Raw genomic sequence first — 108,786 nt, forward strand, 5'->3', positions numbered from 1 at the left:
GTCTGGGTGAGCGACAGGGTGATGGTGGCCAGGCTGGTGCGGTCCTTCAGGGACGCCTGCTGGGCGAGCAGCGCCTCCAGGTCGGCCTCCCGGTTGCTCAACTCCCCTTCCAGGGTGACCACGTCACTGAGCTTGGTGGCACGGTCCATCAGCTCGCGGACCCGGGCCACGCTGGCCCGCTGCGACTTGACGCGGCTGTCCACGTCCACCACCTGGTCGGTGACGTCCTGGGCCTTCGCGGTGCGGTCGAGGAGCTTGCCCGCGCCCTGGAGACCGCTGAGCACCTCGTCGTACTTCTCGGTGGGGACCCGGAGCACCACGCGGGTGCGTTCGTGGCCCTGGGCGCCCCGGGTGGTGGTCTCGTCGCCGACATAGCCGCCGGCGTTCTCGGCCGTGGTGCGGGCCTCGTCGAGGGCCTTGGGCACGTCCTTGACCTGCACGGTCAGGGAGGCGGTGCGGATGATGCGGTTCACCGTGAGCGTGGGGGCTTTGTCGGTGCCCCTGCCGCTGCTTGCCTTGGCGCCCGCCGAGCCCGCCGCCTCCTGGGCCGAGCCGCCCACGTCGGCCTTGGAGTCGCTGGCGGACCCGCCGGAGTCGGCACCGGCGCCGCAGCCGGTGAGGGCGAGCGCGCAGGCGAGCAGAAGGCCGGCGAGGACGGGTCGTACGGGATGTCGCATGGTTCCCCCCGAGGGTCGTGACTACTGACGCTCCTTCGACGCCGGGGCGGCGCGGGACGTTTGAGCGGGACGGTTCCGATGCGGTCACGGTCCGGACGCGCGCCGGTCACCGGGCCGGGACGGGAGTGTCGGTGACGTTTGAGAGAGTGGGGCCATGAGCGCAACGGGCACGGGCCAGGTCGTCGTCGTCGGAGCCGGGATCGCGGGGCTGGCCGCGGCCCACCGGCTGCTGGAGCGCGGCGTGCGCGTGACCGTGCTGGAGGCCTCGGAGAGAGTCGGCGGCAAGCTGCTGCCCGGCGAGATCGCGGGCGTGCGGGTCGACCTGGGCGCCGAGTCGATGCTGGCCCGCCGACCCGAGGCGGTCGCCCTCGCGCGCGAGGTGGGGCTGGACGGCCGGCTGCAGCCGCCGGCCACCGCCACGGCCTCGATCTGGACCCGGGGCGCCCTGCGCCCCATGCCCAAAGGCCATGTCATGGGTGTCCCCGGCACCGCCGCCGCGCTGTCCGGCGTGCTGTCCGAGGAGGGCCTCGCGCGGATCGAGCGCGACGCCGACCTGCCCCGCACCGAGGTCGGCGACGACGTCGCGGTGGGGGAGTACGTGGCCGGGCGGCTGGGCCGGGAGGTCGTCGACCGGCTGGTCGAGCCCCTGCTCGGCGGGGTCTACGCGGGCGACGCCTACCGCATCTCGATGCGCTCGGCGGTCCCCCAGCTCTACCAGGCCGCCAGGACGCACGACTCGCTGACCGAGGCCGTCCGCGAGATCCAGGCCAAGGCGGCCGCCAACCAGCAGACGGGCCCGGTGTTCATGGGCATCGAGGGCGGCGTCGGCACCCTGCCGCTCGCCGTGGCCGCCTCGGTCCGGGCGCGCGGCGGCGAGATCGTCACCGGCGCCCCCGTGACCGAACTGCGCCGGGTGGGAGCGGGCGCGGCAGGCGACTCCGGCCGTGCCGGCTCGCCGGCCGGCGGATCCGGCCTCGCGCGGGCGACCACCGGGGCGGACGGGGACCGTGCGGCGGGCCGGGGTGCCCCCGGCGGCTCGGGCACCGGGTGGCGGGTCGTCGCCGGTGACCGGGTGCTGTACGCGGACGCCGTGATCATCGCCGTCCCGGCGCCCGTCGCCGCCACCCTGCTGCGTGCCGAGGCGCCCGCCGCCGCGGCCGAACTGGCCGCCGTCGAGTACGCCTCGATGGCCCTCATCACCCTCGCCTACCGCCGCGCCGACCTCGCCCTGCCCGAGGGCAGCGGCTTCCTGGTGCCGCCCGTCGACGGGCGCACCATCAAGGCCGCCACCTTCGCCTCCCAGAAGTGGGGCTGGATCGCCGACGAGGACCCGGATGTCGTCGTGCTGCGCACCTCGGTCGGGCGGTACGGCGAGACGGAGGTGCTGGGGCGCGCGGACGCCGACCTCCTCGACGTCTCCCGGCACGACCTGCGCGCGGCCACCGGCCTGGCCGCGGACCCCGTCGCCACCCGGGTCACCCGCTGGACCGACGGCCTGCCCCAGTACCCGGTCGGCCACCACGCGCGCGTGGCCCGCGTCCGCGAGCACGTCGGCCGGCTCCCGGGCCTGGCGGTCTGCGGCGCGCAGTACGACGGCGTGGGCATCCCCGCCTGCATCGCGAGCGCGTACGCGGCCGTCGACCAGCTGGGCGGTGACCTGGCGGCGGTGCGGGAGCTCACCGCCAACCCGGTGCAGAGCCTGCACGGCGGAGCGGGAGAATAGGGACCATGAGTGACGACGCCCCTATCACCGCCTCCGAGCGGATCCCGAACAAGGGCAAGCTGGCCAAGGACCTCAACGAGGTCATCCGCTACACCCTGTGGTCGGTCTTCAAGCTGAAGGACGTGCTGCCCGAGGACCGCACGGGCTACGCCGACGAGGTCCAGGAGCTGTTCGACCAGCTCGCGGCCAAGGAAGTGACCGTGCGCGGCACCTACGACCTCTCCGGTCTGCGCGCCGACGCCGACCTGATGATCTGGTGGCACGCCGAGGACAGCGACCAGCTCCAGGAGGCGTACAACCTCTTCCGCCGCACGAAGCTGGGCCGCGCCCTCGCGCCGGTCTGGTCGAACATGGCGCTGCACCGCCCCGCCGAGTTCAACCGCTCCCACATCCCGGCCTTCCTCGCCGACGAGACGCCGCGCAACTACGTCAGCGTGTACCCGTTCGTGCGCTCGTACGACTGGTACCTGCTGCCCGACGAGGACCGCCGCCGGATGCTCGCCGACCACGGCAAGATGGCCCGCGGCTACCCGGACGTGCGGGCCAACACGGTCGCCTCGTTCTCGCTCGGCGACTACGAGTGGATCCTGGCCTTCGAGGCCGACGAGCTGTACCGCATCGTCGACCTCATGCGTCATCTGCGCGCCTCCGAGGCCCGGATGCACGTCCGCGAGGAGGTCCCCTTCTACACGGGCCGCCGCAAGGACGTCGCGGAGCTGGTCGCGGGCCTCGCCTGACGACGCTCAGCGCCGGCCGGCCTTGCCCTTCAGGGAGTCCCGCAGCTTCTTCTGCTGGGCACGGCCGGCCGGCTTCGGCTCCGGGTGCCCCGCGCAGGACGCCCGCCGCTCCGGGAGTCGGCCCTCCAGCAGGTAGGCCTCCAGATAGCCGTTGACACACTTGTTGGGGCCGCCGCCGATGCCGTGGGTGCCCGCGTCCCGCTCGGTCACCAGCACCGAGTCGGCCAGCCGCCGGTTCATCTCCAGCGCGCCCGCGTACGGTGTGGCCGCGTCCCGCTCCGCCTGCAGGATCAGCGTCGGCCGCAGTTCACCGGGACCGGTCCGCACGTCCAGGGCCTTCTGCCGGGGCACCGGCCAGTAGGCGCAGGGCAGGTTCATGAAGGCGTTGTCCCAGGTCTCGAACGGCGCCACCCGAGCCAGCCGGGTGTTGTCCCGGTCCCAGGTCCTGAAGTCCGTCGGCCAGGCCGCGTCGTTGCACTCGACGGCCGTGTAGACCGCGTTGCCGTTCTCCGCCGCGGCGGCCGTCGCCGCCGTCGGTGACGCCAGCCGGACCAACGGCTTCGCGTCCCCCTTCAGGAACTTCGACAGCGCCTCCGCGCGGCTCGGCCAGTAGTCGTCGTAGTACCCGGCCGACAGGAAGGCGCCCTGCAACTGCGCCGGCCCGACCTTCCCGCCGGCCGCCTTCTTGGCCAGCCGCTTGCTCGCGCGGTCGTAACTCGCCTGCACCTTCGCGGCCGTGTCACCCAGCCCGTACACGTCGTCGTGCTCGGCGATCCACTCGCGGTAGTCCGCCCAGCGGCTCTCGAACGCGGCCGACTGCTCCAGGTTGGCGCGGTACCAGATCTGCGCCGGGTCCGGGTTCACCGCCGAGTCCAGCACCATCCGCCGTACGTGCGAGGGGAACAGGGTGGCGTACAGCGCGCCGAAGTAGGTGCCGTAGGAGGCGCCCATGAAGGTCAGCCGGTTCTCGCCGAGCGCGGCGCGCAGCACGTCCAGGTCACGGGCGTTGTTGAGCGAGGTGAAGTACCTCAGCCTGCTCCCGGACCGCTTGAGGCAGCCGCGCGCGTACGCCTTCGCCTCGGCGACCCGCGCCTTCTTGTACGCCGCCGACGGGTGCGTCGGCGACGGGGACGGCGCCTTGAAGAAGCGCTTGGGGTCGACGCAGGACAGCGGCGCCGAACGGTCCACCCCGCGCGGGGCGTAGCCCACCAGGTCGTAGGCGGCGGCGAGGCGCTTCCACTCGGGCAGCACGCCGACCATCGGGAAGGCCATGCCGGAGGCACCGGGACCGCCCGGGTTGTAGACCAGGGCGCCCTGCCGGGGCACCTTGCGCTTGCTGTTGTGCGGGTCCTTGTGGGTGGCCGGCACCCGGCTGACGGTCAGTCTGATCCGCTTGCCGTCCGGGTGCGCGTAGTCGAGCGGGACGCTCAGCGTGCCGCACTGGAAGGAACTCGGATAGTCCAGTCCGGCGGCGCACCTGCCGAAGTCGATGCCCTCCGCGCGCGCCCGCGCGGCGGCCACGGCGGTACCGCGCAGTTCCGTCGTCACCGCGTCCGGGACGCGGGGGGCGCTCCCGGCCGGGGCGGCGGCCAGGGTGGTCAGGATCAAGGACCCGGCTGCCGAATACAGGGCGGGGGCTCTCATGGCGTATCCCTTTCGGTGCGGTCGCTGCGTGGCGCGGCAGCAACGGCACCGCAGCGCCTGCACGGCAGCAATAAAAGGGATATTTCGACCGGTTGTCGGCGAAGGCAAGCACCATCGGCCGGTGTCGGCGCCAATGCCCCTGTACGCCCCCGCTCACTCCCGCGGGAGCTGGTCCCGGTGTGCGAAGGCCGCACGCAGCTCCGGTTCGCCGATCGCGCGGATACCGCGGACGGCGACCGAGGCGAGCAGCGAGTGGTCGTCGGCCGCCCGGTTCGCCCGCCGGTGCAGTACGCCCAGCAGCCGCTGCCCCGCCGGGGACGCCCAACGCGCGTACGGGTGCACCTCGACGCGGGCGATGGCCAGGCAGCTGAGCGTCAGCGTGAGGGGCAGCGCGAACCACACGGCGACCAGGTCGCGGGGCATCTCGGTCGGGGCGGGCAGCACCAGGGCGGCCACCGCCAGACCGAACACGGCGAGTGCGGCGGCCCGGACCTGGCGCACGCCCGCCGCGACCGTCGTGCGCGCCGCCACGTCCGGCACCGCGAGCCCGGCCCGCACCAGCCCCTCGCCGAGACTCCGCACGGCGTCCGCGCCGGCCGCCGCCGAGCGCACCGGCGCTATCCGCGACTGCCCCTCGGGCCCGATGGCACCTATCACCGAGCGCTCCATCTCGTCCCGCGCCCGCGGGTCCACGACGGTCGCCCAGCCGGTGTGGGCGAGCAGCAGCCGCTGTTGGCGGGCCATGGACACCAGGGTCAGATCGGCGACCCGCGCGGGCCCGCCGGACAGGAACGCGGCCTCGTACAGCGTCAGATCGTGTCCCCGGCCGGTGTCCGCGTCGGTGGCCGCCGTGCGTACGGCGGCCAGGCACAGCCGAGTGCAGGCGGTGCCGGCGACGGCCCAGGCCAGGAGCAGGAGAAGGACCCAGAACATGACGCGTTTCTATGCCAGGGGCTTGGGAAACGCCATGCCCTGTTCACATTCCGGACCGAGTGTTGTCGGTACGTGACGTTCCGCTTCCCGTGCAGGTCAGGGGCTGTCGGGCGGCGGGGGACTGGAGGCGGCGGGCGGCAGCGGGTATGCCGAGGCCGACGACGGCGGGGCCGGTACCGGTGACGGCAGGACCGGGATCGCGTCGCTGGGCGCGAAGACCGGTGGCGAGGCGGCGGGCGAGGGGGTGACCGCCAACTGCTGGGCGAGGGCGGCGAAGTCGACGTACCCCGTGGCCTCCAGGACCTTGATGTGGTCCAGGACGGTGGTGTTGGCGTCGTCGGCGAGATCGCGGACCAGGGTGTTCTGGGTGCCGGCGCGGACCTGGGCGACGACCGAGAAGACCCGGCCGTGGGCCAGCCGCGCGATGTTCGCGAACTGCCGGTCGAAGTCCTGCCCCTGCGCCTCGGTCAGCGTGGCGAGCCATTGCCGCTGCTGGTCGTTGGGCTGGTTGGGAATCGGCACGCCGAGCTGGGCGGCGACGCTGCGGACGTGTGCGTCGAGGGCGGCGTGACCGTCGACGAGGTGCCGGCCCGCGGCCCGTACGGCCTGGGTGGTGCCCTTCTGCTCCGCCATCTCCCCGGCCGGCAGCTCCCAGAGCCCGGCGAGCCGCACCTTGACGACGAAGTCCCGGTCCAGGGCGGACAGCGGGCCGTAGCGGGTCGACACGGTCTGGGCGCTCAGCACGTTCACCGTGCCGGTCGGGTCCGAACGGTCGGCGTACGACCAGATCGGGAAGACCAGGGCGGCGAAGGTCGCCGCGAGACAGGTGATGATCAGCCCAGTGCCGGAGAATATGCCTCGGCCTTGGACGGGGGGTCGGGAACGCGCGCGCATGATGCCTCCTGCACCGCACGGTGGGGCTTCGCCGTACGGGGTTGGCATATTACCGAGGGGGTGTAACGGGGCGGCCGGGCCGGACGTCGGGTGCGGGCCGTGCGTGGCTGGTCGCGCAGTTCCCCGGGCCCCTGACGGGAGCTGCACAGCTGCGGGCAGTCGTGCCGCTGGGGCGGCACGGGTGGGCGCAGCGGCACCCTGCCAACGCCGGTGGGTGACACCCCGGCCCTCAGCCCCCTAGCCGCGTCGCAGCAACGCCCTTCGGCGGGGTGTCGCGCTCGCTCGGTCCTGCCACCACTTCTCCAGCCGGCGCCGCGACGTCCTGTCTCCCGCTCGGCCGTCCCGCAGCAGTCGTCCCGCGAACTCCAGCGCGTCCCGCCGGTAACCCCCGGTCATCGGCCGCTCCTGCGCATACGCCAGGAACGCCGCCCGATACCCCGCCCCCAGGATCTCCGGCAGTTCCGGGGCCACCTTCGCCACCACGTCCGCCCGCTTCGACGCCAGTGCCCGCGCCTGCACCCCCATCCGCACCCGGTCGAACCCCTCAGGTACGGGTGTCCCCGCGACCAGGGACGACAGCACCGCGGTCTGTGCGAGCCCGACACGTTGCCGGGTGACGTCGGTCACCTCGGCCGCGGTCGGCCGCGCCGAGGCGTCGAACCGGCGGCCGGTGTCCGCGCCCCCCGCCGCCACCGCCCCGCGGATCGCCGTCAGCTCCCGCTCCAGTTCGGCCGGTTCGGGGAAGTTCTCGTCCCGCTCCAGCAGCACTCCCGGCGGCGTGACCCGGGACGCGAGGTCGGTCAGGACGTCCAGGACCTCCGGGGGTACCGGGTGGGCGTGGCTGTCGTGCCAGACGCCGTCCCGCTCGAAGCCGCCCGCGACATGGACGTAGGCGATGGCCTCGACGGGGAGTTCGGCGAGCGCCTTGGCCGGGTCCTCACCGCGGTTGACATGGTTGGTGTGCAGGTTCGCCACATCGATCAGCAGCCGTACCCCGGTGCGGTCGACGAGGTCGTACAGGAACTGTCCCTCGGTCATCTCCTCGCCCGGCCAGCAGATGAGCGCGGCGATGTTCTCGACGGCGAGCGGCACGGGCAGCGAGTCCTGCGCGATGCGGATGTTCTCGCAGAGGACGTCGAGCGCGTCCCGGGTGCGCGGCACGGGAAGCAGGTGGCCCGCCTCCAGAAGCGGCGAGGCCGTCAGCGGGCCGCCCGCGCGGACGAACGCGATGTGCTCGGTGACGAGAGGGGAGCCCAGCGCCTCCGCCCGCTCGGCGAGCGCCGAAAGACGGTGCTCCTCCGGGCGGTCCGCGCCGCCGAGGCCCAGGGAGACACCGTGCGGTACGACCGTCACCCCGCGCTCGCGCAGCCGCCGCAGCGACTCGGGGAGGTGACCCGGGCAGGTGTTCTCGGCCACGACCTCGACCCAGTCGATGCCGGGCATGCGCTCCACGGCGTCCGCGATCTCCGGCCGCCAGCCGATGCCCGTTCCCAGCCGCTCCATGGTCATGGCCGCCCCCTCCTCATCCGAATGACGGGGGTATGGCCCCGGAGCGCGTCCGCCAACCTCGTTGCCTGCCGCTTCAGAGCAACATTTGAGGTTCGGGTCCGCGCTCCGGGGAGCTGAACCGGCTATCCGCCGAGCACGCCCAGCGAGTCCACCGGGTCCGGGCGCGCGGTGTTCACCGTGCCCGGCGCGCCGGGCGAGGGCCGGGACGTGACCCGCACGCCGTCGCCGGCCCGCGCGGCCGGAGCCGAGGGCACCACCACCCCCGGCGCCGGTACCGCCGGGCCGGTCGGGCTCGCCGTGGTGGATCCTGCGATCTCGTCGGCGATCGCCTCGAAGTCGACCTTCCCGGTCTTCTCCAGGATCGTGATGTGGTCCAGCACGGTCTGGTTGGCGTCCGAGGCCAGCTGCCGCACCAGGCTGTTGCGGGTGGTGTTCCGTACCGTCCCGATCGCCGGGAAGATCTTGCCGTGCGCGGCGCGCAGCAGGTTCACGAACGTGTACTCGTACTCCGCGCCGGTCGCCGCCGACATCTCCTGGAGCCAGCCCTGCTGCTGCTCGTTGGGCACGTTGGGCAGTTCGACGCCCAGTTGCGCCGCGATGATCCGGACCCGCCGGTCCAGGTCGGTGTGGCCGACGATCAGATGGTCCCCGGCCTCCTTGATCTCCGCGCTCGGCGCGCGCTCGACGGCCTGCTGCCCGGCCGGCAGCTCCCAGAGCCCGGCCAGCCGGACCCGCACGATCAGATCGCGGTCCGAGGCGGACAGCGGACCCCACTGGGTGGCCACGGTCCCCGCCGCCAGGTTCGCCTGCCCGGTGCCGGAGCGGTCGGCGTACGACCACACGGGATAGGCGAGCACGCCGAGTGTGGCGGCGAGGGCCGCCAGGATCATGGCCGTACCGCTGGAACGCCGCAAGGGATGCCTCCCCGTGTCGCTGGTTCAGTGACCGGACGTACGGGTGGGACGGCGGCGGTGTTCAAACAAACGGCAAAGTTCGTCAGGGTATTCAAAAAATCCCAGGTCGGTGCAGTGCCGGATGGTCCGCGACCACGGTGCAACTGCCCGGCGCGATCTCGGTGAACCCGGCGTCCCGCACCAACGGCAGCCCGCTGTCCGTCAGTTCGCGCCACTCGACCGGGTCGGCGGTCCGCACGGAGAGCGGGAACCCGGCCTCGCGCCAGGCCTCCCGTTCCTCCTCCGGCAGCGCCCACCAGGCCAGTTGGGCCCCGTGCCCGGCCTGCGCCATCGCCTTCCCCGCCGACATCTCCAGCTCCGGGTTCAGCCACAGCACGGCCTGCGCCCGGTCGGCGTCGGCGGGCGGCTCGGGATCGTCCAGCTCCGTCCCGGACACCTGCAGCTTCGCGAGCTCCTTGGGCCACCCGTCCAGGGGAACCGGCGGAAACACCCGTACCTCGGCGGACTTCCCCGTGAGGGTGATCCCGGGCAGCTCCCCGGCCCGCCGCCACTCGGACCCCCGGGCCCGCCGCACGACCTTACGGATCCGAGCGTCCTCCCAGTCCCGCATCGACTGAGCCCATTCCCCGTCCCCGAGGGAGCGCGGATCACTGAGCATGGTCAGCACGGCCCGCGCGGCGGTTTCGAGAGCGTCGGTACGGGCGGGCGGAGCCGCCTTCTCGATCCGCACGACAAGAGGCAGTACGAACTGGGGTGCTTCGTCCCGACTGTTCGCCGAGACCTGGAAAGGAGCGCTCACCGCACCAACCCTAAGGGGCGCGGGGAACTGCGCGACCAGCCACATACGGCCGGCACCCCACAGCGATGCGCGCCACCCCTCCCGGCACGAGAATGTCCGCATGCACCGTGATCTTGAACTGGCCCGCGTAGGCCGCCGCTACGGCATACGCGGCCCCTGGGTGTTACGAGGCATCGACCTCACCATCACCCCCGGCACCCTCACCCGCGTGGAAGGAGCGAACGGCACCGGCAAGTCCACCCTGCTGCGCATCGTCGCCGGCATAGACACCCCCACCGAGGGCCGTATCACCGGCCGCCCCCGCACCGCGTACGTGCCCGAGCGCTTCCCCTCGGCCCTCCCCTTCACCCCCTCCGGGTACCTCACCCACCTCGGTACCGTCCACGGCCTCTCCCGCAGGTCGGCCGCCGCCCGCGCGGCGGACTGGCTGGAGCGGTTCGGCGCCGCGGCCTACGCGGCGACACCCATGGCCCAGCTCTCCAAGGGCACCAGCCAGAAGGTCGCCGTCGCCCAGGCCCTGCTCGCCGACCCCCGGCTGCTCGTCCTCGACGAGGCCTGGACCGGCCTGGATGCCGAGGCCCGCGCGGAGCTGGAGCGGGCCGTCGCCGAGCGGACCGCGGCCGGCGGCGCCGTCGTCTTCGTCGATCACGATCCCCGGCGCCTCGCGGGCGCGCCCGACGCGACCTACCAGGTCGTCGACGGCACCCTCAGACCCCGTGCCGCACAGGTGGCCGCACCCGTCGGCCCGCACACCGTCGTCACCGTCCGGGGCCCCGCGGGCGGCCGCCTCCCCGCCGAAGCGACCCGCACGGCCGCTGCCGCCGAGGAACCGGCCCCCGGTTCCTACCGTCTTACGGTTCCCGCGTCCCACTCGGACGTGGTGCTGCGCGCCCTTCTCACGGCCCACCCGCCGTGGCACGTGGTCACCGTCAGCCCCTCGGACGTCCCACCGGACGAGAAAGCCCGCTCATGACCGCACTCCTGCGCTACCAGACCGCACTCCTCCTGCGCTCCCAGCGCTGGCTGCCGCCGGTGATCCTGTACGCCGCGTTCCTGGGCGTGGGTGTGCAGAGCGGTCAGCCGGTGCTGGACTCGCTCGGCTACACGGCCGCCGCACTGCTGCCGGTGGCCGCCTGGCTGGTACGGATCTGCGTCACGGGCGAACCGTCGGCCGCCCGCGCCTGTGTCACGGCGGCGCGGGGCCCGGCCAGGGCTCATCTGGCCGCCCTGCTCACCGCCCTCTCCGCTGCCGCTCTGCTCGGCACGGCGGCGACCCTGGTCGTGACGGTGATCAGCCAGCACGCCACCAACGACCACCGGCTCGCCGTACCGCCCCTGCGGGCCGGAGCCGCCGGTCTGCTCGCGATCCTCGCCTGCGCGCTGCTCGGCAGTGCCGTCGGCGCGCTCACCAACCGGCCGCTGCTGCGCTCGCCGGGCCGGGCGGTGCCCACGATGCTGCTCGCCGCGCTGCTCGCGGTGGTGGTCGCGGGCTCTCCGGCGCACGCCGCGGTCACCGGTCTGGTCTCCGGCTCGGAGTCCGGCCGGGTCCCGGTGTCACCCCTGCCCCTGGCCGCGGCGGCCCTGCTCACCGCCGCGGCCTTCACCGCGGCCTGCGTCCTCAACGGCCGCCGCTCATCCTGAGCAGGCGGTCCGCTGGGCCTCCTGCCACTCGCACCGTGGGCACATCGTGATGCCCTTGTACGACTCCGGGTACTCGGTCGGCTCCCGGCACAGCACGCACTCCGCGTACGGCGGACCGTCCGCCGTCGGCGGCTTCGCGGCCTCGGAGATCGTGCAGTAGCCCTCGTCGCTCATGTCTCCAGCGTAGGACGGTCAGCGATGACCGGGCGTCTCGCCGATCAGCTCGGACACCTTCACGAACCGGAAGCCCCGCTTGCGCAGCTCCGGTACCACGCTGCGGACCACCCGCTCGGTGGTCGGGGCGGCGCTGCGCGTGCAGTGCATGACGACCACGGAGCCGGGCTTCACCCCGTCCAGCACCTGCTTGGTCACGGCGTCGGCGTCGGTCGCGAACGCGTCGCCGCTCACCACGTCCCACTGCACCGCGGTGACCCCGAGCGAGCCGACCGCGCGCAGTGCCTGCTGGTCGTAGCAGCCGCCGGGGAAGCGGAAGTACGGCATCGGATGCGGCACGCCCGCCCTGAGCAGTGCGGCGTAGGCGCGCTCCACGTCCGGCTTCATGTTCGCGGCGGAGACGGTCGGCAGGCCGTAGCAGTCGCCGGTGAACGCGTAGTGGCTGTAGGAGTGGTTGGCCACCTCGAACTGCGGGTCGCGGCCGAGGGAGCGTGCCTGGTCCGGGTACTCGTCGGCCCAGCGGCCGGTCATGAAGACCGTGGCCGGCACCTTCAGCCGGCGCAGGGTCGCGATCAGCGCGGGGTTGTCGAAATGCTCGCCGGCGGCCGCGCGAGGCCCCTGGTCGGCGGTCATGTCGGCGTCGAAGGTCAGGGCGACGGTCTTGCCCAGGGTGCGCGGACCGTTGGAGAAGACGGGCGCCAGGCCGCCGGGGCCCGCGGGGAGCGTGGGCGGCTTGGCGGCGGGAGCCGGCCGGGCGGGGGCCGGGGCGGGGTGGCCGGCGTGGCCGGTGTGGGGGGCCTGGGCGGTGCCGCAGGCCGCGAGCGCGGCGCTCAGGGCGACGCAGGCGACGGTCATACCGGTAAGACGGCGTACTGATCGGATCACCCTATGAACGTAGGTCGGATTGTCCGGTTTTTCTGGGTGGCGCGGCGTCCGGGCCGCCGGGGTCACCCGGGCGGCGGCCGTCCCCTCAAGGTGTCCTCAGCAGCCGTTCCCGGCACTCCGCCACGTCGAAGTCGGCCTTCGGGTAGCGCGGGTCGAGCTCCTCCAGGTGCTCCAGGAGAAGGCGGCCGATCGCCCAGTTGCGGTACCACTTGCGGTCGGCCGGGACCCGGTACCAGGGCGCGGCCGGGGTCGAACACCGCTCCAGGGCGATCTCGTACGCCTCCTGGAAGGCGGGCCACAGCGCCCGGTCCTGGATGTCGCCGGGGCTGAACTTCCAGTGCTTGTCGGGGTTGTCGAGACGGGCCAGCAGGCGGCGCTTCTGCTCGTCGTAGGAGAGGTGCAGGAAACACTTGACGACGGTGGTGCCGGAGTCGGCCAGCTCCTGTTCGAAGTCGTTGATCCGGCCGTAGCGGGACTCGATCTCCGCGGGCGGGGCGAGGCCGTGGACGCGGGCGACCAGGACGTCCTCGTAGTGCGAGCGGTCGAAGATGCCGATCTCGCCCTCCTGGGGGAGCAGCCGGCGCACCCGCCACAGGAAGTCGTGGCGGCGTTCCTCCTCGGTGGGGGCCTTGAAGGCGTGGACCCGGCAGCCGGCCGGGTCGAGGTGACCGATGACGTGCCTGACCGTGCCGCCCTTGCCGCTGGTGTCCATGCCCTGGAGCACCAGGAGGACCCGGCGCCGGTCGCCGGCCGTGCCCGCCGCCCACAGTCGTTCCTGGAGTCCGGCCAGGCGCTCGCTCAGCTCGGCCGTCGCGGTGCGCGCGGCCGCCTTGTCGCCGGGTCCCGCGGGGCGGGCGTCGGCCGGCCGGGTGTCCAGGCCGGGGCGCTCGCCCACCGGGAGCCGGAGCAGGTCACGCAGAGCGGGGTCGCTGTCGTCCGTACGCTTCGGGTGCTTCCTCGGCACGGGCACGCCTTTCGCTGGGGTCCGGGTGTCCGGGTTCGGAGGGTTCCGAGAGTTCGGCGAGCCCGGCGAGATCGGGGGGAACGTACGGTGCGCTGCCGTTCGGCGTGGGCTGCTGGGCCCGCTCCAGGAAGCGCAGCAGCTCCACCGGGAAGGGCAGCACCAAAGTCGAGTTCTTCTCGGCCGCCACCGCCACGATCGTCTGGAGCAGCCGCAGCTGCAGGGCTGTCGGCGTCTTCTCCATCTGCTGGGCCGCCTCGGCCAGCTTCTTCGAGGCCTGGAACTCGGCGTCGGCGTTGATGATCCGGGCCCGGCGCTCCCGGTCGGCCTCGGCCTGGCGGGCCATCGAGCGCTTCATCGTGTCCGGCAGCGACACGTCCTTGATCTCGACCCGGTCCACCTGGACGCCCCAGCCCACGGCCGGACTGTCGATCATCAGCTCCAGGCCCTGGTTGAGCTGCTCACGGTTGGAGAGCAGGTCGTCCAGGTCGCTCTTGCCGATGATGGACCGCAGCGAGGTCTGGGCCATCTGCGAGACGGCGAACTTGTAGTCCTCCACCTTGACCAGCGCGCTCACCGCGTCGACCACCCGGAAGTAGACGACCGCGTCCACGCGCACGGTGACGTTGTCGCGGGTGATGCCCTCCTGGGCGGGGACCGGCAGCGTGACGATCTGCATGTTGACCTTGTGCAGCCGGTCCGCGAACGGGATCACCAGATTGAATCCGGGCTGTCGTACGCCACCGGTGACCCGGCCGAGCCGGAACAGCACCCCCTGTTCGTACTGCTTGACGACCCGCGCCCCCGCGGCCAGATACAGCGCACCGACGCAGAGCGCCGCCACCACCGCTACCAGCAGCTCCTGAACCATCACGACCCCCAGCCAGAGAGGTCCGGTATGTCTGATGCTGCAACGATATGCCCGGCGGCCCGTTCGGGGCCACGGTCGCCGGGAGCAGGTCCGGGCCGGGATGCCGAGGGGCGTCGGCATCCCGGCCCGGGAGCGGCCGTCGGTTCAGACGGCCGTGACCCGGGTGGTCCCGGCCGAGGCGGCCGTGACCTTCACCGGTTCGGTGCCGGCGTCGCTGTGCCGCTCGGCCCAGCCCTCCAGCGCGGTCCGGCAGGCGTGGTCGAGATGGTGCAGCCCGGACAGGTCCACCCGGATCGGGCGGTCCTGGGGCAGCGCCTCCAGACTGTCGAGGATCTTGGGCAGCCGCAGGAAGGTCGCGTTGCCCGACAGGTGCGCGTCGATCGGGCCCGCGCCCTTGTCGATCACCTCCAGCTTGATGTGCGAGGCCTCCCAGGCGGTCTTGACGATCGACAGGGCCAGTCCGATGAGCACGCCCTCGAACATGCTGACCGCGACGATCGACACCGCGGTGACGACCAGGATCAGCGCCTCGCCCCGGTGCTCGCGCCACAGCACGGCCAGCGCCCGCACGGGGATGAGCTTGGCGCCCGAGTAGAGCAGGATTCCGGCGAGCGCCGGGATCGGTATGTGGCCGAGGACTCCCGGCAGCAGTGCGGCGAACAGGAGCAGCCAGACGCCGTGCAGCACCCGGGACGCCTTCGTCCGGGCCCCCGCCTGCACATTGGCCGCGCTGCGCACGATCACCGCGGTCATCGGCAGCGCGCCGAGCACCCCGCAGAGCGCGTTGCCCGCGCCCTGGGCGATCAGCTCCTGGTTGTACTTGGTGCGCGGACCGTTGTGCAGCCGGTCCACGGCCGCCGCGCTGAACAGCGACTCGGCGGACGCGATCAGCGTGAACGCGACGATCGTGCCGATCACGCCGAGGCCCGCCAGTTCGCCGAAGGCGCTCAGCGGCGGCGGCTGGACGGAGTCCAGCAGTCCGTGCACCTCGACGGTGGCGACCGGGAGGCTCAGCAGGAACGCCGCCAGGGTGGCGAGGCCGACGGCGGCCAGCGGGCCCGGAACCGTCCGCACCTTCGCCGGGAGGCGCTTCCACAGCACCAGGACCGCGACGGTACCCGCACCGAGGGCGAGCGAGGCCAGCGCCTCCCCGTCCCCGAGGGCGTCCGCGAACGCCCCGGGCAGTCCGGCTATCTTCCCGGGCCCCGACTCGGGGGCCTTGGCGGCGAGCGCCGGATACAGCTGACCGGCGATCAGGACCAGACCGATTCCGGCCAGCATGCCCTCGACCACCGAGACCGAGATGGCCCGGAAGTAGCGGCCCAGCCTCAGCACACCCATGGCGATCTGGAGCACGCCGGCGACGAGCACGATCACGCCGAGCACCGGCAGCCCGAACTCCTGCACCGCCTCGAAGACGAGCACGGTCAGACCGGCGGCCGGCCCCGACACCTGAAGGCTGCTGCCCCGCAGCATCCCGGTGACGAGACCGCCCACGATGCCGGTGACCAGGCCGAGTTCGGCCGGCACACCGGAGGCGACGGCCACGCCCACGCACAGCGGGAGCGCGACCAGGAAGACGACGAGAGAGGCGGTGAAGTCCTGCTTCAGGTAAGGGAACTTGGTCATCGCGACGCTCACAGGGTCTCGAACGCGTCGGTGCCGGCACGGTGTTCGCGCACGGCACCGGTGTGGACCTCGTAGTACCAGCCGCGCAGGGTCAGTTCGCCCTGCGCCAGCTTCCTGTCGATGAACGGGTAGGAGCGCAGCCGCAGCAGCTGGGCGAGCACATGGCTCTGCACGCCCTCGGCGACGGCCGGGTCCTCGACGGCCCCGGTCGGGCGCGGCTCGGCACGGGCCAGCCAGTCCCGTACGGCGGGTACGGCGGTCAGGTCGTCGCCGCGCACCAGCGCGCCGACGGCGCCGCAGTGCGAGTGCCCGCAGACGACGATGTCGCGGACGCCGAGCACCTCCACGGCGTATTCGATGGTGGCCGCCTCGCTGGTGGGGTGCTCCGAGGCGTACGGGGGGACGATGTTGCCCGCGGTGCGCAGCTCGAAGAGCTCGCCCGGGCGGGCGCCGGTGATCAGCGCCGGGACGACCCGGGAGTCGGAGCAGGTGATGAACAGCACCTGCGGGGACTGGCCTGCGGCGAGCTGGGCGAACTCCTCAGGGCGCTGTCCGAACGTACGGGCGTTGTCGATGAGGGGCTGCATGATGTGTGGACTCCTCCTGGCGCGCCGGAGCGGCGCGTCGGCCTTGCACGACGGTTGTGGGGGGGGTGGGGGGTGGGGGGGTGACGAGCCGGGGCGGAACCCGTCGCTCAGCAGCGGAAGACCTGCAGCGCGGCCGGCGAGTGGGCTCTGGACGCTCTTGACGTGCGCTGATGGCGAGCCGCGAGGGCTGCCGAGGCCGGTATCGCCTCGGTGTGCCGGGCGGTGGGCGGACGGTCGTCGGCCCAGCCGGCGGTGGCGGTGCGGTGGCGGTCGGCGCTCTGCGGCGGGCTGGGGGGCTCCCCGCAGAGGCCGTGGTCACGGAGGGTGTGCGAGCCGTCGCGCACGATCTTCGTCGAGGGCTGCAGGCCGGGCTCGGCCCTGGCCTCTGCATGACTGGCTGTGTGCGCGGCTGCGAATGTCGCCGCGGGCGCGAAGAACTGGAAGGCGAGCAGGGCGGCGGCCAGGAGCGAGAACACGGCCCGGGCCGTCGTACCACGGAACATGAGCCCCCCTCGCGGCAGTTCGCGCCTCTTGTGTGCACCAAGCACAGGTCAACGGTTGGTCAAGAAACACGTTAACCCTGCAAAGTCGTTTGCAGGGTTAACTCGGTGTTGCGAACCGAAGAGAGCGTGAAAAATGCCGGTGGGGTGGCTCGATCGAGCTCTTGACCCGGCGATCTTGATCGAATAGGGGGCTATCCGGCGGCGACGAGCCCCTTGGCGTCCCGCGCCAGGGCGGTGAGCCGGGATATCGCACGGAAGTACTTCTTCCGGTAGCCGCCGTTCAGCATCTCCTCGCTGAACAGCCTGTCGAACGGCAGTCCGGAGGCCAGGACCGGGATCTCGCGGTCGTAGAGCCGGTCCGCGAGGACCACCAGCCGCAGCGCGGTCGACTGGTCCGGCACCGGCCGCACATCGGTGAGGCAGACCGCCGTCACGCCGTCGGTCAGCGCGCCGTACCGGCTGGGGTGCACCTTGGCCAGGTGGTCCAGGAGCTGCGGGAAGTCGTCGAGCGAGGCGCCCTGGGTGGCGTACGCCGCCTTGGTCACCAGTTCCTCGGAGAACGGCGCCGGCGCCTCGGGCAGGCCGCGGTGGCGGTAGTCCTCGCCGTCGATGCGCAGGGCGCGGAAGTGGGCCGACAGGCCCTGGATCTCCCGCAGGAAGTCGGCCGCCGCGAACCGGCCCTCGCCGAGCTTGCCCGGCAGGGTGTTGGAGGTGGCGGCGAGGGCGACACCGGCGTCGACCAGGCGTCCCAGCAGCGTCGACACCAGGACCGTGTCGCCGGGATCGTCCAGCTCGAACTCGTCGATGCAGAGCAGACGGTGGCCGGAGAGGGTCTGCACGGTCTGCTGGAAGCCGAGCGCGCCGACCAGGTTGGTCAGCTCCACGAAGGTGCCGAACGCCTTCAGCGCGGGCTCGGCCGGGGTGGCGTGCCAGAGCGAGGCGAGCAGGTGGGTCTTGCCGACGCCGTAGCCGCCGTCGAGGTAGACCCCGCGGGGTCCGGCCGGGATCTTCGGTGCCTTGGCCTTCCCGAAGCCGAAGAAGCCGCGCTTGCCGCCGGCCGCCGCGTGCGCTCCGCCGAGACCGGCCGCGAAGCCCTCGAGGACGCGCACGGCCTCGGTCTGGCTCGGCTGGTTCGGGTCCGGTATGTAGGTCGCGAAGCGGACCGAGTCGAAGCGGGGCGGCGGCACCATCTCGGCGACCAGCCGGTCCGCGGGAACGTGCGGCGAGCGGGCGCAGAGGGACAGCGGGGCCGCGTCGGCTATGGGGCTGACCTCGGAAGCGGCGGGAGAAGACGACACGGTTGTCCATGGTAGTTGCCGTGCCACACTGCACGACATGCGACGCCTGTTCCCTGTGACCGAAGAGACAGCGGCCCCGGCCTCCGGCGGACCGGCCGAGGGGGGCGAGGGGGCCGAGGGGGCCGAGGGGGAGTGGAGTCTCGCCGAGCTTGCGCTCGCCTATGGCTATCCCGCTGGGCGAGAGGTCTGGCTGCGGGCCAACATGGTGTCCACGCTCGACGGCGCCGCCCAGCACGACGGACGGTCGCAGCCCATCTCCAGCGACGCCGACATGCGGGTCTTCGGCACCCTGCGAGCGCTCGCGGACGTCGTGGTCGTGGGCGCGGAAACGGTACGGCAGGAGGGGTACCGGCCGGCCCGCGCGCGTGCGGAGTTCGCCGGGGCCCGGGCGGCGGCGGGGCAGAGCGCGGCCCCCGCGGTGGCCGTCGTCACCGCGAGTCTGGACCTCGACTTCTCGCTCCCGCTGTTCACCTCGCCCCTCGTCCCCACCCTGGTCCTCACCGGCGCGGCGGCCGCCCCCGACCGCGTCGCCGCCGCCGAGCAGGCCGGCGCCCGGGTGGTGGTCGCCGGTGACGGCGTCGGGGTCGACCCCGCCCGCGCGGTCGGCGCACTCGCCGCTCTCGGCCACACCCGGCTGCTCACCGAGGGCGGGCCCCGGCTGCTCGGGCAGTTCGTCGCCGCCGATGTCCTCGACGAGCTGTGCCTGACGATGTCCCCGATGCTCACGGCGGGGGCGGCGCAGCGCATTTCCGGGGGCCCCGGTGTCTCCGTGCCCCGACGTTTCGAACTAGTGTCCTTGCTGGAGGAGGCCGGATTCCTGTTCAGCCGCTACCAGCGGTCCTGAATTCGGCGGAATCCACCGTTCCGCTTAGCTACCCGGCGGGCACACTGAATCCGGCAGCAGTACCCGTGCGATCACGGGGCAGGATGGTTTCCGCAGGGCTGGCTAGGCCCCCAGGGAGGACAGAGGGTCCGAGCGGCCCTCTCAGGAGAAGAGGCGCCTGGTGTTCACAAGCGTTCTGATGATCGAGAAGGCCCTGACGTCCGCCGACGTGGAGTTCGTCACCACCTTGCACGGGGACGAGCAGGTCTCCTTCCACGTGCTGCTCCAGCCGCGCGGCGACCAGGCGGACCGCCTGCTGCGGGCCATCGACGACATCGCGCTCGGCGAACTGGACGAAGCCGCGCGCGAGCGGGAGACGCCGGAGGGGGACGCGGCGAAGGGGCCGGCCGAACAGGCACTCGACGTGTCCCTGGCGGGCCTGCGGGCGGCGGGGAGCGCGGCCGAGGGGCGGATGGTCGAGGACCACCCGCTGGACGCGCTCAAGACGGTGGTGGAAGAGGTCGGTGCGGACGAGGTGATCGTGCTGACCGATCCGCACTACGTGGAGGAGTTCTTCCACCGGGACTGGGCGTCGCGGGCGCGGCACAAGGTGGGGGTGCCGGTGCTGAAGCTGTTCTCGCACAGCAAGGCGTAGGCGCCGTGCGTGGACGGGGCGGCGCGTCGGCGGGTGCGGGTGCGATGTGGCTGGTCGCACCCACGCGGCGGAGCCGCATGTCGACGCGGCCCCGCGCCCCTGAAGGGGCGCTGATGCTCGTGCCCGTTGCACGGCACCCGGTGCCCGAGCGCATAGGCTAGGGCCGCTTTCGCACGTCATCGTCTCTGGGAGAAACACATGGCACCCGGCCTTCCTTCCGCCATGGAGCGACCGCACTTCATCGGGATCGGCGGCGCCGGGATGTCGGGGATCGCCAAGATCCTCGCCCAGCGTGGGGCCCAGGTGGCCGGAAGCGACGCCAAGGAGTCGGCCACCGTCGAGGCGCTGCGCGCGCTGGGCGTCACCGTGCACATCGGGCACGCGGCCGGGCACCTGGCCGACGACGCCAGCTGTGTCGTCGTGTCGTCGGCGATCCGCCAGGACAACCCCGAGCTGGCGCGCGCGGCCGAACTGGGCATCCCCGTGGTGCACCGCTCGGACGCCCTCGCCGCCCTGATGGACGGCGCGCGGCCGATCGCCGTCGCGGGCACCCACGGCAAGACCACGACCACCTCGATGCTGGCCGTCTCGCTGACCGAGCTGGGCCGCGAGCCGTCGTACGCCATCGGCGGCGACCTGGACGCCCCCGGTTCCAACGCCCTGCACGGCGAGGGTGAGATCTTCGTCGCCGAGGCGGACGAATCGGACCGCAGCTTCCACAAGTACGCGCCCGAGGTCGCCATCGTCCTCAACGTGGAGCTCGACCACCACGCCAACTACGCCTCGATGGAAGAGATCTACGAGTCCTTCGAGACCTTCGCGGGCCGGATCGTGCCCGGCGGCACGCTGGTGATCAACGCCGATCACGAGGGCGCGCGCGAGCTGACCCGGCGGCTGGCCGGCAAGGTCCGGACGGTGACCTACGGCGACGCCGCCGATGCCGATGTGCGGGTGCTGTCCGTCGTACCGCAGGGGCTGAAGAGCGAGGTCACCGTCGTGCTGGACGGGGCCGAGCTGACCTTCACGGTCTCCGTGCCCGGCCGCCACTACGCGCACAACGCCGTCGCCGCGCTCGCCGCGGGCGTGGCCCTCGGGGTGCCGGCCGCCGAGCTGGCACCCGCGCTCGCCGCGTACACGGGCGTCAAGCGCCGCCTCCAGCTCAAGGGCGAGGCGGCCGGCGTCCAGGTGATCGACTCCTACGCCCACCACCCCACCGAGATGACCGCCGACCTGGAGGCCATGCGCGCCGCCGCCGGGGACGCCCGGATCCTGGTCGTCTTCCAGCCGCACCTGTTCTCCCGTACCCAGGAGCTGGGCAAGGAGATGGGCGACGCGCTGGCCCTCGCGGACGCGTCGGTGGTCCTGGACATCTACCCGGCCCGCGAGGACCCCATCCCCGGTGTCACCAGCGAGCTGATCATCGAGGCGGCACGGGCCGCGGGCGCCGACGTCACCGCCGTCCACGACAAGGACGAGGTCCCCGCCGTGGTCGCGGGAATGACGAAGCCCGGTGATCTGGTTCTGACCATGGGCGCGGGAGATGTGACCGACCTGGGCCCGAAGATCCTGGAACGCCTGGCGAAGTAAGGGGCTGAGAGTCATGTCGTACGACGTCGACAAGCCGGACGAGCAGTGGCGGTCGGAGCTGACGCCGGCCGAGTACGCCGTGCTGCGTCAGGCGGCGACCGAGCCGGCCTTCACCGGTGAGTACACCGACACCAAGACCAAGGGTGTGTACTCATGTCGCGCCTGCGGTGCGGAGCTGTTCACCTCCACCACGAAGTTCGAGTCCCACTGCGGGTGGCCGTCCTTCTACGACCCGAAGGACACCGACGCGGTCGAGCTGATCGAGGACCGTACGCACGGGATGGTGCGCACCGAGGTGCGCTGTGCGCGGTGCGGCTCGCACCTCGGGCACGTCTTCGAGGGCGAGGGGTACGGGACCCCGACCGACCAGCGGTACTGCATCAACTCGATCTCGCTGCGGTTGGCTCCGGACGAGACGTGAGGACCTGAGCGCAGGTCGAGCGGGGTCGGCTCCTTGTCAGGGCCGACCCCGTCGCTGTTTCCGGTGCCGGATCCGTGCGGGGTGCCCTGACGACGGGGGGATCCATGGGCCGGTCGTGTTGTCAGTCCCCTCTGCCATCATCCCGCCATGCTGTACGCCGGTGCGCGTCGCTCGCCCCAAGCCTGCGCGCACTGCTCGCGAGCGTCGACGAGGCCCGCATCCCCGACGGACTGATCCCCGCCGACGCTCCCTGGGCCGCCTCGCTGAGCGACCGTGCGAAGACCTCTCCGACGCCGGAACTGGCGGGGTTCGTAAGGCACTTGGCGAGCCTGTCGGGGCCGCGTCCCACGCAGAGGTGGTGGCGATCCGTGCGTGCGGGACGGTGTCCGGTGTGCGGGTGGCGTGCCGCGGCGACCGCCGCGGTGCGCCGGCCGGTTACGCGGGCCCGGCCGTCCGGCGTCGGGAGGCGAGGACCACCAGGCCGCCGATGACGGCGAGGGTCGTCAGGACGACGGCGAACACCGTGGTGCCGTTGGTCAGCCCGACGGCGTCGCTGAGGTAGCCGGCCGAGACCGGCAGCAGGCCCGCCGGGACGTAACCGCCCACGTTGAGCGCCGCGTTGGCCTCGGCGAGCCGATGGGCCGGGACGCTGTGGTTGAGCAGGGAGAGCCCGCCGAGCTGGCCCATGCCCTGCCCGGCGCCGGCCAGCAGCGCGGCGGCGGTCAGCGCGGCGACCGACGAGGTGTGCACGGCGGTGGCGAGCGCGGCCATGCTGAGCGTGGTGCTGACGGCTCCGGCGGTCAGGATGGTGCGCCGGGGCAGCCTCCGCACGGCGAACTGCACCCCGGTGGCGGCCAGGAACATCGCGAACGCCATGGCCCCGGCGACGATCCGGCTGGTGGTGCCGAGCAGGCCGGACAGCAGGGAGGGGCCGAGCGAGAGCACGAAGGACGTCGCCGTGATGCCGGGCGCGAACACCGCGATGCCGAGGGTGAGTTGCAGACCGCTGCCGGGCGGGACGCCGGGTACCCGGAACCAGGCGCCCCCGGCGCGTGCGGCCGGGCGGCGCACCGGCATGCGCAGCACGGCGAGGATCGCGGTGGCGAGCAGTACCGCCTCCACCACGAAGACGGTGACGGTGGGACCGGGCAGGGTCTCGGACAGGACGCCCGCGAGGAGCGGACCGAGGCCGGCCCCGAAGACCATGGCGCAGGAGGCGAGCAGGGCCGCGAGCCGCCTGCGTTCCCGGCCGGCCACGTCCGTCACGGCCGCCATGCCGGCGGAGACCACCGCGCCGACGGCGATCCCGGTGAACAGCCGGGCCACGATCAGCGCGGCCACGCCGGACGCGGTGGCGAAGATGACACAGGCGGCCAGCGCCAGCCCGAGGGCGGGCAGCAGGACCGTCTTGCGGCCGAGCCGGTCGGAGACCACGCCGGAGACGAGCAGCGACCCGAGCAGGCCGGCGATGTAGCAGGCGAAGATCACGGTCAGGGTCCCCTTGGAGAACCCGATCTCACGCTGCCACAGCACGTACAGCGGCGTCGCCGCGTTGGACAGGACGAAGACCGCCGTCACCGGCCAGGCGGCCAGCCCTATCCACCAGGTGGGGGCGGGGGAGGCGTCCGGCGCCGAAGGCCCGTCGGCCGTGGCCTCCCGCTCACCCCCCGCCTTCGCGGGCGCGGTCCGGCTCTCCGACATGACAGGTACCTCCTGCTGCAGTACGAGTTTTCTCGAACATAGCATGCAGTACGATTGGAGTCGTACATAGGATTCGGGTCAGGAGGAGTCGCCCATGCCATCCACGGCGCGTCCGGCGTCCGTACGGGTGCCGGCCTTCAAGGTGCTGCCGCAGCCCGCGGACCTGCCCGAGCCGCTGCCCGAGCCCGCGGTGGCGGACCTGCGCCTGGAGACGGTGCTGGGGGCGCTGAGCGACCCGCTGCGACTGCGGATCGTGCAGAAACTGCTGCTGGACTCGGAGCGGTACGACCACACCTGCGGGTGGTTCGGCTTCGACCGCCCCAAGTCCTCGCTGACCCACCACTTCAAGGCCCTGCGCGAGGCCGGGGTCACCCGGCAGCGCCAGTACGGCCTGGAGCGCCGCAGTCACGTCCGCATCGACGACCTGGACGCGCGTTTCCCCGGCCTGCTGGACCTGGTCGCGGCCTGGAGCCCCGGCCAGGACTGAGGGTGTGCCCGCGCGCCCGATGTGTGCGGTCTGTCGGCCGACGCAAAGAAGCTGCCTCGCATTCGTCGCGTTCCCGGCACGGTCGTCCCCACCCGGCGGCTCTCTTTCCCGGCCCGTTCGTCGCCGGCGAGAACCGGGCGGCCGCCCCGCTGCCGTGGCTGGGCCTTCTCGGGCACCGGGCCTTCGCGGTCGGCTCGTCCGTCGCGGTGGTCGGCATGTTCAGCGCCGTTCGGGCGTAACCGGTGTGCCGGACCGTTGGGGCCGTCCGAGACCCTGCGGGCCCGCGTGCCGGATGTGTCCATGGCCCGGGGAGCCCGCGCGCCGGATCCGCCCGTGGCCCGTTCGCACACCGGATCCGAACCCCCCGGAGGTGAGCGCGGACCACCGCCGACGGCGCGGCGGCCGGACTCCGGCCGCCCCGGCGCACCACCCCCGGAGGCCGAGCGGCGCGGGTGGCTGGTGCCCCCTGGGGCGCTGTTTGACATTCTGTGAGGGTGTTGGGTGTCGCGCGATGGTTCCAGTCCCGCCGGGGACCCGCGTCCGCCGACGGCCCGGGGGCAGCGGACGGGTCCCTCGCGGGCGCCGACCCCTCCGCGCCCTTCAGGGCGCTGCGGGCGGCCGCGGCCGGCATCGGCACCACCCTCGACGAGTCCACGACCTGCACGGAACTGTCCCGGGCGGCGGTACGGCTGACCGGCGGCGGGGCTGCCGTGATGCGGCGGGTGGGCGAGACCGTCTCCGGCTACGAGTCGATCACCGGCGACGCCGACATGCTGCCCGACGCCCGCTGGGTCACGGCCGTCGCCCGGGACGCCGGCTCCCCGGCGGCCGACCACTGGGCGGACCCCTGGTTGTCCCGCCCGGCCGGCAGCCGCACCCGTCCGGCCGTGTGCGTGCCCCTGACCAGTGGTTCCGACCATTACGGCGTCCTGGTCTGCGCCCGCGAGGGGATGGCCTTCGTCCGGGCCGAGGCCGAGCTGCTCGCCCTCCTGGCCGAACGCGCGGCCTCCCACATCCGGCACGCCCGCGAGTACGAGGACGTCAACCGCACCGCCGGCGACCTGCAGCGCGCCCTGCTGTCCGAGCCCGGCCGACCGCATCCCAACCTGGACGTGTCGATCCGCTACCTGCCGGCCGGCGGCCGGGTGCTGGTCGGCGGCGACTGGTGCGAGACGGTACGGCTGCACTTCGGCCGCACCCTGCTCGTCGTCGGCGACGTGATGGGCCACGGCCTGGAAGCCGCCGTCGACATGAACGCCTACCGGTCCTCGCTCCGCTACATCGCCTCCTCCGAGCTGCCCCCGCACCGGGTACTGCGCCAGATGGACGCCATCGCGGCCAACGAGGCGGACCGAAGACCCGCCACCTGCCTGCTGGTGCGCGTCGACCCGAGCCGCCGTCAGGTCACCCTGTCCAGCGCCGGCCACCTCCCGCCCGCCCTGATCACCGGGCAGGGCCGGACCTCCCTGCTGCCGGTCCCGGTGGGCCCGCCGCTCGGCACGGGCTTCGGCGGCTACGAATCGGCCACCCACAAGTTCGATCCCGACCACGCCCTCGTCCTCTTCACGGACGGACTGGTGGAACACCGTGGCGAGGACATCGACCGCTCCCTGAACCGGCTCGCGGACCTGCGCTTCAGCCCGGCAGTCGGCGTGGACGACCTCCTCGAGTCCATCGTCACCCGCCTCGACGCCCGCAACGCCGAGGACGACGTCGCGGTCCTGGCGGCCCGCCCGCATCCCCGGCAGGGCGGCTTCACCTCCGAGCCGGAGGAGGAGCGGGCACCGGGCCTGTGACGGTGGGCAACGTCAGCGTGAACACGGTCGTGCCGTCCGGGCCGTCGCCCAGCCCGATGGTGCCGCCGTGTGCCGCCACCAGGGCCCGGGCCACCGACAGGCCGAGGCCGCTGCCGCCGCGGTCGCGGCTGCGGGCCTTGTCGACGCGGTAGAAGCGGTCGAAGACCCGGGCCCGGTCGGCGGACGGGATGCCAGGGCCACGGTCGGCGACGCTCACCGTCGCCGCGCCGGGCGCCGTGGTGACCGTCACCGCGACCAGCGTGCCGGTGGGCGTGTGGACGGCCGCGTTGGTGAGCAGGTTGTCCAGCACCTGGCGGATACGGACCGGGTCCAGACGCAGCGGGACCGGGTCCGGACCGACGGTCACCGTCAGCGGATGGTCGGCGTGCGCCGCGCGGAACGCGTCCGCGGCCTCCCGCACCAGCTCCGCCAGGTCGGCGTCCTCCAGCCGCAGCGGGGCCTCCACCTCGGCCGCGTCCAGCCGCGCCAGGAGCAGCAGGTCGTCGAGGAGGATGCCCATCCGGGCCGCCTCGGCGCGCAGCCGGGCCAGGTGCCTGTCGCGTTCCTCGGGGGCGTTGGCCGCCGCGTACTGGAAGAGGTCGGCGTAGCCGCGCACCGACATCAGCGGGGTGCGCAGCTCGTGCGAGGCGTCCGCGACGAACCGGCGCAGCTGCTGCTCGGCCTCCGCGCGGACGGCGAGGGAACGGTCGATGTGCTCGAGCATCGTGTTGAACGCGATGCGCAGCTCCTCGACCTCGGGGCCGCCGCCCCGCTTGGCCGCGCGCAGCGGCAGCCGGGCCGCCGACTCCGTCAGATTGTGCGAGGCGATGCCATGGGCGGTGTGCGCCATGTCGCTCAGCGGCTCGAGACCGTGCCGCAGCAGCCGGCGGCCGAACACCACGAGGGCCAGCAGCGCCAGCCCGAAGGCCACCACCTGGACCGTGACCAGCTGCCGTACCGTGTCGTCGATGCTGTCCATCGGCGCGCCGCTGACCAGCACCACCCCCGGCTCCACCTCGCAGCCGCGCAGCCGGTACTCGCCCTCCCCGGTCAGGTCCCGGGTGCTCAGCACCTCGGTGCCCGCGGCGATCTGCGCCTTCGCGACCGACGTGAGGTCACCAATGTCCGTGGGCAGGTCGCCCCGCTCCTCCGGCTTGCGCAGCACCGGCGAGCCGTGCGAGACGTCGTACACGGCGTAGTACCAGCGGTAGTACTTCTTGCCCTGCAGGGTGCCGTTCTGCTCGATGCTCTTCGACTGGGCGGTCTGGGCCAGCCCCAGCTGGTCGTCCAGCTGGACCGACAGGTAGTCCCGCATGTACGTGGTCAGGACCGTGCCGACGACCGCGAACACCACCAGGGCCAGCGCGCCCAGCCCCAGCGCCAGCCGGGTGCCCAGTCGCATGTTCCGGTACCGGCGCCCGCCCCGGGACCAGCGGCGCAGCCGGCCGGTCACTCCGTCGCCTGCTGCCGTATCACGTACCCGAACCCGCGCACGGTGTGGATCAGCGGTTCCCCGCCGGCCTCGTCCAGCTTGCGGCGCAGCCGGCTGACCACCAGTTCCACCACGTTCGAGCGGCCGCCGAAGCCGTACTCCCAGACGTGGTCCAGGATCTGCGCCTTGGTGAGCACGGTCGGCGACTTGCGCATCAGATAGCGCAGCACCTCGAACTCGGTCGGGGTCAGCGAGAACAGCCGCTCGCCGCGCCGCACCTCACGGGTGTCCTCGTCCATCGTCAGGTCGGCGACCTGGAGGACCGAGCGCTGGAAGCCGGGCCCCGCGCTGCGCCGCAGCACCGTGCGCAGCCGGGCCATCAGCTCCTCCACCGCGAACGGCTTGACCAGGTAGTCGTCCCCGCCCCGGGTCAGCCCCGCGACCCGGTCGGCGACCCCGTCGCGGGCCGTGAGGAACACCACCGGCACCATCGTCCCGGAGTGCCGCAGCCGGTCCAGGACACCGAAGCCGTCCACGTCCGGCAGCATCAGGTCGAGCACGACGATGTCCGGCCGGAACTCGGCGGCCCGGGCCAGCGCGTCCTCACCGGAGTACGCGGTGACCGCCTCCCAGCCCTCGTACCGTGCGACCGTCGCGACCAGGTCGGCGATCGGCGGGTCGTCGTCCACGACGAGGAGTCGTACTTTTTCCACCCGCTCATACTGCGCTACCCGGTGGCGGACACCAGACCCGTGCCCGGACCGAAGACACATCGATAACCAGTTGAAAGTCGTCCGACAGGAAAACGACAGCGGCCACGGGTGAAGCTCGACTCCCAGGACCCGATCAAGGAGCTGCCGACCCGTGACGACCGTCCAATCACCCCCTGCGCCCCCCACGGCGATACGCCCCGGGGTGGTGGCCCGCACGGGCCTGTACGCCGTGCTCGCCGTGAACGCGGCCCTGGTCGCCTGCTTCTTCGCCCAGGCGGGCTTCGCCTCCAACGCCCTGATCGTCATCGGCCGCTTCCTCGGCCTGTACGGCGCCCTGGTCATGGCCTTCCAGCTGGTGCTGGTCGCCCGGCTGCCCTGGCTGGACCGCCGGATCGGCATGGACCGGCTGACCTCCTGGCACCGCTGGACCGGCTTCGCCCTGCTGTGGACGCTGCTCGGGCACGCCGTCTTCATCGGCTTCGGCTACGCCGACGGCGCGGGCGTCGGCCCGATCGGCGAGATCGTCGACCTCGCCGAGACGACCGAGGGCGTGCTCCGCGCCGTCGTCGCGCTCGGCATCATCCTCGTGATCGGCGCCGTCTCGGCCCGCTACGCCCGGCGCCGGCTCGCCTACGAGACCTGGCACTTCATCCACCTGTACACCTACGTGGCCGTGGTGCTCGCCTTCAGCCACCAGGTCGCGGTCGGCACGACGTTCACGGCGTCGTCCGCCGCCACGGCCTACTGGTACGCCCTGTGGGGCGTCGCGCTCGGCTCGGTGGCCCTGGGCCGGCTGGTCCTGCCGCTGTGGCGCAACCAGCGCCACCGGTTCCGTGTCTCCGCCGTCGTCCCCGAGTCGGACAACGTGGTCTCCGTCCACGTCACCGGCCGCGACCTCGACAAGCTGGGCGCGCAGGCCGGTCAGTTCTTCCTGTGGCGGTTCCTGACGAAGGACCGCTGGTGGCAGGCGAACCCCTTCTCCCTCTCCGCCGCCCCCGACGGCCGCACCCTGCGCCTGACCGCCAAGGCCGCCGGCGACGGCAGCGCCGCCCTGCGCCACCTGAAGGTCGGCACCCGGGTGTTCGCCGAGGGCCCCTACGGCGCCTTCACCATCCTGCACCGCCGGAAGACCGAGTCCCTGCTGATCGCGGGCGGCGTCGGCGTCACCCCCATCCGCGCCCTCCTGGAGGACCTCGAAGGCCACGCGGTCGTCATCTACCGCGTCGCCACCGACCGGGACGCCGTCCTCTACGACGAACTGCGCGACCTCGCCGTCGCCAAGGGCGCCGAACTGCACCTGGTCACCGGCCCGCCGGTGCCCGACAGGCTGGCGCCGCGCGAACTGGCCCAACTGGTACCGGACATCGCCGACCGGGACGTCTTCCTGTGCGGGCCGCCGCCGATGATGAACGCGGTGCTGCGCAGCCTGGGAGACCTGGGCGTGCCCAAGCCGCAGATCCACTTCGAGCGTTTCAGCCTGGCGGGATGAGAGGGACACCGTGAAGCGAGCCATACCTGTCGTCGCCCTGAGCATCGCGGGCCTGATCCCCGTCTGGCGCTACGAGCCGTCCATCGGCGGTACGACGACCTCCGCCACCGAGCCCGTCACGACCCCGTCGACGTCGGCGAACGCCGCTTCGGGCACGGTCGTCAAGGGCACGACCGTCAACACCGACAAGGGCCCCGTCCAGGTCCAGGTGACCTTCGACGGCGAGAAGATCACCGCGGTGAGGATGCTCCGGCAGCCCGACCACCCGCAGACGGCGGCGGCCGTGCCGGTGCTGATCTCGGAGACGCTCAAGGCGCAGAGCGCGGACATCGACACGGTCTCCGGAGCGACGATCACCAGCGACGGCTACCGGGAGTCCCTGCAGGCCGCGATCGACGCGAAGGGCTGATCATGCACCGGGTCGAGCACGTCATGGGGTTCCCCGTGTCGCTGCGGACGGACGACGAGGGGGACTTCGGCAACGCCGCGGACGCCGTCTACGCCTGGCTGCGCGAGGTCGACGAGCGGTTCAGCCCGTTCCGGCCGGACAGCGAGGTCTCCCGGCTCGACCGGGGCGAACTCTCCGAGACCGAGGTGAGCGCGGACCTCGCCGAGGTGCTCGCGCTGTGCGAGGAGTACCGGCTGGCCACCGGTGGCGCGTTCGACGTACGGCTGCCGGGGCGGGGCCTCGACCCGTGCGCGGTGGTCAAGGGCTGGTCGGTGCAGCGGGCGGCGGAGCTGCTGTCGGCGGCGGGAGCACGGCGGTTCGTGCTGAACGCCGGCGGTGACGTGGTGGCGTCCGGCGGGCCCTGGCGGGTGGGGATACGGCACCCCGAGCACGCCGGCCGACTGTGCAACGTCCTTGAGATCACGGACGGGGCGGTCGCGACCTCCGGCCGGTACGAGCGCGGTGACCACATCCTCGACGGACGTACCGGCCGGCCGGCCACCGGGCTGCTCAGCGTCACCGTCGTGGCGCCGACCCTGACGGAGGCCGACGCCGTGGCCACCGCCGCCTTCGCGTTGGGCGCGGAGGGTGCCGAATGGGCGGCGCGACGGCCGGGCTGCGAGGTGTTCGTGGTGGACGCGGAGCACGCCGTGCTCCGGACGGCCGGGCTGCCGGTCGCCGCGTGATCCCAGGAACGTGAGAGAGGCGGGCCGCCGGGAGCGGCCCGCCTCTCGGCCGGTGGTGCGATCAGCTCACGTCGGCCGCGTCCGGCCGGTACAGGCCGCTGCAGGCCGCTGCGGGCGCTCACCGCGCTGCCATGCTTCAGGTAGAGACCAGGATCGTGTCGGTGTCGGTGTCGGTGTCGGTGTCGGTGTCGGTGTCGCGGTCGATGGCGACGGTGACGGTGACGGTGACGGGCGTCAGGGTGCGACCATCGGCGGCATCGACTGCCAGGGCGCCCGGGAAGCGGCCGGGCGTGGAGCGGCAGGTCACAGACTGAAGACGACCAGTCAGCCGCCAAAGTGCTGAAACACTTGCGGTCTAGACTCTCCCCGCAACGGCCTGTACCACGGCGACCGTGGTCGAAAACTGGGCAGTCTCAGCCAAACCCGAAGGGCATTCGGCGTTTTGATACGGATAGATTCAGTCACCAAGCGGTATCCGGACGGTACGGTCGCCGTCGACCGACTCTCCCTGGAGATACCGGATCGCTCGATCACCGTCTTCGTCGGCCCCTCGGGCTGCGGCAAGACCACGACCCTGCGGATGATCAACCGGATGGTCGAACCCAGCGAGGGCCGTATCCTCCTGGACGGCGCCGACATCCACGCGCAGCCGGTCAACACCCTTCGCCGGTCGATGGGTTACGTCATCCAGAACGCCGGGCTCTTCCAGCACCGCACGATCATCGACAACATCGCCACCGTGCCCCGGCTGCTCGGCTGGAGCAAGCAGAAGGCACGTGCCCGGGCGGGCGAACTGATGGAGCGGGTGGGCCTGGACGCGGCCCTCGCCAAGCGCTACCCGTACCAGCTCTCCGGCGGCCAGCAGCAGCGTGTCGGCGTGGCCCGGGCGCTCGCCGCCGACCCGCCCGTGCTGCTGATGGACGAGCCGTTCTCTGCCGTGGACCCCGTGGTCCGCAAGGGCCTCCAGGACGAACTTCTGCGCATCCAGGGCGAGTTGGGCAAGACCATCGTCTTCGTCACCCATGACATCGACGAGGCGATCAAGCTCGGCACGATGGTCGCCGTGATGCGCACCGGCGGGCACCTCGCCCAGTACGCGCCGCCGGCCGAACTGCTCACCGACCCCGCCGACGCCTTCGTCGAGGACTTCCTCGGCGCCGACCGGGGTATCCGCCGGCTGTCCTTCTTCCCGTCGGCGGACCTCGCGTTGCAGACCGCTCCGATCGTCCCGGTCGACGCCGACGCCACCAAGCTCGGCGCCCGCACCTCGGCGGACGCCCCCTATCTCCTCGTGACGGACCTGGACGGCAGGCCGCTCGGCTGGGGCGAGCCGCGTGAGCTGACCGCCGGCTCGATCGACCCGGAGCGACTGCTGCCGTACGGGCGGCCGTTCGTGCCCGGCCGGGACTCGCTGCGTGCCGCCCTCGACGGCTCCGTGCTCTCGCCGACCGGCTGGGCGGTGGCCGTGGACGGCGAGGGACGCGCGGTCGGCGTCGTCTCCCAGCAGGTCATCGGTGCCGCGATCCGCACCGCCCACGCCGAGGGCCGCGACGACACGAAGGTCGGGGGATGAGCGGCTTCTTCGACATCCCCAGCGACCTCCAGAACACCTACTTCGGTCTGATCGGCCTGCATCTGCGCGAGGCCCTCGTCCCGGTGCTGGCGGGACTGCTGGTGTCCCTGCCGATCGCCCAGCTCTGTGTGCGCTTCCGCTGGCTGTACCCGCCGGTCCTGGGCGTGACCACGATCCTCTACGCCATCCCCTCCCTGGCCTTCTTCGTGGTCCTCATCGACTACACCGGCCAGACCGACACGACGGTGATGATCCCGCTCGCGGTGTACAGCCTGGTGGTGCTGGTCCCGGCGATCGTGGACGGTGTCCGCTCGGTCCCGGCCGAGACCCTCGCCGCCGCCACCGCCATGGGCCTCGGACCCGTACGCCGTTACTTCCAGGTGCAGTTGCCGATCGCCGTCCCCGCGATCATCGCGGGCCTGCGGGTGGCCACCGTCTCCAGCATCTCGCTGGTCAGCGTCGGCATGCTGATCGGCAACCAGGGCGCCCTCGGCAACCTGCTCAACGACGCCAACACCTACCACCGCCCCGAGCTGGCGGTGAACTCCGTGGTGACGACGGCCGTGCTGGCGATCCTGGCGGACGCCCTCCTCGTCCTCCTGCGCCGTGTGCTGACGCCCTGGATGCCGAAGGAGAGCACCCGGTGAACGTCCTCAACTTCGTCCACGCCTTCTTCAGCGACGGTTCGCACTGGCACGGGTACGACGGCATCCCCACCCGCCTGTGGGAGCACGTCCAGTACTCGCTGGAGGCGCTCGCCTACGCGGCCGTCATCGGTCTGCCCATCGGCCTGATCACCGGCCACTACGGCCGCGGCGGCAACACCCTCGCCCTGATCGCCACCGCCGGCCGGGCCCTGCCCAGCTTCGGTCTGCTGGTCCTGATGTTCATCTGGCTGGGCTTCGGCATGCTGCCGGTGATGATCCCGCTGGTGATCCTCGCCGTACCGCCGATCCTGGTCACGACGTACGAGGCGATGCGCTCGGTCGACCCGTCCCCGGTTGACGCGGCGCGCGGCATGGGCATGCCGGAGGCACGCGTCCTCTTCCAGGTCGAACTCCCGGTCGCCCTCCCGCTGATCCTCAGCGGCCTGCGCTCGGCGGCCATCCAGATCGTCTCGACGGCGACGATCGCGGCGTACGTCAGCCTGGGCGGCCTGGGCCGCTACATCATCGACGGCCTCTACCAGAAGAACTACGAGAAGGTCGTGGGCGGCGCCACCCTGGTGGCGGCCATGGCCCTGGCGACGCTCGGGATCTTCTGGGCGGTACAGAGGCTGACGGTCTCCCCGGGAGTGCGGAGGAGTTAGCGCCCCGAAAGGGGCGCGGGGCTGTATCGAATGTGCGGCTGCCGCCGCGTGGGCGCGACCAGCCCCACGCGGCGGGCCAGCGGTTCCCACACCACCGCACTACCCCTCGCGCCGCGCCAGCGCCAGTTCCAGAACAACCAGCAGCGCGTCCCGGACAGAACCCCGTTCACGCGCATCGAAGACCACCACTGGAGTCCCCTCCGCGACGTCCAAAGCCCACCGCACCTCGTCCAGCGTGTGCTCGACATGCCCGTCGAACGCGTTGATGGCGATGGCGAACGGAATCCCGCGGTGCTCGAAGTAGTCGACCGCGGCATAGCAGTCGTCCAGGCGACGCGTGTCCACGATCACCAGCCCGCCGAGCGCGCCCTCGACGATGTCGTCCCACATGAAGCCGAACCGTTCCTGCCCGGGCGTGCCGAACAGGTACAGCTTCAGCGTCGGGTCGATGGTGATGCAGCCGAAGTCCATCGCCACGGTCGTGGTGGTCTTGCGCGGGGTGAGCGTCAGGTCGTCGACGCCCGCCGCGACCTCGGTGATCGACGCCTCGGTGGTCAGTGGCTCGATCTCCGAGATCGAGCCGACGGCGGTGGTCTTGCCCACGCCGAATCCGCCCGCGATGACCATCTTCACCGGCAGCGGCGGCCGTACGGCCGTACGCCCGGTCCCCCGGGTCAGCGAGTCAGTCGGTGTCACGGAGTACCCCTCGGGAGTCTGGGATGGCCCGCAGGCCGTCGATAACCCTGCGCAGGACGGACGAGTCGTGGGTGGCCTCGAAGTCGGGCACATGCACGGTCAGCTGCCCGGCCTCGCGCAGGTCTTCGGCGAGCACCCGGACCACGTTCAGGTGCAGTCGCAGCCGTGCCGCCAGTTCCGCGAGCGACTGCGGAATCCGGCACGCGGCGATGATGTCGTGCTGCTCGAAGGAGAGCCGGACGAGCGCGTCGAGCCCGGCGGTGGTGGCCACCACCTGGGTCTCGACGGGCATCGCCGGGCCGGAGGCGCTGTCCGCCACCCGGCCGGCGGTGACCAGGAACGGCCGTACGGCGGGGGCCGGGCCTACCGGGTCCGGGCCCGGGGGCGGGTAGCCGTCCGCCATGGCTGTGTCTTCCTCTCTCGACCGGCTCCGCCGGTCAGCGCGTCTGTGGGACGCCGACGCTGTTCTTCAGCTCCAGAACCAGCTGCGGACTGAGCGCGGCACCGGCCCGGTTGGCGAACAGCGTCATCTCGTAGGCGATGTTGCCGAGCTTGGCCTCGTTGTCGGCGACGACGCCGAGCACGGCGCCGCTGCCGATCGCGGAGACGATGACATGGCCGCCCTCCAGGTCGATGATGACCTTGTTGAGGCCGCCCAGGCCGTAGTTGCCGGAGGCGCCGGCGGCCAGGCTGGTGATGCCGGAGACGATCGCGGCGAGGCGCTCGGAGTGCGCGCGCTCACGCAGCTCCGACACCGCGATCAGCAGGCCGTCGGAGGACACGGCGATCGCGTCCACCACGCCGGCTGTCTCGGTCGCGAAGCGGTTCAGCAGCCAGGTGAAGTCGGCTGCGGCCGCCTGCAGGTCGGTCGGCGTGGCGGCGCCGCCCGTCGGGGTGTCACCTGTCGACGTGCTCACTGCTCGGCTCCTTCCGGAAGGTGGATCTGGTGGTGCGGCGGGTTGGTCTCGGGGTGCGGCGGCGCGGGCCGCTCGTGGCTTCCGGTGTCGCTCTCGCGCCGGGCGCGCTCCACCGCCGCCTCGAACTCCTCCAGCGCGTCCCGCTCGGCGTCGGCGTCGCGGCTGCGGGCCGGCTGGGCGAGGGTCTGGGCGGCGCCGACGGTGGTGCGGAGCGTCGCGCCGCGTACCCGGCGGCGCAGCGGGCGCGGCCCGTCGGCGGAGTCGGCCGGGGGTTCGCCGGCGCGGGCGGCCGGGATCAGCGGGGCCGGCGCGGCCTCCGCCTCGGCGGCCGGCTCGCGGCGCGGTACCCGGCGGGGGAGCGGGCTCTCGGGCTCGGCGGCGGCCGGGATCGAGGCGGCGGGGGTGGGGCCGGTCGGCTCGGTCGGTGCCGCTGGTGCCGCTGGTGCCGCCGGTGGGGTCGGCGCCGCCGGTTCCACGGCGAGCGGGGTGACGGAGGTGCCGGCCAGCGCGCTCATCGTCAGCAACAGCCGGGAGGGCAGCGTCACTTCGGCGGTGACACCGCCGCCCGGGGTCCGGGTCAGCTCGACGCCGATCTCCCAGCGCCGGGCCAGCGCACCCACCACGAAGAGGCCGAGCACCTTGGTCGGCACCAGGTCGAGGCGCTCACGGCGGATCAGCCGGGCGTTCTCCTCGGCCAGCCGCTCGGCGCTCATGCCCAGGCCGTGGTCGGTGACGACGATGTGCGCGCCGTCGTCGCCGGTACGCACGGTCACCTCGACCGGGCTGCCCTCCGGCGAGAAGGACACCGCGTTCTCCAGGAGTTCGGCCACCATCAGCGTGAGGTCGCCGATGATGTCCGGCTCGATCATGACGTCCGTGCCGGCGTACAGCCGTACCCGCTGGTAGCCCTCGATCTGGCCGAGCGCGGCCCGGACCACGTTGGATATCGGGGTGGGCCCGGAGGCCAGCACGGTCTCGCGGATGCCGGCCAGCAGCATCAGGCTGTCGGCGTTGCGGCGCAGGCGGACGGCGATGTGGTCGATGGAGTAGAGGCGTTCGAGCAGGGCCGGGTCGGTCTCGGCGCGCTCGACCGCGTCGATGAAGGCCAGCTGTCGGGTGGTCAGGTTGCTCACCCGGCGGCCGACGTTGCCGAACATCTCGGCGGTGTTGCGGCGGCTGAGCACCTGACGTTCGAGCAGGGCCGCGGCCGTGGTCTGCACCTGGTTGAAGGCCTCGGCCAGGTCGCCGATCTCGTCGCGGGCGGTGACCGGCATGTCCCGCAGCCGGGGCGGGCCGGCGTCCTCGGCGTCGTCGTCGGCGACCCGGGCGAGTTCGCGCCCCGCCACCTCGGCGACCTCGTGCGCGACCCCGGTCAGGGCCTGCACCGGGCGGATCACCGAGCGGCGCACCAGGGCGGCGAGGGTGATCCACAGGACGAAGCCGAGCAGGGTGCCGCTCAGCAGGTAGATGGCGCGCCACTTGGCGGAGCCGGCGGTGGCGTCGGCCCGGTCGGCGATCTGGCCGATGAGCGAGGCGGTGATGTTCAGCCGGGCGGTGGCCTGGTTGAGATAGTCCGGGTAGTCGGTCAGCGCGTCCGTGACCGCCTTCCGGATGTCGTCCTGGCTGCCGGCCTGCAGCCTGCTCGGGTCGATCTGCAGCTCGGCGTAGGACTCCGCGATCCTGCTCTGTGCCTTGGTGTGCTCGACGGAGGCCAGCTGGGCCGCCTGCCCCTCGGTGGCGAACCGGGTGAAGCGGTCGGCCTGGTGCTGGTACAGGTCGTAGGCGCCGACCGCGCTGGTGAACTCGATCAGCGCGTTGGTGTCCCCGGTGGTGGCCGCGAGCACGTTGGTCTCGAAGGCACCGTGGGCGGCGTCCGCGCGCAGCAGCGAGTCCAGCAGGTTGCCGGTGAAGGTGGCGGCGAGGTCGGCGTTGCGGTCCAGACCGAGGCCGTCGATCAGGTCGTTGGCAGCGTTGCTGTACGCCGGGTCGATGTTGTCCGCCGGCAGGTACGACTGCTCGACGGAATCGCGCAGGCTGGACAGGCCCTCGACCTGTCGCAACGCGTCCGCCTCGGTGCCCGGCAGCCGGTCGCCGAAGGTGTCACGGACCGTCCCGAGCTGGGCGGTCACCGCTTCCTGGGCCGCGCGGTAGGCGGCCTGCGAGGGGGTGCTGTACCCGGACTCGTACCGGGCGGAGAGCAGGATCGCCTGCTGGTGCTCCGCCTCGACCTTGTCCACCAGGCGTGCCACCTGGGTGCTGTCCCGGACCAGCTGCGCCGCGTCCTCCGCGCTGGTGGACTGCTGCACCAGATCGGTGAAGACATAGGCGAGCAGTACGGCGATGACGGCGAGCGGCACACCGACCAGCAGGTTCAGTTTGCGCCGGAAGGGCCAACGGTCGGCGAAACCCCGTATCCCGCCCCGCGTCGGGGCGGGCCGGACGGGCGCGTCCACCTGGTTCGTGGACACCGGGCCTCCTTCATGAAGGTGTCTCGACTGTGGGGGGCGTCTTCACCCCGAGCTGCTGCAGAACGACACCGAGTAGCGGGCCCCGTACACCGCTGTGACCGATATCAACTGCCGTGAGACTACAGCGTTCTTGAAGCGCGATTCCGCTTGCTCTTTATCAAGAATCCGTTACAAAGAGACCGCTCTCTGTCCACAACTGGCCACGGATTGAAGCCAATCGGTGACCCGGAGACACTTGACTGACCGAGAACCGGCTGGATTGGATCGTGTGGAGTGGTTCGCAACAACCCCACGTGGTTCGCAACACCCCCACCCTTCTGCCCACAGCTCCCGGAACGGCAACCGTGACTTCCAACACCCTTCCCAGCAGGTCAATCCGGACATACCGAGGCGTGGCGGCCGTCGCGCTCGCCGCGACGACGGCCCTGCTGGCGGGCTGTTCCTCTTCCGGCGACAGCAAGTCCGACCCGCTGTCGGACAGCAAGGCGAGCGGGGACACCGTCGTCGTCGGCTCCAACAACTTCGCCGAGAGCACCCTGCTCGCCGACATCTACGGCGAAGCACTCAAGGCCAAGGGCATCAAGGTCACTTACAAGCCGAACATCGGCAGTCGTGAGACGACCTACGGTCTGCTCAAGAACGGCTCCATCTCGGTCCTGCCCGAGTACAACGGTGCCCTGCTCGCCTACCTCGACCCCAAGGCCGCCCCGAAGACCGTCGAGGAGACCACGTCGGCCATCGAGGCCAAGCTGGACTCCAAGCTGACGCTGCTCGACCCGGCGGACGCGCAGGACAAGGACACGGTGACGCTCAACGCGGCGACCGCGTCCAAGTACAAGCTCACCGAGAAGTCCTCCATCGCCGACCTCAAGGACATCGCCAAGGACCTGGTCATCGGCGCCTCGCCGGAGTTCCAGACCCGCCAGCAGGGCCTGGTCGGCCTGAAGTCCGTGTACGGCCTGGAGTTCAAGTCCTTCAAGGCGCTCGACGCGGGCGGCGCGCTCACCGAGGCGGCCCTGACGAAGAACGCGGTGCAGGCCGGCGACATCTTCAGCACGGACCCGACCATCTCCAAGGAGAAGTTCGTCGTCCTCCAGGACCCGAAGAACCTCTTCGGCTTCGAGAACATCCAGCCCCTGGTCTACAAGAGCGCCCTGAACCAGAAGGCCACCGACGCCCTCAACGCGGTCTCCGCCAAGCTCGACACCGCGACCCTGCTGGACCTGGACACCCAGGTGCAGTCGGACAACAAGGACCCGCTGGACGTGGCCCAGGCCTGGCTGAAGAAGGCCGGCCTCAGCAGCTGACCCGACCCGCGCCCGACCTCCCTCGGACAGCACCACCGACCTACCGAGACAGGTGCCCTCCCGGCCCTGTGTGGTGCTCGACGGCGACGGCCTCGGCCTGCCCGGACCCGTCCGGCTCGCCGACGCCGTCGCCGGCCCGGTCGTACCGCCCGAGGCGCTCGACCGGGTCCGCCGTGCCCACGAGACATGCGGCTCCGCCGTTTCAGGCGGCCGTCTCCGGTGCCCGCGCGAGCAGCCGCGCCCGGATCCGGGCCGCCGCGCCCACCGCGACGGCGTCCTCGCCCAGAAGGGCCGGCAGCACTCGCACCGGCCGTCCGCTGACCGGGGGTTCGGCCGCCAGCACGGCGAGCAGGGCCGGTTCCAGCCGCGCCCAGGAGCGGCTCACCCCGCCGCCCACCACGCACGTGGTGACGTCCAGCAACCCCGCCACCAGCAGGATCGCGCGGGCGACGGCGGCCCCGGCCGCCTCGTACACGGCGTCCGCGTCCGCGTCGCCCCGCCCCGCCGCCATCGCGAGCTCCCGGGCGGTCGCGGTACGCCCGGTCCGCTCGGCGTACCGCGCCGCCAGCGCCCGGCCGGACGCCAGCGTCTCCAGATGGCCGCGCCCACCGCAGGTGCAGGGCAGCCCGCCGAAGCCGGGCACATGCCCGATCTCGCCCGCCGCGCCCCGCGGGCCGTCGTACAGCTCGCCGTCCAGCCACAGCGCCCCGCCCACCCCGGTGCCCAGCGTCATGCCGAGCACATGGGTCTCGCCCACGACCGCGCCGCGCGCCACCTCGCCGCGCAGGAAGGCGTTGACGTCGTTGTCGAGGGACGCCGGTACCCCGAGCGCCTCCTGGACGGCCGCGGTGACCTCGTAACCGGCCCAGCCCCGGAAGGAGTCGCTGGCCACCAGGATCCGCCCGGCCCGCGCGTCCACCACCCCGGCCGCCCCGACCCCGGCACCGAGCAGCCGTACCGGAGTGCGGTCCAGCAGCCGTCGTACGACGGTCAGGGCGGCGCCGACCATGGCGGTGCCGCCCTCGGCTGCCGGGGTCGGCAGCTGCGCCCGGTCCAGGACGGCGAGCTCCGGCGTGCACAGGACGGCCTGGGTGGTCGTCCCGCCGATGTCGATCCCCGCGAACGCCTCGGGTGCGTCACTCACGCGCCGGCCTCCTGTCCTCGTACGGCCGCCCGGCGGGCGCGTTGCAGCACCGGGTCGGGCACCGGCACGGCGGCGAGGAGCCCGCGGGTGTACTCCGTCTCCGGGTGAAGCAGGGTCGTCGCGGTCGCCCCCTGTTCCAGCACCCGCCCGCCCCGCATGACCGCCACCCGCGCGGCGAACTCCCGCACCACCGCCAGATCGTGCGAGACCAGCAGGCACCCGAACCCCAACTCGCGCTGCAGTTCGGCGATCACCTCCAGCACCGTGCGCTGCACACTCACGTCCAGTGCGCTCGTCGGCTCGTCCGCGACCAGCAGCCGGGGCCCCAGCACCAGCGCCCGGGCCAGGCTGACCCGCTGCCGCTGACCGCCGGACAGCTCACGCGGTCCGCGCCCCGCCACCCGGCCGGGCAGCCGCACCAGATCGAGCACCTCGGCGACCCGGGCGCGGCGCCCTGCCGCCGACAGGTCCCGGCGGTGCACCCGCAGCGGCTCGGCGACGCACTCCGCGACGCTCATCCGGGCGTCCAGCGAGGCCACCGGGTCCTGCAGCACCACCCCGACCCCGGACAGCAGCCGCCGTCTGGCCCGCCCCCGGGTGCGCCGCAGATCGGCCCCGAACAGCGAGACCGCCCCGGCGTCGGGCGCGACCAGGCCCAGCGCCACCCGGGCCGCCGTCGACTTCCCGGACCCGGACTCGCCCACCAGCCCGACCGTCTCCCCGGCCCGGACCGTGAACGAGACCTCCTGGAGGGCGGACACCGCACCCCGGCCACGGCCGAAGCGGACACTGACGTCCCGGAGCCGGACGACCGGTTCCCCCTCGGGCGCCACGACGTCCTCGGCGGCGGGCCCGTCGGCCGCCAGCCGCGGCACCGCCGCCAGCAGCCGTCGGGTGTACTCGTGGGCGGGGCGCAGCAGCACCTCCTCCACCGGCCCGGTCTCCACCACCTCGCCGCGCAGCATCACCGCGACCCGGTCGGCGAAGTCGGCCACCACGCCCATGTTGTGCGTGACCAGCAGCACGCCCGTGCCCGCCTCGGCCGCCAACTCCCGCAGCAGGTCCAGGATCCCGGCCTGCACGGTGACGTCGAGCGCCGTGGTCGGCTCGTCGGCGACCAGCAGGCCGGGGGAGTTGGCGACGGCCATCGCGATGACGACCCGCTGCCGCTGGCCGCCCGAGAGCTGGAACGGAAAGGCCCTGGCCCGCCGCTCCGGGTCCGCGATGCCCACCCTGCGCAGCAGGGCGACCGCCTCGGCGGCGGCTTCGGCGCGTGACACCTCCCGGTGGTTGCGGACGACCTCCGCGATCTGGGCACCGACCCGGGTGAGCGGGTCCAGCGCGGTGGCCGGTTCCTGGAACACCATGGACGCGGTACGGCCGCGCAGCCGCGTCAGTTCCGGCTCGTCCGCGCCGACGACGTCCGTGCGGCCGACCGAGATCCGGCCCGTCGTCACGGCGTTGCCGGGCAGCAGCCCCAGGGCGGCCAGCGCCACCGTGGACTTGCCGGACCCGGACTCGCCGACCAGCGCGAGGGTCTCCCCGGGCCGCACCCGCAGCGACACCCCGCGCACGGCGGGCACCGGACCGGTGTCGGTCGTGAAGGTCACGGCCAGATCCCGGACATCGAGTACGGAGCGGTCCTCGGGAACGGAGCGGTCGTCGGGAAGGGTGCGGTCGTCGGGGCCGGTCCGGTCGTCGGGGCCGGTCCGGTCGTCGGGAACGGTGCGGTCGTCGGGGGTCCGGGAAGCACCGGAGTCGTCGAGGTCGTTCACCCGCGTCCCCTCACGTCGAAGGCGTCCCGCAGCCCGTCGCCGATCGCGTTGAACGCGCACACGACGAGGATGATCGCGAGGCCCGGCGGAACGATGAGCCACCAGCGTCCGGAGTAGGCCGCCGTCAGACCGGCAGACAGCATGCCGCCCCAGTCGGTCCGCGGCGGCTGCACCCCCAGGCCCAGATACGAGACGTACGCGACCAGCAGGATCGCGTCCGCCACCTGGAAGGTCGCCGCGACCACGATCGTCGACACCGAGTTCGGCAGGACGTGCCGCAGGATCGCCCGGCCGTGGGTGCCGCCGATGGCCCGCAGCGTCAGTACGTAGTCACGGTTCTTCAGCGTCAGCGTCTCCGCCCGCACCAGCCGGGACGGCACCAGCCAGGACACCAGCCCCAGGACGAGGACCAGCCCGGGCGGACCGGGGTCGCTGATCGCGGACACCACCAGCAGGATGAACAGGGCCGGGATGGCGATGCCCGCGTCGACCACGCGCATCATCACCGCGTCCACCCAGCCACCCGCGTAGCCGGCCACCGCGCCCCAGAGCGTGCCGATCACGGTCGCGAGGACGCCGGCCGCCAGGCCCACCAGCAGCGAGACCCGGCCCCCGTACATGAGCCGGCCCAGCTCGTCGTGGCCGACGGCGTCCGTACCCAGCCAATGCGCCCCGCCCGGGCGGAGGTCGACCTGGGAGAGATCGGTGTGGGTCTGGTCCGTGGCGTGCAGCAGCGGGCCGGCGAAGCAGAACAGCAGGAACAGGACGACCACCGCGACCCCCGCCACCGCCGTCCGGTTGCGGGCGAACCGCCGTACGGACAGCGGCCGTCGGCTCGCCACGGGCACGGCCTCGGTCAGGGCGCTCATGCCCGGCCTCCCTTCACCCTGGGGTCGATGATCCGCTGGACGACGTCCGCCAGCAGGGTGCCCACGACGGTCGCGACGGAGATGACCAGGACACAGCCGAGCAGCACCGGATAGTCGGAGGACTGTGCCGCGCTCCAGAACAGCAGCCCCATCCCCGGGTAGTTGAAGAGCTGCTCGACGACCAGCGCACCGCCGAACAGCACCGGGACGTAGTAGCCGAGCATGGCGGTCACGGGGGTCAGGGAGTTGCGGAACACGTGCCGCCGCAGGATCCTGCCGGGTGTCGAGCCGCCCGCCCGCGCGGTACGGACGTAGTCCTCGGAGAGGTTGTCCAGGGTCGCCGCCCGCATGTAGCGGCTGAACACCGCGACCATCGACGCGGCGCCCGTCACCACCGGCAGTACCAGGCCCGCCGGTTCCGTGAACACCTGCGCCAGCGTGTCCCCCTGGGGAGCCTGGGAGGGGAACCAGGGCAGCCACTGGGTGAAGACCAGCACCAGGACGAGCCCCAGGAAGTACACGGGTGTCGCGTACGCGACGAAGCTCAGCGTGGTCAGGGCGTAGTCCACGGGCCGGTCCCGCCGCACCGCCTGCCACAGACCGACCGGCACCGCGACCAGCAGGCCGAGCAGCGCCGACAGCACGGTCAGCACGAGGGTCTTGGGCAGCCGCTGCTCGATCAGCCGGGAGACCGCCTCGTTGAGGGTGTACGAGGTGCCGAGGTCGCCGTGCAGCAGGGTGCGCAGGTAGTAGACGTACTGGACGGGCAGCGGCCGGTCCAGGCCCTGTTCGTGGTTGAACGAGGTGATCTGCTGGGCGGTGGCCTGCGGCCCGAGGATCCCGCGCGCGGGTCCCCCGGGGAGTGCGTGCAGCAGGCAGAACACCACGACCGTGACGATGAGGATCACCACCAGGGCCTGGAGCAGGCGCCGGACGAGGAACAACACGGTGTCCATGCTCAGCTGGTCCACTTCCACTGCGCGGGGTGGAAGTTGGCGAGCGGATCCTGGGAGAAGCCGCCGAGGCCGTTGCGCATCACGGAGATCTGGTAGTCGGGCTCGGGCAGCCAGATCACCGGCAGGTCCTTGGCGAGGGCCGCGCTGTACTCCTGGATGACCGCGTTCGAACTCGCCGTCGTGGACGCCGCGATGAGCTTGTCGACGGCCGTGTCGGAGTAGTTGCCGAAGTTGGAGCCGCCCTTGGACTGGAAGAGCGAGTCACCGGTCGGGAAGGCCGGGAAGTACCAGCTGCCCGCCGTGCCGAAGAACGACAGCTGCCACGTGCAGATCGACTGGCTCGCCGTGCACGGCGGGGTCTGTGACAGCACCGAGTTGACCGGTGCGGTCCTGATGCCGAACTTGATGCCGGTCTCGGCGAGCGAGGACTGGATCGCGCTCATCATGTTGTCGGTCACCGTCGATCCGGACTGCGACAGCACCCGCATCTCGAACTTGGTGCCCTTGGCGACCCCGGCCCCGCACCGGCCCGCCCCAGACCCGGGGGCGGTGCACGTCATCACCCCGCCCTGCTCCGTCCAACCATGCCCGTTCAGCAGGGCCTTGGCGGCGGCCGTGGAGAACGGATACGGGTTGGCCCGCTGCGCCGCCGAGACGAAGTCCGAGGACTGGGCCTGCGGGATCGGGCCGTAGCCGGGTACCGCGGTGCCGTTGAAGACGACCTTCGCGAGGGCCGTCTGGTCGATGGACCGCTGGATCGCCTGTCGCGCGTACAACTGCCTGAACACCGCGCCCATCGCCGGGTTGTCGAAGTTGTACGGCATGTAGGTGATCGCCCAGCCGGACCACGGCTTCACCGAGTAGCCGCGCGCGGTGAAGCTCTCCTTCTGGTCGAGGTCGGTCGCCTCGATGTAGCCGTAGTCGACGCTGCCCGAGCGCAGGGCGTTCTTCTCCGCGTCGGCGGTGGTGAAGGGCAGCAGGTGGACCGTGGCGATGGCCGGCTTCTCACCGCCGTCGTACTTCTTGTTGGCGGTCAGGACCACCTTGCCGGCCGTCGAGAACGACTGCACCGCGTACGGGCCGCTGATCGTCTTCCACAGGGCGTTCGTCTGGTAGCCGGCGATGTTCTTGGCCGCGTCGTTCAGGTAGGTCCACTCGTCCTTGGCGCTGCCGCCCTTGTCCCAGGCGTGCTTGGGCAGCGGGTTGATCGAGCTCAGCTCGTTCGCCAGCATCCACTGCGGGTTGTAGGCCCTGTCGAAGGTGATCGTGAAGCGGTGGCTGTCGAGGGCCTTGAAAGACGTCCAGTTGTCCGGGGCCTTGCCGGGGTTGTAGCCCGCCCACTGCGCCTTGTTCGCCTTGATCAGGTCGTACCAGAACGCCACGTCGGCGGAGGTGATCGGCTTGCCGTCGCTCCAGTGGCGGTCGCCCAGGGTGATCGTCACGCTCTTGTGGTCCGCGGCGAACGTGGCGGCCGTGGCCACGGAACCCTTCTTGTTCCAGCCCATCGAGCCGGTCGAACCGTCATAGGCGATCAGCGGTTCCCAAAGGGTGTTCGCGATCGAGATGTTGTTGGTGTTGAGGTGCGCCGCGGTGCCGATCGGCAGGATCCAGTTCGGTGTGAAGTTGGCGGGCAGCGCGTAGTCCAACGAGTCGTGGGACGCGGACGACGACGAGCCGCTCGACCCGGAACACCCCGCGAGCAGCAGTGTGCTCGCGGTGAGAAGGGCGCCGGCAAGGAGCCCGGGGCGGACAGAGGACATGGCTCACCTCGAAAAAAGAGGATCGGCGGAAGGGGGTGAGGCACAGTCAACGATCCGACTGGTCGAAGAAACAGGTGTGTTCCTGTAAAAAGCCTGTTTCTGCTGTTCTGGAGAAAGCCCGCAGCCGCGCTGTGGGGCTTACGCTCGACGCCACCCGCTCCCGATGCCGGAAGAAACCTCGTCCATGACCGAAGAAAGTCGGCGGCGCCGCAAGCCCACCGCCGGTCACCCCGTGCTGGCCGAGCGCGTCCTGGACCTGCTGGCTTCCGGACAGGCCGCCTCGCGCACCGAACTGGCGGCCCTCCTCGGCGCGGCGCCCTCGACGGTCTCGTCGGCGGTCGGTCAGCTGATGGCCCACGGCCTGGTCGCCGAGGAGGGCACGGTGTCCTCGGCCGGCGGCCGGCCCCGCAAGACGCTGCGGCTCGGCGGCAGCGACGGTTTCGCCGTGGCCGCCGAACTCGGCGGCCGGCACGCCCACGTGGGGGTGATGCAGGCGGGCGGTGTGCTCACCGACGTCAGCACCGTGCCGTTCGCCACCGCCGACGGACCCGAGGCCGCGCTGCCCGGCCTCGCCGCGACCCTGGAGGCACTCGCCGAGCAGCACGGGCGAAAGCTGCTGCGCGCGGTCGGGCTCTCGCTGCCCGGACCCGTCGACGTCGTCTCCGGAGTCGTCACCCTGCCCTCCCGGATGCCCGGTTGGAACCGGTTTCCGGTGCGCGCCTGGCTGGAGGACCGCTTCGGGGTGCCGACGGCCATCGAGAACGACGCCAACTGCATGGCCGTCGGCGAGCACGGGGCCCAGCCGCCCGAACGCCGGCAGTCCATCATGGTCAAGACCGGCACGGCGATCGGCGCCGGCGTCATCGCCGACGGCCGCCTCTACCGGGGCGGCACCGGCGCGGCCGGGGAGATCACGCACGTCCGGGTGGAAGCCGCCCACGACATCCCGTGCTCCTGCGGCAACACCGGCTGCCTGGAGACCGTCGCCTCCGGTGCGGCGCTGGTGCGCATCCTGCGGGAGCGCGGCCTGGAGGTGACCTCCACCGAGGACGTCGTACGACTCGCCTCCGACGCCGACCCGGAGGCCACCCGGGCGGTCCGGCAGGCCGGGCGCTACCTGGGCATGGTGCTGGCCGCCAACGTCAACTTCTTCAACCCCGACGCCGTGTATCTCGGCGGCATCCTCTCCACGCTGGAACCGTTCGTCGCCGCCGTGCGCAGCCAGCTCTACGAGGGCTGCCACCCGCTGGTGACCCAGCATCTGGTGATCGAGCGGGCCAGCCTGGGCGCCGACGCGGGACTGGCCGGCGCGGGCCGGTTCGCCCTGCAACTCGCCCTGACCCAGGCCCTGCACACAGCCACCGGCCACCACCTCTGAACCCCGCGCCCCACCGTCCCGGGGATCGCTTGAGGAGTCGTGTCCCGTTCCGTTCCGGAGGAGCCATGTCCCCGTTCCGTCCCGTCATCGCGATCGCCGGTCTCGGCATCGAGTCGTCCACCTTCTCCCCGGCCCGTACCGAGGCCCCCGCCTTCCACCCCCGGCGCGGTGCCGACGTCCTCGCCGGTTGTCCCTTCCTCGCCGAGGGCACCGAGCTGCGGGCCGCCGCCGACTGGCGCGGGGTCCTGGTCGGCAAGGCCCTGCCCGGTGGCACGGTGACGGCGGCCGCCTACCGCGCCCTCTCCGACGAGCTCGTCGAGCGGCTCGCGGAACTGGGCCCCGTGGACGGCCTCTGGTACGACATCCACGGTGCGATGACCGTCGAGGGACTCGACGACGCCGAGGCCGTACTGCTCGCCCGCATCCGCGAGGTGACCGGGCCGGACACCCTGGTGTCGACCTCCATGGACCTGCACGGCAACGTCTCGCGCGCCCTCGTCCACCTCAGCGACCTGATCACCTGCTACCGCACGGCCCCGCACGAGGACACCCTGGAGACCAAGGAACGGGCCGCCCGCAACCTCCTCGCCGGGCTGGCCGACGGCGCGCCCCGGCCGGTCAAGGCCTGGATCCCGGTCCCGGTCCTGCTGGCCGGGGAACAGACCTCGACCCGGATCGAACCCGCCAGGAGCGTGTACGCGGCGGTCGAGGAGGTGGCGGCGGGGCCCGGCGTCCTCGACGCGGCGATCTGGGTCGGCTACGCGTGGGCGGACGAACCGCGCAACCGGGCCGCCGTGGTGGTCACCGGCCAGGACCCGGCGGCGGTGACGGCGGGCGCCGAACGACTGGCGCTCGGCTTCTGGAAGGCCCGCCACGACTTCGCGTTCGTCGCGCCGACCGGCACCCTCGACGACTGCCTCGACGACGCCCTGGCCGCCACCGGCCGCCCGTACTTCATCAGCGACACCGGCGACAACCCGACGGCGGGCGGCGCCGGCGACGTGACCTGGGGACTCCGGCAGGTGCTGGCCCGGCCGGAGTTCCAGGACGCGTCCGGTCCGCAGGTGGTCTACGCCTCGCTGCCCGGCCCCGCCGCCGTCGACGCCGCCGTCCGGGCAGGGGTCGGCGCGACCGTCACCGTCACCGCCGGTGCCGAGGTCGACGACCGCCACAGCGGACCGCTCACGCTGACCGGCGTGGTGCACGCGATCCGGCACGGCGACCGGGACGCCGGGACCGAGGTGGTCCTCCGGGTCGGCGGTGTCCGGGTGATCCTGACCCGGCTGCGCAAGCCCTACCACCACGAGCACGACTTCACCGGCCTGGACCTGGATCCGCGGACGGCCGACATCGTGATCGTCAAGATCGGCTACCTGGAGCCCGAGCTGTACGCCATGGCGGCGGACTGGAAGATGGCCCTCACCCCGGGCGGCGTCGACCAGGACCTCGTCCGCCTGGGCCACCGGCGGATCCACCGCCCCCTGTTCCCCTTCGACCCGGGGATGCCGGACCCGGATCTGCGGGCCCGGATCATCCCGGCGTCGAACGAACCGGGCACCGTGTCCGGTGCCGAGGAGTGAGGACCGCGCCGGTCAGAGGTCGAACTCGTGCGGCGGCAGGTCGAGGGTGAAGCAGGCCTCGCGGACCACGGCCTGCTCGGTCTTGTCGAAGTCGCCGTCCGCGCCGCCGATCACGATGCCGATCTGGATGACGGCACGCGCCTCGGCCGGCTTCTTCTTCGCCTTGGCGACCTCCTGCAGCACGCTCACCTTGCCGAAGGCGAAGTCGGCGGTCAGCTTGTTCAGGTTCTCCTCGAAACGCCGGCGCAGGTCGTCCGCCGGGAAGTTCTGCAGCACCTCGTTGGTGGCGATGAGCTGGGCGACCCGCTGCCGCTCCGCCGGGTCGATGGTGCCGTCGGCAGCCGCCACGAGCGCGCACATCGCCATGCTCGCGTCGCGGAACGCACCGCTCTTCAGGTCGTTCTTCTTCGCCACGAGCTGGGTCTGCATCTGCGTCGCGGAGTCCTTGATGCGGTCCCACAGAGCCATGCGCACTCACTCCTCGGTCGGTATGTGCTTGCCAAGAGTCTTGCTTGCCAAAGAATTTACTTCTACAACAACGTAGAAACTGACGCGGAGGCCGAGAAGTTCCCGCGTCCTAGACTGGTGCCTTCGACTTGGCGGGCAGGAGGACGACGACGGTGGCGACAGGGCCCGGAACAGGTGTCGAGGACCCCTCCGCGGACGTGCTCGCGGACGCCGCCGCGGCCTTCGGGCTGCTCGCCTCGCCCGCCCGGCTGCACATCGTCTGGGCGCTGGCGCAGGGCGAGAGCGACGTCACGGGACTCGCCGAGCGGGTGGGCGGCGCACTGCCGGCCGTCAGCCAGCACCTCACCAAACTGAAGCTCGCCGGCCTGGTCCGCTCCCGCCGGGAGGGCCGCCGCCAGGTGTACCTGGTGGACGACCCGGACGTGGTCGACGTCGTACGCCTGCTCGTCGCCCGCCTCACCGCCCGCACCACCGGCGCCGAACTCCCGGCCCCCCGCCGTCTCCGTGGTCTCTGAGGGCGAGGCCGCCACCGCGCTGCAGGTGCTGCGCCGGCTGGACACCGGACCGCGCGGGCTGACCGAGGCCGACGCCGCGGCCCGGCTCGCCGACGCCGGCGAGAACACCCCGCCCCTTCCCCGCACGGTCTCCTGGCCGCTGCGCTGTGTCCGCGCCCTGCGCGACCCCTTCACCGCCGTCCTGCTCACCCTCGGCCTGGTCTCCGCTCTCGTCGCCTCCTGGGGCACGGCCGTGGTGATCCTCGCCCTGGTCGCGGTCAGCTGCGGGCTGCGCGCCGCCGGCGAACACCGCGCCGACCGCTCCCTGGCCGCGCTGCGCGAACTCGTCGCCGGCACCGCCACCGTGCTGCGCCGCACCGGGGCGGAGGCGGCACCGCGGACCCGGGAGGTCCCGGTCGCCGATCTGGTAACGGGCGATGTCGTACGGCTCGGCCCCGGCGACCTGGTCCCGGCCGACGTACGACTGCTGCGCGCCCGTGGCCTGACCGTGCACCAGGCCGTGCTCACCGGCGAGTCGGCGCCCGTCGCCAAGGCCGCCGTCGAGATCCCCGACGCGGACCACCCGGCCGGCGCGGGCCCCTTCCAGGAGCCGTACCTCTGTTTCCAGGGCAGCGGGGTCGCCTCGGGCAGTGCCACGGCGGTGGTCGTGGCGACGGGGGAGCGGACCCGGTTCGCGGTGGCGCAGAGCACGGCGGGCGGGCGGCGGGAGCCCAGCGCCTTCGACCGGTCCGTGCACGGCATCTCCTGGGTGCTGATCCGGTTCATGCTGCTCACCCCGCCGCTGGTCCTCATGGCCAACGCCGCCCTGCGCGGCCGGGGCCTGGAGACGCTGCCCTTCGCGGTCGCGGTCGCCGTCGGGCTCACCCCCGAGATGCTCCCGGTGATCGTCACCACCTGCCTGGCCCGGGCCGCAGCCCTGCTCGCCCGCACCCACCAGGTCGTCGTACGACGGCTGCCCGCGCTGCACGACCTCGGCGCGGTCGACGTGCTCTGCCTCGACAAGACCGGCACCCTCACCCGGGACCGCCCCGTCGTCGAACGCGCCCTCGGCCCCGACGGGCACGACGACCCGGACGCGCTGCGCTGGGCGGCCGTCGGCGCCTGGTGGACCCTCCAGCTCGCCGAACTGCCTTCCGCCGACGCCCTGGACGAGGCCCTGCTCACGGCGGCCGGACCGGTGGGGGAGGAGTACGACGGCGTCGGCGCCGTCCCCTTCGACCCCGGCCGGCGCACCGCCACCGCCGTCGTCGCGGGCGGCCCTGGCACCCATGTCCTGGTCGCCAGGGGCGCCGCCGAGGACGTACTGGCCCGCTGCGACCTCGACCCCGCCGAACACGAACGCCTGCTGGCCCTCGCCGCCCGCGAGGCCGGCGCCGGGCTGCGCGTCCTCGCCGTCGCCACCGCCGCAGGACCCGCCCGCACCCGCCCCTACACGGCCGCCGACGAACACGGCCTCACCTTCCGGGGCCTGGTCACTTTCCGGGATGCCCTCGCCCCCGGCGCCGCCGAGGCCCTGCGCCGCCTCACCGGCCTCGGTATCAGCGTCCGCGTCCTCACCGGCGACCACCCCGCCACGGCCGCCCGTGCCTGCCGGGACCTCGGCCTGGCCGCGGGGCGGGTGGCCGTGGCCGGTGAACTCCTCGACCTCGACGCCGGCGTCGTCGCCCGCTGCACTCCCGAGGACAAGGCCCGTGTCGTCAGCGGGCTGCGCGCCGCCGGGCACACCGTCGGCTTCCTCGGCGACGGCGTCAACGACATCCCCGCCCTGCGCGCGGCCGACGTCGGGATCGCGCCCCGCACCGCCGTGGACCTCGCCCGCGAGACCGCGGACGTGGTGCTCGCCGAGAAGGACCTCGGCGCGATCGGGCACGCCGTCACCGCCGGCCGGCACAGCAGCGCCAACATCGCCTCCTATCTGCGGGTCACCCTCTCCTCCAACCTCGGCAACGTCATCGCGATGCTCTGTGCCGGCCTGCTGCTCCCCTTCCTGCCGATGCTCCCGGCTCAGGTGCTCGCCCAGAACCTCTGCTTCGACGCCGCCCAGCTCGCCTTCGCGTACGACCGCCCCGGCCCGGCGGCCCTGCGCCGCCCGACCGTGCTGCGGCCGCGTGCCTTCCTGCGGTTCATCACCGGCTTCGGCGTGCTCAACGCGATCGCCGACCTCGCCACCTTCGGCGTCCTGGCGCTCGCCCTGCGCGGTCCCGACGCCCTCGACGACCAGGCCGTCTTCCACTCCGCCTGGTTCACCGAGAACCTGCTCACCCAGGCTCTGGTGATGTACCTGCTGCGCGGCGGCACCCGGCCGGGACCCATCGGCCGGGCCGCCGCCGCGCTCGCCGCCGTCGGCCTGCTGCTCCCGCCCAGTCCCCTGGGCGCGGCCCTGGGCATGACCGGGCTGCCACCCGCCTACCCGCTGCTGCTCGCCGCCGTCCTCGGGCTGTACGCGCCGGCGCTGAGGGCGGTACGGGCACGCCACGACCGGCGCCGGCCGTAGCGATCGCGCGGCCGGGCCGGGGGACCGTCTTCGAGTCAGGGTTGTACAGTTGCGCAATGTGGCAATCGTCGCTGCTCGGCCGGGGCGCGGGAAGCACCCTTCGTCGGCACGGAACAACGTGAGAAAGGGAGGGGGCGGTCATGCTCCGTAACGGACTCGAACCCTGGCACCTGCTGGTCGTCGCGATCGTCTTCATCGTGCTCTTCGGATCCCGGAAGCTGCCCGACACCGCCCGGGCCCTGGGCAAGTCGATGCGCATCCTCAAGAGCGAGGCGAAGGCGATGAAGACGGACGACACGGCGGCGCCGGTGGAGCCGACGTCGGTGCAGATGGCGGCGGAGCCGGCCGCGGCCCCCGCGCAGCCGGAGCCCGGGAAGACCGCCGGGCCGACCGTCACCGCGAGCTGACGAACGCCCCGGCCCTTCTCCTCCGCGGGACAGGCCCTGGTCCTTCCCTAGTCCTCGTCCCCCTCGAAGAAGTCCCCGATCTCGTCCACCACCTCGGCCGCCACCATTCCGCCGACCACGCCCAGCGCGAGACCCGCCGCACCGGCGGCGACCGCCGTGCCGAGGCCCGGTCCGGAGCGGTGGTGGCCGTCGTGCTGCCCGCCGTGGCCGTACGCGGCATGGGTGCCGTAGGCCTCGCGGTGCGCGATCAGCTGGCGGATCCAGCCGTCGACCTCGCCGTTCCAGTCCAGTACGGATGCGTCCTCGTGGCGCACCGTGAAACGGGTCAGCGCGTCGTGCCCGGAGGAGAACGGCCCGCCGCGCTTGTCCGCCTCGAGGACGACCTCCAGACCGGCGGGGGAGGCGAGGAAGGTCAGCTCGATCTCGCTGACCGCGTGCGCGTACGGCGGCGCCGGGGTCAGCTCGACCTCCTGGTAGAACGGCAGCCGCTGGCCCGTACCACCGATCCGGCCGTACTCCAGATCCGCCGAGCGGAAGCCGAACCCCAGCTGTCCGAGGGCCTCCAGCACCGCCTCCTGGACGGGCAGCGGCCGCACGGTCAGCGGATCCAGGTCGCCCTTGTCCCGGGCGCCGGCCACCCCGACCTCGGTGCGCACCCCGAGCACGATCCCGAGCGGCTGCCCGTACAGCTCCGTGACCGGTGTCTCCCACGGCAGCGGCACATGGAACGGCACCTCCCGCTCCTCTTCCGCACCGAGCCGGAAGCCGCCGCCCACGGTGAACCGCTCGAAGACGACCGCGCCCTCGGTCTCCCCCTCCTCGTGCTCCGCCTCGACCCGCGCGAGCAACTCGAGCCCGATGTGCTCGACCTCCACCGCCGTCGAGCCACCCTTGAGCCACACCCGCCCCGACAACGCTCCGCCGGGCACCACCGCGGCACCGTCCAGCACCGTGTCCACCGAGGGCCCACCGACCCCGATCGCGCCCAGCAGCCGTTTGAACACCATGAAGCCGCCGCTCCTTCGCCGCACCGATCACTCGCACCCCGGACGGCCACACGCCGCCCGGCTGCCCGATGAACTCGCAGCGACAGCAAAGAAGTTCCCAAGTCACCTGTTCGGGCGAACTCCCCGCGCACAGAAAAGAGGCGGACCGAAACGCACCGGCCCGCCTCCGTTCACCGCTTCAGACCGCTTCGGCCCCGTCCCCGAACCCCTGCGCGGCAGCCTGTGCGGCCTTACGCCGCTTGCGCCGGCTGACGCGGGGTTCCTGGTCCGGCAGCCAGCCGAAGGTGATGCAGCTGCCCACGGCCCCGAGCAGCAGGCCGACCATGAAACCGCCGAGGTTCGAGGTGAGCCAGGTCCCCAGGGAGAGCAGGATGCCGAGGATGGAGTAGAAGAGGCGCTGGGCCGGGTTGAAGACGATGAGCAGGCCGCAGACGACCATCAGGGTCGGCAGCAGGTAACCCGCCAGGCCCTGCATGCCGATGTGCAGGATGACCGGAAGGGGTGCCTTCATGGTCACCAGGATCTCGGCACCGGCCAGCACGAGCAGTACGCCGCCCGCGAACGGCCGCTGTCCCCGCCACCGCCGGAATCGCTCTGTCCGGGTCCCCGGGTCGGTCATCAGTCGCAACCGTCGCCGCTGAAGGACATGTGCAGGTTGGGCAGCTTGAAGACGGCCGCGGTGGCCGCGTAGTTGTGCTGGTGGAGGTGCTCGATGACGACGCCGTCGGCCTGCTGGCCGTAGACGCCCTTCGGGCCCTGCACACCGGCCTTGTCGAAGGTGCTGGCGTCGCGGCCGATCTCGATGTTGTTGAACGTGGCGTCGCCCTTGATGTCGTCGGAGTCGATCGCCAGGTTCGACACGGACACCGGCTTGGAGCCGCCGCCGGCCTTGAGGAGGAGCTGGATGCCGCCGAGGTCGACGCTCTGGCACATGTTGGTGAGCGTGCCGTTCTTCACCACCGACGTGACGACCAGCTCCTGGCCGCCGGTGTCACCGGCGTTGGGGCTGTCCGGAATCATGTTGTCGAGGCCGCCGAACTGCTCGAAGCCGGTGCCGTCGAGCCGGTCGGCGGTGACCACGAACGGCATGCCGGAGATGGCGAACTGCACACCCAGCACACCCTGTGCGGTGAAGACCGCGAGACCGGCGGCGGCCAGGGTGGCCGGCACCGCCATCACCGCGGCCCGGCGCGCGCGGACCCGTCCCCGTCTCTGTTCCCCTCCGGTGGCCCCGGTGGTGTCTGGTGTGTCGGAAAGAGAACCGCTTCCCGGGTTCTCAGGCGTGTTGTCGGCGGACGGAACGTCCGGGGACGAGGCCATGTCTGCTCCCATGCATTAAGACGCGGGTTGGGCTTCAGTGGCACGTTGTCCTGGCGCGGACAGCGGCTGCCGCGCACGCCTCCTCACAACTCCCGGCGGACGCAAGGGATTTCTCGTTACGCAGCAGTAGCCATGCCGCAAGTTACCGGCGGTTACTTTAATGGGTCAAGGCAGTTGTGAAAAAAGGGTGTTGAATATGCGTCAATTGTGTTCCGACCTCGCACTTCCTTGATCGGTTTCTCAACTCCCTTGATCGGCCTTGACGTTGATGGTTGATCAGGTCTACAACTCTCCCTGGTTTCCTTCGGATCCGTGGCGCCGGATCCGCCGAGCGGCATCGGCCGTATCCCGGCCTCCTCGATCACCGCTCCGCTCTCGGCGTCGGCACGGTCGCTTCCCCCCAGGGGCCGTGCCCGAACGCCCTCAACCGGCCCGGCCGGAGGCCTAACCCCCCCAGGCTTTCGGCCGGTGTCCGGCTCCACTGCCGTTGTCGGTCCGTCACGTACGGAGAAGGCGTCACGGGCCGGCAACGGCCGGCGGCGCATACGCGCCCGCCCCGAACCCCCACCTCTCCTCACCTCACGCAAGTCCCCCAAGGAAAGAGGCAACCCGCATGCGTACGCGATCCCTCCTCGCCCTCGCCGGTACCGTCGCAGCCCTCTCGGTCGCCGCCACCGTTCCCGCCTCCGCCGACGGCGCGGTGCTCACCACCGGCAGCGCCGGCGGCACCGCCGTCGCCGTCGGTGACGTGCTCAGTGCGCCGCTGGCCACCGGCACCAGTGCCACCCTCTACTCCAGCGCCACCGGCACCAGTGGCGTGAAGTGCACGTCCTCGGTCTTCACCGCCACGGTCACGGACAACCCGGCCGCCCCCGGCACCGCCACCGAGTCGGTCAGCGGGCACACCTTCGACTCCAGCAGCTGCACCAGCAACGTCCTCGGTGTCACCGGCGTCACCAGCATCACCGTCGACAACCTGCCGTACACCACCACGGTGGCCTCGGACGGCACCCTCACGGTCACCCCGGCGAGTGGCTCCACGATCCAGACCACCGTCAAGCTGAAGACCCTGCTGGGCAGCATCACCTGCGTCTACCAGGCGCCGAGCCTGACCGGTACGTCGAGCAACACCGACAACAGCATCAACTTCACCAACCAGGCGTTCACGAAGACCTCCGGCTCCTCGCTCTGTTTCGCGGCCGGCTACTTCACCGCCAAGTACGCCCCGGTCACCGACAACGGCGCCACCGTCTTCGTCAACTGACCGTCTGGCAAAGGCGGTCAGCGTCGACGCAGACGCAACGCCAGGGCGGCGCCCCCGGTGAGCACCAGCACCGCGGCGGCGCCGCCCGCCAGCAGTGGCGCCGACGGGCCCGAGCCCGAGCTCGTGTCGGAGGCCACGGGAGTGCTGTCGGCGGCGGTTCCGGTCCTTGGGGAGACCGGGGCCGCCGCCGTCCGCCGTGTCGGGACGGCAACACTCCTCGAGGCACTGGGAGTCGGGCTCTTGGAGGTGCTCGGGGCCGGCGTGGCGGTCGCCCGCGGCCGCGGGCGCGCGCTCGCCGTCGCCCCGCCGTCCTTCTTCGCCGTGAACACCACGTCGGAACACGAGTAGTAGGTGTCCGTCGTGCTGCTGTTCTGCCAGATCGTGTACAGCATCTGACGGCCCGTCCGGTCGGCCGGCAGTGTCGCCGTGAAGTGGTACGCCCCGTTCGTCAGCGCCGGGTCCTTGAACTCGGCGAAGGGCTGCGCGGGCAGCTCGGACCACGTGAGCGGCTTCGCGGGGTCGTACCCCTGCTTCGTCAGGTACAGCTTGAACGTGCCGGCGTGCGCGATCGTCGAGGCGTACGTCATGGTCATCCGGGCGCCCGGGGTCAACCGGGTCGCGGGCCAGTCCGCGCGCGCCAGGTCGAGCCCCTTGTACGCCGGCAGGTTGCCGCTGCACAACCTGCCGTCCGGAATCACCTGCCGGTCACGGCCGTTGACCCCCGCCACCCGCAGGTTGTCCCACGCCACGAAGTTCTGCCCGCTCGCCGCGATCGCCGCCCTGCAGGCCGCCGTCGACGCGCTGCCACCGCTGGGGGAGCAGGCGTAGACCCGGCTGACGGGGTCGGTGGGCGCGCCGTGCGCCTGGGCGGAACCCGCCGCCCACGACAGGAGCAGCAGCGGAGCCGCGACGGCGGCTCCCGTCAGACGGGCGGTCGTCCGGGTCATCGGGACGTCTCCTCGGCAGGCGCGGGTACGAAGTCTGCTGAGATGAGTACGGGATCAGGGCACGTACCGTTCAGCGCGGTTGATCACGGGCAGGCCGGTGTGCGGGCCGCCGACCGGGTCGTCCGTTTTGCGGACTGCGCGGGCGTCATTGAGAACCAACCGCGCGGCTCGTATCGTTGTGATCACCGTTGGGCGCCCGGCCGCCCGCGTCGCCTCCGGAGTCCGGCACGAACACGAGGGAGTGGCGTGTTCTGATCTCGTGCGTTGTGCAGTGTGGCCGCCGATCGCGGGGCCACGCCCGCCAGTTGCGCATGTCCGTCACCAGGTCCGCACAGTCGCCTCCCGTTGCCGCACGGTGAGCTATCGTGTGCACGGGGTTAGAAACAAACCGCATGCCCCGTCGGTTTGGAGCCGTGAGGAGTGTTGAGTCGATGGCGAGGCAGTTACGCGCGGAGCAGACCCGCGCCACGATCATCACGGCCGCCGCCGACCTCTTCGACCGGCGTGGCTACGAATCCACCAGTCTGAGTGAGATCGTCGAACACGCCAAGGTCACCAAGGGGGCGCTGTACTTCCACTTCGCCGCCAAGGAGGACCTGGCGCACGCCATCATGGAGCTCCAGTCCCGCACCTCCAGCCAGTTGGTGAAGGAGTTGGACAGCCGCGGCTACTCCTCACTGGAGGCCCTGATGCGCACCACGTTCGCGATCGCCCGGCTCTCCGTCGACGGCCCGATCCCGCGCGCCGGACTGCGGCTCGCCACCGCGGACGTCACCGTGCGGCCGCCGATGAGGCATCCGTTCACGGAGGGCCTGGAGTTCGCCACGCGCAAACTCCAGGGCGCGGTCAAGGAGTCCGACGTCCACCCGGACATCGACATCGGCGCGGTCGCCCACTCCCTGGTCTGCTTCTTCGTCGGCACCCGGGTGGCCGGCCGCAACCTGGAGCCGGTGGGACGACTGCCGCGCAGGGTCGCGGAGATGTGGTACCTGATGATCCGCGGCCTGGTCCCGGTGCACCGGCGCGCCCGTTACATGACCCTCGCCACCCAGCTGGAGCGCGAGATCAGAACGGCGTGACAGGCGCCGTCGGTTCGGCGGAGCCGGGTGTCCCGCGCGATAGCGTGGCGCCCATGCCCGACTCCGCCGCCGCGCCCGTGATCCTCGGCACCACCGGTCCGTTCCCGCACAGCGTGCTGGCCGAACGGCACCCCGCGATCATCCGTCAGGTGAGGGACGCCTTCCCGTACGGCCCCGCACAGCACCGCGCCCTCGACGCACTGCTGCGCAACTGCACCGAAGGTGTCATCGAACCCCTGCCGGACGGCGACCGGTGGCGCGGCTGGGGCCTGGACGGCCACCTCGGGCACTCCTGGTTCGACGTGCCGTGGCTGTGGTCCGAGAGCTACTTCTACCGTCGCCTCCTGGACGCCGTCGGCTACTTCGGCCCCGGCCCCTGGCAGGGCATCGACCCGTTCCGTCCTTTCAAGCTCGCCGAACTGGACGCCAAGGAGACCGACGAGGAGCTGGCGGCGCTGGACGCCCTCGGCGACGACCCGGACCGTGCCCTGCTGTACGGCTCCCTCTGGGGCAACCGTGCCGACCTGGGCTTTCGCCTCTCCGCCGAGTCGGGCGAGGCCGTCTCCGCCCTGGTCGCCGACGACAGCGCCGACCTGTGGCGGCTGCTCCGGGGCGGCACCCTGTGTCTCGTCGCCGACAACGCGGGCCGTGAACTCGTCCCCGACCTGCTGCTGATCGCCCGCCTCCTGGACACCGGCCGGATCGCGGACGCGGTCCTGCACATCAAGCCCCACCCCTACTACGTCTCCGACGCCACCACGGCCGACGTGCTGGACGCCCTGCGCAGGCTCTCCGCCGCACCCGGAGCGGCGGCCGGGTACGGCCGCACCCTCTGGTCGGCGATGTCGGACGGCCGGCTCACCGTGCGCGCCCACCCCTTCTCCTGCGCCCCGCTGCCGTACGCCGAGATGCCCGCCGACCTGCGCGCCGAGTTCGCCTCCGCCGACCTCACGATCTTCAAGGGCGACCTCAACTACCGCCGCCTGGTGGGTGATCGGCTCTGGCCGCCGACCACCCCGTTCGCCGGGGTCACCGCCTGGTTCCCGGGGCCGGTGGCCGCGCTGCGCACCCTCAAGTCCGATGTGATCACCGGCCTGGCCGCGGACACCGAGGCGGCCCTGGACGCGGCCGAGGGGCAACGCTGGCGCACGGCCGGCACCCATGCCCTCATCCAGGTCAACCCTGGGACATCGGCAGCGACGTGAACCGCCGACGAAGTTGCAGACCGGCCGTTCGGCAGGGCCGCCCCGCTCCAGCACGGGCGCCTCGGCATGGAGGGTGCGCAGCCGCAGCCGTGCGCAATGAGAGCCCAGGCAGATGTGCGGCCCGTCCCCGAAGGACAGGCGCGGGTTCGGCGTACGGCCCACGGATCGAAGAAGTCGGGCATGGACGGGCCCTCGTCGCCGCCGGCAGAGGCGGTCGTACGACCACGGCGGCTCGCCCGTCGGAGCCCGCCAAGGGGGACCGGGCCAAGCCCGTCCGACCGGCCTAGCCCGTCTGCCAGTCCGTCAGCCGTCGTCATCAGCACCACCGACGTCACGGCGGCGACCGCTATCAGTGCCCGGCGACGGCGGCTCATCGGCTGCCCCGCCGGCGGCGCAGGCAGCGGCCGCGTGCCCGGCGGGACGGGGTAGGCCCGGGTGGGTTCGGCCACCGCCGCCGGTAAAGTACCCCGGCGGAGCGCCGGGGCCGGGGCCCGGGTGTACGGCGGACGCCACAAAGGCCGTCCGAAGTTCCCGGATTCCACACCGGTTCACGCGATGGTGTGATCATGTGTCCCCCGGTGGATGCCCGTTGGAGCCCGCGGGTAGGGCCCCGGCCATGACGCAGCCGTTCGAACTCCCGCACTTCTACATGCCGTATCCCGCGCGGCTCAATCCGCACCTGGAGGAGGCCCGCGCCCATTCCACCGAGTGGGCCCGCGGGATGGGCATGCTGGAGGGTTCCGGGATCTGGACCCAAGCCGACCTGGAGGCGCACGACTACGGCCTGCTGTGCAGCTACACCCACCCCGACTGCGACGGCCCCGCCCTGTCGCTGATCACCGACTGGTACGTGTGGGTGTTCTTCTTCGACGACCACTTCCTCGACATGTACAAGCGCACCCAGGACCGCGCCGCGGGCAAGGCCCATCTCGACCGGCTCCCGCTCTTCATGCCGCTCGACCCCGCGGCGCCCGTGCCGGAGCCGCAGAACCCGGTCGAGGCGGGCCTCGCCGACCTGTGGGCGCGCACGGTGCCGTCGATGTCGGTCGACTGGCGCCGCCGCTTCTCGGTCGCCACCGAGCACCTGCTGAACGAGTCGATGTGGGAGCTGGCCAACATCAACGAGGGGCGGATCGCCAACCCCGTCGAGTACATCGAGATGCGCCGCAAGGTCGGCGGCGCCCCCTGGTCGGCGGGGCTGGTCGAGTACGCGACGGCCGAGGTGCCAGCGGCCGCCGCCGGGACGCGGCCGCTGCGGGTGCTGATGGAGACCTTCGCCGACGCCGTCCACCTGCGCAACGACCTGTTCTCCTACCAGCGAGAGGTGGAGGACGAGGGCGAGAACAGCAACGGCGTGCTGGTCCTGGAGACCTTCTTCGACTGCACCACCCAGGAGGCCGCCGACACGGTCAACGACATCCTCACCTCCCGCCTCCACCAGTTCGAGCACACCGCCCTCACCGAAGTGCCCGCCCTCGCCGCCGAGAAGGGCCTCACCCCCGACCAGGCCGCCGCGATCGCCGCCTACACCAAGGGCTTGCAGGACTGGCAGTCCGGCGGCCACGAGTGGCACATGCGTTCCAGCCGCTACATGAACCAGGGCGCCACCCGGTCCTCCCCCTGGCAGCACCTCACCGGGCCCGGCACCTCCGCCGCCGACGTCGGCGCCCTGCTCGCCTCGGCCGCCGCAACGGGGGCACCGCCCACGTCCTTCGGGCAGGGGGAGCGACTGCGGGCCTACACCCATGTGCCCTTCCAGCAGGTCGGCCCCGCCCTCCTGCCCGACTTCCACATGCCCTACGAGGTCGAGCTCAGCCCGCACCTCGACGCCGCCCGCCCCCGGCTGACCGCCTGGATGCACAGCACCGGCATGCTCGCCGAGGGCGTCTGGGACGAGGACAAGCTCGCCGCCTCCGACCTGGTGCTCTGCTCCGCCGGCCTCGACCCGGACGCCACCCCCGAGGAACTCGACCTCAGCGCCGACTGGCTGGCCTGGGGCACCTACGCCGACGACTACTACCCGCTGGTCTTCGGCACCCGGCGGGACCTGGCCGGCGCCCGGCACGCGACAGCCCGCCTCTCCGCCTGCATGCCCCTCGCCGACGAGCCCGTCCCGGTGCCGGCCACCGGCATGGAGCGCGGCCTGATCGACCTGTGGGCCCGTACGACCGCCGGGACGAGCCCCGAAGACCGGCTCGCTCTCAGGCAGTCCGTCGACAGCATGACCGAGAGCTGGCTCTGGGAGTTGTCCAACCAGCTCCAGCACCGCATTCCCGACCCCGTCGACTTCCTGGAGATGCGCCGGGCCACCTTCGGCTCCGACCTCACGCTGAGCCTGGCCCGCCGCGGCCGGGGTCCCGCGATCCCCGCGGAGGTCTACCGCGGCGGCCCGGTCCGGTCCCTGGAGAACGCCGCCATCGACTACGGCATGCTCGTCAACGACGTCTTCTCGTACCAGAAGGAGATCCAGTACGAGGGCGAGTTCCACAACGCGATCCTGGTCGTCCAGAACTTCTTCGGCGTCGACTACCCGACCGCGCTCCGCGTCGTGGACGACCTGATGACCCAGCGGATGAAGCAGTTCGAGCACGTCGTCGGCAATGAACTCCCGGTCGTGTACGACGACTTCGAGCTGTCCGCCGAGGCCCGTGAGGCCATGGACGGCTATGTCCGCGACCTGCAGAACTGGATGGCGGGAATCCTGAACTGGCACGAACAGGTGGACCGTTACAAGGCGCACCACCTCGCCCGCCGGGCCCACGGCTTCCTGCCCGACCGCCCGCCGCTCGCCCCGGCGCCACCCGTCCTCGCCTGACGGGCCGGCGGCCGGCGGCGGTCCTGACCCCGGCCCCCGGTCGTCCGGATGGCCGTGACCGCCGGTGCGGCGCGGCCACACGTTCGCGGGACGGCCTCGGCGAGACCGTCCCGCACCCGCCCGCGCACCCGACAGATTCCCCGCTGTCGGGACAAGTCCGCCCGTGAAAGCGGAGGCCGGACTGAAACGGGTTCGTGGGTGACTTTCAAATCCGCCGCTGCGTCAGCAGAGAATGGACTCTCAGCATCCTTCGGTGATGCCCGTCACCCCGGCATCGAAGACCGCGCTGGACTTGCCGGTCGGGGTGAGCCAGCAGGAGCTGCCCGCGGCGACGTGTACCCTGACGTATATCCCACTGGAACAGTGGTTGTTGTAGTAGATCCTGGTGGATGTGATTCCGTCGCTGAACGAGTAGTTGGCGTAGTTACCTTGCGGCAGGGTGCATGCGAAGCTGTAGCTCGCTTTGGGGCTCACGATCTGCTCGTGGGTCCCGGAGCTGGTCGGCGTTGCCGCCCCGCTGACACCCGTTCCGAGTGCGAACAGGAAACCCGTCGCCGCGACTGTCGCCACTATTCGGCGCATTTGTTTTCCTCTCGTGGAGAAGCGGTTTACTCTGCCTGATTTCACGTGCGGCCGCTAACTATCTATGGGGCGCCCGGGGGTTGCCAGTGATTATTTCCGGTCAGGGTGGCCGGGAAGCGGCAAAAATTAATATTTCTTGACCCGTATCTCGCCCGAAGTTTTCGCAATAGAAGTGGATATTGGTAGCAGAAGGGGAGTGCGGCACCGAGGCCGGGATGATCCACGTCACATCGGCAGGCCCGGCCGAGTCGGAGCACGCTGACCACAACATCCTGCGGGCGTACCGGAGTTGCCGCGCCGGTAGGGTGGCTGCCCAGTGGGGGCCGGAGATACGGAGCGATGGATCACGCATGAATGTTGAAGGTGACGGCAGCCGCGGGGCCGCCCCGGAGCCCGGGCCGCGGGATCGCGTCCGGCGTGCCGTGCCGGACGGGGCTGCCCGCGACTTCGAGACACTCCGGATTCGCCGGGTGTCCGACTCTGCCTCGGCCATGAGTCCGGTCGTGACGGAGGCGGTGCCGGTCGCCGGCGAAAGCTCCGACGGTAAGCAGCCTCCCGGTCTTGTGAAGTCCAGCGCTTTGATGGCGGCCGGAACTCTGGTGTCACGCTTGACTGGTTTTCTGCGCACTCTGGTCATGGGAGCCGCGCTAGGCGTGGGAACGCTCAACGACACCTATCAGGTGGCCAATACGCTACCCACCATGATTTACGTGCTGGTTGGCGGAGGGGCCCTCAACGCGGTCTTCATTCCGCAGCTGGTGCGATCGATGAAAGAGGACTCCGACGGGGGTGCCGCATACGCCAACCGTCTCATCACCCTGGTCATCACATTCCTCGGATCGACCACCCTGATATGTGTCGTCGCGGCGCCGGAATTCATCCGTGTCATGTCGCCCTCGATGGCCACTCACCCCGACCAGCTGCGTGTCGCGGTCGCCTTCGCCCGTTTCTGCCTGCCCACCATGTTCTTCATGGGGATTCACGTGGTGATGGGGCAGATCCTCAATGCGCGCGGGCGGTTCGGTGCCATGATGTGGACGCCCGTCCTGAACAACATCCTGATCATCGCTGCTTTCGGGTCGTTCGTCTGGGTGTTCGGCACGGCTGACCACTCGGGCATGTCGGCATCGACGATCACGCCGCAGGGAGTACGCCTGCTCGGCCTCGGCACCCTTCTGGGGCTGGCGGTCCAGGCGCTGGCCATGGTCCCCTACCTGCGCGACTCGGGATTCCGGATCCGTCTGCGCTTCGACTGGCGTGGTCATGGCCTCGGGAAGGCTCTCGGCCTGGCGAAATGGACCTTCCTGTTCGTGCTCGTCAATCAAGCCGGCATGGTCGTCGTCACGCGACTTGCCACCGCCGCCGGCGCGACCGCGGAGAAGGGCGGACACCCCGGCACCGGCATCACCGCATACAACTACGCGCTCCTGCTGTGGCAGATGCCGCAGGCCATCATCACCGTCTCCGTGATGACAGCCATCCTTCCCCGCATCGCCCGCGCAGCCGCAGACGGTGATCACGGAGCAGTCCGGGACGACATCTCGCAGGGCCTGCGTACATCGGCGGTCGCCATCGTGCCCTGCGCCTTCGCGTTTCTCGCTCTGGGGGTGCCCCTGATCCAGCTGCTCTACGCCGGAGCCGGCGAGGAAGGCGCCCGCAACATCGGCTTCGTCCTGATGGCCTTCGCCCTGGGATTGATCCCGTACTCCGTGCAATACGTGGTACTGCGCGGCTTCTACGCCTACGAAGACACCCGGACGCCCTTCTTCAACACCCTCATCGTCGCGCTCGTGAACGCCGGCGGATCTCTCGCCGCCTATCTCCTGCTGCCCGCGCGGTGGGCCGTGACCGGCATGGCCACCGCATACGGCCTGGCCTACGTCATCGGCGTCGGCGTCGCCTGGAGACGACTGCGCAGCCGACTCGGCGGCGACCTCGACGGCCGTGAAGTCATCCGAACCTACGCGCGTCTCATCGGGGCCAGCCTTCCCGCATCCCTGGCAGCCGGATCGGTCGCTGCCTGGCTGATGACGGCGATTCACCCCCCGACCGTTGCCGCGCTCACCGCGCTCGTCGCAGGAGCGACCGTACTGATCGCCCTGTTCATCCCCCTCGCGCGCATGATGCGCGTCAATGAGGTCAACGCCATGGTGAACATGGTCCGCGCCCGCCTCGGCCGCTGACAACGCGGCCGGCCCGGAGCCGGACGGCGGGGCCGCCATACCCGTCCTCCCGCTCGCGAGGCGCGAGCGGCGGCCGCCGCCGTGGCGGGTGGTGGTCCGGTGACGCGGGTGAGGGCTGAGGCTTCCCGCGATCGACCCAGGGGCAGTCTCACTCGTTCGTGTCTCGTCACGCCCGCGTGCGCCGGGTAGAGCTGCGGCTGGAGGCGAACCATGGAACAGACCGCTTTGCGTCCCAAGCCCATCCCCGGTCAGGAGCGCCACGACGGCTCCGAACCCGGCCCGGCCCGGCACCCGCACGCCGCACGCCGCCGCGGCCGGCGGGTCAGGTCCCTGGTGTTCGGCCTGTCCGTCGGTACGGTCCTGGTGCTGACCGGGGTCGGACTCGGTACGGCCGGCGCCACGGTGATCGGCATGAGCAGACTGGCCGAACTGCAGCGCCACACCCCTCCGACGCCGGCCCGGCCCTCCCCGTCCGCCACCGCCGGCCCCGCGCGGACGGCCGCCGCGACCCTGGGCGTGGAGGCCGTGGACGCCGAGAAGGTGGGCGCGCTGGTGGTGGGCGTCCACGTGCCGGGTCCGGGCTACACGGCGGGGCTGGTCCGGGGCGACGTACTGCTCCAGCTCGGCGACCGGCGCATCGACAGCGCCGCCGACCTGGTACGAGCGGTGACCGAGGCGCGCCCCGGCAAGGAGGTCAAGCTCACGGTGCGCCACGAGAGCGGGGGCTACCAGCAGCTGACGGTGATGCCGGGCGTCGTCACCTGAGAACATCCGCACGGACGCGCCCCGAAGAGGCGCGGGGCTGTGTACGTGTGCGGCTCCGCCGGGTGGGCGCGACCGGCCACGACCCACCCGCCATGGCAGCACGACCGCAACCCACGACGGCGGCCATACCCAAACCGGCTCGCGCGGCCACGCCGCACCCGGCAGGATGCATGCCGAGGCCCCTACACTCCCCTCACCCGCACAGGGAGGCTCGGATGACCGGCAGCACGCCCGCGCCCTTCACCGCCGGCGACTACAAGTCCCGCATGACGCGCGCGGCACACACCGCGGCCGACGCCGGACTCGCCGGCCTCCTGATCGCCCCCGGCCCCGACATGGTGTGGCTCACCGGCTACACCCCCACCGCGGTCACCGAACGGCTCACCCTCCTCGTCCTGACCCCCGGCGAGGACCCCGTGCTGGTCGTCCCCACCCTGGAGGCCCCCGACGCCGAGAAGGCCGACGGCGCGTCCGTCCTGACCCTGCGGGACTGGACCGACGGCACCGACCCCTACACCGTCACCGCCGGCCTGCTCGCCAAGGACGGCCGCTTCGGTATCAGCGACAACGCCTGGGCCATGCACCTGCTGGGCCTGCAGAAGACACTCCCCGACACCTCCTACGCCTCCCTCACCGACGCGCTGCCCATGCTCCGCGCCGTCAAGGACGCCGCCGAACTCGAACTCCTCGCCGCCGCCGGAGCGGCTGCCGACGCGACGTTCGAGGAGATCCGCAAGGTTCCCTTCGCCGGCCGCCGCGAGTCCGACGTCGGCCACGACCTCGCCGAACTGCTGCGCCGCTTCGGTCACGAACAGGTCGACTTCACCATCGTCGGCTCCGGCCCCAACGGCGCCAACCCGCACCACGAGGTCGGCGACCGCGTCATCCAGGACGGCGACATGGTCGTCCTCGACTTCGGCGGTCTCAAGGACGGCTACGGCTCCGACACCACCCGAACGGTGCACGTGGGACCGCCGACCGCCGAGGAACGCGAGGTGCACGACATCGTGCGCGCGGCCCAGGAGGCCGGCTTCCGGGCCGTACAGCCCGGTGCCGCCTGCCAGGAGGTCGACCGGGCCGCCCGCGCGGTCATCACCGACGCCGGGTACGGCGAGTTCTTCATCCACCGCACCGGCCACGGCATCGGCGTCACCACGCACGAGCCGCCGTACATGATCGAGGGCGAGGAGCAGCCGCTGGTGCCCGGGATGTGCTTCTCCGTGGAGCCCGGCATCTACCTGCCCGGCCGCTTCGGGGTGCGGATCGAGGACATCGTCACGGTGACCGAGGAGGGCGGGCGTCGTTTCAACAACACCACCCGCGAGATGGTCATGGTGGGCTGACCGACCCGGCCCCGGCGCACCTTCTCGCACCTAACCCACCCCGAACGGCAACGGCGCGATCCATGACCCAGGCACCGACACCCACCGCGGACACCGTCCGCCGACTGGTCCGTTCGCTGCTCAAGGAGAGCGCGACCGACACCCCGGGCCCCGACGTCCGGCCGGTGTCGGCGGGCGGTGAGTCCTCCACCTGGTGGGTCGGCACCCGGTACGTGCTGCGCCTGGCGCCCGATCGCGAGGCCGCCGCACGCCAGCGCCGCGAACTGCGCCTGCGCGACCTGGTGCGTCCGCACCTGCCCGTCGCCGTGCCGGCCGGCGTCGCGCACGGCGAGTGGGCGCCGGGGCTGACCTACACGCTGGACACCGCGATCCCCGGCGGTACGGCCGAGGAGCACGACGTCTCCGCGGTCGGCGAGGCCGATCTGGCCGGGCTGCTCACCGGGCTGCGCGAGGTGCCGGCACGGCAGGCCGAGACGCTCGGCGTGCCGCGTACCCCACCGCGCTCCCTGGAGGCGCTGCGCCGGATGGCCGTGCCCGCCGCCGAACGCCTCGCCATCGCCGACGAGTTCGACCCCGCACCCCTGCTCCACTTCACCCCGGCGGGCGCCGCCCAGCTCGCCGCCCAGGCCGGTACTGCCGTGCTGACCCACCACGACCTCAAGGGCGAGCACCTGGTGGTCAGCGCCGACGGCAGGGTGCGCGGCGTCCTCGACTGGACCGATGCGGCGGTGGGCGACCCCGCCGAGGACATCGCCGGGCTCACCCTCGCGGTCGGCTCCGGCGCGGCCGTCCGCGCGGCCACCCTCGCCGGCTACGGCGCCCGCCCCTGCCTGCGCGGCCTGTGGCTCGCCCGCTGCGACACCGTCATCCGCCTCACCGACCGCCTCGAAGGCCGCGACGACAGCCCCCTGCCCCTGCTGCGCACCCAACTCCGGCGCGCCTGGGAGGCGATTCTCCTCGAGCGCGTGTCGGACCTCCGGGAGGACGACACGGGCGAGGAGACGTAGGCACGCGCGCGTGCCCGCCACGCCCGTGCCCCACGTACGCGCGCGTGCTCATGCCTGGGTCAGTACCACGCACGACTCGCCCGGCACCCGCAGCAGCCCGTTGGTGTCCGGTGCCGTCACGGTGTCCCACGCGGCCAGGACCTCGACCCGGGCGGTGCCCAGCGGGATGGCGGCCGGCTCCTTGCCCAGGTTCACGGCGACCCGCACGTCACCGCGCCGGAACGCCAGCCAGCGTGCCTCCTCGTCGTAGGCCACCTTGGTGTCGGCGAGATCGGGGTCGGTGAGGTCCGGCTGCTCGTGGCGCAGGGCGATCAGCCGGCGGTACCAGGCCAGCACGCGCGCGTGCGGCTCGCGTTCCGGTTCCGACCAGTCCAGGCAGGACCGGTCCCTGGTCGCCGGGTCCTGCGGATCGGGTACGTCCTCCTCGGCCCACCCGTGCGCCGCGAACTCCCGCCGCCTGCCGCGTCGTACGGCCTCCGCGAGATCCGGGTCCGTGTGGTCGGTGAAGAACTGCCAGGGGGTGCCGGCCGCCCACTCCTCGCCCATGAACAGCATCGGTGTGAAGGGCGCCGTGAGCGTCAGCGTGGCCGCGCAGGCCAGCAGGCCGGGCGGGAGGGTGGCGGAAAGCCGGTCGCCCTGGGCGCGGTTGCCGATCTGGTCGTGCGTCTGGGTGTAGCCGAGCAGCCGGTGCCCGGCCACCCGCGCCCGGTCCAGCGGCCGGCCGTGGTGGCGGCCCCGGAAGCTGGAGTACGTGCCGTCGTGGAAGTAACCGCCGGTGAGGGTCTTGGCGACGGCGGCGAGGGGGGCGCGCGCGAAGTCGGCGTAGTAGCCCTGGGACTCGCCGGTCAGCGCGGTGTGCAGGGCGTGGTGGAAGTCGTCGTTCCACTGCGCGTCCAGGCCGAGCCCGTGCGCCGCGCGTGCGGTGATGACCCGCGGGTCGTTCAGGTCGGACTCGCCGACCAGGAACAACGGCCGGCCCGACTCGGCCGCCAGGCCGGCGACGGCCGACGACAGCTCTTCCAGGAAGTGGCACGCGCGCGTGTCGCACAGCGCGTGCACCGCGTCCAGGCGCAGCCCGTCGATCCGGTAGTCGCGCAGCCAGGCCAGCGCACTGCCCACCAGGTACGCGCGCACCTCGTCGGAACCGGGCGCGTCCAGGTTGACCGCCGCGCCCCAGGGCGTGTGGTGCGTCTCCGTGAAGTACGGCCCGAACGCGGGCAAGTAGTTGCCCGACGGGCCGAGGTGGTTGTGGACCACGTCCAGGACGACACCGAGCCCGAGTCCGTGCGCCCGGTCGACAAAGCGCTTCAGCGCCTCGGGGCCGCCGTACGGCTCGTGCACCGCCCACAGCGAGACCCCCTCGTATCCCCAGCCGTGCCGGCCCGGGAACGGACAGAGCGGCATCAACTCCACGTGCGTGACGCCCAGTTCCCTGAGGTGTTCCAGGCGCCCGGCGGCCGCGTCGAGCGTGCCCTCGGGGGTGTACGTGCCCACGTGCAGCTCGTAGAACACCGCGCCCGGCAGCGCGCGACCCGGCCACGCGGCACGCCACGCGTACCGTCCGTGGTCCACGACCGCGCTGAGCCCGTCCGGTCCGTCCGGCTGGCGGCGCGAGCGCGGGTCGGGCAGCACCGGGCCGTCGTCCGGCGCGAACCCGTAGCGCGTGCCGTCCTCGGCGGCCGCCTCCCCGGCCCACCAGCCCGGTCGCCGCCGATCAGGCTCCAACGCTTGTGCTGCGCCGTCGCAATGGAGCGTCACACGGTCTGCCTGCGGTGCCCACACCTCGAACTGCACGGACGGTTCCCCTTCGTCTGGCTCATCGTGAGGTAGTCCGTCCATCGTGCCGTGAAAAGAGATCAATCCGCTTTGAATCCCGGCTTTGCCGACGGGTGTCGCCGTACGTACGCGCGCGTGGCGGCCGTTTCCCCGTTTTCTGGACACCCGGGGTTCACTGACCCAGAATCGGCAGCGTGACGTCGTCCTTCGAGTTCAACACCTATCCCGCGCGGCTGTCCGACGCGGAGCGCGAGAAGGCGCTGAGTGTGCTGCGTGACGGCGTCGCCATGGGACGGCTGTCGCACGACACGTTCGTGCGCCGTATGGAGCTGGCGCTCGCCGCCCGCCGCGTGGACGAACTCGCCGTGCTCACCGCCGACCTGCCCCAGGAGAGCCGCTTCGCGCGCGTGCTCTTCGGTACCGTCGAGGCCGTCTCCGGTTTCACGGTACGGCTGCGCCGGGCCTGGCAGGCCGAGCGGCTGCCCAAGCTGCTGCTGCCGCATCCCGGCGCCGGGCATCCGCTGCGCATCGGCCGCGACCCGGCCAACGGGCTGCGGCTCAACCACGAGACGGTCTCCCGGGTGCACGCCGAACTCCACCGGCAGGGCGGCCTGTGGGTCCTCAGGGACCTCGGTTCCACCAACGGCACGACCGTGAACGGCCGTCGGGTGATCGGCGCCGCCGTCGTGAGCGAAGGCGACCAGATCGGCTTCGGCCGGGTGTGCTTCCGGCTTTCGACGCACTGAGTTCACACCTTCTCTCAAGTGGCTGAAAAACGTTTGTCCACCACGGTGTTGACGTACCCCTCGAGTCGTGACTGACTGTGCGTGCACCATGCACATCATGTGAACCGACGGCGCGTCGTGGAGGTGTGTCCTGCCGTCACTCCTCCGCTATCCGTCCGTGGACGAGCTGGAAACGCGCGCGGCCGGGCTGGTCGCCGAGCACCCCCGGGAGGCCCGGCTGCGCCGGATCGGCACCTCCCGCGCGGGCACCCCGCTGTGGCTGCTTTCGATCGGTCACGGCAGCCGGCACGCCCTCGTCGTGGCCGGCCCGCACGCCAACGAACCCGTCGGCGGCGCCACCGCGCTCCGTCTCGCCGACCGGGTCCTCGCCGACCCCCGGCTCACCGAGGACGCCGACGTCACCTGGAACCTGCTGCTGTGCCTGGACCCGGACGGGTCGCGCCGCAACGAGGGCTGGCTGGCCGGGCCGTACACGCTGGGCCACTACTTCCGGAACTTCTTCCGGCCCGGCTTCCTCGAGCAGCCCGAATGGCTGCCCGACGGGGCCGACGCCGTCGCGCTGCCCGAGACGCGGGCGCTCCTTGACCTCCAGGACGAGCTGCGGCCCTTCCTCCAGTGCTCGCTGCACGGCGTCGACGTCGGCGGCGGCTTCGTCGAGCTGACCGACGACCTGCCGGGCCTCGCCCCGCGCCTCGCGCACACCGCGAGCCGGCTCGGCATCCCGCGCGAACTCGGCGCCTACGACACCCTGTACTGGCCCAACCTGGGCCCGGCCGTCTACCGGGTGCCGCCGCCCCGCCCGGGCAGTCTGGCCGCCGCCATCACCGAGGCGGCCGTCGAGTCCACCTGGTTCCATCCGCACCGGCACGGCACCGTCACCGCCATCGTCGAGGCGCCCATGTGGGGCGTGGCCGCCGTCCAGGACGGCGCGCCGCCCGCCGACCGGGACGCCGCGCTGCGCGCCGTCAGCCGGACCCTGCGGCACGACACCGGGCTCCTGGAGGGCGTCCTGGCCCGGATCCGGCCCCAGCTGTCCGCCGCGCCGGACGCGGCCCGGCTGCTCGCGCCGGTGGACGACTACCTGCTCGTCTGCCCGGGCCTCGCCGACGCCTGGGACCCCGGTACCGACGCCGGCAGTGCCCGCCCGCTGCCCCCGCTGACCACCGCCCATCTGGCCGCCCTGCGGATCGCCGGGCGCCGGCTGGTCCTGCGCACCGCCGGACTGCTGCACCGGCTGCTGCGCGGCACCGGCCACGACCCCGCCGGTGCCCTGCCCGACCTGGACCGGCTGATCGACGACTGGTGCGCCGACTACCACCAGGCCTTCGGCGCGCGCTGGATCCCGGTCGCACGCCAGGCCGAGTACCAGACGCGGGTGGTCCTGAGCGCCTTCGAACTGGCACTACGCCATGCGCGCGTGCGCGCTCGTTCGGGTGAGTCGGGCTGGGGCGCGGAGGCCGTTGTGCCGATGCACCGGGAATGACCCATCTGATCAGAGCGACAGCGGTCGGCGGCGCCCTGCTGGCGGCCGCCGCCCTCCTCGCCGCCGGCCCGGCCCAGGCCGCGCCCGGCGCCCCCCTCGGCGGCGACTACCTGTACCTGACCGTCACCAAGGGGGACGGCCGGTCCAGCGGAACGCTGCTGCTGTGCGACCCGCCCGAGGGGCACTCCCGCGCTGCCGAGGCGTGCGCCGAACTCGACACGGTGGGCGGAGACATCGCGCGCCTCACCCCGGTCAGGAACGCCATGTGCCCGATGGTCTACGCCCCCGTGACCGCGCAGGCGCGCGGGCAGTGGAACGGCAGGCCGATCGAGTACCGCGAGACGTTCTCGAACTCCTGCGGGATGGCGGCCCGCACCGGACCGGTGTTCGCCCTGGACAGCTGAACCCGGCGGCGGCGTGCGGCTCCCGGGGCTGTCCACCGGCCCGGCCCCGGCGCCTCACGCAGCCCGCTCACGGGCGTGCTGCGCGGCCGCCAGCACCGTCCTGGACTGATGCTCCACCTGGCGCTCCAACGGCACCCAGCGGGCTTGGAAGCGCTCCCCGTAGGCGTCGCACCAGGAGGCCACCAGCTCTTCCAGCCGCGGCACCGCACGGTCGTCCGCCTCCCGCAGCACCCGCAGCAGCATCGACGCCGCCCGCAACGGCAGCCGCCGTCCGAAGGCGTCCACGCTGCCGACGTACGCCATCGTGGTGTCGATCGGCGGCCGGCGGATCCAGTCCTCGGCCAGTCCGGGGATCAGCCCCAGCGCCCAGCGGGCCGCCCGCAGCAGCGGCCCGTCCAGGAGCCCGTCCAGCCGGGGCAGCGCCTCGGTCAGCACCCGCTCCACCTCCTGCGAGTCCCGTAGCAGCCGGCCCGCCAGCCGCCGCATCGCCGCGGCCGGTGCCGGGTGCGGCGCCGGGTCGTCGACCAGGTCGCTCGCCCACATCGGCACCTCGACCACCGCCGTCAGGCCGCCGTAGCGGTGCGCGTGGTACCAGGTGCTGTGCCGTGCGTCGTCCGGCAGGCTCGGATAGGCCACCCCCGACCCCGGACCCGGCATCACCCGGACCCCGGGACCGGAGGCCGGCCAGCCCGCGGCGTCCGAGGCGCCCGTCTCGACCGGGATGTGCAGCTCCGCCGCGGACTTGGCGAACGGCTCGGCGAGCCCGGGCACGTCCTTCGTCAGCTGCACCCAGCTGCCGCCCAGATCCGTGCCGTGCAGGGTCACCTGGAGGTAGGGGCGCAGTTCGTCGATGACCCCGAGCAGGGCCAGGGTCTCGGGCGGCAGCCGGTCCGGGGGCAGCACCGACGGCGACCACTCGGGCTGTTCGGGACCCGCCGGGCGGTAGAAGCCGTGGTGGTAGTCCAGCAGGCTGCGCGGTGCCGGGGTGACGTGCAGGCTCGCCCCGTCCGGGTCCGCGCACAGCAGGAAGTGCCAGGAGGTCTCCGCCCGTAGGTCCCGCTCCATGAGCACCCGTTCGGCGAGTGCCTGGAGGGTGCCGCCCCCGGTCGGCTCGTTGGCGTGGGCGCCCGCGACCACCAGCACCGCCCGCCGGTCGTGCCCCACGGACAGCAGGTGCAGCGGTCTGCCCGCGCGGGAGACGCCGATCTGCCGCAACGTGCACAGGCCGGGCCGGTGAGCGGCCAACGCCCGGGCGGTCGCGACCAGTTCGGGAACACTGGGGTAACGCAGCTCCGGCAGGAGACTCACCCCCGACTTGTCCGCCCGGCTTCGCATTCCCCAGTCCCGCACGGCATAGGTGAACTGTCAAGAACCTCCCGGGGGAGGCTCCAGGGGGCGTCCGGGTGCGTGCGCCGTCGGCCGACGGGGCGGTGGGCGCCGGTGGGAGTGCGAAGCCATTACGGGGCGCGGAACGGCTCCGCACGCCTTTACGGACGCGGCCGACGCCCGACGAGTTTCGGCAACCCCCCACCCCACCCTCATATTCACCCGTTCGAGTGAATATGACCCTCGGCGCCCCAGCGACCTCGGCCCCCCCAGCGACCTCGGCGACCTCGGCGTCCGCAGCGACCTCAGCGCCCCTCGTCTTCGTCGACCCCGCCCTCGACGCGCTCCAGCAGCGCCACCGGCAGCGGCTCGAAAAGCTCGGCCACGCGCGCGTGCCCCGTGAACTCCCGCTCCGGCGCCAGCACGTCCGCCCACCGCCCCGGCGGCAGCGGCAGGACCGTGTCCCGCCAGCCGCCCGCGGCGGCCAGCCGCAGCGACAGCCGGGTCACCGCCGTGACCACATCGCCGGAGCGTGCGAACGCCAGACAGTGCGCGGCGGCCGAGCCCTCGGCCGCCAGCGGCGCGTACGTCGCCGTGTCACCGAAGGCGCCCGGGCGCCGCGCCCGCAGCCGCAGCGCCGCCGTCGTCACCGCGTCCTTCTCGCCCGGGTGCCCGGGCGGGAAGGAGACCGGCCGCCGGTTGTCCGGGTCCACCAGCGCCCGGGTCTCGCCCTCCGTGCCCTGGTAGACGTCCGGCACCCCCGGCATCGTCAGATGGACCAGGGCCGTGCCGAGGACGTTCGCCCGGACCTGCGGCTCCAGCGAGGCCCGGAAGGCCGCCACGTGCTCTCCTGGCGCCCCGCAGGGCCCCGCCGCGACGAACGAGGCCACCGCCTCCTCGTACGGCGGCTCCTGCTCCGTCCAGCTCGTGTACAGGCCGGCCTCCCGCACGTGCTTGAGCAGCGCCCCCTGCACCCGCTCGGGAGCCGCCGGGCCGAGCCCGAACACCGTCTGCCAGGCCGCCCACGCCAGCTGCGCGTCGGGTACGGCCGCCCCGTCCCGGGTCACCTCGGTCAGCACGTCCGCCCACCGCTCCGGGCACTCCGTCAGCACGGCCAGCGCCGCCCGTACGTCGGCGCTGCGCTTGGTGTCGTGGGTCGTCACCACCGTCCCGGAGAGCGGCCAGTCGCGCTGTACGCGCGCGCAGTACGCGTGGAAGTCGTCGGGGGAGACGCCGGGGCTGCCGGGATCACCGCCCACCTCGGTCGCGGACAGCAGCGGCACGTAGCGGTAGAACGCCGTGTCCTCCACGGACTTGGCGCGCAGCGCCGAAGAGGTCTGCGCGAAGCGCGTCCGGAACTCCGCGGGCCCGGGCCCGTCGTCCCCCGCCAGCAGCAGCCCGCGCACCGCGTCCACCGCCCCGCCCTCCTCGGGCACCACGAAGGCGGCCCGCGCCTCCTCCGCGGCCCGCTCGGTGACCACGGCGGCCGCGTCACCGGAGGCGTACGGCCGGTACACCCGCATCCGCACCAGCAGCTCCTCCAGCGCGATGCGCAGCGCCCAGGGCGCCCGGTCGCGCAGCGCGGGGTCCGGAGAGGTCGCGCACACGCGCGTGGCGGCCCGGGTCAGCCGGTCCGTCTCGGCCGCCAGCTCGTGCGTGAGCACCTTGTACGCCGCCCGCCGTACGGTCGCCGCCCAGTCGCCGCCCCGGTCCGTCTGCGGGGCCGCGAACCGCCGGTAGCCGTCGAGCAGTTCACGGGCGCCCACCGGATCCGTGAACAGGCCGTCCACCTGCCGCAGCGCGTCGTACCCGGTGGTCCCCGCGACCGGCCAGGCGCCCGGCAGCCGCTCGCCGTCGGCCAGGATCTTCTCCACGACCGTCCAGCGCCCGCCGGTCGCCTCGTGCAGCCGCGCGAGATAACCGTCGGGGTCGGCGAGCCCGTCGGGGTGGTCGACGCGCAGCCCGTCCACGACCCCCTCGTGCAGCAGCTGGAGGATCTTGGCGTGCGTGGCCCCGAACACCTCCGGGTCCTCCACCCGCACCCCGATCAGCTCCGAGATGCTGAAGAACCGCCGGTAGTTCACCTCGGTCCGGGCCAGCCGCCACCACACCGGGCGGTACCACTGGGCGTCCAGCAGCCGCGGCAGCGGCAGGTCCGCGGTGCCCTCCCGGAGCGGGAAGGCGTGCTCGTGGTAGCGCAGCACGTCGCCGTCGACCTCGAGCTGCCCGAGGACCTCGCCGACCGGGCCGCCGAGCACCGGCACCAGCAGCTGGCCGCCCTGTGCCTCCCAGTCGATGTCGAACCAGCGCGCGTACGGCGACTCGGGACCCTCCCGCAGGACCTCCCACAGGGCGTGGTTGTGCCGGGGGGACATGGCCATGTGGTTGGGCACGATGTCCAGGACCAGCCCGAGACCGTGCCCGCGCGCGGTCCGCGCGAGCGCGCGCAGCCCCTCCTCGCCGCCGAGTTCCTCCCGCACGCGCGCGTGGTCGACGACGTCGTAGCCGTGCGTGGAGCCCGGGACGGCCTCCAGGACGGGGGAGAGGTGCAGGTGGGAGACACCGAGCGAGGCGAGGTACGGCACGGCGGCTTCGGCGGCCGAGAAGGGGAAGTCGGGCTGGAGCTGGAGGCGGTAGGTGGAGGTGGGCACGGTGGCGGGGATTCCCTCGGCTGTCATGGAGACCTACGTACCCGCCCCGCCGGATTCTCTGTCACCGGGTACGGCAGAGCGCCCCGTAGGGGGGCGGGGCTGTAGCCGTGTGCGGCTCCGCCGCGTGGGCGCGACCAGCCCTCGCCGGCCCGCCCCCGTACAACAGGCCACCGGAGCGGGCCCTCTACGCCGGCCTCTTCAGAACGGTCAGGCTCCGTCCCACCAACGTCAGGCGTGCCCCGCCGTCCACCTTCGGCCCCGGCGGCACCTCCTCGGCCCGTGCCGTGTCCACCACCACCTCCCACTGGCGGCCGTGGTTCACCGGAACCAGGAACTCCAGCGGTTCGGGCGAGGCGTTGAACATGAGCAGGAAGGAGTCGTCGGCGATCCGCTCCCCGCGGGTGCCCGGTTCCGAGATCGCGTTGCCGTTGAGGAACACCGTGAGGGCCGACGCCTGTGCCGACCCCCAGTCCTGCTGGGCCATCTCATGGCCCTCCGGGGTGAACCAGGCGATGTCGGAGAGCTCGTCGTGGGTGCCCTCCACCGGCCGGCCGTGGAAGAAGCGGCGGCGCCGGAAGACCGGGTGCTCCTTGCGCAGCCGCGCCATCGCGCGCGTGAAGGCCAGCAGGCCGCTGTCGTCCTCGGGGGCCGGCCAGTCCACCCAGGACACCTCGTTGTCCTGGCAGTACGCGTTGTTGTTGCCCTGCTGCGTGCGCGCGAACTCGTCGCCGTGGCCGATCATCGGCACGCCCTGGGAGAGCATCAGCGTGGCGACGAAGTTGCGCATCTGCCGCTCGCGCAGTTCGAGGATCCCGGGGTCGTCGGTGTGTCCCTCGACCCCGCAGTTCCAGGAGCGGTTGTGGCTCTCGCCGTCCCGGTTGTCCTCGCCGTTGGCCGCGTTGTGCTTGTCGTTGTACGACACGAGGTCGTGCAGGGTGAACCCGTCGTGGCAGGTCACGAAGTTGATGGAGGCCAGCGGGCGGCGGCCGTCGTCCTGGTAGAGGTCGGAGGAGCCGGTCAGCCGGGACGCGAACTCCGCGAGCGCGCGCGGTTCGCCGCGCCACAGGTCGCGCACGGTGTCGCGGTACTTGCCGTTCCACTCGGTCCACAGCGGCGGGAAGTTGCCCACCTGGTAGCCGCCCTCGCCCACGTCCCAGGGCTCGGCGATCAGCTTCACCTGGGAGACCACCGGGTCCTGCTGCACCAGGTCGAAGAACGACGAAAGGCGGTCCACCTCGTGGAACTGCCTCGCCAGCGTCGCCGCGAGGTCGAAGCGGAAGCCGTCGACGTGCATCTCGGTGACCCAGTAGCGCAGCGAGTCCATGATCATCTGGAGGACGTGCGGGGACCGCATCAGCAGGGAGTTCCCGGTGCCGGTCGTGTCCATGTAGTAGCGGGGGTCGTCGGTCAGCCGGTAGTACGACGGGTTGTCCAGGCCCCGGAAGGACAGCGTCGGGCCCAGGTGGTTGCCCTCGGCGGTGTGGTTGTAGACCACGTCCAGGATCACCTCGATCCCGGCCTCGTGCAGCGCCCGGACCGCCGACTTGAACTCCAGGACCTGCTGGCCGCGGTCGCCCCAGGAGGCGTACGCGTTGTGCGGGGCGAAGAAGCCGATCGTGTTGTAGCCCCAGTAGTTGTTCAGGCCCATGTCGACCAGCCGGTGGTCGTTCACGAACTGGTGGACGGGCATCAGCTCCAGCGCGGTGACGCCCAGCTCCGTCAGGTGCTCGATGACGGCCGGGTGCGCGAGACCCGCGTAGGTGCCGCGCAGCTCCTCGGGCAGGCCCGGATGGCGCATGGTCAGGCCCTTCACATGGGCCTCGTAGATCACCGTGTGGTGGTACTCGGTGCGGGGCCGCCGGTCGTCGCCCCAGTCGAAGTACGGGTTGATCACCACCGAGGTCATGGTGTGCGGGGCCGAGTCGAGGTCGTTGCGCTTGTCGGGGTCGCCGAAGTGGTAGCCGTACACCTCCTCGCCCCAGCGCACCGACCCGCTGACCGCCTTCGCGTAGGGGTCGAGCAGCAGCTTCGCCGAGTTGCAGCGCAGCCCGCGTCCGGGGTCGTACGGGCCGTGCACCCGGAAGCCGTAACGCTGCCCGGGCATCACCCCCGGCAGGTACGCGTGCCGCACGAAGGCGTCGCTCTCGCGCAGCTCGACCGCCGTCTCGGAGCCGTCGTCGTGCAGCAGACACAGCTCCACTCGGTCCGCGGTCTCCGTGAACACCGCGAAGTTGGTCCCGGCGCCGTCGTACGTGGCACCGAGCGGATATGCCTCTCCAGGCCAGACCTGCATGAAGTCGACTCTTCCAGGTGTGCATTGCGCGCGGGGGCGCCTTGGTCATGAGTCTGCCCGAAAGTAATGGAACCCCAGGTGACTTACACCCCTCTTACCCGGCGACCAGTGCACACAGCGGCCCATGTGGCGAAGTGTGCCGAACCAGTGGGGCAAACACGTACTCCCTGTGACCAAGGGGGAGTAGGGGGAAGATGTGCGCAAGATAGTGCACCGCCATCTGGGCAAAGTGGTGGCCGGTGCGGGCTTGGCGGTTGCGGGGACCGCCGTGATGGTCGGGATCACCCTGCCGGGCACGGCCGGGGCTGACGACTCGGGAGGGGGCGACGGGACCGGCCCGGTCGCCGCGCAGCAGGCGGGGCGGGGCACGGACGCCGTCAAGCCGGGCGTGGTGGAACAGGCACCGGCCGAGGGGAAGAAGGGCACGGGCAGCGACCCGCTGACCGACGACGAGACCAAGCGCGTCGAACAACTCGCTCTGACCAAGCAGATGTTCAACGCCGGGGAGAACGTCGAGGGCCGGCGCGGCCCGCAGCGGATCAGCGTCGACCTGGCCGAGCCGAACGCGAACGAACTGGACGCCACGAACGCGCCACGGCGTGCCGACGTGACGTTCTACGACTACCGGGACGACAGCCTCGTCACCCGGACCGTCAACCTGGACACCGGCAAGGTCGAGCAGACCACCACCCGGCAGGGCGTCCAGCCGCCGCTCAGCCACGACGAGAACGTCGAGGCGCTCCAGCTGCTCGTCGCCGACCCGCTCGGCGCCGGCCTGAAGGCGGACTTCAAGGACGCCACGGGCGAGGACCTCACCTCCCCGCAGCAGCAGCTGCTGCTCAACAGCGCGGTCTACCGCGCCACTCCGGGCGCCCAGCCGGCCGCGCTCGACAAGTGCGGCGAACACCGCTGCGTGCGGCTCTTCCCGAAGGTCAAGAACGGGCCCTGGATCGACGCCCGTTCCCTGATCGTCGACCTGAGCGCGCGCAAGGTCGTCAAGCTCGGCCGCTGAGCCGCCGGTCCCGTTCGCCCTTCCCGAACGCCCTCTCCTTTTTCGACTGCATCTCCCGTACGAGGAGTCACTTCGTCATGCACCCGAACAGAATCCGCCGCGCCCGCCGGACGGCCGCCGTGGGCCTGTCCGTGGCCGCGCTGGCCGCCGGCGCGACCACCGCGGCCGGACCCGCCGCCGCCCAGCCCAAGCAGGCCGCCGCACCCGCATGGGACTGCTCCGCCGCCTACCGGATCGAGCAGAAGCTCTCCACCGGCACCACCTGGCGGATGTGCTGGCGCTACGACAGCAAGGCCGGACTGGTCCTGGAGCACATCTCCTACCAGCCCAAGGGCGAGTCGGCCCCCATCAAGGTCCTCTCCAGCGCCCGCCTCGGCCAGATCGACGTCCCCTACGACGACGGCAGTGTCGAGTACGACGACCTGACCGGCTTCGGCTTCGCCCAGGGCCTGGTGCCGCTCGACGCGGCCGAGTGCCCCGGCGGCACCATCAAGACCGTCAAGGTCCCCGACGCCTGGGACCCGGCCCACCCGAACGTCAACGGCCTGTGCACCACCACCCGTTCGCGCGGCCACGCGTACCGGATGCAGGCCGACACCGGCAACCGGGTGTTCCAGCAGCAGGGCAAGGACCTGCTGGTCTACACCGTCAACAAGGTCGGCTGGTACGAGTACATGACCGAGTGGCGGTTCCAGGACGACGGCACGATCAACATGAACATCGGTGCCACCGGCAGCCTCTCGCCGGGCGACTACGACGCCGGGGACGGCCGCGGCTGGCCGATCGGCAAGGGCGCCCACGCGTACGCCACCAGCCACAGCCACAACGTCTTCTGGAAGCTGGACTTCGACCTCGACGGCTCCTCCAAGAGCCGCATCGAGCAGTACGACTCGGTGGTCAGCGCACCCGCGCACGGCCAGGAGGCGCCCAGCAACAAGACCACCCGCACCAACGTCACCAAGGAACTCGCCGGTGACTACAAGAACATGCGGTGGTGGCGGGTGGTCAGCACGGCCGGCAAGAACAAGGACGGGCACGCCCGTTCGTACGAGATCGTGCCGGGTGCCAGCAACAAGTACCTGGGTCACGGTTTCACCAAGCACGACGTCTACTTCACCCAGTACGACAAGTGCGAGCTGTTCGCCAGCAACAACCCGGGCTGTGCCAACGGCCACCCCAAGACCGTCGACCAGTGGGTGAACGGACAGACCCTCACCAACCCCGTGGTCTGGGTGAACGTCGGTTTCCACCACATCGCGCGGGACGAGGACCAGCAGCCCATGCCGGTCCACTGGCAGGGCTTCTCCATCGCCCCGCGGGATGTCACCGCTATGAATCCGCTCACTCCGGCCGCCCTCGCTGATCAGAACGGACAGCCCGGACACGGTAGTTGAGAAACGACCTGTCCATCCTGCTGCACCGCCGACCGCTCCCGGAGTACCCTTCCTTGATCGTTGGCACGGGGTAGGTTCGGGGGAGCGGAAGGCGGTGCACGGGTGGGCTCGGGAGGCCTGGAGCTGCCCCCTGGTGACGAGGGTCACGAGGGGAACTCCACAGACGTCCCGCCCGGCGCGGTGTCCCTGGCCCGGCCGATGGACGCCTCGGGCTCCATCGGTCCGGAGCTGGACTGGGACGCCGACGCCTGGCTGGAGGTGCGTACGCGCGCCCAGCGGGCCGGCCGTGCCTACATCTGGCTGAACCTGGTCGAGCAGCGGCTGCGTACCGTCGTGGCCGCCGTGCTGCGACCCATCTACGAACCCGTCCACGGCGACGAGTGGGTGGTCGCCGCGGCCGGGCCGGCCGGTCAGGAGTGGGTCCAGCGGGCGGTCGCGGTCCGCGAAGTCAGCCGTCGCAAGGGCTACTTGCTGGACCCGGCCGACGACAATGTGATCAGCTTCCTGACGCTGCCGCAGCTGCGCGAGCTGATGGTGCAGCACTGGCCGTGCTTCGAGCCGTACTTCGACGAACGCCGGGACGTCGAACTCGCCCTCGACGAACTGGAAGTGACCCGTAACGTCGTCTCGCGCAACCGGGCGCTCTCCGAGGCCGTCCTCAACCAGGCCGAACGGGCCTCCGCCCGGCTCCTGGAGATGCTCGGCGCGGGCGGTGACGTGCCCTCCGCGCGCCGGCTGCCGGTGGACGCGGTGGAGGACCTGGTGGGCGACCGCTACGCGGACGTCGTCGCCGTCCACCCCGACCGGGTCCGGCTCATGCGCCAGTTCCCGGCCGAGGACCTCTTCGGCGGCGCCCGCCGGCTGGACGCCATCGGCATCGGCCTCAACCTGCTCGTGCAGAACTTCTCCGGCCGCCGCCTGGTCCGGCTCGCCGAGACCGGCTGCCGGGTCCGCCTGCTCTTCCTCAACCCCGCGTCCAGTGCCATCAAGCGCCGCGAGCGCGAGCTCGGGATGAAACGGGGCGAACTCTCCCGTTCGGTCGAGATGAACATCCTCCACATGCGCCGGGTCCGCTCCCGGCTGCGCGACCCCGGCGCCTTCGAGATCCAGGTCTACGACGACACCCCCCGCTTCTCCGCCTACCTGGTCGACGGTGACGGTGCCGACGGTGTCGCCGTCGTCCAGTCCTACCTGCGCGGGGCGCGGGGCATGGAGTCGCCGGTGCTGGTCCTGCGCAACGGCGACAAGGTGGTCAAGTCGGACGACGTCCTGGAGGCGGGACTCTTCCCGACCTACCGCGAGGAGTTCGAAATGGCTTGGGCGGATTCGCGCCCTGTGTCCTGAGACGGACGCGGCGGTAAGCGGAACGCGGTCCTCTGATTGTCAGTGGCGCATGCGAGGGTGGAGACCACTGGGGGAAAGCACCACCAAGAAGGGGGACCGCCCATGGGCTGGCACCAAGAGCTCCTGATCGGCTTCGATCTGGAGACGACGGGTACGGATCCGCGCGAGGCGCGTATCGTCACGGGCGCCGTGATCGAGGTCAGGGCCGGGCAGGAGCTGGGCCGCCGCGAATGGCTGGCGGATCCGGGCGTGGAGATCCCGGCCGACGCGGTGGCCGTGCACGGCATCAGCAACGAGCGGGCGACGGCCGAGGGCCGCCCGGCCGACCAGGTCGCCGACGCCCTCGCGGACGTCCTCACCGGGTACTGGAAGACAGGCGTCCCGGTCGTCGCGTACAACGCGACCTTCGACCTCACCCTGCTCTCCGCGGAGCTGCGCCGGCACGGCCTGCCGTCCCTCTCCGACCGCCTCGGCGGCCTCGACCCCGCGCCGGTCATCGACCCGTACACCATCGACCGCTGGGTCGACCGCTACCGTCGTGGCAAGCGCAACCTCGAAGCGGTCTGCGCCGAGTACGGCGTGACCCTCGCCGCCGCCCACAACGCGTCGGCCGACGCGCTCGCCGCGGCGCGCCTGGCCGGTGCGATAGCCGAGCGGCACCCGAAGATCGCGGCGCTCGGGCCGGCGGAGCTGCACCGGCGCCAGGTGGAGTGGTACGCGGAGTGGGCGGCGGACTTCCAGGGCTTTCTGCGCCGCAAGGGAGAGGCCGACGCGGTGGTGGACGGGGCGTGGCCGTTGCGGGAGTTGGCCGACGTCGTCTGAGTGCGGGACCGGCTACGTAGTTCTATCGCCGCGGGCCGGTGGGGGCCGGTCGCGACCACGCGGCGGTAGCCGCACATCCCATACAGCCCCGCGCCCCGTTGGGGCGCTCCTCAGCGGCCGCGGCTCAGAAGGGGTACCAGCGCACCGACTCGTCGCCGTCCCGTAGCGACGCCACCCGGCGCTCGAACTCTGCCAGCGCCTTCGGGTTGCTCGGTGCGTGCTGGGCGACCCACGCGCAGCTGGCCGTCTCCCGGGCGCCGCGCAGCACGCCGCACCCCTGCCACTCCCGCACGTCCCACCCATAGGCCCCGACGAACGAGTCGTAGGCCTCGGCCGGCAACCCGTACCGGTCCCGGGAGAGTGCCATGACCACCAGGTCGTGCTCGCGCAGATCGGACGAGAAGGTCTCCAGGTCGACCAGTACCGGACCGTCCGGACCGACGTGCACATTGCGGGGCAGCGCGTCTCCGTGGATCGGCCCAGGAGTCAGCCGCGGTGTCAGCGCGGCCGCGGCCGCCGCGAAGCCGTCCCGGCGCTCCCGCAGATAGGCCGCGTCCGCGGGGTCGATCGCGTCGCCGGCCAGTCGCAGCCAGCGCTCCACACCGCCCAGCAGCTCGCGGGGCGGCAGCGCGAAGGGCGGAGCGGGCAGCGCGTGCACGATCCGCAGGAGTTCGGCCAGATCGCGCGGTTCGGCCGGCCGTACCGGATCCGCCAGCCGGTGCCACACGGTCACCGGGTGGCCGTCCACGAGCCGCGCCTTCGGCTCGGCGGCCCGTACGGCCGGGACGCCCGCCTCCGCCAGCCACCCGGCGATCTCCAGCTCACGCCGGGCCCGGTCGAGGAGTTCGGCGTCGCGGCCGACCTTCACCACCAGCTCGTCGGCGGCGAACACCGCGTTCTCGCCCAGGGCGAGGAGCGAGGCGTCAGCCGCCGCACCGGGCAGCACACCCGCCGCGGCCAGTACGTCCCGCGCCCTTGCCTCGTCCATCGTCCGCCTCCGCTCCCGGTGCCCGCGCCCGCGGCTGTGCGGGTGCACACGGCGCCGTCTTCCAGCCATCCGCCGGCCAGTCTCGCATCCGCGGAGGTCGCGGCGTGTGCGCGGTGCCTTGACGAGACAACCTGCCTTCACGACCATGACCGGGTCCGACCGGGCCGCGCAAAGGGGGATGACGTGGCATTGGCGACGAACGTGGCCACCGCGCGGCGACCGGCCGCCGCACGCCTGACCGGCCACGGCGCCTGGTTCCTGGTTCTGCCGGCCCTGATCCCGATCCTCGTGCTGAGCGTCGGCCCGCTGCTCTACGGGATCCTGCTGGCCTTCACCGACGCCCAGTCGGGCCGGACCGCCGCCACCCGGTGGATCGGCGGCCTCAACTTCCAGGACCTCCTGCACGACACGCTCTTCTGGGAGTCGTTCCGGATCGGCCTGGTCTGGGCCGTCGGGGTGACCGTGCCCCAGTTCCTGCTCGCCCTCGGTCTCGCCCTCCTCCTCAACCAGGAGCTGCGGCTGCGCTGGCTGGCCCGCGCGCTGGCCATCGTGCCCTGGGCGATGCCCGAGGTCGTGGTCGGCATCATGTGGCGGCTGGTCTACAACCCGGACGCCGGGATCCTCAACGAGACCCTGCACGACCTCGGCCTCGGTGATGGCCGGGACTGGCTGAGCGGCCTCGGCAGCGCCCTGCCCGCCGTGATCGTCGTCGGCGTCTGGGCCGGCCTGCCGCAGACCACGGTCGCCCTGCTGGCCGGAGTGCAGAACACCCCGCGCGAACTGCACGAGGCCGCGGCCGTGGACGGCGCCGGCGCCTGGCGCCGCTTCCGCACGGTCACCTGGCCCGCCCTCAGACCCGTCGCCCTGGCCATCACCGCGCTCAACCTGATCTGGAACTTCAACTCCTTCGCCCTGGTCTACGTCCTGACCAACGGCGGCCCCGGCGGCAAGACCCGGCTGCCGATGCTCTTCGCCTACGAAGAGGCCTTCCGCTACGGCCAGTTCGGGTACGCGGCGGCGATGGGGTGCGTGATGGTCGCGGTGATCGCGGTGCTCCTCGCCGTCTTCCTGGCGGGTCGGCTGCGGGGAGGCGAGGACGCGTGAGGACCCGCACCGGCGCCCGCGTCGCCCAGTACGCCGCCCTGCTCGGCTACCTCGTCTTCCTGGCCTTCCCGCTGCTGTGGCTGCTCTCCACCGCCTTCAAGTCGCCCACCGAGCTGGGCAGTCTGCACCCCACCTGGATCCCCCGGCACCCGACCCTGGCCAACTTCCGGCAGGCCTTCGACGAACAGCCGCTGCTGCGGGCCGGCCTCAACTCCCTGCTCGCCGCGGTCGGCGCCGCGCTGATCGCCGTAGTGCTCGCGACCCCGATGGCGTACGCCATGGCCCGGCGGCGCGGGGCGCTGTCCCGGGCGGCCACCGGGTGGGTGGTGGTCAGCCAGGCCTTCCCGTTCGTGCTGGTGATCATCCCGTTGTTCCTGGTCCTGAAGCACCTGCGGCTGATCGACTCCCTTTTCGGGCTGGTGATGGTGTACGTGGTGTGGGCGCTGCCGTTCGCGCTGTGGATGCTCGTCGGCCATGTCCGGGCGGTCCCCGTCGAACTGGAGGAGGCGGCGGCCGTGGACGGGGCCGGGCGGCTGCGGACGCTGGTGTCGGTGACGGGTCCGCTGCTGGCCCCCGGGATCGTGGCGACCGGGCTGTTCGCCTTCGTCACCGCGTGGAACGAGTTCTTCTTCGCACTGGTGCTGCTGAAGACACCGGAGAAACAGACCCTGCCGGTCGTCCTCACCCACTTCATCGGCGCGGAGGGCGTGGCCGACCTCGGCCCCCTCGCCGCGGCCGCCTTCCTGGCCACGCTGCCGTCGCTGCTCGTCTTCGCACTCGTCCAGCGGCGGATCACCGGCGGCATGCTCACCGGGGCGGTGAAGAGCTGATGCGGACCAGAGCCTGCGCGGCACTCGTCGTCCTGTTCCTCCTGCTCGCCGGCTGCTCGGCCGGCGGGAAGGCGGACGGCGGCCCGATCACCCTCCGTTTCCAGTCCCTGGCCTGGCAGGAGGAGTCGGTCGCGGCCAACAAGGAGCTGGTGAAGGAGTGGAACGCCACCCACCCGGACGTCAGGGTCGAGTACGTGCAGGGCAGTTGGGACAGCGTCCACGACCAGCTGCTCACCTCCTTCGAGGGCGGTGAGGCCCCGGACATCATCCACGACGCCTCCGACGACCTCGCCGACTTCGCCTACGGCGGCTACCTCGCCGACCTGGCCGACCTGCTGCCCGCCCGGCTCAAGGCCGCCATACCGCAGCGGAGTTGGCAGGCGGCGACCTTCGGTGGCGGCATCTACGGCGTGCCGTTCCTGCAGGAGCCGAGGGTGCTGATCGCCAACAGCACCTGGCTCGCGAAGGCGGGGGTGCGGATACCGACGCCCGGACGGCCCTGGAGCTGGGCGGAGTTCAGGCAGGTCACCAAGGAGCTCAGCGGTGACGGCAAGTACGGCGTCGCCTGGCCTCTCAAGGAACCCGTCTCCGCCACCCTCAACCTCTCCCTGTCGGCGGGCGGACAGCTCTTCCACCGGGGCGCCGACGGGAAGGTGGCCGTGCGCTTCCAGGCCGCCGACCAGGTGGTGCCGCGCACCATCCACGACCAGGTCGGCATCGACCACAGCGCACCCGGCTCCACGCTGGGCAGCGGTGGCTCGGACACCCTGCCGGGCTTCTTCGGCGGCAGGTACGCGATGGTCCCGCTCGGCTTCTCCTACCGCCAGCAGATCGTCCAGCAGGCGCCGAAGGGCTTCGACTGGGAGGTGCTGCCCGCCCCGGCCGGCGCCGACGGACTCGCCCAGGGCGTCAGCCCGCAGACGCTGTCCATAGCGGAGGACAGTCACCACAAGAAGGCGGCCGCCGAGTTCATCGACTTCCTGCTCCGGCCGAAGAACATGGTCCGGCTCGCCCTCGGGGACTGGATGCTGCCCACCGGCACCCAGGCCCTGCGGGACCCGGCCCTGCACACCGCCAGGTTCGGCTGGGCCACCGGCACCGCCCTGGCCGGCCACCTCGGTCCGGCCCCCGCCCAGACGGTCCGCGGCTACCCGGAGTGGAAGGACAAGGTGGCCACCCCCGCCCTCCAGTCGTACTACAGCGGCGCCATCGGGCTCGACGAACTCCGCGACCGCCTGGAGAAGGACGGCAACCTGGTCCTGGCCCGCTACCAGCGCTGAGCACCCGTAGGCAGCGAACAGGGCCCGTTGGCTCCCCCGGAGGCCAACGGACCCTGTGTCAGAGGGTGTTACCCGGACGTCAGACCGGCAGCCGGTCCTGCTCGCCCCGGGGCGCCGGCGGCGCCACCGGCTCCGGCGACTCGTCGTGGGTCAGGTCCGGCAGCCAGCGCAGCCAGCGGGGCAGGTACCAGTTGCGCTCGCCGAGCAGCGCCATCACCGCCGGGAGCAGCACGCCCCGGATGACCGTCGCGTCGATGAGGACCGCGACCGCCAGGCCCACGCCCATCTGCTTCATGGACTGCATGGACAGCGTGCCGAAGATCGCGAACACGGCGACCATGATGACGGCGGCGCTGGTGACGACCCCGGCCGTGGTGACCACCCCGTGCTGGATCGCGTCCCTGGTGGACCGGCCGCGCAGCCGGGCCTCGCGGATCCGGGAGACCACGAAGACGTGGTAGTCCATCGACAGGCCGAACAGGATCACGAAGAGGAACAGCGGCAGCCAGCTGACGATCGCGCCGACGCCCTCCGCACCCACCAGGGAGGCACCCCAGCCGTGCTGGAAGACGGCGACCAGGATGCCGTAGGCGGCGCCGACCGAGAGCAGGTTGAGCAGGATCGAGGTGATCGCGACCGTCAGCGAGCGGAACGACAGCAGCATGAGGAGGAAGGCGAAGACGACCACGAAGGCGAAGACCGGGACGACCGAGCCCATCAACTGGTCGTTGAAGTCCTCGTTGCCCGCGACGTTCCCGGTCACCGGCGCCTGCAGCCCGTCGACCCTGCCGAGCGTGGCGGGCCGTACCTGGTCGCGCAGCTTGCGCAGGCTCTTGCCGGCCTTGTCCATGTCGGAGCCGCCGACCAGCGGTACGGAGATCAGGGCGACGTTCTGGGCGTCGTGCAGCCTGATGTCGACCGGGCCGCGCGAGGCACCCGAACTGATCGCCTGCTCCCGGAAGTCGGTCAGCGCCTGCTTGACCTCGGGGGCGTTGATGTCCTTCGCCCTGACGACCACCTCGGCCGGCTGGGAGCCGCCGGGGAAGGCCTGGTTGACCCGGTCGTAGGTCTGCACGATCGGCAGCGAGCCGCCGAACTCCTGGTCCAGGGTGAGCTGCGAGGTCTTCATCCCGAGGGCGGGAGCGGCGACCGCGAGCAGCGCGCCGACCGCGACGAGCACGGAGACCAGCGGCCTGGCGAGCACGCCCCGCAGGACGGCGCTCCAGAACCGGCTCTCGGAGGGGCCGTGGGCGCGCCTGCGGCGGCGCAGGAACGGGATCCGGCCCTTCTCGACCCGCTCGCCCAGCAGGGAGAGCAGCGCGGGCAGGACGGTGACCGAGCCGACCATGGCGACCGCGACGACCATCAGGGAGGCCAGGCCCATCGCCTCGAACTCGGCGAGGCCGGTGAACAGCATGCCCGCCATGGCCACGCAGACCGTGACACCGGAGACGATGATGGCCCGGCCGCTGGTGGCGGCGGCGATCCGCAGCGCCGCGCCCGCGTCCCGGCCGGCCTCCCGCTCCTCGCGCTCCCGGCGCAGGTAGAACAGGCAGTAGTCGACGCCGACGGCCATGCCGACCAGCAGCATCACGGAGTTGGCGGTGTCGCTCATCGGCTGCAGATGGCTGATCAGGCCCATCAGGCCCATCGTCGCCATGATCGCGGTGATCGCCAGGCCGACCGGCAGCAGCGCGGCCACCAGCGCGCCGAAGGCGATCAGCAGGATGCCGAAGGCCACCGGCACGGCGGAGTACTCGGCCCGCTTGAAGTCCTTGCCGAAGGCGTCGCCGTACTGCTTGTCCATGCTGGCGCCGCCGATCTCCGCGATCCGCAGCGTGCCGTGCGCCTTCTGCACCCCGGCCACGGCGTCCAGCACCGGCTCGACCCGGTCCGCGGCGGTCTCCGCGTCACCGCGCATGTCGAACTGGACCAGCGCGCTGCGGCCGTCCTTCGAGATGGTTCCGGTGGCGTACGGCGAGGTGGTGTCCGTGACCTTGCCGGTGCCGTCGACCGCCTTGACGACCTCCGCGACGGCGGACCTGAACCCGGCGTCCGTGGCCTTGACCGACGGATCCCTGGACTGGATCAGGACCGTCTCGGCGGCCGGCTCCTTGATCCCGGCGTCGTCGATGATCTTCGCTGCGGTGTGGGTCTCGCCCTTGAGCTGATCGCTCTCGTCGACATCGACCCGGCCGGCCGCCGAGCCGAGTCCCATCGCCAGGACGACGAACAGTACCCATATGCCGACGGCGGCCCAGCGGTGCCGGGCGCTCCAGCCGCCGGCCCGGGCGGCCAGGCCCCGCACCCGCGTGTCTCCGTTCCCCATGACGGGATTGCCCCCTCGTGTGCGGTGACGGCCGCCCCGGCCGCCACGATTTCTTCACGACTTCCTGCGTTCGATTCGAAGGTATGGGCCGGACAGGACCGACTCCTCGTGCTGTCCGGTGAAGTGCGGTGGCCGGCTCTCATCGCCTGGGAGGATGTCGGGCCCTTACATCTATCGACCCATCTCGGGGGTGATGATCAGGGCTGTCCCTTCCGACGACGGGGATCCGCTTTGTGATTACAAAACCTTGTTGAACAAGTCACAGGTGCGTGTAGGAGTTGATCCGGAGCGGTCCGATCGGCCAGAGTTTCGGGCAGCCCGGCATGCCCGGCACGGCCGTCGTGCCCACCCCCACGGGGCACGACGGCCGTTCTAAGGTGTTCGAATGACGATGTATGCGGCACTGCTGCGCGGGATCAACGTGGGCGGCAGGAAGAAGCTTCCGATGGCCGACCTGCGGGCGCTCATGACCGGCCTGGGGTACGAGTCCGTGGGGACCTACCTGCAGAGCGGGCAGGCCGTCTTCGCCGCCGGCGGGGACCCCGAATCGCTGGCCGCGGAGCTGGCCAAGGGGATCGAGGAGCGGTTCGGCTTCTCCGTCGACGTGCTCGTCCGCGACCACGCCTACCTCAAGGCGACCGCCGAGGCCTGCCCGTTCCCGGCCACCGAACTGGAGGCCAGGCAGCTGCACGTCACCTACTTCTCCGCGCCGGTCGCGCCGGAGCGGTTCGCGGACCTGGACCCCGCCGCCCACCTCCCCGAGGAGTTCCGGCTGGGCGACCGCGCGCTGTACCTGTACGCCCCGGACGGCCTCGGCCGCTCCAAGCTGGCGGAGGCGCTGTCCCGGCCGCGGATCAACAAGGGGCTGATCGCCACCACCCGCAACTGGAACACGGTCGTCAAGCTGGTGGAGCTCACCGCCCCGGAGGCGTGACCGTCCGCAGGCCGAGGACGGGCGCCGGCGGCACGGTCTCGCGCGGTACGGCGAGCCGCGGGTCCTCGGCCGGGGTCCGAAACCGGCGCCCCGAGGGCTCGTCGGCACCCGGCGGTTGTACGCCGACGGGTTGTGCGCGCGACGGACCTGCGGGGCCGTGCCGGTGAGCCGCACCCGGACCGCCCCCGGCTGCACCGCCTCCTCCGGCACGAACGCCCACCGGCAACCTCCCGCCGACGCCGAGTTCGTATACACCGGCCGCGACGCCCTCTGCGGCATCGAGCGCAACGGCCGCGCCGCCCGATCGCCGAGGCCGAGGGCACCCCGATCGCCCGGTCAACTGCCCAGTAGGGACAAGTCATTGGGAAACGGAACCGGCAAAGACCCTGGTGTGACACGTTCGCGGGCCACGACGCTGAAGTAAGAGCCGGTCGTGGCGGTGACGCTCGTGAGAGCCCCGCCGTGGACCGGCCGTTCGCGGTCCGACGTCACAGGGGAGCGCCGGACCGCGAACCCCGAGGGCGTCCCTCGGACCGAAGGCCGGACCGCTCAGGCGCCCACGGCCGCCAGGGCGGGGGTGCGGGCCGCGTCGTACCGCTCCAGCAGCACCCGTGCCACCTCGGGCGCCGGGCCGAGCACCTCGGCCAGCACGTCCGCCTCCGCCGCGCCCCGCGCGATCCGGTCGGGCAGGAAGCCGGGGGCGAGGACGTAGGGGGCGACCGCCACCCGGGCGCAGCCGAGCTCCCGCAGCTCCCGTACCGCGTCCTCGGTGCGGGGGAGGGATGCGGAGGCGAACGCGGGCCGCACGGCGCACCAACCGGTGTGCCGCCACTCCCGCGCGATTTCTGCGATCACCGCGATCGCCTCCGGGTCGCTGGACCCCGCCGAGGCCAGTACGACCCCGGTCGAGGGTTTGTCGGCGGGGGTCAGCCCCGCCTCGTGCAGCCGCCGTTCCAGGGCCGCCAGGAGCAGCGGGGACGGGCCGAGCACCTCCGCCTGCCGGATCCGCAGCCGAGCCGGCGCGTCCCGCAGGACGGCCGGGATGTCCGCCTTCGCGTGGAACGCGCGGGTGAGCAGCAGGGGGAGGGCCACGACATCGCGGACGCCCTCCGCCGCCAGGGACTCCAGCACCCCGTGCACCGACGGGATGGTGAAGTCCAGGAAGCCGGTCTCCACGCGCAGCCCGGGCCGCAGCGACCGTACCCGCCGCACCAGGGCGTGCACGGTCGCCGCGTGCCGCGGATCGCGGCTGCCGTGGGCGATCACCACGAGGACGGGGCGGACCGGCTTGCTCATGGGCTACCTCAGCTCTTCACCAGCAGACCGCGGCTGCGCAGCACCCACCGCTCCAGCGGGCTGAAGATCAGCAGGTCGATCGCGATGCCGACGAACAGGATCAGAATGATGGCCTCGAACACCATGGCCATGTCGCTGGCGGTGCGCGCGTTCTCCAGCAGCTGGCCGAGACCCACGCCGAGGTCGGGGAAGCTCGCGATGATCTCCGCCGCCATCAGCGAGCGCCAGGAGAACGCCCAGCCCTGCTTCAGGCCCGCCACATAGCCGGGCAGCGCCGCCGGCAGCACCACGTGCCAGATCCCCTTCACACCGGTCGCGCCCATCGTGCGTCCGGCGCGCAGGAACAGCGGGGGCACCTGGTCGACACCGGAGACGAGACCGTTGGCGATGGAGGGGACCGCGCCGAGCAGGATCACCGCGTACATCATCGAGTTGTTCAGACCCAGCCAGATCACGGCCGGCGGCACCCACGCCACCGACGGCAGCGACTGGAGGCCGGACAGGATCGGGCCGATGGCCGCGCGCACGAACTTCACCCGGGCCACCAGCAGACCCAGCGGGGTGCCGATGACCAGCGCGAAGAGGAAGCCGAGCAGGCCGCGGCTGACACTGGTCCAGATATAGCCGAGCAGGTCGCCCTTGAGCCAGGCGTCCTTGAACGTGTCGCCCACCGCGGCCGGCGAGGGCAGCTTGGACGGGTCGTCGACGACCGGGACGAGGAGCGTCCAGACCACGAGGACCACGGCGAGCGCGATGATCGGCGGCAGGATCTTGGCGGTGAAGGTCTGCCGGAAGGTCGGGCGGCCGGTCGTCGACGTCTCCAGCGCGTCGAGGCCCGCCTCGACACTTCCGCCCTCCTTGAGCGGCGTCGTCTCAGTGCTGGCCATGACGGCGGATCTCCCCACGCAGTACATCGGTGATCTCAAGGGACAGTTCGGCCACGGGCGCGTCCTCGATGCGGCGCGGCTGCGGTATGCCGACCTCCCACTCGCGCGCTATCCGGCCCGGGCGGGACGACAGCAGGATCACCCGCTGGGCGAGCCGCACCGCCTCGCGCACGTTGTGCGTGACGAACAGGACGGAGACCCCGGTCTCCTCCCAGATACGGGTCAGCTCGTCGTGCAGCACGTCCCGGGTGATGGCGTCCAGGGCCGAGAACGGCTCGTCCATCAGCAGCAGGTTGCTCTCCTGGGCGAGCGCCCGGGCCAGCGCCGCACGCTGGCGCATACCGCCCGACAGCTCGTGGACGCGCTTGCCGTACGCGCCCTTCAGCCGGACCAGTTCGAGCAGCTGCTCGGCCTTGGCGCGGCGGTCGTTCTTGGGAACCCCCCTGAGCTTCAGGGCGAGTTCGATGTTCTTGCCCGCGGTCAGCCACGGGAAGAGGGCGTGCTCCTGGAACATCAGGGCGGGCCGCCCGTCCGTCGCGATGGAGCCCGCGGTGGGCCGGTCCAGCCCCGCCACCAGGTTCAGCAGCGTGGACTTGCCGCACCCCGACGCCCCCAGGAGGGTGACGAACTCGCCCGGCGCGACATCGAGCGTGATGTCGTCCAGGACGAGCTGCTGTCCACCGGGAGTCGCGAAGGACTTCGAGACGTGCTCAAGGCGTGCCGCGTACTCCACCGACTCGCCGGCCTTGGCGAGTGTCGTGGTCGTGGCCATGGTCGTCACCTCCTGGGAACGCGTCGGGACCGGTGTCAGCTGCTGCCGAGACCGGCGGCGTCGACCGTGCTCGCGCCGTCGGCCTTGAGGACCTTGTTGAGGATCGTCAGGTCGTAGATGTTCTTCAGCAGCGGGTCGGTGAGCAGACCGGCCTTGACGGCGTGCTCGGCCTCGGTGTTGAGCGTGGAGGCCAGCGGGTCGTCGGTGAACTGGATGGAGGACCAGGCGGAGTTCAGGACGTCGTCCGGCAGTGCCTTGCCGGAGTCGATCGCCAGCTGCTTGTTGGCCGAGGTCTTCGCCGCGTCCGGATTGGCGTTGATCCACTTGTTGGTCTCGACCGAGCCCTTGAGGACCGCCTCGACGACCTTCGGGTGCGCCTTGAGGAACTTCTGCGACACGATGATGTTCGTGATCACGAACTTCTTGTCGGGCCACAGCGTGGACTCGTCGAGCAGCACCTTGCCGCCCTCGGCGACCAGCTTGGACGCGGTCGGCTCCGGCACCCAGGCGCCGTCGATGGAACCGGCCTTGAAGGCGTCCGGGGTGATCTTGTTGTCGGTGCGGACGACCGTGACGTCGCCCTTGCCGCTCTGCGCGTCGACCTTCCAGCCCTGGTCGGCGACCCAGTTGAGGAACGCCACGTCCTGCGTGTTGCCCAGCTGAGGCGTCGCGATCTTCTTGCCCTTGACGTCCTTCAGGGACTTGATCTTCTTCGGGTCGACGACCAGCTTCACGCCACCCGACGCCGAACCGCCGATGATCTTCAGGTCGGTGCCGTTGGACTTGGTGTAGCCGTTGATCGCCGGCGAGGGACCGATCCAGCCGATGTCGATGGAGCCCGAGTTGAGCGCCTCGATCTCGGACGGCCCCGCGTTGAAGATCGCGTACTTGGCCTTGGTGGCGCCGAGCTCCTTCTGGAAGAAGCCCTTCTGGTTGCCCACCAGCGCGGTCCCGTGGGTCAGGTTGCCGAAGTATCCGATCTTGACGGAGTCGAGGCCGTCGATCTTCTTGGCGCCGGCGGCGACCTTGGTGGTGTCACTCTTGTCGGAGTCCGACCCGTACCCGCAGGCGGCGAGCGTGAGCAGGGGGAGTGCGGCGAGCGCGGCTATGCCGCGGCGAAGGAGCGTTGAGCGGTTGGCAGGCACGGGAGGCTTTCCTCTCGTTGGCCCGGCGGTCACGGTCTCTCAGGTCGTGGCCGGGAGGTCGGCAGGTCTTCGTCGCATCCGGGACGTCGGGTGGGGGGCCGGGGCGCGCAGGCAGTGCGCGTACGTCAGCACGCACATCGCGCCACCCCGCCCTGCCCGCTCCCGAGGTCGCCGCTGCCGACGCGGCCGCCCTCCTTCGCGAACGTCGAGTAGACGTCGGTCATCGTCATGTCAGAAGTCCCAGCCGTCGTCGTCGGTCTCGTCCTTGACGGGCTCGGGGGAGGCGAACGACTCGCCGACCATGCCCGCGGTGAGCGTGGTGCCGTCGGCGGGGTCGATCAGGATGAAGGAGCCGGTGCGGCGCGAGTCGGCGTAGGAGTCGACCGGCAGCGGCTCGGCGGTACGGATCTTCACCCGTCCGATGTCGTTGGCGACGAGCTGCCCCGGGTGCGGGTGCAGGGACAGGTCGTCGAGCGTGAGCCGGGACGGGATGTCCTTGACGATCGCCTTGACCGTGCGGGTGCCGTGCTTGAGCAGCACCCGGTGCCCGACCGTCAGCGGCTGGTCGGCCACGTGGCAGACGGTCGCCTCGACCTCCTGGGTGGTCTCCGGCGCGTCCTTCGTCGGCACGATCAGGTCGCCGCGCGAGACGTCGATGTCGTCGGTGAGCAGCAGGGTCACCGACTGGGTCGTCCAGGCCGAGTCGACCGGCTTGCCGAGCAGGTCGATGCCCGAGATCGTGGTCGTACGACCGGACGGCAGGACCGTGACCGGCTCGCCGACGTGGAAGGTACCGGCGGCGATCTGGCCGGCGTAGCCCCGGTAGTCCGGGTGCTCGGCGGTCTGCGGGCGGATCACGTACTGCACGGGCAGCCGGGCGTGGCAGTGCGCCAGGTCGTGGCTGACCGGGACGGTCTCCAGGTGCTCCAGGACGGTCGGGCCGCCGTACCAGTCCATGTTCGCGGACGGCTCCACGACGTTGTCGCCGACGAGCGCCGAGATCGGGATCGCGGTGACCTCGGGGACGCCCAGCTCGGTCGCGTACGCCGTGAACTCCTCGGCGATCCCCGCGAAGATCGCCTCCTGGTAGCCGACCAGGTCCATCTTGTTGACGGCGAGGACGACGTGCGGGACGCGGAGCAGGGCGGCGATCGCGGCGTGCCGGCGGGTCTGCTCGACGACTCCGTTGCGGGCGTCGACCAGGACGACGGTCAGCTCGGCGGTGGAGGCTCCGGTGACCATGTTGCGGGTGTACTGCACGTGGCCCGGGGTGTCGGCGAGGATGAACCGGCGTTTGGGTGTGGCGAAGTAGCGGTAGGCGACGTCGATGGTGATGCCCTGTTCGCGTTCGGCCCGTAGTCCGTCGGTGAGCAGGGCGAGGTCGGGGGCGTCCTGCCCGCGTGAGGCGGAGGCGCGCTCCACGGCTTCCAGCTGGTCGGTGAGGACCGACTTGGAGTCGTGCAGCAGTCGTCCGACCAGGGTGGACTTGCCGTCGTCGACCGAACCGGCGGTGGCGAAACGCAGCAGGGTGGTCTCGGCCAGGCCGAGTTCCGTGGTGGTCGTGCTCATCTTTAGAAGTACCCCTCGCGCTTGCGGTCTTCCATCGCGGCCTCGGAGAGCTTGTCGTCGGCGCGGGTGGCGCCGCGCTCGGTGAGCCGGGAGGCGGCGATCTCCGTGATCACGGCGTCCAGCGTGGCGGCGTCGGAGTCGACGGCGCCGGTGCAGGACATGTCACCGACGGTCCGGTAGCGGACCTGCCGCTTCTCGACGGTCTCGCCGTCCTTCGGGCCGCCCCACTCGCCCGCGGTCAGCCACATCCCGCCGCGCTGGAAGACCTCCCGCTCGTGCGCGAAGTAGATGTCCGGCAGTTCGATGCCCTCGCGGGCGATGTACTGCCAGACGTCCAGCTCGGTCCAGTTGGAGAGCGGGAAGACCCGGACGTGTTCGCCGGGGGCGTGGCGGCCGTTGTAGAGGTTCCACAGTTCGGGGCGCTGGCGGCGCGGGTCCCACTGGGAGAACTCGTCGCGCAGGGAGAAGACCCGTTCCTTGGCGCGGGCCTTCTCCTCGTCGCGGCGGCCGCCGCCGAAGACCGCGTCGAACTTCTCGTTCTGGATCTTCTCGGTGAGCGGAAGTGTCTGCAGGGGGTTGCGGGTGCCGTCCGGGCGTTCGCGCAGCACACCGCGGTCGATGTAGTCCTGTACGGAGGCGACATGGAGGCGCAGGCCGTGTGCGGCCACCACATGGTCCCGGTATTCGAGGACTTCGGGGAAGTTGTGTCCGGTGTCCACGTGCAGCAGGGAGAAGGGGACGGCTGCCGGGGCGAACGCCTTCAGGGCCAGGTGGAGCATGACGATGGAGTCCTTGCCGCCGGAGAACAGGATCACCGGCCGTTCGAACTCGCCCGCCACCTCGCGGAAGATGTGGACCGCCTCGGACTCCAGCGCGTCCAGATGGGACAGGGCGTACGGGGTGCCCGTGCCCTCCCCGTGAGCCGCCACGGTCGTCGTCATGCCAGTCCCTTCCCACTGAGCAGGGCGTGCACGGACGCCGCGGACTCCCGTACGGTCTGGTGCTGCGACTCGATCCGCAGATCGGGCGTCTCGGGCTCCTCGTACGGGTCGTCGACCCCCGTCAGCCCGGTCAGCTCACCGGCGGCCTGCTTGGCGTACAGACCCTTCACATCGCGTACGGAGCACACCTCGACCGGGGTCGCCACATGCACCTCGACGTACGCGGTGCCGTTCTCCTCGTGGCGCTTGCGCACCGCGTCCCGGCTGTCCGCGTAGGGGGCGATCACCGGGACGAGGGCGGTCACGCCGTTACGTGCCAGAAGTTCGGCGAGAAAGCCGATGCGCTGCACGTTGGTGTGCCGGTCCTCGCGGCTGAAGCCGAGGCCCGCCGAGATGAACTCGCGGATCTCGTCGCCGTCGAGCACCTCCACGAGGCGGCCCTCCGCCCGCAGCAGGCCGGCCAGTTCGTACGCGATGGTGGTCTTGCCGGCACTCGGCAGACCCGTGAGCCAGACGGTGGCTCCGGTCGTCACGTTGTTCTCCTGGTTCGTCGAAGGCGTGGTGGCCGTCATCCGTGCAGCCCGCACTCGGTCTTGGCCCGCCCCGCCCAGCGGCCGGCGCGCGCGTCCTCGCCCTCCAGCACCCGGCGGGTGCAGGGGGCGCAGCCGACCGAGGCGTAGCCGTCCATCAGCAACGGGTTGGTCAGCACGCCGTGTTCGGCGACGTAGGCGTCCACGTCGTCCTGGGTCCAGCGGGCGATCGGCGAGATCTTGACCTTCTGCCGCTTCTCGTCCCAGCCGACGACCGGGGTGTTCGCCCGGGTCGGGGACTCGTCGCGGCGCAGCCCGGTCGCCCAGGCGGCGTACTTCGTCAGGCCCTGCTCCAGCGGCTGCACCTTGCGGAGCTTGCAGCACAGGTCGGGGTCGCGTTCGTGCAGCCTGGGACCGTACTCGGCGTCCTGCTCGGCGACCGTCTGACGCGGGGTGAGGGTGATGACGTTGACGTCCATCACGGCCTCGACCGCGTCCCGGGTGCCGATGGTCTCCGGGAAGTGGTAGCCGGTGTCGAGGAAGACGACGTCCACGCCCTTCTGGGCGCGTGACGCCAGGTGGGCCACCACCGCGTCCTCCATGGAGGAGGTCACGCAGAAGCCCTTGCCGAAGGTGTCCACCGCCCACTGGAGGATCTCCAGGGCGGTGGCGTCTTCGAGATCACGGCCGGCCTGCTCGGCCAGCGCCTTCAAGTCGTCGGCGGTACGGTCTTCCTGAGCTGTGGTCATATCTGTTCCCCTCCGGCTTCGGAGTGCTTCAGCCCCCGGGCGAGCAGCCCGAGGAACTTCAGCTGGAATGCGCGGTTGCAGGCCGCGCATTCCCAGGCGCCGTGGCCCTGCTCGCTGGGACGCAGATCCTCGTCGCCGCAGTAGGGGCAGTAGAAGGGGGCGGCCCGCTCGCTCATGAGAGGGCCTCCTCACTGGCGCGGGACGCCCAGGCGGCGAACCGCTCGCCGTCCTCGCGCTCCGCCTGGAAACGCCTGAGCACCCGCTCGACGTAGTCCGGCAGCTCCTCCGAGGTCACCTTGAGACCGCGGACCTTGCGGCCGAAACCGGCCTCCAGACCCAGCGCGCCGCCCAGGTGCACCTGGAAGCCCTCGACCTGCTCGCCCTGGTCGTCCAGGACCAGCTGGCCCTTGAGACCGATGTCCGCGACCTGGATGCGGGCGCAGGCGTTCGGGCAGCCGTTGAGGTTGATGGTCAGCGGCTCGTCGAAGTCGGGCAGCCGGCGCTCCAGCTCGTCGATGAGAGCGGCGCCCCGCGCCTTCGTCTCGACGATGGCGAGCTTGCAGTACTCGATGCCGGTGCAGGCCATGGTGCCGCGCCGGAACGAGGACGGCCTGGCGGTGAGGTCCAGCGCCTCCAGGGCCTCGACCAGCGAGTCGACCTGGTCCTCGGCGACATCGAGGACGATCATCTTCTGCTCGACGGTGGTCCGCACCCGGCCCGAGCCGTGGGCCTCGGCGAGGTCGGCGATCTTCGCCAGGGTGGTGCCGTCCACGCGGCCGACGCGTGGGGCGAACCCGACGTAGAAGTTGCCGTCCTGCTGCCGGTGCACACCGACGTGGTCACGCCAGCGCTGCAGGGGCTCGGCCGGCGCGGGGCCGTCGACGAGCTTCCGCTCGAGGTATTCGTCCTCCAGGATCTGGCGGAACTTCTCCGCGCCCCAGTCGGCGACCAGGAACTTCAGCCGGGCGCGGGTGCGCAGCCGCCGGTAGCCGTAGTCCCGGAAGATGCCGATGACACCGGCCCAGACGTCCGGGACCTCGTCCAGCGGCACCCAGGCGCCGAGCCGGACACCGATCTTCGGGTTGGTGGACAGACCGCCGCCGACCCACAGGTCGAAACCGGGACCGTGCTCGGGGTGCTCGACACCGACGAAGGCGATGTCGTTGATCTCGTGCACCACGTCGAGCAGCGGCGAACCGGAGATCGCGGACTTGAACTTGCGCGGCAGGTTGGAGAACTCCTTGCTGCCGATGTACCGCCGGTTGATCTCGTCGATCGCCCAGCTGCCGTCGATGATCTCGTCCTCGGCGATGCCGGCGACCGGCGAGCCGATGACCACACGCGGGGTGTCGCCGCACGCCTCGGTGGTGGACAGGCCGACGGCCTCGAGACGGTTCCAGATCTCGGGAACGTCTTCGATGCGGATCCAGTGCAGCTGGACGTTCTGCCGGTCGGTGACGTCCGCGCTGCCCCGCGCGAACTCCTGCGAGATCTCGCCGATCACCCGCAGCTGCCGGGTGGTGAGGCGGCCGCCGTCGATCCGCACCCGCAGCATGAAGTACTTGTCGTCCAGCTCCTCCGGCTCCAGGATGGCCGTCTTGCCACCGTCGATGCCGGGCTTGCGCTGCGTGTACAGACCCCACCAGCGCATACGTCCGCGCAGGTCGTTGGGGTCGATCGAGTCGAAGCCGCGCTTGGAGTAGATCGTCTCAATGCGTGTCCGCACATTGAGACCGTCGTCGTCCTTCTTGAACTGTTCGTTGCCGTTGAGCGGGGTGAAGTGACCCATAGCCCACTGACCCTCACCGCGGTGACGACTCACCTTGCGGCGGGGCGCGGAGGCGGCAGGGTTCTGCGGGGTGGCGGCCATGGTGAATACGTCCTTCGGGACAGGCGGGAAAGCGGCTCTTACCTGCGCGTACGGGCGCACGGGGGCATATCTGCGCGACACTGCGCAAGGGAAGGTCTGGACAGGAAGGGGCGGCGGTGCTGTGCTCTCAGCCCGCCGGACAGATGGCGCTGGACATGCGGCCGAGGTCGACGTGCCGCCGACTCACCAAGGCGGTTCCAGTTCCAGACATGACGGAAGCGTGTCACGCGGATCTCGGGCCAGTCCACCATCGTCCGTGATTCGGACGGATCTATTCTGAATACTGAGACAGGGTGGTGTGGGTCACGCGCCGGGACGTGGCTCCGGGCGGGCCCCCGGCCAGGGTCCGGGTGCCGAGACGTCCGGTTCCTCCTCGACCTTCGTGTCGAAGAGCCTGAAGCCGCGTCGCTGGTAGTTGGCCATCGCGTGCTCGCCGTCCAGGCTGCAGGTGTGCAGCCACACCCGCTTCGTCGGCGGCAGCCCGGGCCACCGCTCCGCCAGGTCCCAGGCGCGTGCGGCGCCGTACGACAGCAGGTGACCGCCGATCCGGCGGCCCCGGAACGCCGGTATCAGGCCGAAGTAGACGATCTCCACGACCCCGTCGTCCTGCGGTTCAAGCTCGACGTAGCCCGCCGGGGTGCCCCGGTCGTAGCCGACCCAGGTCTCCACGCCCGGCCGCTCCAGGTGTTCCCGCCACCGGGCGTACGTCCAGCCCAGCCGGTCGGTCCAGCGGATGTCGCCGCCGACCGAGGCGTACAGGAAGCGGCTGAACTCGGGGGAGGGGATCTGCGAGCGGACGACCTCGACCGTGTCGCCCTCCGGCGCGGCGGCCGGGAGGAGGTCGGCCGGGGAGGTCTGCTCCAGGGACCAGGTGGTCACGACGATGCTGCTCATGGGGGCCAGGCAATCATCCCGGCCCCGGCCGTGTCGATGTCCGTCGCCGCGGCGACGCGCCGAGTCCGTGCCCCGAGCGACGTGCCGGTTGTCCGTGTCGACTATCCGAGCGACGCGTCGATCGAGCGCAGCGGCACCGAGAACAGCATGCGGTCCGTGACCGACCACACCTCGCCCGTGTCGGCGGCGTAGGAGAGCGAGCCGGTGCTCGCACCCCAGCAGCGGTGCGAGGCGTCCGAGCCGCAGCGGGCCGCCTGCGCGCCCCCGGTGTCCTGCCGCCACAGGCTGCCGTGCCCGTCCATGGCGCCGGGGAGGTGACCGACGTACCACTCGGAGCCGGTCGCGCCCGGCGGGCGGTACGACAGGACGCCCCGGATCTCGGAGGCCCCGGTCCGGTACGCCTCGACCGCGTCCGCCCGGCCGGCGGCGTCGGTGGCGAGGGAACCGTCGTGCCGCGGGTTCTCGTCGAACGCGTACCGCCACAGCCGGGCCCGCTGATCGCCGCCTGCGGGTGTCCACTCGCCGAGGACCAGGCTGTCCGGGGCCGTCCCGCGGTCCACGGACAGTGCGCTCGGACAGGGCGCACCGGCCTCGGAGCAGGCTCCCGCGGTGAACCGGTACGAGCCCACGGCGGGCATCACGTACCGGAAGCCGTCGGCCGACCAGCCGCCGGGCACCCGGCCGACTGCGTCGGTCAGCACCGAGGTGCGCTGGATGCGGTTGAGGTCGTAGACGTAGAGCGCGTCGGCGCTGCCCGGAGTGGTGGTGACCAGCAGCTTGTCCTCGTACCAGGCCATGCCCGAGATCTCCGAGGTCAGGCCCCGGTAGCTACGGCCGTCGGCGCTGGGCACGGTCAGCAGGACCCAGGAGTACGAGGGGTGTGCCGGGTCGTTCTCGTTCACGACCGCGACCCTGGCCAGGCCCCGGGAGGCGGCGGGGCCGCTGGAGGTGCTGTGCGTCCAGCCGGCCAGGACGACCCGGTTGGCGCCCCACAGGCCGTCGTCGTCCGCGTCGGAGGAGGTGGTCACCGAGGCCGGCCGCCAGTCGTCGGTGAGGGTGTCGGTGGGGTCCCAGCAGTACGCCTCGGTGGCCGCCGGGGTGACCGGCAGCGAGTCCCGGTCGTCGGAGCCGCAGTCGGCCGCCCGGCGCAGGGTGTGGTCGGCGTCCGCCAGGACGTCGGCGACCCCGACCGTGCCGCCCATCGACGAGGCGAGCCGGTCCAGCGAGCGGCGCGCCACCAGGTGTTCCTGAAGCTGGAGGCGCCCGGTGTCGGCGGCGGAGGTCAGCGGCTTGAGCGCGCCCGGGTCCTCGGCGACCGTGGCCTGCGAGGCGCTGACGATCGTGGCGGTCGCGGTGAGAGCCAGCGCGGCCCCGGCCAGGGCCGCGCGCAGTGCCGCGCCCCGCCTGCGCCGCCGGTGTCTGCCGCGATGCTTCATGTTTCCTCCCGAGGCGGGCCAACTGCGCCTCATGGTCCGTACGTTGACCGAGGAGCAGCTGGGGATGCCCGCACCGGGATGCTACGGCAGTCGAGGCGGCCGTACCGCGAAGACCCCGCAAATATGCGGAAGATGTGTCACCGGATGCCCCTGATGCGTTGAATGCACCCTGGGGTGCGGGCCTTCACACGAACCTTCGCCCGGTCCTTCACGCCGGACTTCGCAGGAGCCTTCGCACCGGCCCTACGCAGGAGCCCTCGCACCGGCCTTCACGCGGACCGGGGGTCCGGCCCTCTGCTCGCCGCCACCGCCGGGGCGTTCGAGCAGGGCAGCAGGTCGTGCGGGTCGGCGGGGAGCACCACCTCGATCTCCGCGTCCTCCCTGAAGCGATAGGGCCGGTGTTCGAGCAGCGCCCCCAGATAGCGCCGGATCCTGGACATCTCGGCGCGCACGGTCACCGTCCGTGAGGCGTCCCCGAAGACGTCCTCGGCCAGCCCGGCCGCGCTCCGCCCGCCCCGCCGCACCGCCAGCAGATACAGCAACTCGGCGTGCCGGGGACTCAGTTCCCTGGACCAGGAGCAGGCGCCGCCGCCCACCGTCACCGAGGGCCGGCGCGGCCGGGCCAGGTCCAGCACCAGCCGGCCGCCGCCCGCCGGTGCCGGCTCGTCCACCGCCCGCAGCAGCCAGCCCCCCGCCAGCGGCTCCACCGAGCAGAGCCCGAGCGCCGGCAGCCAGCGGCGGCCCGGCGACAGGGACTTGGGCAGTGCGAGCCGCTGTGGATACGGCATGCCGGTGACCGCCGCCGTCCAGCCGTCGGCGTCCACCGCCAGCGCCCGCCCGCCCAGCCGGGCCAGCACCGGGGCCGCGACCGCGCGCAGCCGCTCCAGCGCGGCCAGATGCACCTCCCGCAACCGGGCCTCGGCGAGTTTCGCCACCGAGTTCACCCAGGCCAGGGTGGCCGGGTGCATGGTCTCCAGCGGACCGCTGACGTCCACCACACCGAGCAGCCTGCCGTCCCGGGGGTCGGTGATGGGGGCGCCGGAACACGTCCAGGAGCTGAGCGAGCGGACGAAGTGCTCGGCGGCGAAGACCTGGACGGGGCGCCGCACCACCGCCGGGGTGCCGACCCCGTTGGTGCCGACGACGTCTTCGCGCCAGTCGGCGCCGGGTGTGAAGCCGACGCCGTCCGCCTTGCGCAGCACCGGCGAGGAACCCTCGCGCCACAGCACCCGGCCGTCGGCATCGGCGACCACCATGATGTGCTGGGCGACGTCCGCGACCGAAAGCAACCCCTCGCGCAGCACCGGCAGTACGTCCCGCAGCGGTGACTCCTCACGTCTGCGCCGGACTTCGTCGGCGGACAGCAGCCCCGAACGGAAGTCGTGTTCGGGGTCGACGCCGCCGCGCAGCATCCGCCCCCAGGACTTCTCGATCACCGGCCGGGGCGCGATCCGCCCACGCTGTCCGGCGAGTCTCGCCTCGCGCAGTTCGTTCAGTAACCGCGCCGCCTGCGCCGCGTCCACCGCGGCGAGTCGCGCCACGTCCATCGGCGGGTTCCCCACTGAGGTCCTCCCGGACAGTCCTCGGAAAAGGTGTGGAAGTGTCTTGTCAAGCCGTCCGGGCGGCGGTTTCCGGTCCGACTGTGCGTCTCATAGTGCCTTTTTCCAGCGCCGGAGGCACACAGTCCGCACACAGACACCGATATGTTGCAACCCCTTGCAACCCTGGTGAACGGGCGTGGAGTGGCCGAAAATTGAGCCGACGCTCCGGCGTCGGTGGCCTGACATGGGCCGAAGAAGCGGGGGTGGTGCCGTGTCGGCGCAGCACCACCCCCGCGCCCCGGCGGAAGGCCGGACGCGGTAGCGGGTGCGGCTTGCGGTGTGTCGGCGGCTGCGGGGTCGTGGCTGGTCGCGCAGTTCCCCGCGCCCCCTTCAGGTCGGGATGCGCACCCTCGCTCGCTCCGTCACCGCCGCCAGGTCCAGGCCCTTCGGCAAGGTGCCGAAGGATGAACCCCAGTCGTTGCCCAGCCTTGACGCGCAGAAGGCGTCGGCCACCTCCGGGGGCGCGAAGCGGACCAGCAGGGAGCCCTGGAGGACCGTCGCCAGGCGTTCCACCAGGCGCCTGGCCCGGGCCTCCATGCCTTCCAGGTCGGCCAGTTCGGAGAAGAGGTCCTTGACCGCGCGGTCCAGACGGTGGTCGGCGCCGTGGGCGCGGCCGATCTCCTGGAGGTAGGCGTCCAGCGCTCCCGGCTCGCGTTGCAACGCCCGCAGGACGTCCAGCGCCTGGATGTTCCCCGCGCCCTCCCAGACCGAGTTCAGCGGTGACTCGCGCACCAGCCGGGGCAGCCCCGACTCCTCCACGTAGCCGTTGCCGCCCAGGCACTCGGCGGCCTCCACGGCGACCGGCGCGCAGCGCTTGGTCACCCAGTACTTGGCGGCCGGCAACGCCAGCCGCAGCAGGGCCTGTTCGGCCTCGCCGCCGTTGTCGTAGGCGGCGGCCAGCCGGAGCGCGAGCGTCGTCGCGGCCTCCGACTCGATCGCGAGGTCGGCCAGGACGTTGCGCATCAGCGGCTTGTCGGCGAGCTTCCCGCCGAACGCCTCGCGGTGCGTGCAGTGGTGCACGGCCTGGGCCACCGCCTGCCGCATCAGCCCCGCCGAGCCCAGCACACAGTCGAGCCGGGTCGCGGCGACCATCTCGATGATGGTCCGCACCCCGCGCCCCTCCTCGCCCACGCGCCGCGCCCAGGTGCCGTCGAACTCCACCTCGCTCGACGCGTTCGACCGGTTGCCGAGCTTGTCCTTGAGGCGCTGGAGGAGGAAGACGTTGCGGGTGCCGTCCGCCAGGACCCGCGGCACCAGGAAACAGGTCAGTCCGCCCGGGGCCTGGGCCAGCACCAGGAAGCCGTCGGACATCGGTGCCGAGCAGAACCACTTGTGTCCGGTGAGCGTGTACGTCCCGGACTCGGCGAGCGGAGCGGCGCCGGTCGTGTTCGCACGGACGTCGCTGCCGCCCTGCTTCTCTGTCATGCCCATGCCGAAGAGGGCGCCGGCCTTCCGGGCGGCCGGCCGCAGCTCGCGGTCGTAGATCACGGACGTCAGCAGCGGCTCCCACGCGGCGGCCAGCTCCGGGTCGGTGCGCAGCGCGGGCACCGCCGCGTTCGTCATCGACAGCGGGCAGCAGTTCCCGGCCTCGGCCTGGGTCCAGACCAGGAAGGCGGCCGCCCGCCGGACGTGCCCGGACGGCCGTACCCAGCCGGTGGTCAGGCCCGCGCCCACGCCCTTGCCGAGCAGCCGGTGCCAGGCGGGATGGAACTCGACCTCGTCGACACGGTGGCCGTAGCGGTCGTGGGTGCGCAGCCGCGGCGGGTGCTCGTTGGCCTGCGCCGCCCACTCCTGCACCTGCGCCGAACCGGCCGAGACGCCGATCGACGACAGCTCGGCGCGCACCTCGTCCAGCAGCTCCGGGGCGGTGTGCCGGGCCACCGCCTCGACGAGGGCCCGGTCGGCGCCGAAGACGTCGTATCCGACCAGCGGGGGCGGCTGGTTGGTGATGGTATGGGTGGTGGTGCCTGCCATGTCTGCGAACCTATCCGGGGCCGACGGCGGTGGTCTCCAGCGTGACACAGGGGTACCCCCGGTCGCCCCGCAAGACCCTCCCGGGTCCGGAAGATCGCTTCGGGACCCCGGAAGATGAGTACGGCCCCGGACGGCGGATACCGTTAGGGCGTGCAGCCAGCAAGCGATACCCCCGAGCGGCCCTCCGGCCGGCTCCACCGGGCCAGGGCCCTCTACCGGAACGTCTCCAAGCGCAGGACGGCCTGGCTGCTGGTCAAGGACACCGTCAATTCCTGCATGGAGTACCGCATCCTCGGCCTCGCCGCCGAGGCCGCCTTCTTCACCCTGCTGTCCGTCCCGCCGCTGCTGCTCAGCCTCATCGGACTGCTCGGTTACGTCGACGACTGGACCGGCGCCCACACCATCGCCAGCCTGGAGACCAACCTCCTGGACGCGTCCCGCACGGTCCTGTCCGACAAGGGCGTGAAGGAGATCGCGGAGCCGATCCTGCACGACGTGGTGCGGGGCGGCCGCCCCGACGTGATCTCCATCGGCTTCCTGTTCGCCCTGTGGTCGGGCTCCCGCGCGGTGAACGTCTTCATCGACACGATCACCGTGATGTACGGCCTCGACGGCGTCCGGGGCATCGTGAAGACCCGGATCGTGTCCTTCCTGCTCTTCATCGCCGCGCTGCTGATCGGCTCGGTCGCGCTGCCGCTGATGGTGGCCGGGCCGGACGCGGTGGTCCGGATCGTGCCCTGGTCCGAGACGGTCGTACAGGTCCTGTACTGGCCGGTCGTGATCGTCCTGTCCATCGTCTTCCTGACCACGCTGTACCACGTCTCCGTGCCGGTCCGCTCGCCGTGGATCGAGGACGTGCCGGGCGCCCTGGTCGCCCTGGCCATGTGGGTCCTCGGCAGCTTCCTGCTGCGCATCTACCTGACCAGCACCATCGAGGGCGCGACGATCTACGGCTCCCTCGCCGCGTCCGTCGCCGTGCTCCTGTGGATCGGTGTGTCCGCCTTCGCGGTGCTGGTCGGCGCCGCCGTGAACGCCGCCATCGACCGGGTCTGGCCGGCCGCCGCCACGGCCGCGGCGCGCGCCGCCAACGAGCGGTTGCGGGAGGCCCAGGTCGCCGAGTACGTCGCCCGCGCGGCCGCGGCGCGCGAGGTCGACCCCGACGACCCGGACATGCCGTCCGAGTTCCCGGAACGCTGGTCCCGCTTCCTGCCGCCCGAGGACGTCACGGCGCGGTTGCGTACGCATGTGAAGAGCAGCCATCCGCCGCGCAAGCCGGAGGCCTGAGGGCCGGGGCCGGGTTCGCAGTGGGGGGTGCGGTTTTCGGCGGGCCGCGGGTTGTGGGTGGCCGCTCGCGCAGTTCCCCCGCGCCCCTGACGGGGGCGCGCCCAGGTCGGCGTATCGCACACAGTCCCGTGTCCCTGACGTGGCGCGTCTACGCTGGCGTATGTGTACAGGGAACGGGCGTCTCGGGTCTCCGGTGCGGTCGTCTGGGTGAACCGGCCGGACGAGGGCGGCGCCGGGCGGGTGCTGCCCGACGGGTGCATGGATCTGCTCTGGCACGAGGGGCGGCTGCTGGTCGCCGGGCCCGATACGCGCGCGTACGCCACCGAAGGCGCCCAAGGCGTGTGGGTGGGCCTGCGTTTCTACCCCGGCACCGCGCCCGCCGTCCTCGGCGTGCCGGCGTACGAACTGCTCGACCGGCGGGTGGAGCTGAGCGACATCTGGCCGGCCTCCGTCGTACGGCGGCTGCGCGCCCGGGTCGCTGCCGCCGGTGATCCCGCCGCGGCGCTGGAGCAGATCGCCCTGGAGCGGGCCGGGCCGCCCGACCCGTCGCTGCGGCGCCTCGTCGAGGCGCTGGACGCGGGGCGCCCGGTCGCGGCCACCGCCGACGAACTGGGCCTCGGCGCCCGCCGGCTGCACCGGCGCAGCCGCGCCGCGTTCGGCTACGGGCCCAAGACGCTCGCCCGGGTGCTCCGGCTGCAGCGGGCCCTCTCGCTCGCCCGGGGCGGGGTGCCGCTCGCCGAGACCGCGGTCCGGGCGGGGTACGCGGATCAGCCCCATCTCTCCCGTGAGGTGCGGGAGTTGGCCGGGCTGCCGCTGACCGGGCTACTCGGGTAGCGGGGCGAACAGGTCGACGCCGTTGCCGTCGGGGTCGTGCACGGTGGCGTACCGCTGGCCCCAGAAGGCGTCCCACGGCTTGAGTTCGCCGTGGTACCCGGCGCCGACCAGGTCCTCGTAGACCGCGTCCACCTCGGCGGGCGAACCGCAGCGGAAGGCGAGCCCCACCCGGCCGCCGTCGGCCGGCGGGCGCCAGGCCGGGTGGAAGGAGCGGACCGTCTCCTCGGTGTCCAGGGCGAGGGTGAGCCCGCCGGGCAACTCGGCCTCGACATGCGGCTGTTCCTCGGCGCCGGGCGGGAAGCCCAGGCCCAGGCGACGGTAGAAGGCGAGGGACGCGGCCAGGTCGGAGGCGACCAGGCCGATCACGGCGAATCGTGGAGTCATGACGTCACCGTAGGCGGGGGCCCGGGCGCCGGTCTTGAAGGAATCGGACGCCAGGGAACGGACGCCAGGGAACGGACGCCAGGGAACGGACGCCAGGGAACGGACGCCAGGGAACGGACGCCAGGGAACGGACGCCAGGGAACGGACTCCAGGG

At 72.0% G+C, this 108,786-nt stretch carries 99 protein-coding genes (1 of these 99 cut by a window edge); 43 read left to right on the top strand and 56 right to left on the bottom strand.

What is annotated here, in order from left to right; genetic code table 11:
• Positions 1–677, bottom strand: partial view of a DUF4349 domain-containing protein gene (locus tag ACWDGI_RS31810; protein ID WP_450764927.1) — the 5' portion only. The gene continues 202 nt to the left of window position 1, outside the view; the window shows 677 of its 879 coding nt (coding positions 1–677); it begins with the start codon at positions 675–677; the stop codon falls past the left edge of the window.
• 154 nt (positions 678–831) lie between these two features.
• Between ACWDGI_RS31810 and hemG the strand changes: the two genes are divergently transcribed.
• Together hemG and hemQ are read left to right on the top strand one after the other, a co-directional pair.
• On the top strand, positions 832–2,400 hold the full coding sequence (gene hemG, locus ACWDGI_RS31815) for a protoporphyrinogen oxidase (protein ID WP_450764929.1): 1,569 nt from the start codon (positions 832–834) through the stop codon (positions 2,398–2,400).
• A 5-nt stretch (positions 2,401–2,405) separates the two neighbouring features.
• On the top strand, positions 2,406–3,137 hold the full coding sequence (gene hemQ, locus ACWDGI_RS31820) for a hydrogen peroxide-dependent heme synthase (RefSeq protein ID WP_450764931.1): 732 nt from the start codon (positions 2,406–2,408) through the stop codon (positions 3,135–3,137).
• A 6-nt stretch (positions 3,138–3,143) separates the two neighbouring features.
• On the opposite strand, the gene ACWDGI_RS31825 is transcribed toward hemQ, so the two are convergent.
• From ACWDGI_RS31825 to ACWDGI_RS31850, 6 genes are all read right to left on the bottom strand, one after another.
• Entirely contained in the window at positions 3,144–4,781 is a 1,638-nt protein-coding gene (locus tag ACWDGI_RS31825; protein WP_450764933.1) for an alpha/beta hydrolase, read from the bottom strand.
• Positions 4,782–4,934: 153 nt separating this feature from the next.
• Entirely contained in the window at positions 4,935–5,714 is a 780-nt protein-coding gene (locus ACWDGI_RS31830) for a TIGR04222 domain-containing membrane protein (RefSeq protein ID WP_450764935.1), read from the bottom strand.
• Between the two features lie 96 nt (positions 5,715–5,810).
• Complete coding sequence (locus tag ACWDGI_RS31835; RefSeq protein ID WP_450764937.1) at positions 5,811–6,608, bottom strand: DUF4142 domain-containing protein; 798 nt, start codon at positions 6,606–6,608, stop codon at positions 5,811–5,813.
• A 237-nt stretch (positions 6,609–6,845) separates the two neighbouring features.
• Positions 6,846–8,111: a DUF692 domain-containing protein gene (locus ACWDGI_RS31840; protein WP_450765333.1), complete on the bottom strand. Its 1,266-nt coding sequence runs from the start codon at positions 8,109–8,111 to the stop codon at positions 6,846–6,848.
• 128 nt (positions 8,112–8,239) lie between these two features.
• Positions 8,240–9,031, bottom strand: coding sequence for a DUF4142 domain-containing protein (locus ACWDGI_RS31845; protein ID WP_450764939.1), 792 nt, complete (start codon positions 9,029–9,031; stop codon positions 8,240–8,242).
• A gap of 91 nt (positions 9,032–9,122) precedes the next feature.
• Positions 9,123–9,830, bottom strand: coding sequence for a peptidyl-tRNA hydrolase (locus ACWDGI_RS31850; protein WP_450764940.1), 708 nt, complete (start codon positions 9,828–9,830; stop codon positions 9,123–9,125).
• Between the two features lie 100 nt (positions 9,831–9,930).
• Here ACWDGI_RS31850 and ACWDGI_RS31855 point away from each other — a divergent pair, with 100 nt between their 5' ends.
• Together ACWDGI_RS31855 and ACWDGI_RS31860 are read left to right on the top strand one after the other, a co-directional pair.
• Positions 9,931–10,803: an ABC transporter ATP-binding protein gene (locus ACWDGI_RS31855; RefSeq protein ID WP_450764942.1), complete on the top strand. Its 873-nt coding sequence runs from the start codon at positions 9,931–9,933 to the stop codon at positions 10,801–10,803.
• Entirely contained in the window at positions 10,800–11,471 is a 672-nt protein-coding gene (locus ACWDGI_RS31860) for an ABC transporter (protein WP_450764944.1), read from the top strand. The genes ACWDGI_RS31855 and ACWDGI_RS31860 overlap by 4 nt, the downstream gene beginning before the upstream one ends.
• Here ACWDGI_RS31860 and ACWDGI_RS31865 read toward each other — a convergent pair.
• The 8 genes from ACWDGI_RS31865 to zapE form a co-directional block, all read right to left on the bottom strand.
• Positions 11,463–11,645, bottom strand: coding sequence for a hypothetical protein (locus ACWDGI_RS31865; protein ID WP_450764946.1), 183 nt, complete (start codon positions 11,643–11,645; stop codon positions 11,463–11,465). The genes ACWDGI_RS31860 and ACWDGI_RS31865 overlap by 9 nt on opposite strands.
• 18 nt (positions 11,646–11,663) lie before the next feature.
• Positions 11,664–12,500, bottom strand: coding sequence for a polysaccharide deacetylase family protein (locus ACWDGI_RS31870; protein WP_450764948.1), 837 nt, complete (start codon positions 12,498–12,500; stop codon positions 11,664–11,666).
• 115 nt (positions 12,501–12,615) lie between these two features.
• The gene (locus tag ACWDGI_RS31875) at positions 12,616–13,494 is read right to left on the bottom strand and encodes a PPK2 family polyphosphate kinase (protein WP_450764950.1); all 879 of its coding nucleotides are present in this window, start codon (positions 13,492–13,494) and stop codon (positions 12,616–12,618) included.
• Positions 13,442–14,362: a slipin family protein gene (locus ACWDGI_RS31880; protein ID WP_450765335.1), complete on the bottom strand. Its 921-nt coding sequence runs from the start codon at positions 14,360–14,362 to the stop codon at positions 13,442–13,444. Before ACWDGI_RS31880 ends, ACWDGI_RS31875 begins: the two co-directional genes overlap by 53 nt.
• A gap of 144 nt (positions 14,363–14,506) precedes the next feature.
• Complete coding sequence (locus tag ACWDGI_RS31885) at positions 14,507–15,991, bottom strand: SulP family inorganic anion transporter (RefSeq protein ID WP_450764952.1); 1,485 nt, start codon at positions 15,989–15,991, stop codon at positions 14,507–14,509.
• An 8-nt stretch (positions 15,992–15,999) separates the two neighbouring features.
• On the bottom strand, positions 16,000–16,578 hold the full coding sequence (locus ACWDGI_RS31890) for a carbonic anhydrase (protein ID WP_450764954.1): 579 nt from the start codon (positions 16,576–16,578) through the stop codon (positions 16,000–16,002).
• Positions 16,579–16,685: 107 nt separating this feature from the next.
• Positions 16,686–17,081 (bottom strand): hypothetical protein, encoded by a 396-nt coding sequence (locus ACWDGI_RS31895; protein ID WP_450764956.1) that lies wholly within the window; start codon positions 17,079–17,081, stop codon positions 16,686–16,688.
• 191 nt (positions 17,082–17,272) lie between these two features.
• The gene (zapE, locus tag ACWDGI_RS31900; RefSeq protein WP_450764958.1) at positions 17,273–18,379 is read right to left on the bottom strand and encodes a cell division protein ZapE; all 1,107 of its coding nucleotides are present in this window, start codon (positions 18,377–18,379) and stop codon (positions 17,273–17,275) included.
• Positions 18,380–18,416: 37 nt separating this feature from the next.
• Between zapE and ACWDGI_RS31905 the strand changes: the two genes are divergently transcribed.
• The 4 genes from ACWDGI_RS31905 to msrB all read left to right on the top strand — a co-directional run bounded on the left by ACWDGI_RS31905 (position 18,417) and on the right by msrB (position 21,865).
• Positions 18,417–19,223 (top strand): pyrimidine reductase family protein, encoded by an 807-nt coding sequence (locus ACWDGI_RS31905; protein ID WP_450764960.1) that lies wholly within the window; start codon positions 18,417–18,419, stop codon positions 19,221–19,223.
• Between the two features lie 160 nt (positions 19,224–19,383).
• The gene (locus ACWDGI_RS31910) at positions 19,384–19,857 is read left to right on the top strand and encodes an indole-3-glycerol phosphate synthase (protein WP_450764962.1); all 474 of its coding nucleotides are present in this window, start codon (positions 19,384–19,386) and stop codon (positions 19,855–19,857) included.
• A gap of 198 nt (positions 19,858–20,055) precedes the next feature.
• Positions 20,056–21,444 carry a UDP-N-acetylmuramate--L-alanine ligase gene (murC, locus tag ACWDGI_RS31915; RefSeq protein ID WP_450764963.1) on the top strand — a complete coding sequence of 463 codons (1,389 nt, stop codon included), beginning with the start codon at positions 20,056–20,058 and terminating at the stop codon, positions 21,442–21,444.
• Between the two features lie 13 nt (positions 21,445–21,457).
• A complete protein-coding gene (gene msrB, locus ACWDGI_RS31920) occupies positions 21,458–21,865 on the top strand; it encodes a peptide-methionine (R)-S-oxide reductase MsrB (protein ID WP_450764965.1) in 408 nt (135 codons plus the stop codon).
• Between the two features lie 435 nt (positions 21,866–22,300).
• Here msrB and ACWDGI_RS31925 read toward each other — a convergent pair whose 3' ends face one another.
• On the bottom strand, positions 22,301–23,566 hold the full coding sequence (locus tag ACWDGI_RS31925; protein ID WP_450764967.1) for an MFS transporter: 1,266 nt from the start codon (positions 23,564–23,566) through the stop codon (positions 22,301–22,303).
• A 94-nt stretch (positions 23,567–23,660) separates the two neighbouring features.
• Here ACWDGI_RS31925 and ACWDGI_RS31930 point away from each other — a divergent pair, with 94 nt between their 5' ends.
• Entirely contained in the window at positions 23,661–24,053 is a 393-nt protein-coding gene (locus ACWDGI_RS31930) for an ArsR/SmtB family transcription factor (protein ID WP_450764969.1), read from the top strand.
• Between the two features lie 497 nt (positions 24,054–24,550).
• The gene (locus ACWDGI_RS31935; protein WP_450764971.1) at positions 24,551–25,849 is read left to right on the top strand and encodes a PP2C family protein-serine/threonine phosphatase; all 1,299 of its coding nucleotides are present in this window, start codon (positions 24,551–24,553) and stop codon (positions 25,847–25,849) included.
• Here the strand turns inward: ACWDGI_RS31935 and ACWDGI_RS31940 are convergent.
• A complete protein-coding gene (locus ACWDGI_RS31940) occupies positions 25,809–27,251 on the bottom strand; it encodes a sensor histidine kinase (RefSeq protein ID WP_450764973.1) in 1,443 nt (480 codons plus the stop codon). The genes ACWDGI_RS31935 and ACWDGI_RS31940 overlap by 41 nt on opposite strands.
• A 47-nt stretch (positions 27,252–27,298) precedes the next feature.
• The gene (locus ACWDGI_RS31945) at positions 27,299–27,994 is read right to left on the bottom strand and encodes a response regulator transcription factor (RefSeq protein ID WP_450764975.1); all 696 of its coding nucleotides are present in this window, start codon (positions 27,992–27,994) and stop codon (positions 27,299–27,301) included.
• Positions 27,995–28,145: 151 nt separating this feature from the next.
• Between ACWDGI_RS31945 and ACWDGI_RS31950 the strand changes: the two genes are divergently transcribed.
• Genes ACWDGI_RS31950 through ACWDGI_RS31960 form a run of 3 tightly spaced genes read left to right on the top strand, consistent with a single transcriptional unit; the run spans position 28,146 to position 30,617 of the window.
• Positions 28,146–29,483, top strand: coding sequence for a ferredoxin reductase family protein (locus ACWDGI_RS31950; RefSeq protein WP_450764977.1), 1,338 nt, complete (start codon positions 28,146–28,148; stop codon positions 29,481–29,483).
• A gap of 10 nt (positions 29,484–29,493) precedes the next feature.
• A complete protein-coding gene (locus ACWDGI_RS31955; protein WP_450764979.1) occupies positions 29,494–29,892 on the top strand; it encodes an FMN-binding protein in 399 nt (132 codons plus the stop codon).
• Positions 29,893–29,894: 2 nt separating this feature from the next.
• Positions 29,895–30,617 carry an FAD:protein FMN transferase gene (locus tag ACWDGI_RS31960; RefSeq protein ID WP_450764981.1) on the top strand — a complete coding sequence of 241 codons (723 nt, stop codon included), beginning with the start codon at positions 29,895–29,897 and terminating at the stop codon, positions 30,615–30,617.
• Between the two features lie 136 nt (positions 30,618–30,753).
• Here ACWDGI_RS31960 and ACWDGI_RS31965 read toward each other — a convergent pair whose 3' ends face one another.
• Positions 30,754–30,924 (bottom strand): hypothetical protein, encoded by a 171-nt coding sequence (locus tag ACWDGI_RS31965; RefSeq protein WP_450764983.1) that lies wholly within the window; start codon positions 30,922–30,924, stop codon positions 30,754–30,756.
• Positions 30,925–31,059: 135 nt separating this feature from the next.
• Between ACWDGI_RS31965 and ACWDGI_RS31970 the strand changes: the two genes are divergently transcribed.
• From ACWDGI_RS31970 to ACWDGI_RS31980, 3 genes are read left to right on the top strand one after another with little or no spacing between them, the layout of a single operon-like run.
• Entirely contained in the window at positions 31,060–32,190 is a 1,131-nt protein-coding gene (locus ACWDGI_RS31970; RefSeq protein WP_450764984.1) for an ABC transporter ATP-binding protein, read from the top strand.
• A complete protein-coding gene (locus ACWDGI_RS31975; protein WP_450764986.1) occupies positions 32,187–32,837 on the top strand; it encodes an ABC transporter permease in 651 nt (216 codons plus the stop codon). Before ACWDGI_RS31970 ends, ACWDGI_RS31975 begins: the two co-directional genes overlap by 4 nt.
• The gene (locus ACWDGI_RS31980; RefSeq protein WP_450764988.1) at positions 32,834–33,499 is read left to right on the top strand and encodes an ABC transporter permease; all 666 of its coding nucleotides are present in this window, start codon (positions 32,834–32,836) and stop codon (positions 33,497–33,499) included. The genes ACWDGI_RS31975 and ACWDGI_RS31980 overlap by 4 nt, the downstream gene beginning before the upstream one ends.
• A 99-nt stretch (positions 33,500–33,598) precedes the next feature.
• Here ACWDGI_RS31980 and ACWDGI_RS31985 read toward each other — a convergent pair whose 3' ends face one another.
• The 4 genes from ACWDGI_RS31985 to ACWDGI_RS32000 are packed head-to-tail and all read right to left on the bottom strand — an operon-like array spanning position 33,599 to position 37,580.
• Positions 33,599–34,195, bottom strand: coding sequence for a GTP-binding protein (locus ACWDGI_RS31985; RefSeq protein ID WP_360475895.1), 597 nt, complete (start codon positions 34,193–34,195; stop codon positions 33,599–33,601).
• Positions 34,182–34,598 carry a DUF742 domain-containing protein gene (locus ACWDGI_RS31990; protein WP_450764990.1) on the bottom strand — a complete coding sequence of 139 codons (417 nt, stop codon included), beginning with the start codon at positions 34,596–34,598 and terminating at the stop codon, positions 34,182–34,184. Before ACWDGI_RS31990 ends, ACWDGI_RS31985 begins: the two co-directional genes overlap by 14 nt.
• 34 nt (positions 34,599–34,632) lie before the next feature.
• On the bottom strand, positions 34,633–35,112 hold the full coding sequence (locus tag ACWDGI_RS31995; RefSeq protein ID WP_351325995.1) for a roadblock/LC7 domain-containing protein: 480 nt from the start codon (positions 35,110–35,112) through the stop codon (positions 34,633–34,635).
• Complete coding sequence (locus tag ACWDGI_RS32000) at positions 35,109–37,580, bottom strand: ATP-binding protein (protein WP_450764992.1); 2,472 nt, start codon at positions 37,578–37,580, stop codon at positions 35,109–35,111. Before ACWDGI_RS32000 ends, ACWDGI_RS31995 begins: the two co-directional genes overlap by 4 nt.
• A gap of 344 nt (positions 37,581–37,924) precedes the next feature.
• Between ACWDGI_RS32000 and ACWDGI_RS32005 the strand changes: the two genes are divergently transcribed.
• A complete protein-coding gene (locus ACWDGI_RS32005) occupies positions 37,925–38,887 on the top strand; it encodes an ABC transporter substrate-binding protein (RefSeq protein WP_450764994.1) in 963 nt (320 codons plus the stop codon).
• Between the two features lie 202 nt (positions 38,888–39,089).
• Here ACWDGI_RS32005 and ACWDGI_RS32010 read toward each other — a convergent pair whose 3' ends face one another.
• The 5 genes from ACWDGI_RS32010 to ACWDGI_RS32030 form a co-directional block, all read right to left on the bottom strand.
• Positions 39,090–40,031: an ROK family protein gene (locus tag ACWDGI_RS32010; RefSeq protein ID WP_450764996.1), complete on the bottom strand. Its 942-nt coding sequence runs from the start codon at positions 40,029–40,031 to the stop codon at positions 39,090–39,092.
• A complete protein-coding gene (locus ACWDGI_RS32015; RefSeq protein WP_450765337.1) occupies positions 40,028–41,647 on the bottom strand; it encodes a dipeptide ABC transporter ATP-binding protein in 1,620 nt (539 codons plus the stop codon). Before ACWDGI_RS32015 ends, ACWDGI_RS32010 begins: the two co-directional genes overlap by 4 nt.
• Positions 41,648–41,802: 155 nt before the next feature.
• Positions 41,803–42,675: an ABC transporter permease gene (locus ACWDGI_RS32020; RefSeq protein ID WP_450764998.1), complete on the bottom strand. Its 873-nt coding sequence runs from the start codon at positions 42,673–42,675 to the stop codon at positions 41,803–41,805.
• A complete protein-coding gene (locus ACWDGI_RS32025; protein ID WP_450765000.1) occupies positions 42,672–43,631 on the bottom strand; it encodes an ABC transporter permease in 960 nt (319 codons plus the stop codon). The genes ACWDGI_RS32020 and ACWDGI_RS32025 overlap by 4 nt, the downstream gene beginning before the upstream one ends.
• Positions 43,632–43,633: 2 nt before the next feature.
• Positions 43,634–45,391: a peptide ABC transporter substrate-binding protein gene (locus tag ACWDGI_RS32030; RefSeq protein ID WP_450765002.1), complete on the bottom strand. Its 1,758-nt coding sequence runs from the start codon at positions 45,389–45,391 to the stop codon at positions 43,634–43,636.
• A 184-nt stretch (positions 45,392–45,575) separates the two neighbouring features.
• Between ACWDGI_RS32030 and ACWDGI_RS32035 the strand changes: the two genes are divergently transcribed.
• Both ACWDGI_RS32035 and ACWDGI_RS32040 read left to right on the top strand, forming a co-directional pair.
• A complete protein-coding gene (locus tag ACWDGI_RS32035) occupies positions 45,576–46,769 on the top strand; it encodes an ROK family protein (protein ID WP_450765004.1) in 1,194 nt (397 codons plus the stop codon).
• 65 nt (positions 46,770–46,834) lie between these two features.
• Positions 46,835–48,349 carry a M81 family metallopeptidase gene (locus ACWDGI_RS32040; protein WP_450765006.1) on the top strand — a complete coding sequence of 505 codons (1,515 nt, stop codon included), beginning with the start codon at positions 46,835–46,837 and terminating at the stop codon, positions 48,347–48,349.
• Positions 48,350–48,361: 12 nt separating this feature from the next.
• On the opposite strand, the gene ACWDGI_RS32045 is transcribed toward ACWDGI_RS32040, so the two are convergent.
• A complete protein-coding gene (locus ACWDGI_RS32045) occupies positions 48,362–48,817 on the bottom strand; it encodes a tellurite resistance TerB family protein (RefSeq protein ID WP_351729144.1) in 456 nt (151 codons plus the stop codon).
• A gap of 152 nt (positions 48,818–48,969) precedes the next feature.
• On the opposite strand from ACWDGI_RS32045, the gene ACWDGI_RS32050 reads away from it, so the two are divergent.
• From ACWDGI_RS32050 to tatA, 3 genes are all read left to right on the top strand, one after another.
• Positions 48,970–49,332, top strand: coding sequence for an ArsR/SmtB family transcription factor (locus ACWDGI_RS32050; RefSeq protein WP_450765009.1), 363 nt, complete (start codon positions 48,970–48,972; stop codon positions 49,330–49,332).
• Positions 49,322–51,826, top strand: a complete 2,505-nt coding sequence (gene mgtA, locus ACWDGI_RS32055) for a magnesium-translocating P-type ATPase (RefSeq protein ID WP_450765011.1) — start codon at positions 49,322–49,324, stop codon at positions 51,824–51,826. Before ACWDGI_RS32050 ends, mgtA begins: the two co-directional genes overlap by 11 nt.
• 140 nt (positions 51,827–51,966) lie before the next feature.
• The gene (tatA, locus tag ACWDGI_RS32060; RefSeq protein ID WP_450765013.1) at positions 51,967–52,233 is read left to right on the top strand and encodes a Sec-independent protein translocase subunit TatA; all 267 of its coding nucleotides are present in this window, start codon (positions 51,967–51,969) and stop codon (positions 52,231–52,233) included.
• 47 nt (positions 52,234–52,280) lie between these two features.
• On the opposite strand, the gene ACWDGI_RS32065 is transcribed toward tatA, so the two are convergent.
• From ACWDGI_RS32065 to ACWDGI_RS32075, 3 genes are all read right to left on the bottom strand, one after another.
• Positions 52,281–53,240, bottom strand: a complete 960-nt coding sequence (locus ACWDGI_RS32065; RefSeq protein WP_450765015.1) for a sporulation protein — start codon at positions 53,238–53,240, stop codon at positions 52,281–52,283.
• Between the two features lie 178 nt (positions 53,241–53,418).
• Complete coding sequence (locus ACWDGI_RS32070) at positions 53,419–53,859, bottom strand: DUF6114 domain-containing protein (RefSeq protein WP_450765017.1); 441 nt, start codon at positions 53,857–53,859, stop codon at positions 53,419–53,421.
• Positions 53,859–54,560 carry a DUF6230 family protein gene (locus ACWDGI_RS32075; protein ID WP_450765019.1) on the bottom strand — a complete coding sequence of 234 codons (702 nt, stop codon included), beginning with the start codon at positions 54,558–54,560 and terminating at the stop codon, positions 53,859–53,861. The genes ACWDGI_RS32070 and ACWDGI_RS32075 overlap by 1 nt, the downstream gene beginning before the upstream one ends.
• A 613-nt stretch (positions 54,561–55,173) precedes the next feature.
• Here ACWDGI_RS32075 and ACWDGI_RS32080 point away from each other — a divergent pair.
• Complete coding sequence (locus ACWDGI_RS32080) at positions 55,174–55,824, top strand: Tat pathway signal sequence domain protein (RefSeq protein WP_360475863.1); 651 nt, start codon at positions 55,174–55,176, stop codon at positions 55,822–55,824.
• A 17-nt stretch (positions 55,825–55,841) separates the two neighbouring features.
• Here ACWDGI_RS32080 and ACWDGI_RS32085 read toward each other — a convergent pair whose 3' ends face one another.
• The gene (locus ACWDGI_RS32085; protein WP_450765021.1) at positions 55,842–56,771 is read right to left on the bottom strand and encodes a lytic polysaccharide monooxygenase auxiliary activity family 9 protein; all 930 of its coding nucleotides are present in this window, start codon (positions 56,769–56,771) and stop codon (positions 55,842–55,844) included.
• A gap of 431 nt (positions 56,772–57,202) precedes the next feature.
• Here ACWDGI_RS32085 and ACWDGI_RS32090 point away from each other — a divergent pair, with 431 nt between their 5' ends.
• From ACWDGI_RS32090 to cyc2, 3 genes are all read left to right on the top strand, one after another.
• Positions 57,203–57,850 (top strand): ScbR family autoregulator-binding transcription factor, encoded by a 648-nt coding sequence (locus ACWDGI_RS32090; protein WP_450765023.1) that lies wholly within the window; start codon positions 57,203–57,205, stop codon positions 57,848–57,850.
• A 53-nt stretch (positions 57,851–57,903) separates the two neighbouring features.
• On the top strand, positions 57,904–59,055 hold the full coding sequence (locus ACWDGI_RS32095; protein WP_450765025.1) for a damage-control phosphatase ARMT1 family protein: 1,152 nt from the start codon (positions 57,904–57,906) through the stop codon (positions 59,053–59,055).
• A 616-nt stretch (positions 59,056–59,671) separates the two neighbouring features.
• Positions 59,672–61,870 (top strand): germacradienol/geosmin synthase Cyc2, encoded by a 2,199-nt coding sequence (gene cyc2, locus ACWDGI_RS32100; protein ID WP_450765027.1) that lies wholly within the window; start codon positions 59,672–59,674, stop codon positions 61,868–61,870.
• A 240-nt stretch (positions 61,871–62,110) separates the two neighbouring features.
• On the opposite strand, the gene ACWDGI_RS32105 is transcribed toward cyc2, so the two are convergent.
• The gene (locus tag ACWDGI_RS32105) at positions 62,111–62,452 is read right to left on the bottom strand and encodes a hypothetical protein (RefSeq protein ID WP_450765029.1); all 342 of its coding nucleotides are present in this window, start codon (positions 62,450–62,452) and stop codon (positions 62,111–62,113) included.
• A gap of 350 nt (positions 62,453–62,802) precedes the next feature.
• Here ACWDGI_RS32105 and murJ point away from each other — a divergent pair, with 350 nt between their 5' ends.
• From murJ to ACWDGI_RS32125, 4 genes are all read left to right on the top strand, one after another.
• Positions 62,803–64,635 (top strand): murein biosynthesis integral membrane protein MurJ, encoded by a 1,833-nt coding sequence (gene murJ / locus ACWDGI_RS32110; RefSeq protein WP_450765031.1) that lies wholly within the window; start codon positions 62,803–62,805, stop codon positions 64,633–64,635.
• A gap of 210 nt (positions 64,636–64,845) precedes the next feature.
• Positions 64,846–65,400, top strand: a complete 555-nt coding sequence (locus ACWDGI_RS32115) for a PDZ domain-containing protein (protein ID WP_450765033.1) — start codon at positions 64,846–64,848, stop codon at positions 65,398–65,400.
• Positions 65,401–65,615: 215 nt separating this feature from the next.
• Positions 65,616–66,743, top strand: a complete 1,128-nt coding sequence (locus tag ACWDGI_RS32120; protein WP_450765035.1) for an aminopeptidase P family protein — start codon at positions 65,616–65,618, stop codon at positions 66,741–66,743.
• Between the two features lie 62 nt (positions 66,744–66,805).
• A complete protein-coding gene (locus ACWDGI_RS32125; protein WP_450765037.1) occupies positions 66,806–67,750 on the top strand; it encodes an aminoglycoside phosphotransferase family protein in 945 nt (314 codons plus the stop codon).
• Positions 67,751–67,798: 48 nt separating this feature from the next.
• Here the strand turns inward: ACWDGI_RS32125 and treZ are convergent, their stop codons facing one another.
• On the bottom strand, positions 67,799–69,544 hold the full coding sequence (gene treZ, locus ACWDGI_RS32130; RefSeq protein ID WP_450765039.1) for a malto-oligosyltrehalose trehalohydrolase: 1,746 nt from the start codon (positions 69,542–69,544) through the stop codon (positions 67,799–67,801).
• Between the two features lie 176 nt (positions 69,545–69,720).
• Between treZ and ACWDGI_RS32135 the strand changes: the two genes are divergently transcribed.
• The 3 genes from ACWDGI_RS32135 (at position 69,721) to ACWDGI_RS32145 (ending at position 72,159) form a co-directional block, all read left to right on the top strand.
• Positions 69,721–70,272: an FHA domain-containing protein gene (locus tag ACWDGI_RS32135; protein WP_450765041.1), complete on the top strand. Its 552-nt coding sequence runs from the start codon at positions 69,721–69,723 to the stop codon at positions 70,270–70,272.
• A 157-nt stretch (positions 70,273–70,429) separates the two neighbouring features.
• Positions 70,430–71,755, top strand: a complete 1,326-nt coding sequence (locus ACWDGI_RS32140) for a M14 family zinc carboxypeptidase (protein WP_450765043.1) — start codon at positions 70,430–70,432, stop codon at positions 71,753–71,755.
• On the top strand, positions 71,752–72,159 hold the full coding sequence (locus ACWDGI_RS32145; protein ID WP_450765045.1) for an SSI family serine proteinase inhibitor: 408 nt from the start codon (positions 71,752–71,754) through the stop codon (positions 72,157–72,159). Before ACWDGI_RS32140 ends, ACWDGI_RS32145 begins: the two co-directional genes overlap by 4 nt.
• A 54-nt stretch (positions 72,160–72,213) precedes the next feature.
• Here the strand turns inward: ACWDGI_RS32145 and ACWDGI_RS32150 are convergent, their stop codons facing one another.
• From ACWDGI_RS32150 to glgX, 3 genes are all read right to left on the bottom strand, one after another.
• Positions 72,214–73,467 carry a M14 family zinc carboxypeptidase gene (locus ACWDGI_RS32150; RefSeq protein ID WP_450765047.1) on the bottom strand — a complete coding sequence of 418 codons (1,254 nt, stop codon included), beginning with the start codon at positions 73,465–73,467 and terminating at the stop codon, positions 72,214–72,216.
• A 323-nt stretch (positions 73,468–73,790) separates the two neighbouring features.
• Entirely contained in the window at positions 73,791–76,163 is a 2,373-nt protein-coding gene (gene treY / locus ACWDGI_RS32155; RefSeq protein ID WP_450765049.1) for a malto-oligosyltrehalose synthase, read from the bottom strand.
• 157 nt (positions 76,164–76,320) lie between these two features.
• A complete protein-coding gene (glgX, locus tag ACWDGI_RS32160) occupies positions 76,321–78,429 on the bottom strand; it encodes a glycogen debranching protein GlgX (protein ID WP_450765051.1) in 2,109 nt (702 codons plus the stop codon).
• Positions 78,430–78,625: 196 nt separating this feature from the next.
• On the opposite strand from glgX, the gene ACWDGI_RS32165 reads away from it, so the two are divergent.
• From ACWDGI_RS32165 to ACWDGI_RS32180, 4 genes are all read left to right on the top strand, one after another.
• Positions 78,626–79,441 carry a Tat pathway signal sequence domain protein gene (locus tag ACWDGI_RS32165; protein WP_450765053.1) on the top strand — a complete coding sequence of 272 codons (816 nt, stop codon included), beginning with the start codon at positions 78,626–78,628 and terminating at the stop codon, positions 79,439–79,441.
• A gap of 77 nt (positions 79,442–79,518) precedes the next feature.
• A complete protein-coding gene (locus ACWDGI_RS32170; protein ID WP_450765055.1) occupies positions 79,519–80,835 on the top strand; it encodes a copper amine oxidase in 1,317 nt (438 codons plus the stop codon).
• Positions 80,836–80,937: 102 nt separating this feature from the next.
• Complete coding sequence (locus tag ACWDGI_RS32175) at positions 80,938–82,179, top strand: SAV2148 family HEPN domain-containing protein (protein WP_450765057.1); 1,242 nt, start codon at positions 80,938–80,940, stop codon at positions 82,177–82,179.
• A gap of 102 nt (positions 82,180–82,281) precedes the next feature.
• The gene (locus ACWDGI_RS32180; RefSeq protein WP_450765059.1) at positions 82,282–83,001 is read left to right on the top strand and encodes an exonuclease domain-containing protein; all 720 of its coding nucleotides are present in this window, start codon (positions 82,282–82,284) and stop codon (positions 82,999–83,001) included.
• Between the two features lie 124 nt (positions 83,002–83,125).
• Here ACWDGI_RS32180 and ACWDGI_RS32185 read toward each other — a convergent pair whose 3' ends face one another.
• Positions 83,126–83,989 (bottom strand): phosphotransferase enzyme family protein, encoded by an 864-nt coding sequence (locus tag ACWDGI_RS32185; RefSeq protein WP_450765061.1) that lies wholly within the window; start codon positions 83,987–83,989, stop codon positions 83,126–83,128.
• A gap of 189 nt (positions 83,990–84,178) precedes the next feature.
• Here ACWDGI_RS32185 and ACWDGI_RS32190 point away from each other — a divergent pair, with 189 nt between their 5' ends.
• The 3 genes from ACWDGI_RS32190 to ACWDGI_RS32200 are packed head-to-tail and all read left to right on the top strand — an operon-like array spanning position 84,179 to position 87,203.
• The gene (locus ACWDGI_RS32190) at positions 84,179–85,093 is read left to right on the top strand and encodes a carbohydrate ABC transporter permease (protein WP_450765339.1); all 915 of its coding nucleotides are present in this window, start codon (positions 84,179–84,181) and stop codon (positions 85,091–85,093) included.
• A complete protein-coding gene (locus ACWDGI_RS32195; protein WP_450765063.1) occupies positions 85,090–85,923 on the top strand; it encodes a carbohydrate ABC transporter permease in 834 nt (277 codons plus the stop codon). The genes ACWDGI_RS32190 and ACWDGI_RS32195 overlap by 4 nt, the downstream gene beginning before the upstream one ends.
• Positions 85,923–87,203, top strand: a complete 1,281-nt coding sequence (locus tag ACWDGI_RS32200) for an ABC transporter substrate-binding protein (protein WP_450765065.1) — start codon at positions 85,923–85,925, stop codon at positions 87,201–87,203. Before ACWDGI_RS32195 ends, ACWDGI_RS32200 begins: the two co-directional genes overlap by 1 nt.
• 79 nt (positions 87,204–87,282) lie before the next feature.
• Here ACWDGI_RS32200 and ACWDGI_RS32205 read toward each other — a convergent pair whose 3' ends face one another.
• On the bottom strand, positions 87,283–89,532 hold the full coding sequence (locus tag ACWDGI_RS32205; protein WP_450765067.1) for an MMPL family transporter: 2,250 nt from the start codon (positions 89,530–89,532) through the stop codon (positions 87,283–87,285).
• 385 nt (positions 89,533–89,917) lie between these two features.
• Here ACWDGI_RS32205 and ACWDGI_RS32210 point away from each other — a divergent pair, with 385 nt between their 5' ends.
• Entirely contained in the window at positions 89,918–90,466 is a 549-nt protein-coding gene (locus ACWDGI_RS32210) for a DUF1697 domain-containing protein (protein WP_450765069.1), read from the top strand.
• 549 nt (positions 90,467–91,015) lie between these two features.
• Here the strand turns inward: ACWDGI_RS32210 and ACWDGI_RS32215 are convergent.
• The 15 genes from ACWDGI_RS32215 to ACWDGI_RS32285 form a co-directional block, all read right to left on the bottom strand.
• The gene (locus tag ACWDGI_RS32215; RefSeq protein WP_450765071.1) at positions 91,016–91,762 is read right to left on the bottom strand and encodes a sirohydrochlorin chelatase; all 747 of its coding nucleotides are present in this window, start codon (positions 91,760–91,762) and stop codon (positions 91,016–91,018) included.
• An 8-nt stretch (positions 91,763–91,770) separates the two neighbouring features.
• Positions 91,771–92,649, bottom strand: a complete 879-nt coding sequence (locus ACWDGI_RS32220) for an ABC transporter permease (protein WP_450765073.1) — start codon at positions 92,647–92,649, stop codon at positions 91,771–91,773.
• Entirely contained in the window at positions 92,636–93,421 is a 786-nt protein-coding gene (locus tag ACWDGI_RS32225) for an ABC transporter ATP-binding protein (RefSeq protein ID WP_450765075.1), read from the bottom strand. The genes ACWDGI_RS32220 and ACWDGI_RS32225 overlap by 14 nt, the downstream gene beginning before the upstream one ends.
• A gap of 35 nt (positions 93,422–93,456) precedes the next feature.
• Entirely contained in the window at positions 93,457–94,566 is a 1,110-nt protein-coding gene (locus ACWDGI_RS32230) for an aliphatic sulfonate ABC transporter substrate-binding protein (RefSeq protein ID WP_450765077.1), read from the bottom strand.
• 231 nt (positions 94,567–94,797) lie between these two features.
• Positions 94,798–96,135 (bottom strand): sulfate adenylyltransferase subunit 1, encoded by a 1,338-nt coding sequence (locus ACWDGI_RS32235; RefSeq protein ID WP_450765079.1) that lies wholly within the window; start codon positions 96,133–96,135, stop codon positions 94,798–94,800.
• A 2-nt stretch (positions 96,136–96,137) separates the two neighbouring features.
• A complete protein-coding gene (cysD, locus tag ACWDGI_RS32240) occupies positions 96,138–97,076 on the bottom strand; it encodes a sulfate adenylyltransferase subunit CysD (protein WP_450765081.1) in 939 nt (312 codons plus the stop codon).
• Positions 97,073–97,648, bottom strand: coding sequence for an adenylyl-sulfate kinase (gene cysC / locus ACWDGI_RS32245; RefSeq protein ID WP_450765083.1), 576 nt, complete (start codon positions 97,646–97,648; stop codon positions 97,073–97,075). The genes cysD and cysC overlap by 4 nt, the downstream gene beginning before the upstream one ends.
• Positions 97,645–98,355, bottom strand: coding sequence for a phosphoadenylyl-sulfate reductase (locus tag ACWDGI_RS32250; RefSeq protein WP_450765084.1), 711 nt, complete (start codon positions 98,353–98,355; stop codon positions 97,645–97,647). The genes cysC and ACWDGI_RS32250 overlap by 4 nt, the downstream gene beginning before the upstream one ends.
• Positions 98,352–98,531, bottom strand: a complete 180-nt coding sequence (locus ACWDGI_RS32255; RefSeq protein WP_351328653.1) for a hypothetical protein — start codon at positions 98,529–98,531, stop codon at positions 98,352–98,354. The genes ACWDGI_RS32250 and ACWDGI_RS32255 overlap by 4 nt, the downstream gene beginning before the upstream one ends.
• Positions 98,528–100,225, bottom strand: coding sequence for a nitrite/sulfite reductase (locus ACWDGI_RS32260; RefSeq protein WP_450765087.1), 1,698 nt, complete (start codon positions 100,223–100,225; stop codon positions 98,528–98,530). The genes ACWDGI_RS32255 and ACWDGI_RS32260 overlap by 4 nt, the downstream gene beginning before the upstream one ends.
• Positions 100,226–100,352: 127 nt before the next feature.
• A complete protein-coding gene (locus tag ACWDGI_RS32265) occupies positions 100,353–100,436 on the bottom strand; it encodes a putative leader peptide (protein WP_360476077.1) in 84 nt (27 codons plus the stop codon).
• 92 nt (positions 100,437–100,528) lie between these two features.
• Positions 100,529–101,119, bottom strand: a complete 591-nt coding sequence (locus ACWDGI_RS32270; RefSeq protein WP_450765089.1) for a GNAT family N-acetyltransferase — start codon at positions 101,117–101,119, stop codon at positions 100,529–100,531.
• Between the two features lie 101 nt (positions 101,120–101,220).
• Entirely contained in the window at positions 101,221–102,555 is a 1,335-nt protein-coding gene (locus ACWDGI_RS32275; RefSeq protein WP_450765091.1) for a hypothetical protein, read from the bottom strand.
• Between the two features lie 269 nt (positions 102,556–102,824).
• Positions 102,825–104,102: a GAF domain-containing protein gene (locus tag ACWDGI_RS32280; RefSeq protein ID WP_450765093.1), complete on the bottom strand. Its 1,278-nt coding sequence runs from the start codon at positions 104,100–104,102 to the stop codon at positions 102,825–102,827.
• 384 nt (positions 104,103–104,486) lie between these two features.
• Positions 104,487–106,130 (bottom strand): acyl-CoA dehydrogenase family protein, encoded by a 1,644-nt coding sequence (locus tag ACWDGI_RS32285; RefSeq protein WP_450765095.1) that lies wholly within the window; start codon positions 106,128–106,130, stop codon positions 104,487–104,489.
• A gap of 150 nt (positions 106,131–106,280) precedes the next feature.
• Here ACWDGI_RS32285 and ACWDGI_RS32290 point away from each other — a divergent pair, with 150 nt between their 5' ends.
• The gene (locus ACWDGI_RS32290) at positions 106,281–107,414 is read left to right on the top strand and encodes a YihY/virulence factor BrkB family protein (protein ID WP_450765097.1); all 1,134 of its coding nucleotides are present in this window, start codon (positions 106,281–106,283) and stop codon (positions 107,412–107,414) included.
• Positions 107,415–107,576: 162 nt separating this feature from the next.
• Positions 107,577–108,248, top strand: a complete 672-nt coding sequence (locus ACWDGI_RS32295) for a helix-turn-helix domain-containing protein (RefSeq protein ID WP_450765099.1) — start codon at positions 107,577–107,579, stop codon at positions 108,246–108,248.
• On the opposite strand, the gene ACWDGI_RS32300 is transcribed toward ACWDGI_RS32295, so the two are convergent.
• Positions 108,237–108,632 (bottom strand): VOC family protein, encoded by a 396-nt coding sequence (locus tag ACWDGI_RS32300; protein ID WP_450765101.1) that lies wholly within the window; start codon positions 108,630–108,632, stop codon positions 108,237–108,239. The two genes, ACWDGI_RS32295 and ACWDGI_RS32300, sit on opposite strands and share 12 nt — an antisense overlap.
• Positions 108,633–108,786 lie beyond the last annotated feature (154 nt).

The organism is Streptomyces sp. NPDC001220 (assembly GCF_053597895.1).

Bases quoted from the DNA above. Each gene is read 5' to 3' on its own strand.
- hemG (WP_450764929.1), top strand. From the start codon at position 832: ATGAGCGCAACGGGCACGGGCCAGGTCGTCGTCGTCGGAGCCGGGATC.
- hemQ (WP_450764931.1), top strand. From the start codon at position 2,406: ATGAGTGACGACGCCCCTATCACCGCCTCCGAGCGGATCCCGAACAAG.
- ACWDGI_RS31825 (WP_450764933.1), bottom strand. From the start codon at position 4,781: ATGAGAGCCCCCGCCCTGTATTCGGCAGCCGGGTCCTTGATCCTGACC.
- ACWDGI_RS31830 (WP_450764935.1), bottom strand. From the start codon at position 5,714: ATGTTCTGGGTCCTTCTCCTGCTCCTGGCCTGGGCCGTCGCCGGCACC.
- ACWDGI_RS31835 (WP_450764937.1), bottom strand. From the start codon at position 6,608: ATGCGCGCGCGTTCCCGACCCCCCGTCCAAGGCCGAGGCATATTCTCC.
- ACWDGI_RS31840 (WP_450765333.1), bottom strand. From the start codon at position 8,111: ATGGAGCGGCTGGGAACGGGCATCGGCTGGCGGCCGGAGATCGCGGAC.
- ACWDGI_RS31855 (WP_450764942.1), top strand. From the start codon at position 9,931: ATGCACCGTGATCTTGAACTGGCCCGCGTAGGCCGCCGCTACGGCATA.
- ACWDGI_RS31860 (WP_450764944.1), top strand. From the start codon at position 10,800: ATGACCGCACTCCTGCGCTACCAGACCGCACTCCTCCTGCGCTCCCAG.
- ACWDGI_RS31865 (WP_450764946.1), bottom strand. From the start codon at position 11,645: ATGAGCGACGAGGGCTACTGCACGATCTCCGAGGCCGCGAAGCCGCCG.
- ACWDGI_RS31870 (WP_450764948.1), bottom strand. From the start codon at position 12,500: ATGACCGTCGCCTGCGTCGCCCTGAGCGCCGCGCTCGCGGCCTGCGGC.
- ACWDGI_RS31880 (WP_450765335.1), bottom strand. From the start codon at position 14,362: ATGGTTCAGGAGCTGCTGGTAGCGGTGGTGGCGGCGCTCTGCGTCGGT.
- ACWDGI_RS31885 (WP_450764952.1), bottom strand. From the start codon at position 15,991: ATGACCAAGTTCCCTTACCTGAAGCAGGACTTCACCGCCTCTCTCGTC.
- ACWDGI_RS31890 (WP_450764954.1), bottom strand. From the start codon at position 16,578: ATGCAGCCCCTCATCGACAACGCCCGTACGTTCGGACAGCGCCCTGAG.
- ACWDGI_RS31895 (WP_450764956.1), bottom strand. From the start codon at position 17,081: ATGTTCCGTGGTACGACGGCCCGGGCCGTGTTCTCGCTCCTGGCCGCC.
- ACWDGI_RS31905 (WP_450764960.1), top strand. From the start codon at position 18,417: ATGCGACGCCTGTTCCCTGTGACCGAAGAGACAGCGGCCCCGGCCTCC.
- murC (WP_450764963.1), top strand. From the start codon at position 20,056: ATGGCACCCGGCCTTCCTTCCGCCATGGAGCGACCGCACTTCATCGGG.
- msrB (WP_450764965.1), top strand. From the start codon at position 21,458: ATGTCGTACGACGTCGACAAGCCGGACGAGCAGTGGCGGTCGGAGCTG.
- ACWDGI_RS31925 (WP_450764967.1), bottom strand. From the start codon at position 23,566: ATGTCGGAGAGCCGGACCGCGCCCGCGAAGGCGGGGGGTGAGCGGGAG.
- ACWDGI_RS31930 (WP_450764969.1), top strand. From the start codon at position 23,661: ATGCCATCCACGGCGCGTCCGGCGTCCGTACGGGTGCCGGCCTTCAAG.
- ACWDGI_RS31940 (WP_450764973.1), bottom strand. From the start codon at position 27,251: ATGCGACTGGGCACCCGGCTGGCGCTGGGGCTGGGCGCGCTGGCCCTG.
- ACWDGI_RS31960 (WP_450764981.1), top strand. From the start codon at position 29,895: ATGCACCGGGTCGAGCACGTCATGGGGTTCCCCGTGTCGCTGCGGACG.
- ACWDGI_RS31975 (WP_450764986.1), top strand. From the start codon at position 32,187: ATGAGCGGCTTCTTCGACATCCCCAGCGACCTCCAGAACACCTACTTC.
- ACWDGI_RS31990 (WP_450764990.1), bottom strand. From the start codon at position 34,598: ATGGCGGACGGCTACCCGCCCCCGGGCCCGGACCCGGTAGGCCCGGCC.
- ACWDGI_RS32020 (WP_450764998.1), bottom strand. From the start codon at position 42,675: ATGAGCGCCCTGACCGAGGCCGTGCCCGTGGCGAGCCGACGGCCGCTG.
- ACWDGI_RS32025 (WP_450765000.1), bottom strand. From the start codon at position 43,631: ATGGACACCGTGTTGTTCCTCGTCCGGCGCCTGCTCCAGGCCCTGGTG.
- ACWDGI_RS32030 (WP_450765002.1), bottom strand. From the start codon at position 45,391: ATGTCCTCTGTCCGCCCCGGGCTCCTTGCCGGCGCCCTTCTCACCGCG.
- ACWDGI_RS32035 (WP_450765004.1), top strand. From the start codon at position 45,576: ATGACCGAAGAAAGTCGGCGGCGCCGCAAGCCCACCGCCGGTCACCCC.
- ACWDGI_RS32040 (WP_450765006.1), top strand. From the start codon at position 46,835: ATGTCCCCGTTCCGTCCCGTCATCGCGATCGCCGGTCTCGGCATCGAG.
- ACWDGI_RS32045 (WP_351729144.1), bottom strand. From the start codon at position 48,817: ATGGCTCTGTGGGACCGCATCAAGGACTCCGCGACGCAGATGCAGACC.
- tatA (WP_450765013.1), top strand. From the start codon at position 51,967: ATGCTCCGTAACGGACTCGAACCCTGGCACCTGCTGGTCGTCGCGATC.
- ACWDGI_RS32065 (WP_450765015.1), bottom strand. From the start codon at position 53,240: ATGGTGTTCAAACGGCTGCTGGGCGCGATCGGGGTCGGTGGGCCCTCG.
- ACWDGI_RS32070 (WP_450765017.1), bottom strand. From the start codon at position 53,859: ATGACCGACCCGGGGACCCGGACAGAGCGATTCCGGCGGTGGCGGGGA.
- ACWDGI_RS32075 (WP_450765019.1), bottom strand. From the start codon at position 54,560: ATGGCCTCGTCCCCGGACGTTCCGTCCGCCGACAACACGCCTGAGAAC.
- ACWDGI_RS32080 (WP_360475863.1), top strand. From the start codon at position 55,174: ATGCGTACGCGATCCCTCCTCGCCCTCGCCGGTACCGTCGCAGCCCTC.
- ACWDGI_RS32085 (WP_450765021.1), bottom strand. From the start codon at position 56,771: ATGACCCGGACGACCGCCCGTCTGACGGGAGCCGCCGTCGCGGCTCCG.
- ACWDGI_RS32090 (WP_450765023.1), top strand. From the start codon at position 57,203: ATGGCGAGGCAGTTACGCGCGGAGCAGACCCGCGCCACGATCATCACG.
- ACWDGI_RS32095 (WP_450765025.1), top strand. From the start codon at position 57,904: ATGCCCGACTCCGCCGCCGCGCCCGTGATCCTCGGCACCACCGGTCCG.
- cyc2 (WP_450765027.1), top strand. From the start codon at position 59,672: ATGACGCAGCCGTTCGAACTCCCGCACTTCTACATGCCGTATCCCGCG.
- ACWDGI_RS32105 (WP_450765029.1), bottom strand. From the start codon at position 62,452: ATGCGCCGAATAGTGGCGACAGTCGCGGCGACGGGTTTCCTGTTCGCA.
- murJ (WP_450765031.1), top strand. From the start codon at position 62,803: ATGAATGTTGAAGGTGACGGCAGCCGCGGGGCCGCCCCGGAGCCCGGG.
- ACWDGI_RS32115 (WP_450765033.1), top strand. From the start codon at position 64,846: ATGGAACAGACCGCTTTGCGTCCCAAGCCCATCCCCGGTCAGGAGCGC.
- ACWDGI_RS32120 (WP_450765035.1), top strand. From the start codon at position 65,616: ATGACCGGCAGCACGCCCGCGCCCTTCACCGCCGGCGACTACAAGTCC.
- ACWDGI_RS32125 (WP_450765037.1), top strand. From the start codon at position 66,806: ATGACCCAGGCACCGACACCCACCGCGGACACCGTCCGCCGACTGGTC.
- ACWDGI_RS32145 (WP_450765045.1), top strand. From the start codon at position 71,752: ATGACCCATCTGATCAGAGCGACAGCGGTCGGCGGCGCCCTGCTGGCG.
- treY (WP_450765049.1), bottom strand. From the start codon at position 76,163: ATGACAGCCGAGGGAATCCCCGCCACCGTGCCCACCTCCACCTACCGC.
- glgX (WP_450765051.1), bottom strand. From the start codon at position 78,429: ATGCAGGTCTGGCCTGGAGAGGCATATCCGCTCGGTGCCACGTACGAC.
- ACWDGI_RS32170 (WP_450765055.1), top strand. From the start codon at position 79,519: ATGCACCCGAACAGAATCCGCCGCGCCCGCCGGACGGCCGCCGTGGGC.
- ACWDGI_RS32180 (WP_450765059.1), top strand. From the start codon at position 82,282: ATGGGCTGGCACCAAGAGCTCCTGATCGGCTTCGATCTGGAGACGACG.
- ACWDGI_RS32185 (WP_450765061.1), bottom strand. From the start codon at position 83,989: ATGGACGAGGCAAGGGCGCGGGACGTACTGGCCGCGGCGGGTGTGCTG.
- ACWDGI_RS32200 (WP_450765065.1), top strand. From the start codon at position 85,923: ATGCGGACCAGAGCCTGCGCGGCACTCGTCGTCCTGTTCCTCCTGCTC.
- ACWDGI_RS32205 (WP_450765067.1), bottom strand. From the start codon at position 89,532: ATGGGGAACGGAGACACGCGGGTGCGGGGCCTGGCCGCCCGGGCCGGC.
- ACWDGI_RS32210 (WP_450765069.1), top strand. From the start codon at position 89,918: ATGACGATGTATGCGGCACTGCTGCGCGGGATCAACGTGGGCGGCAGG.
- ACWDGI_RS32215 (WP_450765071.1), bottom strand. From the start codon at position 91,762: ATGAGCAAGCCGGTCCGCCCCGTCCTCGTGGTGATCGCCCACGGCAGC.
- ACWDGI_RS32220 (WP_450765073.1), bottom strand. From the start codon at position 92,649: ATGGCCAGCACTGAGACGACGCCGCTCAAGGAGGGCGGAAGTGTCGAG.
- ACWDGI_RS32225 (WP_450765075.1), bottom strand. From the start codon at position 93,421: ATGGCCACGACCACGACACTCGCCAAGGCCGGCGAGTCGGTGGAGTAC.
- ACWDGI_RS32235 (WP_450765079.1), bottom strand. From the start codon at position 96,135: ATGAGCACGACCACCACGGAACTCGGCCTGGCCGAGACCACCCTGCTG.
- cysD (WP_450765081.1), bottom strand. From the start codon at position 97,076: ATGACGACGACCGTGGCGGCTCACGGGGAGGGCACGGGCACCCCGTAC.
- cysC (WP_450765083.1), bottom strand. From the start codon at position 97,648: ATGACGGCCACCACGCCTTCGACGAACCAGGAGAACAACGTGACGACC.
- ACWDGI_RS32250 (WP_450765084.1), bottom strand. From the start codon at position 98,355: ATGACCACAGCTCAGGAAGACCGTACCGCCGACGACTTGAAGGCGCTG.
- ACWDGI_RS32255 (WP_351328653.1), bottom strand. From the start codon at position 98,531: ATGAGCGAGCGGGCCGCCCCCTTCTACTGCCCCTACTGCGGCGACGAG.
- ACWDGI_RS32260 (WP_450765087.1), bottom strand. From the start codon at position 100,225: ATGGCCGCCACCCCGCAGAACCCTGCCGCCTCCGCGCCCCGCCGCAAG.
- ACWDGI_RS32265 (WP_360476077.1), bottom strand. From the start codon at position 100,436: ATGTCTGGAACTGGAACCGCCTTGGTGAGTCGGCGGCACGTCGACCTC.
- ACWDGI_RS32270 (WP_450765089.1), bottom strand. From the start codon at position 101,119: ATGAGCAGCATCGTCGTGACCACCTGGTCCCTGGAGCAGACCTCCCCG.
- ACWDGI_RS32275 (WP_450765091.1), bottom strand. From the start codon at position 102,555: ATGAAGCATCGCGGCAGACACCGGCGGCGCAGGCGGGGCGCGGCACTG.
- ACWDGI_RS32280 (WP_450765093.1), bottom strand. From the start codon at position 104,102: ATGGACGTGGCGCGACTCGCCGCGGTGGACGCGGCGCAGGCGGCGCGG.
- ACWDGI_RS32285 (WP_450765095.1), bottom strand. From the start codon at position 106,130: ATGGCAGGCACCACCACCCATACCATCACCAACCAGCCGCCCCCGCTG.
- ACWDGI_RS32300 (WP_450765101.1), bottom strand. From the start codon at position 108,632: ATGACTCCACGATTCGCCGTGATCGGCCTGGTCGCCTCCGACCTGGCC.